Source organism: Celeribacter baekdonensis (genome assembly GCF_900102315.1).
GTDB lineage: Bacteria > Pseudomonadota > Alphaproteobacteria > Rhodobacterales > Rhodobacteraceae > Celeribacter > Celeribacter baekdonensis.
This window is the reverse complement of sequence record NZ_FNBL01000005.1, coordinates 1-115,343: the sequence shown is the minus strand read 5'-3', so window position 1 is coordinate 115,343 and position 115,343 is coordinate 1. Positions and strand designations below refer to the sequence as shown.

General features: G+C 57.6%; 97 protein-coding genes, 1 tRNA gene and 1 other RNA gene (1 of these 99 running past the window's edge). 57 read left to right on the top strand and 42 right to left on the bottom strand.

The features are described 5' to 3' along the window. The 6 genes from rpmI to pheT form a co-directional block, all read left to right on the top strand. Positions 1 to 193, top strand: the 3' portion of a protein-coding gene (gene rpmI / locus BLT54_RS10560) for a 50S ribosomal protein L35 (protein WP_009572394.1). It extends 8 nt beyond the left edge of the window; 193 of the gene's 201 nt are visible here — the last part of the coding sequence; its start codon lies off the left edge, out of view; the stop codon is at positions 191 to 193. Positions 194 to 208: 15 nt separating this feature from the next. Beyond that, entirely contained in the window at positions 209 to 571 is a 363-nt protein-coding gene (gene rplT / locus BLT54_RS10555) for a 50S ribosomal protein L20 (protein ID WP_009572395.1), read from the top strand. Positions 572 to 801: 230 nt separating this feature from the next. Next, on the top strand, positions 802 to 1,872 hold the full coding sequence (gene pheS / locus BLT54_RS10550; protein WP_074644709.1) for a phenylalanine--tRNA ligase subunit alpha: 1,071 nt from the start codon (positions 802 to 804) through the stop codon (positions 1,870 to 1,872). Then, positions 1,869 to 2,282: a hypothetical protein gene (locus BLT54_RS22175; RefSeq protein ID WP_143026794.1), complete on the top strand. Its 414-nt coding sequence runs from the start codon at positions 1,869 to 1,871 to the stop codon at positions 2,280 to 2,282. The genes pheS and BLT54_RS22175 overlap by 4 nt, the downstream gene beginning before the upstream one ends. Before the next feature lie 52 nt (positions 2,283 to 2,334). After that, entirely contained in the window at positions 2,335 to 2,766 is a 432-nt protein-coding gene (locus BLT54_RS10545) for an ASCH domain-containing protein (protein WP_074644706.1), read from the top strand. A 61-nt stretch (positions 2,767 to 2,827) separates the two neighbouring features. Beyond that, positions 2,828 to 5,221, top strand: coding sequence for a phenylalanine--tRNA ligase subunit beta (pheT, locus tag BLT54_RS10540; RefSeq protein ID WP_074644705.1), 2,394 nt, complete (start codon positions 2,828 to 2,830; stop codon positions 5,219 to 5,221). A gap of 28 nt (positions 5,222 to 5,249) precedes the next feature. Here the strand turns inward: pheT and BLT54_RS10535 are convergent, their stop codons facing one another. After that, positions 5,250 to 6,695: an ArnT family glycosyltransferase gene (locus BLT54_RS10535; protein WP_074644702.1), complete on the bottom strand. Its 1,446-nt coding sequence runs from the start codon at positions 6,693 to 6,695 to the stop codon at positions 5,250 to 5,252. A 33-nt stretch (positions 6,696 to 6,728) separates the two neighbouring features. After that, positions 6,729 to 7,430 (bottom strand): glutathione S-transferase N-terminal domain-containing protein, encoded by a 702-nt coding sequence (locus BLT54_RS10530; RefSeq protein WP_074644700.1) that lies wholly within the window; start codon positions 7,428 to 7,430, stop codon positions 6,729 to 6,731. A gap of 167 nt (positions 7,431 to 7,597) precedes the next feature. Here BLT54_RS10530 and mscL point away from each other — a divergent pair, with 167 nt between their 5' ends. From mscL to BLT54_RS10505, 5 genes are all read left to right on the top strand, one after another. Continuing rightward, complete coding sequence (mscL, locus tag BLT54_RS10525; protein ID WP_074644697.1) at positions 7,598 to 8,026, top strand: large conductance mechanosensitive channel protein MscL; 429 nt, start codon at positions 7,598 to 7,600, stop codon at positions 8,024 to 8,026. A 233-nt stretch (positions 8,027 to 8,259) separates the two neighbouring features. Beyond that, positions 8,260 to 8,715, top strand: coding sequence for an Lrp/AsnC family transcriptional regulator (locus BLT54_RS10520; protein ID WP_040402438.1), 456 nt, complete (start codon positions 8,260 to 8,262; stop codon positions 8,713 to 8,715). 72 nt (positions 8,716 to 8,787) lie between these two features. Then, positions 8,788 to 9,747 (top strand): GAF domain-containing protein, encoded by a 960-nt coding sequence (locus BLT54_RS10515; RefSeq protein WP_074644695.1) that lies wholly within the window; start codon positions 8,788 to 8,790, stop codon positions 9,745 to 9,747. 134 nt (positions 9,748 to 9,881) lie between these two features. Then, positions 9,882 to 11,402 (top strand): aldehyde dehydrogenase, encoded by a 1,521-nt coding sequence (gene adh / locus BLT54_RS10510; protein ID WP_074644692.1) that lies wholly within the window; start codon positions 9,882 to 9,884, stop codon positions 11,400 to 11,402. Positions 11,403 to 11,504: 102 nt separating this feature from the next. Further along, on the top strand, positions 11,505 to 11,864 hold the full coding sequence (locus tag BLT54_RS10505; protein WP_074644688.1) for a DUF779 domain-containing protein: 360 nt from the start codon (positions 11,505 to 11,507) through the stop codon (positions 11,862 to 11,864). Between the two features lie 152 nt (positions 11,865 to 12,016). On the opposite strand, the gene rpsU is transcribed toward BLT54_RS10505, so the two are convergent. Next, positions 12,017 to 12,226: a 30S ribosomal protein S21 gene (gene rpsU / locus BLT54_RS10500; protein WP_009572408.1), complete on the bottom strand. Its 210-nt coding sequence runs from the start codon at positions 12,224 to 12,226 to the stop codon at positions 12,017 to 12,019. 111 nt (positions 12,227 to 12,337) lie between these two features. On the opposite strand from rpsU, the gene BLT54_RS10495 reads away from it, so the two are divergent. Further along, complete coding sequence (locus tag BLT54_RS10495; protein ID WP_074644686.1) at positions 12,338 to 13,048, top strand: COQ9 family protein; 711 nt, start codon at positions 12,338 to 12,340, stop codon at positions 13,046 to 13,048. After that, the gene (locus tag BLT54_RS10490) at positions 13,045 to 14,043 is read left to right on the top strand and encodes an NAD(P)H-quinone oxidoreductase (protein WP_074644684.1); all 999 of its coding nucleotides are present in this window, start codon (positions 13,045 to 13,047) and stop codon (positions 14,041 to 14,043) included. Before BLT54_RS10495 ends, BLT54_RS10490 begins: the two co-directional genes overlap by 4 nt. A 51-nt stretch (positions 14,044 to 14,094) precedes the next feature. On the opposite strand, the gene BLT54_RS10485 is transcribed toward BLT54_RS10490, so the two are convergent. Then, positions 14,095 to 14,736, bottom strand: coding sequence for a ribonuclease T2 family protein (locus tag BLT54_RS10485; RefSeq protein WP_074644681.1), 642 nt, complete (start codon positions 14,734 to 14,736; stop codon positions 14,095 to 14,097). A gap of 140 nt (positions 14,737 to 14,876) precedes the next feature. On the opposite strand from BLT54_RS10485, the gene BLT54_RS10480 reads away from it, so the two are divergent. Then, positions 14,877 to 15,626 carry a DUF1013 domain-containing protein gene (locus BLT54_RS10480; RefSeq protein ID WP_074644678.1) on the top strand — a complete coding sequence of 250 codons (750 nt, stop codon included), beginning with the start codon at positions 14,877 to 14,879 and terminating at the stop codon, positions 15,624 to 15,626. A gap of 90 nt (positions 15,627 to 15,716) precedes the next feature. Here the strand turns inward: BLT54_RS10480 and recR are convergent, their stop codons facing one another. From recR to BLT54_RS10435, 9 genes are all read right to left on the bottom strand, one after another. Continuing rightward, positions 15,717 to 16,313, bottom strand: a complete 597-nt coding sequence (gene recR / locus BLT54_RS10475) for a recombination mediator RecR (protein WP_074644675.1) — start codon at positions 16,311 to 16,313, stop codon at positions 15,717 to 15,719. A 7-nt stretch (positions 16,314 to 16,320) separates the two neighbouring features. Further along, positions 16,321 to 16,665 (bottom strand): YbaB/EbfC family nucleoid-associated protein, encoded by a 345-nt coding sequence (locus BLT54_RS10470; protein WP_074644967.1) that lies wholly within the window; start codon positions 16,663 to 16,665, stop codon positions 16,321 to 16,323. A gap of 53 nt (positions 16,666 to 16,718) precedes the next feature. Then, positions 16,719 to 18,500, bottom strand: coding sequence for a DNA polymerase III subunit gamma/tau (locus BLT54_RS10465; protein ID WP_074644672.1), 1,782 nt, complete (start codon positions 18,498 to 18,500; stop codon positions 16,719 to 16,721). Positions 18,501 to 18,589: 89 nt separating this feature from the next. Next, positions 18,590 to 19,648 (bottom strand): ribosome small subunit-dependent GTPase A, encoded by a 1,059-nt coding sequence (gene rsgA, locus BLT54_RS10460; RefSeq protein WP_074644965.1) that lies wholly within the window; start codon positions 19,646 to 19,648, stop codon positions 18,590 to 18,592. Positions 19,649 to 19,854: 206 nt separating this feature from the next. Further along, positions 19,855 to 19,951, bottom strand: an RNA gene (gene ffs, locus BLT54_RS10455) — signal recognition particle sRNA small type. A gap of 121 nt (positions 19,952 to 20,072) precedes the next feature. After that, on the bottom strand, positions 20,073 to 20,837 hold the full coding sequence (locus BLT54_RS10450) for an ABC transporter permease (protein ID WP_074644669.1): 765 nt from the start codon (positions 20,835 to 20,837) through the stop codon (positions 20,073 to 20,075). Then, entirely contained in the window at positions 20,834 to 21,625 is a 792-nt protein-coding gene (locus tag BLT54_RS10445) for an ABC transporter ATP-binding protein (RefSeq protein WP_074644667.1), read from the bottom strand. The genes BLT54_RS10450 and BLT54_RS10445 overlap by 4 nt, the downstream gene beginning before the upstream one ends. 116 nt (positions 21,626 to 21,741) lie before the next feature. Then, on the bottom strand, positions 21,742 to 22,749 hold the full coding sequence (locus BLT54_RS10440) for an ABC transporter substrate-binding protein (RefSeq protein WP_074644664.1): 1,008 nt from the start codon (positions 22,747 to 22,749) through the stop codon (positions 21,742 to 21,744). Between the two features lie 248 nt (positions 22,750 to 22,997). Then, on the bottom strand, positions 22,998 to 24,974 hold the full coding sequence (locus tag BLT54_RS10435) for a bifunctional 2',3'-cyclic-nucleotide 2'-phosphodiesterase/3'-nucleotidase (RefSeq protein ID WP_074644662.1): 1,977 nt from the start codon (positions 24,972 to 24,974) through the stop codon (positions 22,998 to 23,000). Positions 24,975 to 25,224: 250 nt separating this feature from the next. Between BLT54_RS10435 and nudC the strand changes: the two genes are divergently transcribed. After that, complete coding sequence (nudC, locus tag BLT54_RS10430) at positions 25,225 to 26,172, top strand: NAD(+) diphosphatase (protein WP_074644962.1); 948 nt, start codon at positions 25,225 to 25,227, stop codon at positions 26,170 to 26,172. A 42-nt stretch (positions 26,173 to 26,214) separates the two neighbouring features. Next, entirely contained in the window at positions 26,215 to 26,688 is a 474-nt protein-coding gene (locus tag BLT54_RS10425) for an SRPBCC family protein (RefSeq protein WP_074644660.1), read from the top strand. Positions 26,689 to 26,715: 27 nt separating this feature from the next. Here BLT54_RS10425 and BLT54_RS10420 read toward each other — a convergent pair whose 3' ends face one another. Next, positions 26,716 to 27,546: a prephenate dehydratase gene (locus BLT54_RS10420; RefSeq protein WP_074644657.1), complete on the bottom strand. Its 831-nt coding sequence runs from the start codon at positions 27,544 to 27,546 to the stop codon at positions 26,716 to 26,718. A 122-nt stretch (positions 27,547 to 27,668) separates the two neighbouring features. Between BLT54_RS10420 and BLT54_RS10415 the strand changes: the two genes are divergently transcribed. The 5 genes from BLT54_RS10415 (at position 27,669) to BLT54_RS10395 (ending at position 34,087) form a co-directional block, all read left to right on the top strand. Then, positions 27,669 to 28,190: a c-type cytochrome gene (locus tag BLT54_RS10415; protein WP_074644655.1), complete on the top strand. Its 522-nt coding sequence runs from the start codon at positions 27,669 to 27,671 to the stop codon at positions 28,188 to 28,190. A 204-nt stretch (positions 28,191 to 28,394) separates the two neighbouring features. After that, positions 28,395 to 30,260 (top strand): extracellular solute-binding protein, encoded by a 1,866-nt coding sequence (locus BLT54_RS10410; protein WP_074644652.1) that lies wholly within the window; start codon positions 28,395 to 28,397, stop codon positions 30,258 to 30,260. Between the two features lie 19 nt (positions 30,261 to 30,279). Continuing rightward, positions 30,280 to 31,380: a microcin C ABC transporter permease YejB gene (locus tag BLT54_RS10405; RefSeq protein WP_074644650.1), complete on the top strand. Its 1,101-nt coding sequence runs from the start codon at positions 30,280 to 30,282 to the stop codon at positions 31,378 to 31,380. Further along, on the top strand, positions 31,377 to 32,483 hold the full coding sequence (locus tag BLT54_RS10400) for an ABC transporter permease (RefSeq protein WP_074644648.1): 1,107 nt from the start codon (positions 31,377 to 31,379) through the stop codon (positions 32,481 to 32,483). The genes BLT54_RS10405 and BLT54_RS10400 overlap by 4 nt, the downstream gene beginning before the upstream one ends. Then, positions 32,480 to 34,087 carry an ABC transporter ATP-binding protein gene (locus BLT54_RS10395; RefSeq protein WP_074644646.1) on the top strand — a complete coding sequence of 536 codons (1,608 nt, stop codon included), beginning with the start codon at positions 32,480 to 32,482 and terminating at the stop codon, positions 34,085 to 34,087. The genes BLT54_RS10400 and BLT54_RS10395 overlap by 4 nt, the downstream gene beginning before the upstream one ends. 38 nt (positions 34,088 to 34,125) lie before the next feature. Here BLT54_RS10395 and BLT54_RS10390 read toward each other — a convergent pair whose 3' ends face one another. Both BLT54_RS10390 and BLT54_RS10385 read right to left on the bottom strand, forming a co-directional pair. Further along, positions 34,126 to 35,691, bottom strand: coding sequence for a D-alanyl-D-alanine carboxypeptidase family protein (locus tag BLT54_RS10390; RefSeq protein ID WP_074644644.1), 1,566 nt, complete (start codon positions 35,689 to 35,691; stop codon positions 34,126 to 34,128). Positions 35,692 to 35,903: 212 nt separating this feature from the next. Further along, positions 35,904 to 36,608, bottom strand: coding sequence for an HAD family hydrolase (locus BLT54_RS10385; protein ID WP_074644642.1), 705 nt, complete (start codon positions 36,606 to 36,608; stop codon positions 35,904 to 35,906). 138 nt (positions 36,609 to 36,746) lie between these two features. On the opposite strand from BLT54_RS10385, the gene clpS reads away from it, so the two are divergent. From clpS to BLT54_RS10370, 3 genes are read left to right on the top strand one after another with little or no spacing between them, the layout of a single operon-like run. Beyond that, positions 36,747 to 37,070, top strand: coding sequence for an ATP-dependent Clp protease adapter ClpS (gene clpS / locus BLT54_RS10380; RefSeq protein ID WP_009572437.1), 324 nt, complete (start codon positions 36,747 to 36,749; stop codon positions 37,068 to 37,070). Between the two features lie 15 nt (positions 37,071 to 37,085). Then, a complete protein-coding gene (locus tag BLT54_RS10375; protein WP_074644640.1) occupies positions 37,086 to 38,093 on the top strand; it encodes a class I SAM-dependent methyltransferase in 1,008 nt (335 codons plus the stop codon). A 30-nt stretch (positions 38,094 to 38,123) separates the two neighbouring features. Then, positions 38,124 to 38,936, top strand: coding sequence for an SDR family NAD(P)-dependent oxidoreductase (locus tag BLT54_RS10370; protein WP_074644637.1), 813 nt, complete (start codon positions 38,124 to 38,126; stop codon positions 38,934 to 38,936). Between the two features lie 22 nt (positions 38,937 to 38,958). Here the strand turns inward: BLT54_RS10370 and BLT54_RS10365 are convergent, their stop codons facing one another. Continuing rightward, complete coding sequence (locus tag BLT54_RS10365; RefSeq protein ID WP_074644634.1) at positions 38,959 to 39,333, bottom strand: hypothetical protein; 375 nt, start codon at positions 39,331 to 39,333, stop codon at positions 38,959 to 38,961. Between the two features lie 153 nt (positions 39,334 to 39,486). On the opposite strand from BLT54_RS10365, the gene hemF reads away from it, so the two are divergent. Beyond that, positions 39,487 to 40,380 carry an oxygen-dependent coproporphyrinogen oxidase gene (hemF, locus tag BLT54_RS10360; RefSeq protein ID WP_074644960.1) on the top strand — a complete coding sequence of 298 codons (894 nt, stop codon included), beginning with the start codon at positions 39,487 to 39,489 and terminating at the stop codon, positions 40,378 to 40,380. A gap of 49 nt (positions 40,381 to 40,429) precedes the next feature. Here the strand turns inward: hemF and BLT54_RS10355 are convergent, their stop codons facing one another. The 3 genes from BLT54_RS10355 to hemE all read right to left on the bottom strand — a co-directional run bounded on the left by BLT54_RS10355 (position 40,430) and on the right by hemE (position 44,039). Beyond that, positions 40,430 to 41,809 carry a calcium-binding protein gene (locus BLT54_RS10355; protein ID WP_074644631.1) on the bottom strand — a complete coding sequence of 460 codons (1,380 nt, stop codon included), beginning with the start codon at positions 41,807 to 41,809 and terminating at the stop codon, positions 40,430 to 40,432. 4 nt (positions 41,810 to 41,813) lie between these two features. Further along, positions 41,814 to 42,914 carry a hypothetical protein gene (locus BLT54_RS10350; RefSeq protein ID WP_074644629.1) on the bottom strand — a complete coding sequence of 367 codons (1,101 nt, stop codon included), beginning with the start codon at positions 42,912 to 42,914 and terminating at the stop codon, positions 41,814 to 41,816. Between the two features lie 90 nt (positions 42,915 to 43,004). Next, entirely contained in the window at positions 43,005 to 44,039 is a 1,035-nt protein-coding gene (gene hemE, locus BLT54_RS10345; protein ID WP_074644626.1) for a uroporphyrinogen decarboxylase, read from the bottom strand. 104 nt (positions 44,040 to 44,143) lie between these two features. On the opposite strand from hemE, the gene hemC reads away from it, so the two are divergent. After that, positions 44,144 to 45,088 (top strand): hydroxymethylbilane synthase, encoded by a 945-nt coding sequence (gene hemC, locus BLT54_RS10340; RefSeq protein ID WP_074644958.1) that lies wholly within the window; start codon positions 44,144 to 44,146, stop codon positions 45,086 to 45,088. Positions 45,089 to 45,098: 10 nt separating this feature from the next. On the opposite strand, the gene BLT54_RS10335 is transcribed toward hemC, so the two are convergent. Continuing rightward, a complete protein-coding gene (locus tag BLT54_RS10335; protein ID WP_074644624.1) occupies positions 45,099 to 46,493 on the bottom strand; it encodes an FAD-binding oxidoreductase in 1,395 nt (464 codons plus the stop codon). 156 nt (positions 46,494 to 46,649) lie between these two features. Beyond that, positions 46,650 to 48,005, bottom strand: coding sequence for an oxygen-independent coproporphyrinogen III oxidase (hemN, locus tag BLT54_RS10330; RefSeq protein WP_074644621.1), 1,356 nt, complete (start codon positions 48,003 to 48,005; stop codon positions 46,650 to 46,652). 66 nt (positions 48,006 to 48,071) lie between these two features. On the opposite strand from hemN, the gene fnrL reads away from it, so the two are divergent. Beyond that, entirely contained in the window at positions 48,072 to 48,812 is a 741-nt protein-coding gene (fnrL, locus tag BLT54_RS10325) for a transcriptional regulator FnrL (RefSeq protein ID WP_074644619.1), read from the top strand. Between the two features lie 123 nt (positions 48,813 to 48,935). Here fnrL and BLT54_RS10320 read toward each other — a convergent pair whose 3' ends face one another. Further along, entirely contained in the window at positions 48,936 to 49,775 is an 840-nt protein-coding gene (locus BLT54_RS10320) for a universal stress protein (RefSeq protein ID WP_074644617.1), read from the bottom strand. A 376-nt stretch (positions 49,776 to 50,151) separates the two neighbouring features. Here BLT54_RS10320 and ccoN point away from each other — a divergent pair, with 376 nt between their 5' ends. The 8 genes from ccoN (at position 50,152) to ccoS (ending at position 58,084) form a co-directional block, all read left to right on the top strand. Then, complete coding sequence (gene ccoN / locus BLT54_RS10315) at positions 50,152 to 51,747, top strand: cytochrome-c oxidase, cbb3-type subunit I (RefSeq protein WP_074644614.1); 1,596 nt, start codon at positions 50,152 to 50,154, stop codon at positions 51,745 to 51,747. A 15-nt stretch (positions 51,748 to 51,762) separates the two neighbouring features. After that, positions 51,763 to 52,488 carry a cytochrome-c oxidase, cbb3-type subunit II gene (ccoO, locus tag BLT54_RS10310; protein WP_074644612.1) on the top strand — a complete coding sequence of 242 codons (726 nt, stop codon included), beginning with the start codon at positions 51,763 to 51,765 and terminating at the stop codon, positions 52,486 to 52,488. A gap of 11 nt (positions 52,489 to 52,499) precedes the next feature. Then, a complete protein-coding gene (locus tag BLT54_RS10305) occupies positions 52,500 to 52,679 on the top strand; it encodes a CcoQ/FixQ family Cbb3-type cytochrome c oxidase assembly chaperone (protein ID WP_074644610.1) in 180 nt (59 codons plus the stop codon). After that, entirely contained in the window at positions 52,676 to 53,524 is an 849-nt protein-coding gene (ccoP, locus tag BLT54_RS10300) for a cytochrome-c oxidase, cbb3-type subunit III (RefSeq protein ID WP_074644607.1), read from the top strand. The genes BLT54_RS10305 and ccoP overlap by 4 nt, the downstream gene beginning before the upstream one ends. A 302-nt stretch (positions 53,525 to 53,826) precedes the next feature. Beyond that, on the top strand, positions 53,827 to 55,272 hold the full coding sequence (gene ccoG / locus BLT54_RS10295; protein WP_074644604.1) for a cytochrome c oxidase accessory protein CcoG: 1,446 nt from the start codon (positions 53,827 to 53,829) through the stop codon (positions 55,270 to 55,272). 3 nt (positions 55,273 to 55,275) lie between these two features. Continuing rightward, positions 55,276 to 55,731, top strand: coding sequence for a FixH family protein (locus BLT54_RS10290; RefSeq protein WP_176832866.1), 456 nt, complete (start codon positions 55,276 to 55,278; stop codon positions 55,729 to 55,731). Positions 55,732 to 55,748: 17 nt separating this feature from the next. Then, positions 55,749 to 57,929: a heavy metal translocating P-type ATPase gene (locus BLT54_RS10285; protein WP_074644599.1), complete on the top strand. Its 2,181-nt coding sequence runs from the start codon at positions 55,749 to 55,751 to the stop codon at positions 57,927 to 57,929. Further along, positions 57,926 to 58,084 (top strand): cbb3-type cytochrome oxidase assembly protein CcoS, encoded by a 159-nt coding sequence (ccoS, locus tag BLT54_RS10280; RefSeq protein WP_074644597.1) that lies wholly within the window; start codon positions 57,926 to 57,928, stop codon positions 58,082 to 58,084. The genes BLT54_RS10285 and ccoS overlap by 4 nt, the downstream gene beginning before the upstream one ends. Here ccoS and BLT54_RS10275 read toward each other — a convergent pair whose 3' ends face one another. After that, positions 58,085 to 58,810: an arylesterase gene (locus tag BLT54_RS10275; RefSeq protein WP_074644595.1), complete on the bottom strand. Its 726-nt coding sequence runs from the start codon at positions 58,808 to 58,810 to the stop codon at positions 58,085 to 58,087. Between BLT54_RS10275 and BLT54_RS10270 the strand changes: the two genes are divergently transcribed. Both BLT54_RS10270 and BLT54_RS10265 read left to right on the top strand, forming a co-directional pair. Next, positions 58,809 to 59,495, top strand: a complete 687-nt coding sequence (locus tag BLT54_RS10270) for an ABC transporter ATP-binding protein (RefSeq protein WP_074644593.1) — start codon at positions 58,809 to 58,811, stop codon at positions 59,493 to 59,495. The two genes, BLT54_RS10275 and BLT54_RS10270, sit on opposite strands and share 2 nt — an antisense overlap. Beyond that, positions 59,492 to 62,017, top strand: a complete 2,526-nt coding sequence (locus BLT54_RS10265) for an ABC transporter permease (protein WP_074644582.1) — start codon at positions 59,492 to 59,494, stop codon at positions 62,015 to 62,017. Before BLT54_RS10270 ends, BLT54_RS10265 begins: the two co-directional genes overlap by 4 nt. 38 nt (positions 62,018 to 62,055) lie before the next feature. Here BLT54_RS10265 and BLT54_RS10260 read toward each other — a convergent pair whose 3' ends face one another. From BLT54_RS10260 to BLT54_RS10250, 3 genes are all read right to left on the bottom strand, one after another. Beyond that, on the bottom strand, positions 62,056 to 63,219 hold the full coding sequence (locus BLT54_RS10260) for an acetate/propionate family kinase (RefSeq protein WP_074644580.1): 1,164 nt from the start codon (positions 63,217 to 63,219) through the stop codon (positions 62,056 to 62,058). After that, positions 63,219 to 64,610, bottom strand: a complete 1,392-nt coding sequence (locus tag BLT54_RS10255) for a bifunctional enoyl-CoA hydratase/phosphate acetyltransferase (RefSeq protein ID WP_074644578.1) — start codon at positions 64,608 to 64,610, stop codon at positions 63,219 to 63,221. The genes BLT54_RS10260 and BLT54_RS10255 overlap by 1 nt, the downstream gene beginning before the upstream one ends. Positions 64,611 to 64,853: 243 nt before the next feature. Next, the gene (locus BLT54_RS10250; protein ID WP_074644576.1) at positions 64,854 to 67,652 is read right to left on the bottom strand and encodes a methyl-accepting chemotaxis protein; all 2,799 of its coding nucleotides are present in this window, start codon (positions 67,650 to 67,652) and stop codon (positions 64,854 to 64,856) included. Between the two features lie 548 nt (positions 67,653 to 68,200). Here BLT54_RS10250 and urtA point away from each other — a divergent pair. The 11 genes from urtA (at position 68,201) to BLT54_RS10195 (ending at position 81,754) form a co-directional block, all read left to right on the top strand. Next, positions 68,201 to 69,490, top strand: a complete 1,290-nt coding sequence (gene urtA / locus BLT54_RS10245) for an urea ABC transporter substrate-binding protein (protein ID WP_074644574.1) — start codon at positions 68,201 to 68,203, stop codon at positions 69,488 to 69,490. Between the two features lie 184 nt (positions 69,491 to 69,674). Further along, positions 69,675 to 71,627 carry an urea ABC transporter permease subunit UrtB gene (gene urtB, locus BLT54_RS10240; protein ID WP_074644573.1) on the top strand — a complete coding sequence of 651 codons (1,953 nt, stop codon included), beginning with the start codon at positions 69,675 to 69,677 and terminating at the stop codon, positions 71,625 to 71,627. A gap of 3 nt (positions 71,628 to 71,630) precedes the next feature. Next, the gene (gene urtC / locus BLT54_RS10235) at positions 71,631 to 72,857 is read left to right on the top strand and encodes an urea ABC transporter permease subunit UrtC (RefSeq protein ID WP_074644571.1); all 1,227 of its coding nucleotides are present in this window, start codon (positions 71,631 to 71,633) and stop codon (positions 72,855 to 72,857) included. After that, the gene (gene urtD, locus BLT54_RS10230) at positions 72,854 to 73,594 is read left to right on the top strand and encodes an urea ABC transporter ATP-binding protein UrtD (protein WP_074644570.1); all 741 of its coding nucleotides are present in this window, start codon (positions 72,854 to 72,856) and stop codon (positions 73,592 to 73,594) included. The genes urtC and urtD overlap by 4 nt, the downstream gene beginning before the upstream one ends. Positions 73,595 to 73,607: 13 nt before the next feature. Continuing rightward, complete coding sequence (urtE, locus tag BLT54_RS10225; RefSeq protein ID WP_009572467.1) at positions 73,608 to 74,306, top strand: urea ABC transporter ATP-binding subunit UrtE; 699 nt, start codon at positions 73,608 to 73,610, stop codon at positions 74,304 to 74,306. Positions 74,307 to 74,443: 137 nt separating this feature from the next. Next, the gene (locus tag BLT54_RS10220) at positions 74,444 to 75,559 is read left to right on the top strand and encodes a LacI family DNA-binding transcriptional regulator (protein ID WP_245707992.1); all 1,116 of its coding nucleotides are present in this window, start codon (positions 74,444 to 74,446) and stop codon (positions 75,557 to 75,559) included. 24 nt (positions 75,560 to 75,583) lie between these two features. Next, on the top strand, positions 75,584 to 76,933 hold the full coding sequence (locus BLT54_RS10215) for an ABC transporter substrate-binding protein (RefSeq protein ID WP_074644567.1): 1,350 nt from the start codon (positions 75,584 to 75,586) through the stop codon (positions 76,931 to 76,933). A gap of 72 nt (positions 76,934 to 77,005) precedes the next feature. Next, on the top strand, positions 77,006 to 78,253 hold the full coding sequence (locus tag BLT54_RS10210) for a carbohydrate ABC transporter permease (RefSeq protein ID WP_074644565.1): 1,248 nt from the start codon (positions 77,006 to 77,008) through the stop codon (positions 78,251 to 78,253). Next, positions 78,250 to 79,461 (top strand): carbohydrate ABC transporter permease, encoded by a 1,212-nt coding sequence (locus tag BLT54_RS10205; RefSeq protein WP_074644563.1) that lies wholly within the window; start codon positions 78,250 to 78,252, stop codon positions 79,459 to 79,461. Before BLT54_RS10210 ends, BLT54_RS10205 begins: the two co-directional genes overlap by 4 nt. After that, positions 79,458 to 80,744 (top strand): MGH1-like glycoside hydrolase domain-containing protein, encoded by a 1,287-nt coding sequence (locus tag BLT54_RS10200; RefSeq protein WP_074644561.1) that lies wholly within the window; start codon positions 79,458 to 79,460, stop codon positions 80,742 to 80,744. Before BLT54_RS10205 ends, BLT54_RS10200 begins: the two co-directional genes overlap by 4 nt. Further along, the gene (locus tag BLT54_RS10195; protein ID WP_074644559.1) at positions 80,744 to 81,754 is read left to right on the top strand and encodes an ABC transporter ATP-binding protein; all 1,011 of its coding nucleotides are present in this window, start codon (positions 80,744 to 80,746) and stop codon (positions 81,752 to 81,754) included. The genes BLT54_RS10200 and BLT54_RS10195 overlap by 1 nt, the downstream gene beginning before the upstream one ends. Before the next feature lie 24 nt (positions 81,755 to 81,778). On the opposite strand, the gene BLT54_RS10190 is transcribed toward BLT54_RS10195, so the two are convergent. After that, positions 81,779 to 84,484, bottom strand: coding sequence for a DUF2339 domain-containing protein (locus BLT54_RS10190; RefSeq protein WP_074644955.1), 2,706 nt, complete (start codon positions 84,482 to 84,484; stop codon positions 81,779 to 81,781). 169 nt (positions 84,485 to 84,653) lie between these two features. Further along, positions 84,654 to 84,730: transfer RNA gene (locus tag BLT54_RS10185), tRNA-Met, on the bottom strand. 195 nt (positions 84,731 to 84,925) lie between these two features. On the opposite strand from BLT54_RS10185, the gene BLT54_RS10180 reads away from it, so the two are divergent. Next, positions 84,926 to 88,504, top strand: coding sequence for a hydantoinase B/oxoprolinase family protein (locus BLT54_RS10180; RefSeq protein WP_074644557.1), 3,579 nt, complete (start codon positions 84,926 to 84,928; stop codon positions 88,502 to 88,504). Between the two features lie 50 nt (positions 88,505 to 88,554). Here BLT54_RS10180 and BLT54_RS10175 read toward each other — a convergent pair whose 3' ends face one another. The 3 genes from BLT54_RS10175 to puuE are packed head-to-tail and all read right to left on the bottom strand — an operon-like array spanning position 88,555 to position 91,303. Further along, positions 88,555 to 89,034, bottom strand: a complete 480-nt coding sequence (locus tag BLT54_RS10175) for an ureidoglycolate lyase (protein WP_074644554.1) — start codon at positions 89,032 to 89,034, stop codon at positions 88,555 to 88,557. After that, the gene (locus tag BLT54_RS10170; RefSeq protein ID WP_074644552.1) at positions 89,034 to 89,861 is read right to left on the bottom strand and encodes a bifunctional allantoicase/(S)-ureidoglycine aminohydrolase; all 828 of its coding nucleotides are present in this window, start codon (positions 89,859 to 89,861) and stop codon (positions 89,034 to 89,036) included. The genes BLT54_RS10175 and BLT54_RS10170 overlap by 1 nt, the downstream gene beginning before the upstream one ends. Next, positions 89,858 to 91,303 (bottom strand): allantoinase PuuE, encoded by a 1,446-nt coding sequence (gene puuE / locus BLT54_RS10165; protein WP_074644550.1) that lies wholly within the window; start codon positions 91,301 to 91,303, stop codon positions 89,858 to 89,860. Before puuE ends, BLT54_RS10170 begins: the two co-directional genes overlap by 4 nt. Before the next feature lie 151 nt (positions 91,304 to 91,454). Here puuE and uraH point away from each other — a divergent pair, with 151 nt between their 5' ends. Continuing rightward, a complete protein-coding gene (uraH, locus tag BLT54_RS10160) occupies positions 91,455 to 91,814 on the top strand; it encodes a hydroxyisourate hydrolase (RefSeq protein ID WP_074644953.1) in 360 nt (119 codons plus the stop codon). Between the two features lie 4 nt (positions 91,815 to 91,818). Next, positions 91,819 to 93,054, top strand: coding sequence for a urate hydroxylase PuuD (locus tag BLT54_RS10155; RefSeq protein WP_074644547.1), 1,236 nt, complete (start codon positions 91,819 to 91,821; stop codon positions 93,052 to 93,054). 7 nt (positions 93,055 to 93,061) lie between these two features. Here BLT54_RS10155 and BLT54_RS10150 read toward each other — a convergent pair whose 3' ends face one another. From BLT54_RS10150 to BLT54_RS10140, 3 genes are all read right to left on the bottom strand, one after another. Then, a complete protein-coding gene (locus BLT54_RS10150) occupies positions 93,062 to 94,057 on the bottom strand; it encodes an aldose epimerase family protein (RefSeq protein ID WP_074644544.1) in 996 nt (331 codons plus the stop codon). Then, positions 94,054 to 94,902, bottom strand: coding sequence for a 2-dehydro-3-deoxygalactonokinase (locus BLT54_RS10145; protein ID WP_176832865.1), 849 nt, complete (start codon positions 94,900 to 94,902; stop codon positions 94,054 to 94,056). The genes BLT54_RS10150 and BLT54_RS10145 overlap by 4 nt, the downstream gene beginning before the upstream one ends. A gap of 70 nt (positions 94,903 to 94,972) precedes the next feature. After that, positions 94,973 to 95,173, bottom strand: a complete 201-nt coding sequence (locus tag BLT54_RS10140; RefSeq protein WP_074644539.1) for a heavy-metal-associated domain-containing protein — start codon at positions 95,171 to 95,173, stop codon at positions 94,973 to 94,975. A gap of 121 nt (positions 95,174 to 95,294) precedes the next feature. Here BLT54_RS10140 and BLT54_RS10135 point away from each other — a divergent pair, with 121 nt between their 5' ends. The 6 genes from BLT54_RS10135 (at position 95,295) to BLT54_RS10110 (ending at position 107,041) form a co-directional block, all read left to right on the top strand. Then, positions 95,295 to 97,733, top strand: coding sequence for a heavy metal translocating P-type ATPase (locus BLT54_RS10135; RefSeq protein ID WP_074644537.1), 2,439 nt, complete (start codon positions 95,295 to 95,297; stop codon positions 97,731 to 97,733). Between the two features lie 233 nt (positions 97,734 to 97,966). Beyond that, a complete protein-coding gene (locus BLT54_RS10130; protein WP_074644535.1) occupies positions 97,967 to 101,119 on the top strand; it encodes an Ig-like domain-containing protein in 3,153 nt (1,050 codons plus the stop codon). A 188-nt stretch (positions 101,120 to 101,307) separates the two neighbouring features. Beyond that, positions 101,308 to 102,558, top strand: coding sequence for a TolC family protein (locus tag BLT54_RS10125; RefSeq protein ID WP_176832864.1), 1,251 nt, complete (start codon positions 101,308 to 101,310; stop codon positions 102,556 to 102,558). Positions 102,559 to 103,001: 443 nt separating this feature from the next. Beyond that, on the top strand, positions 103,002 to 105,245 hold the full coding sequence (locus BLT54_RS10120) for an ATP-binding cassette domain-containing protein (RefSeq protein WP_425429333.1): 2,244 nt from the start codon (positions 103,002 to 103,004) through the stop codon (positions 105,243 to 105,245). Beyond that, on the top strand, positions 105,245 to 106,414 hold the full coding sequence (locus BLT54_RS10115) for a beta-barrel domain-containing protein (RefSeq protein WP_074644529.1): 1,170 nt from the start codon (positions 105,245 to 105,247) through the stop codon (positions 106,412 to 106,414). Before BLT54_RS10120 ends, BLT54_RS10115 begins: the two co-directional genes overlap by 1 nt. Positions 106,415 to 106,435: 21 nt before the next feature. Then, a complete protein-coding gene (locus tag BLT54_RS10110) occupies positions 106,436 to 107,041 on the top strand; it encodes an NUDIX hydrolase (protein WP_074644527.1) in 606 nt (201 codons plus the stop codon). Positions 107,042 to 107,045: 4 nt separating this feature from the next. On the opposite strand, the gene BLT54_RS10105 is transcribed toward BLT54_RS10110, so the two are convergent. The 7 genes from BLT54_RS10105 to BLT54_RS10075 all read right to left on the bottom strand — a co-directional run. Continuing rightward, positions 107,046 to 109,154, bottom strand: a complete 2,109-nt coding sequence (locus tag BLT54_RS10105; RefSeq protein WP_074644525.1) for a 3'-5' exonuclease — start codon at positions 109,152 to 109,154, stop codon at positions 107,046 to 107,048. Then, positions 109,144 to 109,533, bottom strand: coding sequence for a response regulator transcription factor (locus tag BLT54_RS10100; RefSeq protein WP_074644522.1), 390 nt, complete (start codon positions 109,531 to 109,533; stop codon positions 109,144 to 109,146). Before BLT54_RS10100 ends, BLT54_RS10105 begins: the two co-directional genes overlap by 11 nt. Positions 109,534 to 109,558: 25 nt before the next feature. Further along, positions 109,559 to 110,074 (bottom strand): hypothetical protein, encoded by a 516-nt coding sequence (locus BLT54_RS10095; protein ID WP_074644520.1) that lies wholly within the window; start codon positions 110,072 to 110,074, stop codon positions 109,559 to 109,561. Positions 110,075 to 110,102: 28 nt separating this feature from the next. Further along, positions 110,103 to 111,920 (bottom strand): DUF294 nucleotidyltransferase-like domain-containing protein, encoded by a 1,818-nt coding sequence (locus tag BLT54_RS10090; RefSeq protein ID WP_074644517.1) that lies wholly within the window; start codon positions 111,918 to 111,920, stop codon positions 110,103 to 110,105. Between the two features lie 106 nt (positions 111,921 to 112,026). Further along, the gene (locus BLT54_RS10085) at positions 112,027 to 113,754 is read right to left on the bottom strand and encodes a sodium:solute symporter family protein (RefSeq protein ID WP_074644515.1); all 1,728 of its coding nucleotides are present in this window, start codon (positions 113,752 to 113,754) and stop codon (positions 112,027 to 112,029) included. Between the two features lie 12 nt (positions 113,755 to 113,766). After that, on the bottom strand, positions 113,767 to 114,024 hold the full coding sequence (locus tag BLT54_RS10080; RefSeq protein WP_009572495.1) for a DUF4212 domain-containing protein: 258 nt from the start codon (positions 114,022 to 114,024) through the stop codon (positions 113,767 to 113,769). 207 nt (positions 114,025 to 114,231) lie between these two features. Beyond that, on the bottom strand, positions 114,232 to 115,343 hold a 1,112-nt coding region (locus BLT54_RS10075; protein WP_143026792.1), incomplete at its 5' end, for an AMP-binding protein.

The window sequence follows — 115,343 nt, the reverse complement described above, 5'->3', positions numbered from 1 at the left end:
GATGAAGACAAAGTCGAGCGCTAAAAAGCGTTTCAAAATGACCGCCACTGGCAAGGTCAAAGCGGGTCAAGCCGGCAAACGCCACGGCATGATCAAGCGTACAACGAAATTTATCCGTGACGCACGTGGGACAACCACGCTCTCCGCACCTGATGCGAAGATCGTGAAATCCTATATGCCGTACAACCGTTAATAGGGAGACACAGATATGTCCCGCACCAAAGGTGGTACCGTCACCCACGCCCGTCACCGCAAAGTCATCAAAGCCGCAAAAGGCTATTATGGCGCGCGTTCGCGTAACTTCCGCACCGCCACACAGGCTGTCGACAAGGCCAACCAATACGCCACACGCGACCGTAAAGTCCGTAAGCGTAACTTCCGCGCCTTGTGGATTCAGCGGATCAACGCCGCTGTGCGTAGCCACGACGAGTCCCTGACATATTCCAAATTCATCAACGGCCTGTCCCTGGCTGGCATCGAAGTGGACCGTAAAGTCCTCGCCGATCTCGCCATCCACGAGCCGGATGCATTTGGGGCCATCGTCAATCAGGCGAAGGCCGCGCTCGCGTAAGCTCACTCCCACCGGAGTTGAATTATTTAGGAAGCCGCGGACCTTAGGGTCTCGCGGCTTCTTGTCTTTTGGGCCTCCCGTGATACCAAGCGGGGAATAAAGCGTTCCGCCATAAACCTGTTTCACGGGTTTATGGCGGAACGCCCACAACATTGATATGTCTGGCAGCGTCACGCCTTTCCCCTGTCTCAGGTTAAAGGCGTGACGCTTTAGGAAACAGAGGGTTCGGGATGGACGATCTGAAAAACAAATACCTCACCGCCATTCTGACGGCGGGGGACGAAGCCACGCTCGAAGACATTCGCCTTCAGGCCGTCGGCAAAAAGGGCGAAGTCGCTCTCAAGATGCGCGAACTGGGCAAAATGACCCCGGAAGAGCGCCAAGAGATGGGGCCGAAACTCAATGCCCTCAAGGACGAGATCAACTCGGCGCTGGCCGCCAAAAAGGTCGCGCTCGAAGATGCCGCTTTGGACGTGCGTTTGGCCGAGGAATGGTTGGACGTGACATTGCCGTCGCGCGCCCGTCCACAAGGCACCATTCATCCGATTTCGCGCGTTTCCGAGGAAATCTACGCCATCTTTGCCGATCTTGGCTTTGCCGTCGCAGAGGGCCCGCAGATCGAAGACGATTGGCACAATTTCGACGCGCTCAACATCGCGCCGCATCACCCCGCGCGCCAAGAGCATGACACGTTTTACATGCACCGTGCCGAGGGTGATGATCGCCCGAACCACGTCTTGCGCACCCACACCAGCCCGGTGCAAATCCGTTCGATGATCGACCAAGGCGCGCCGATCCGCATCATCGCGCCGGGTCGGGTGTACCGTTCGGATTATGACCAAACCCACACGCCGATGTTCCATCAGGTCGAAGGCATGGCCATCGACAAAGACATCTCCATGGCGAACCTGAAATGGGTGCTCGAAGAATTCTACACCGCGTTTTTCGGCACCAAGGTCAAAACCCGTTTCCGCGCCTCGCATTTCCCCTTCACGGAACCCTCCGCCGAAGTCGACGTGCAATGCCGCTGGGAAAACGGGTCTGTGACTGTGGGCGAGGGCGACGATTGGCTCGAAGTCTTGGGCTCCGGCATGATGCACCCGAACGTGTTGCAAGCTGGCGGCATTGACCCGAAACAATGGCAAGGCTTTGCCTTTGGCATGGGGATCGACCGCTTGGCGATGCTGAAATACGGCATCCCCGATTTGCGGGCGTTTTTTGACTCAGACCTGCGCTGGTTGCGTCACTATGGGTTTAGTGCGCTCGGCGTGCCGACGCTGGCTGGGGGGATTCACGGGTGAGTTTAGGCAGCAGAAAACTTGGTCAGGTAATTTCGAGAGTGCATAGAGAAGGGGATGGGCAACAAAAGTTCGCTTGGAGATCTTATCATCCTCAGTACGAATGCGACGAACTGGAAGAAACGTTATTAGATTGGACGCAAGACGAAGCGAGCAAAGTACGTTTAGCCTCACGTTTGGGGTACCTGAAATTCTCTACGCATGATGATGAGTGTGATCCAAGCGATGTGCCTGATGGGTACACAACCTATGTAACGATCACAGAAAAAGGGTATCAGTATTCGCTTCAGTACGGTCAAAACCTATGGACGCGAGTGTGGGTAGAAATCAATCGAAATGTAATTTCGATTGTTACCTCTGTGATCGCTAGCATCTTTGTTATGTTTGCTCTGAAATCTTTGGGGCTGAAATAATGACATTTGCTCTCACTTGGCTCAAAGAGCGTCTGGGCGCCGAGGACATAAAATGACCAACCCAAACGACAACATGGAAGACCTCCAAGTCACCTATCCGGGGGCGGGGACGTTTAAATTGGCCGACACGAAAGGCCGGGTTGAGCATCTCAACAGGTTGGTCGCGGCCAAACAAAAAACCGCCACCTGCCTGCCGTGGTCGGAGTTTGAAAACGACCAAGGTGCCCTGCCGCAAAAGGGTCGGTGTGACATCATCGCCAACTGGGACGGCAGCCCCGCCATGGTCGTGCGCACGGTGAGCGTGGAAAAGATCAAGTTCCGCCATGTGACCCCGCAACTGGCCATGGCCGAGGGTGAGGACAAAGACATAGACGCCTGGCGCAAACGCACCGCCAAGGCGTTTGGCACGAAAGGCGTGTTGGACCGCGACACGTTATTGGTGTTTGAAACATTTGAACTGGTCGAGGATTTGAGCGTCCGCTGACGCCCCCCTCCCATCGCAGGACACGCCCGCACAAAAGACAGCAGGCAAAGGAGATGACGACATGAAATTCACCCTCTCTTGGCTCAAAGAGCATCTGGAAACGGACGCCTCCCTTGACGACATCCTCTATGCGCTCACCGATTTGGGGCTTGAGGTCGAAGGCGTCGAAAACCCCCGCGATGCGTTGAAGGGGTTTAAATTGGTCAAGGTTCAAGAGGCCGTGCAACACCCGGACGCCGACAAGCTGCGCGTGTGCAAGGTCGAAACCGATGAGGGCATGACTCAGATCGTTTGCGGCGCGCCGAATGCGCGGGCGGGGATCACCGCCGTGCTCGCCAAACCCGGCATGTATATTCCCGGCCTCGACATCACCATTTCGGTTGGCAAAATTCGCGGCGTTGAAAGCCACGGCATGATGGCGTCGATGCGCGAGCTGAACCTGGGCGAAGATCACGATGGGATCATCGAGTTGGAGGGCGGCGAGATCGGCATGGAATTCGCCGATTATCTGGCCCAGACCGACCCGTCGAAAGTCGATCCGGTGATCGAGATTGCGATCACGCCGAACCGCCCCGACGCGCTTGGCGTGCATGGCATTGCCCGCGATCTCGCGGCGCGTGGCCTTGGCACGTTGAAGCCGCTTAAGGTGGAAACTGTGGAGGCCACATTCGCCAATCCGATCTCGGTTGAGATCACGGAGGCGGCCAAGGATGGCTGTTACGTCTTCGGCGGGCGCTATATTCGCGGCGTGAAAAACGGCCCTTCGCCGATGTGGTTGCAGGACCGTTTGACCGCCATCGGTCTGCGTCCGATTTCCATTCTGGTCGATGTGACCAACTTCTTCACCTATGATCGCAACCGCCCGCTGCACGTCTTTGACGCGGCCACGGTCAAAGGTGGTTTGGTGATTGATCGCGCCAAAGGCGGCGAAGAGCTTTTGGCCCTGGACGAGAAGACCTACACAATGCCCGAGGGCGCGATGTGTATTTTCGCGGGCGGCAAGGTCGAGAGCATCGGCGGGATCATGGGCGGCGAAGAGACCGGATGTTCCGACGAGACCGTGGATGTGTTTGTCGAGGCCGCCGTGTGGAACACGCTCGACATCGCCAAGGCGGGGCGTGCGTTGAAAGTCAATTCGGACGCGCGCTATCGCAATGAGCGCGGCATTGATCCGGCCTACAACATGCAGGCCCTCGATGATGCCACCGCGATGATCCTTGCGCTCTGTGGTGGCGAGGCCTCTGAGGTGGTTATGGCAGGTCGCGTGCCCGACGTGTCGCGCGCCTATCGCCTTGATACCGACCGGGTGCAAAGCCTTGTCGGCATGGACATCGCCCCCGCGCGTCAGGTCGCCATTTTGGAGAGTCTTGGCTTTGTCATGGATGGCGATATGGCCAAGGTGCCAAGCTGGCGTCCCGACGTGTTGGGCGAGGCCGATTTGGTCGAAGAGGTGGCACGTGTTGAAAGCCTCACCCACCTTGCGCCAAAGGCCATGGCACGCCCCGCCGGTGTCGCCAAACCGATCCTGACGCCGATGCAGGTGCGCGAAAGCTCTGTACGCCATCAAGCGGCGGCTTTGGGGTATAACGAATGCGTCACCTATTCCTTTGTCGATGAAAAATCCGCCAAACTCTTTGGCGGTGGCACCGATGCGGTGAAATTGGAAAACCCGATTTCCTCCGAGATGAGCCACATGCGCCCCGATCTTTTGATCGGCCTTTTGCAAGCTGCCGCACGCAATCAGGCGCGTGGCTTTGCCGATCTGTCGCTGTTTGAATGCGGCCCGGCTTTTCATGGCGGCGAGCCGGGTGAACAGCATCTGCAAGTGGCGGGGCTTTTGGTCGGAGCCTCTGGTCCAAAAGACGTCCATGGCGCACGCCGGGTGATGGATCTTTATGATGCGAAAGCCGATGCCGAGGCGGTTTTGGCCGCCATCGGTGCGCCCGCCAAGGCGCAAATCCTGCGCGACACCTCGCCGTGGTTCCACCCCGGTCGATCGGGCAAAATCTGCCTCGGTCCGAAAAAGGTCTTGGCGCAGTTCGGTGAATTGCACCCGAAAGTGCTCAAGGAAATGGGTGTCAAAGGCACAGCCGTGGCCTTTACCGTCTATCTCGAAGAGACACCTTTGCCGCGCGGCACCAAAGTGGCGCGTTCGGCGTTTTTCACCAATGACCTGCAAGCGGTCGAACGCGATTTCGCCTTTGTCGTCGACAAATCCGTCAACGCGCTGGATTTGGTCAATGCGGCGGCAGGCGTCGACAAGGTGCTGATCGAAGAGGTCCGCGTGTTTGACGAATTCATCGGTGGTTCTTTGGGCGAAGACAAAAAATCGCTGGCGATCACTGTGCGGCTTCAGCCTGTGGATGCGACGTTGAAAGACAAAGATCTCGAAGAGATTTCAGCCAAGATCGTCGCCAAGGTCGAAAAGGCCACGGGCGGCACATTGCGCGGCTGATCGTTTTGAAATGTGAGGAAAGCGGCGTCTATTCGGCGCCGTTTTTCAATTCGACAATCGCGTAGGGCACGTCGATGGTTTTCACGTCCTCGAACCGATAGGGCAGGATGGCGCTGTGTTCTGTGACCTTGGCGACAGTTTCCGGTGTGATGCCGTGTTCGGCCAAAACCGCCTCAGACCGCGCGATCATGTCGCCACCGACCAGAACCACGGCCACCGTGCCCGGCGCGGGGACGCGGTTGGGCAGCGGGGCGAGGGCTTGCCAGTCTGGGCGGTGATATTTCAGGTTGCCCACAAAGTAGTAATTGCCACTGATCACTGCGACAGGGCCCTCGGGCAGGTCTGCGGCAATGGCCTGGGCCAGGACATCCACCCGCATCGAATCTGATCCCGCACCGCGCAGTCTTGTATCGGCCATTGCGGCCAAGATCAGGACGGCCAAGGCAGCGCAAACGCCCAAAAGCGCGCGTTTCGTGCGCGGACCAAGGTTTTGCATGACCCAGATCATCAAGCCGATGGAGAGTGGCATCAACATCGGCAACAGCCAACGTGGCTGCACATCAGTGACGCCAAATGCGACTACGGCCAGTGCGCCAAATCCCAATCCGATCATCCCGGCCCGCATCAGCCAAAGGCTTACAGGCATCGCGGGGCCAAAGCGCAAAGCGGCGCGGCCTTGCGCCAAGCGCGCCCCGATGAGGACCAAGAGCAACAATGCCAGCGCTGCGAGCGTTTGAACGCCATATTCGACCAGACCCGCAAGCCATGTGGGCAGGGTCTCATATTTCGGCGGATAGTAGAATTTATAGGCCGAGGCCATGGTTTGATCCGAGTGCAGGATCATCCACGCCATCGGTGCGATGAGGATCAGGGCTGCGACAAGCCCGGTGTGCCAGAGGGTGCGCCACATCAATCGGGCTCTGATGCTTGGCACTGTAAGGGCGGATAGGAAAAGCGTCAGCGGGAAGAGCCAAAAGTTAAACTTGGCGATTCCGCCCAGCCCAAGGGCCACGCCAAGCGCAATAGGGTGCCATGGCTTTGGAGTCTCAATCTGACGCGCCATCACCCAGAAGGTCGCGGCCATCGTGGTCAGCATGGCGATGCTATGCGATCCGGCGCGCTGCCCTTCCCAGGACACATTGGGCAAGAGCAGCAGCGCAAGCGTGCCAAGGACCGCCGTTTGAGGTGGAATAACCCGCCGCAAACCATCAAAAAACAACGCATAGGTGACAAAAAGCAAGAGGTTCTTGGTCGCAGCGACTGCGAATGTATTGGCCCCAAACAGCGCAAACGCCCCAGCTTGGACCCAATTATAAAGCGGCGCTTGCGGCCCGTAACCCAAGTGGACCTCTTGCGCCATGACGAACATTTCGGCTTCATCAACCTCGAACGACCCGCCTAGGATCGTTCTAAGCACGGTATGGGCCGCGAAATAGGCGGCGATGATCCAGATGAAGAGCCGATCTTGCCGCATGGGTCCTCTGTCTCTGCGTTCGATGGGCGCGGATTACTCCGGCCGCGCCGGGATGTTTTTGGCGCGCGCCACCGCAGGTCGGGCATAAAAGCGGGCAACATAGGCGGGCACGTTTTTCAAATCGTTATAGCCTGTCACCTCTTTTGCGCCATAGAAATCAAGCGCATTGAGCCAAGGGGCGATGGCCATATCGGCAATCGAATACTCCCCCACGATCCAATCACGCCCCTCAAGTTGCGCGTCCACAACGGCCAAAAGACGCTTGGCCTCACCAATGTAACGGTCCCGCGCGGTTGGGTCCTCCATCTTGGCGCCCGCGAATTTATAAAAGAACCCAAGTTGACCAAACATCGGGCCAAGACCGCCCATTTGGAACATCAGCCATTGGATCGTTTCATAACGCGTTTTTGGGTCTTTTGAGAGGAATTTACCAGATTTTTCAGCCAGATAAATCAGGATTGCTCCAGATTCAAACAGCTCGATCTGCGCCCCATCCGGGCCGTTCGGATCAATGATGGCGGGGATTTTGTTGTTTGGGTTGAGCGCCAAAAATTCAGGACTTTTGACATCCGCATCGGCCAAGGTGACCAAATGCGGCTCATAGGCCAGCCCCATTTCCTCAAGCGCGATGGAGATTTTGACCCCGTTTGGCGTGGGAAAAGAATAGAGCTGAATTTTTTCAGGCTCGGTTGCGGGCCAGCGGGTGGAAATCAGGTGATTGACAGTCTGGGTCATCGGGGCTCCTAGCATGCGAGGATTGGGGGGAAGGGCTGGTTAATCTCCCCTAAGGTATTGCTGGAGTGCCGAAAGAAAACCATTAAAGGATGTGCGTCAATGTGCTACGCAATGTGCGTCACTGCGTCGTATGGACACGGCGGAATTGGGAAGAACGGGGACAGAGAATGTTCAAAGAATTTAAAGATTTCATCGCCAAAGGCAATGTCATGGACATGGCGGTTGGTATCATCGTTGGTGCCGCCTTTACTGCGATCGTCAGTTCCATGGTCGCCGACCTGATCAATCCGTTCATCGGGCTGTTCACCGGAGGTTTGGATTTCACCAACAACTATCTGGTGCTGTCTGGCGAGGTGCCCGCGGGGGCCTCTCTCGACGCGGCACGCGAAGCGGGCGCGGCGGTGTTTGCCTATGGTTCTTTTATCATGGCGGTCATCAATTTCCTGATCATCGCCTTCGTGGTGTTCATGTTGGTGCGCTACGTCAACAAACTCAAAGCGGCGGCGACGGGCCCAAAAGAAGCGACCCCCGCAGCGCCGGCTGGCCCATCCGAACTCGACATCCTGATCGAAATTCGCGATTCTTTGAAAAAGTAACGACGAAAAAGTAACGGCGCGAGCGCTCGGAAGATATCAACTCGGAAGACATCAAAAAGGCCCGTTGGATCGCACCAACGGGCCTTTTCGCGTGATGCTGTGAGGCATCACGTCTCGGGGACACCTCTTTCATACGCAACAGGCGGCCATATCCGTCGCCGCTTGCCGAAAAAAATAATCTGTGGGAGATTGGGTCGAATTGCCGTAGAAAACCGGGAGAGGCTGCCGAAATGATCAAAATTGACGAAACGGATCGGCGGATTTTACGGATTTTGCAGCGCAAGGGGCGCATTTCAAACGCCGATCTTGCGCAAGAGGCGAATGTGTCCAGCTCCGCCTGTCATCGCCGGGTGCAGCGGCTTGAGGCCGAAGGGTTGATCCGCGATTACGTCGCACTTTTGGACCCGCGTCATCTGGACCGCCGGTCCACCGTCTTTGTCGAAGTCACGCTCACCAGCCAAGCGGACGATATTTTACACGCCTTTGAAAAAGCGGTGCGCAATGTGCCCGACGTGTTGGAATGTCACCTGATGGCGGGCAAGGCGGATTATATCCTCAAAGTCGTCGCCGCCGACACCGATCACTTTGCCCAAATCCACCGCCGCCTTGTCGCGCTGCCCGGTGTGCAAACCATGCAATCGTCTTTTGCCATGCGCACCGTGTTCAAAACCACGGCTTTACCTGTCTAAAGGTCTGGGTTTGGCGATTGACCGACCCTGTGGTAAGTCTACGACCTGTCGCATTTGGGAGGAGGCGGCATCATGGCACGCATAAACCACGCAGAACACGTCATTTCTACCGTCGAATCGGGGTCCGTTGGCACGCGTTTGACGGCCAGTTGGCGGCGGTCTTTGAAAAAACATGGGCTTGATCCCGAACGCCCGGTGACGCCGCGGCGGTTCTCAGAGGCGGAAATCTCGGAGCGTCGTGAACGGCTTGGCGGTTTTATGGATCTTGCCTCGCCAAAGCTCGATCAACTGTTTCAAATGGTCGGCAACACCGGCTGTTCGGTGATGATGACAGATCGGGATGGGGTGGTGTTGGATCAGCGTTCCAAAGATGCCGATTCTGACACGTTTCAATCCTGGGGGCTTTGGACCGGTGCCGATTGGTCGGAGGAATCCGAGGGCACCAATGGCATCGGCACCTGTATTGCCGAAGCGCGTCAGATCACGATCCACCGCGACGAACATTTTCTAAGCCGCAACACGGTGATGTCTTGCATGGATGCCCCGATTTTTGGCCCCGATGGCGAATTGATCGCCGCCCTTGATGTGTCGTCCTGCCGCGCCGATCAGACCGAAGCCTACGCGCGGCTGATTTCCAATGTGGTGGCCCAAACCGCCAAGCAAATAGAAACAGATGCTTTTCGCGCCGCCTTCCCTAAGGCCCGGATCATCACCGCCCCCGAAGATCGCCCGGATGGGGCGGTGCTTTTGGCGGTGGATCATGACGATTTGATCATCGGTGCCACCCGTGCGGCGCGCCGTGCTTTTGGACTGGGGCAGGGGACGCATATCGTGCCCACGCCAGCTTCGGATATTTTGGGGCGCGACAGCACAGTGTCGGCCTTGGAGCGGGCCGAGCGGGCGGCTTTGAAACGGGCGATTGCGCGCGCGGGTGGCAATGTGTCTGCGGCGGCGCGTGAACTTGGAATCGGTCGTGCCACGCTCTATCGCCGGATGAAGCGCCTCGGGATTGGTGAGAACGGCGAAAACTGATCCCTACCTGTCTCACCCCTGAGACATTGCCGCGCTGCGGCGTGGGAAACAGGGGGTGACCGCAGCTTAAGGGAGCGTTCACAGTCTCTTCATATGTTGGCGTGGGAGACGCCAGCACCCTGAGGAGGAAAACAATGAACGTTCAAGCTGACGCGAGCGCACAATACGCATCGCCTTTCAAAGCCCGTTATGACAACTTTATCGGTGGTAAATTTACCCCGCCTGTCCACGGCAAATATTTCGACAACACCACGCCGATCACCGGCCAGAAAGTGTGTGAAGTGGCCCGCTCTGACGCGGCCGATGTCGAGTTGGCCCTGGATGCCGCTCATGCCGCCAAAGACGCATGGGGCAGAACCAGCGCCACAGAGCGCGCCAACATCCTGTTGAAAATCGCCGACCGGATCGAAGAGCACCTCGAAACCATCGCAACGGCGGAAACCTGGGACAACGGCAAGCCGATCCGTGAAACCATGGCCGCGGACATTCCGCTCTCCGCTGACCACTTCCGTTACTTCGCGGGCGTTCTGCGTGGCCAAGAAGGCTCCATGTCGGAAATCGACGCTGACACCATCGCCTACCACTTCCACGAGCCTCTGGGCGTTGTCGGTCAGATCATTCCGTGGAACTTCTCCATCCTGATGGCCGCTTGGAAAATTGCGCCTGCTCTGGCCGCTGGCAACTGTATCGTGCTGAAACCGGCAGAACAGACCCCGGCTGCGATCATGGTGTTCATGGAACTCATCGCCGATCTGCTGCCGGCTGGCACGCTCAACATCGTCAACGGCTATGGCGCCGAAGTCGGTGCGCCGCTTGCACGCTCGCCGCGCATTGCGAAAATCGCCTTCACGGGTTCGACCGCAACCGGCCGGATGATCATGCAATACGCCACCGAGAACCTGATCCCGGTGACCTTGGAGTTAGGTGGCAAATCGCCGAACATCTTCTTCTCCGATGTGATGCGCGAAGATGACGCCTTCCTCGACAAAGCGGTCGAAGGCTTTGTTCTCTTTGCCTTCAACCAAGGCGAAGTCTGCACCTGCCCGTCGCGCGCTTTGATCCAGGAAGACATCTACGAAGAGTTCATCGCGCGGTGTATTGCTCGTGTGAAAGCCATCAAACAAGGCGATCCGCGCGACATCAACACCATGGTTGGCGCTCAGGCGTCTGCCGAGCAGCAGGAAAAAATCCTGTCCTATCTGACCATCGGTCGCGAAGAAGGCGCCGAAGTTCTTGTCGGTGGCGATGCTGCGCGCTTTGGTGGCGATCTCAAAGACGGCTATTACATCCAGCCGACCATCCTCAAAGGCCACAACAAAATGCGTGTGTTCCAAGAGGAAATCTTTGGCCCGGTCGTCTCCGTGACCACCTTTAAAACCGAAGAAGAAGCGCTCGCAATCGCCAATGACACCATGTACGGCCTCGGCGCTGGCGTTTGGTCGCGTGACATGAACACCTGCTACCGCTTCGGTCGTCACATTCAGGCCGGTCGTGTTTGGGTGAACAACTACCACGCTTACCCGGCGCATGCGGCATTTGGTGGCTACAAACAGTCCGGCGTTGGACGTGAAAACCACAAGATGATGCTCGACCATTACCAGCAAACCAAAAACATGCTGGTGTCTTACAACCCGAACAAACTCGGGTTCTTCTGAACTCCTCCCCGTGGGGGCACGTTATGCGTGTCCCCTCACCCTACAGGGCGTGGCTTTGGCCGCGCCCTGTCCCCGTTTTGGCGTTTTGCTTTGGAGGTTCTTATGATTCCTGATCGTGTGATTGCGACCCCTGCCGCACGGGCTTTGCTGGCCGAGATCGTCACGGACCATGGTCCGGTGATGTTTGTGCAATCGGGCGGCTGTTGCGATGGTTCATCGCCGATGTGCTATAAGAAGGGCGACTATTTGATTGGGTTGCGCGATGTGAAACTGGGCGAAATTGAGGGGGCCGAGGTTTGGATCTCCGAGTCTCTGTTTGAAATTTGGCGCTACAGTCAGATGGTTTTGGATGCAGCCCCCGGCCATGGCGCGGGATTTTCGCTCGACACCGGGCGTGGGCAATGTTTCCTGTCGCGATCGCGCCTGTTTAGCGATGACGAAGCGGCGGCTTTGGCGCTCTGATCCTCGTCTGTCTCGGCGGAACTCACTGAACAAAAATAAACTGTGCAAAAACAAACCCCCGGAGCTTGCGCCACGGGGGTCGTATTTTTATGTCCCATCATCCTTGCGGACAAGGGCCGCTCGAAACGTCGAGCCTCTCGGGGCCTGACGGCTTAAAGAGACATACCTTCGCGCTGAGCTTTTTTACGAGCCAGCTTACGGGCACGGCGGATGGCCTCGGCCTTCTCGCGCGCTTTCTTCACGGACGGCTTTTCGAAATGTTGCTTCAGCTTCATTTCACGAAAAACGCCTTCACGTTGAAGTTTTTTCTTCAGAGCCCGGAGGGCCTGATCGACGTTGTTATCACGAACGCTAACCTGCATGTGGTGTCACCACCTTCCTAGTTAGATTTGCATGAATTGCAGGAAGTGGCCATATAGCAAAGTCACCCTAGCTTGTCTACTATGCTCGTAAGCCGCAAAAGGACGTATCCGATGACAACAACCGCTTATCCCGATCCGACCCGTGAAAAACTGCTCGATGCCGCCCTTGTTCATGTGGTGTTTGATGGCTGGGGGTCTGAGACCTTTAAAGCGGCGATTGCTGATTCGGGTGTGTCCGAAGGTTTGGCGCGCGTCGCCGCCCCGCGTGGCTCCGTTGATCTTGCCAGTGCCTATCACAAACGCGGCGACCGCGAGATGGTCAAGGCGCTCGCAGAAACCGATCTCTCAGCCATGCGTTTCACCGACCGCGTCACCCATGCCGTATGGCTGCGCTTGCAGACGGTGGACCGCGAATTGGTCCGCCGTGGCATGTCGCTGTTTTCCCTGCCGCTTCATGCGCCTGAGGGCACGAAATTGGTCTGGGAAACGGCGGATGCCATCTGGACCGCTTTGGGCGATACCTCGCGCGATGTGAATTGGTACACCAAACGCGCGACGTTGTCGGGCGTGTTTGCCTCCACGGTTTTGTTTTGGCTGGGCGATGACAGCGAAGGGTTCACCGACACCCGCGCCTTTCTCGACCGGCGCATCGAGGATGTGATGAAAGTGGAAAAAGCCAAAGCCACGGTGCGCGACAACAAGGCGCTGTCTGCGCTTTTCGCTGTGCCTAACGCGCTGTTCGGGATGATCAAAGCGCCTGCGGGCGCGGGCCGCACAGATGTCCCCGGAACCCAACAGAGCACGCAAGGAGCGACTGAATGACCCTGCCGACCTCCCTGCCAACCATCATGCGCGCGATTGAGATTTCCACTCCGGGTGGCCCCGAAGGTCTGACGCTTTGTGAACGTCCTGTGCCGACACCCAAAGCCGATGAGATTGTGATCAAACTGGCCTATGCCGGGGTCAACCGTCCCGACGCTTTGCAACGCGCAGGGCTTTATAATCCGCCGCCTGGCGCGTCCGATTTGCCCGGACTTGAGGGCGCGGGCGAGGTTGTGGCGGTGGGCGCGGCGGTGTCTGATTGGCGGATTGGCGATCAGGTTTGTGCGCTTTTGCCCGGCGGTGGCTATGCCGATTATGTGGCCACATCGGCAGCTCATGCTCTGCCCGTCCCCAAGGGTCTGTCATTGAAAGAAGCCGCCTGTTTGCCGGAGACGTTTTTCACCGTTTGGAGCAATGTGTTCATGCGTGGCGGCTTGCAGGCCGGGGAGCGTTTTTTGGTCCATGGCGGCTCGTCCGGCATTGGCACCACGGCAATTCAGCTTGCACGCGCTTTCGGTGCGCGGGTCTTTGCCACTGCGGGCTCCGCCGAGAAATGCAAAGCCTGTGAGGGATTGGGCGCAGAGCGCGCGATCAACTACCGCGATGAGGATTTCGTCGAGGTTTTGAAAGCCGAGGGCGGGGCCAATTTGATCCTCGATATGGTCGGCGGCGATTACATCGCGCGCAATGTCAAAGCTCTGGCCATGGAGGGCCGTTTGGTCAACATCGCCTTCTTGCAAGGCTCGAAAGCCGAGTTGAACTTTGCCCAAGTGATGATGCGGCGGCTGACGCTGACCGGTTCCACGCTGCGCCCGCAATCGGACGCGGCCAAGGCGAAAATCGCCGAGGCTCTGTTGGCGAAAGTCTGGCCGTTGATCGAGGCGGGGCAGGTTGGCCCGGTGATGCATTCCGAATTCGCTCTTGTGGATGCAAGCCGTGCCCATGCCTTGATGGAAACCAACGCCCATATCGGCAAGATCGTTTTGAAACTCTGAGTATTTTGACCTGCAATGAAGGGTTTTGCGCCTTCATTGCAGGTCAAATACTCACTCTATCGCTTCAAACAACGCGTCATCCAAGGTGCAATCACGGATCACATCCGCGCCGCATGTGCGTGGCTCCAAATCCTTGGTCAGGCAAATGCGCACCTCTTGGATGCGGCGGTCTTTGCAGGTCACGGTGATCTCGTTTTTGTCCAATCCGGCGTTCTCTGTCATGAACGCTTCCTCGATCAAGGCGGCGGGGAGTTTGACGTCTTTGGTCAGTTTGCGAAACACTTCGGGGCGGGTGATTTTTGCGTAGGCCTCGCGCGCGGTCTCAAGATACTGCTGCGGGGACAGCCCTGCACAGCGTCCGTGTTTCTTCCACTGATACCACGCCGCGCCATCAGTCCCCATAATGTCCTCCATCGTCGCGGTTTCGCGTTTTGACGGGTCGCGTGCGGTGGTGTTGCAATAGGAGGGATAGCCCCGTTCGTACTGTGGCCAAAGCCCATGCAATACCCATCCCAGATCACGATCACATTGCGGCGAATTGCGTGCCTCGCCCTCAAGGGCACACCATGTCGGGGACCAAGACAGAGACAACACGTAATAGTCGAAATCCCCGGCCCGCTCGCCCTCTGCCATCGCAGGAGATGCGATGAGCAAAACCAAGCCCAACAGGGCACTCACGATCCGTTTGCGCATTTTCTCTTCCCTCTTTTCTCGATCCACAGTATACAGCCGCCAAGTTCCCCGACAACGTGAACCGTCCCGGCCCCCGGGAAAGCCCTTCCAGGCGATGGAGAAGTTGTATTCGGGCAAGACCTATTTATGGAGTGTGTCCTATGGCAAAACCGATCATGGCGAAAGCCACCGCTGTCTGGCTGGTCGATAACACCACGCTGAGTTTTAAACAAATTGCCGATTTTTGCGGCCTGCATGAGCTTGAAGTTCAGGGCATTGCCGATGGCGATGTGGCGGCTGGCGTGCGCGGCTTTGACCCGGTGGCCAACAATCAGTTGACCGCAGAGGAAATCAAAGCGGCCGAAGAAAACCCGATGGCGCGTCTGTCGTTGAAATACAATGCCGCTGCTCAAGGCGAAGAAAAACGTCGTGGCCCGCGCTACACGCCGCTGTCCAAACGTCAGGATCGCCCGAATTCGATCCTGTGGTTGGTGAAATTCCACCCGGAATTGGCGGACAGTCAGATTGCCAAACTGGTGGGCACCACCAAACCGACGATCCAATCCATCCGCGAGCGCACTCATTGGAACATCGCCAACATGCAGCCGATCGACCCGGTTGCCTTGGGCCTGTGTAAACAATCCGAACTGGACACGGCCGTGCAAAAAGCCGCCCAGAAACGCGCCGCCAATGGCGAAGCAATGACCGATGACGAACGGCGTAAATTGTTGTCCACGGAGCAATCCTTGGGCATGGACGCAGAGCCGAAAATGCCGTCTTCGATCTCCGGGCTTGAGACCTTTTCCTTTGGTCGTGACCATCAAGAGGAAAAAGAAGAGGCCGTGCCAGATGCGGACAGCTTCTTTAACCTGCCCGATCATGACGATGATGACGAAGACGACGACAAGTAAGCGTCTGACATCCAGTCGAAAAAGAAAACCCAGGCCGGTCGGTCTGGGTTTTTTCGTGTTTGGCCGGGGTGTTGATGCGGTGGTGTGGATTTAGACGGATTTACGCGCTTTGAGCGCCGCGCTGATCGTCCCGTCATCGAGATAATCCAACTCGCCGCCTATCGGCACGCCCTGCGCCAAAGACGTCACTGCACAGCGTCCCGCCAGCTCATCACTGATGTAATGCGCCGTGGTTTGGCCATCGACCGTGGCATTGAGCGCCAAGATCACTTCATGCACCTGCTCGTCGATCACCCGTTGGATCAGCGCCGGAATGCGCAGGTCTTCAGGGCCAATGGCATCGAGCGCAGACAGGGTTCCGCCCAGCACATGATAGCGGCCTTTAAACCCGCCTGCGCGTTCCATTGCCCAAAGATCGGATACATCCTCGACCACGCAAATCTCGCCTATGGCGCGCTTTTCAGAGGCGCAAATGCCACAGAGATCGCCGGTGCCGATGTTGCCGCATGTGATGCATTCGCGTGCCGTATCGGCCACCAATTGCATCTGTGTGGCCAAAGGGGCCATCAGGCGTCCGCGCTTTTTGATCAGGTGCAACACCGCGCGCCGCGCCGAGCGCGGTCCAAGCCCCGGCAAGCGCGCCATGAGGTCGATCAGCGCCTCAATATCCTGACGATCCTCGTTCACAAGCGGCTCAGAACGGCAGTTTGAAATCAGCCGGAAGCCCAAGGCCCTCGGTCAGTTTCTGCATCTCGGCCTCGGCGCGTTGGGACGCTTTCGCTTGCGCATCCTTGACCGCGGCAAGGATCAAATCCTCGACCACTTCTTTTTCGTCGGGGTGAAAAATAGACGGATCAATGTCGAGTCCGATCAACTGACCCTTGGCCGTCGCAGTGGCTTTCACAAGCCCCGCCCCGCTTTCGCCCATGACGGTCATCTCCGACAATTTCTCCTGAAGCTCCGCCATGTCGCTTTGCATTTTTTGGGCTTTTTTCATCATCCCGGCCATATCGCCGAGCCCACCTAGGCCTTTGAGCATGTTGTTCTCCTGATCTCTGACTTGATCTGATTTGGGGGTGAGGTCCGCGATGGTCAATCGCTTTCAAACGGGTCCCATTCATCCTCAACCTCGGGCAGGGCCTCAAGCTGGGCGGCCTGCATTTTGGTTTCGGGTGTGCGCACCTCGGCGATTTTCGCGTTGGGGAAAAGTTCAAACACTTTGGCGACAATCGGATGGGCTTTGGCTTCGATCTCCAAGGCGATGCGTTCGGCATCCTTGACCTCACGGATCGTGCGCACGCCTTCTGGCGCCTCCGCAATCGTCACGCCCCAGCGGTGGCCGGTAAAGGCAAACAGGCGGCTTTGCAGGCGCGGGGCCAGATCGGCGGGGGCCTCATCATGGGGTTGAAATTCGATCCGGCCGGGCGCGTATTTCGCCAGTCGCACATGGTTCTCCACGTCGATCAAAAGCTTCGCGTCACGGTGCAGGCGGATCAAGTCGACCACATCCTCAAAGCGCGGATATTTCGCCAAAGCGGTGTCCGGGGCCTGCGCCAAAGCGGTGGCGGCACCCGATGCGCCAGCGCCCATCATCGTCGGCCCGTGGGTGGCGTGACCGCCGCCCATAGGACCGCCTTGGGCCGAGACCGAGCCGCCACCGGAGGGCGCGGCCCCACCGCCACTAGGCCCAGAGGGCGGGCGTGGCGGCGGGTTTTGCTCGTTGAGTTTACGCACCAAGTCCTCGGGCATTGGCAGGTCGGCGACATGGGTCAGCCGGATGATCGCCATCTCTGAGGCCATCATCGCATTCGGCGCAGCGGAGACTTCTTCGAGGGCTTTCAACAACATCTGCCACATCCGCGAGAGCACGCGCATCGGCAATTTCTCCGCCATGGCCAGCCCGCGCATCCGTTCGTCCGGGCCAATGGTGGGATCATCTGCGGCATTGGGCGTGATCTTGATCACCGAAATCCAATGGGTGATTTCGGCCAGATCGCGCAGCACCGCCAAAGGGTCAGCCCCGTCGGCATATTGCCCGCCGATCTCGCCCAAAGCGCCCGCTGCGTCGCCTGCCATGATCATGTCAAACAGATCCAACACCCGACCGCGATCCGCCAGCCCCAACATGGCACGCACCTGTTCGACCGTGGTTTCGCCCGCGCCATGAGACAGGGCCTGATCCAATAGCGAGGTCGCATCACGGGCCGAGCCTTCGGCCGCGCGGGTGATCAGCGCCAGCGCTTCGTCGGTGATCTCACCGTTCTCGCCGCCGGCAATTTTGCGCAACAGCGCGATCATCACCTCGGGTTCGATCCGGCGCAGATCAAAGCGCTGACAGCGCGACAGCACCGTCACGGGCACCTTGCGGATTTCGGTGGTGGCAAAGATGAATTTGACGTGGGCGGGCGGTTCTTCGAGCGTCTTGAGCAGGGCGTTGAACGCACTGGTAGAGAGCATGTGAACTTCGTCGATGATATAGATTTTATAGCGCGCAGAGGCGGCGCGGTAATGCACCGAGTCGATGATTTCGCGGATGTCGCCCACGCCTGTGCGCGAGGCAGCGTCCATTTCCATCACATCGACATGACGCCCCTCGGTGATTGCCACGCAATGCTCGCATTGGCCGCAAGGTTCGGTCGTCGGTCCGCCATTGCCATCCAATCCGATGCAGTTCATCCCCTTGGCGATGATCCGCGCGGTGGTGGTTTTGCCGGTGCCGCGAATGCCGGTCATGATAAAGGCTTGGGCGATGCGATCCGCCGCAAAGGCGTTTTTGAGTGTACGCACCATGGCGTCCTGACCGACGAGGTCGGCAAAGGTTTCCGGGCGGTATTTGCGTGCCAGAACCTTATAGCCTGCGTCGGTGTCAGACATGCGTTTTCTCCCAAGTGATGCGTTGCGGCTAAGGTAAGGCTGCGAGGCAAACCCCGCAACCTTGTTTCATGCGATCTTTGCGATTGGGCTCACTCGCCGCGTTTGCCGCTTTTGACCTTTTTGGCTTGTTTCACCATTTTGGAGAACTTCCGCCCACGTCCGCGTGTCTCGGAAATGCTTTCCGAATTGCGACTGTCCTCTTCCATCAGCTTGCGCCAGCGTTCGACCCGAGGTTCATCCAACACGCCGCTGTCAATCGCCGCGCGGATGGCACAGCCCGGTTCGGTGCGGTGTTGGCAATCAGAAAATTTGCAGGTCATCGCCAGATCGGTGATGTCCTCAAACAGGGTGCCAATCCCCTCCATCGCATCGTGCAACGCCAATTCGCGCATCCCCGGCGTGTCGATCAACCAACCCCCGGCGTGCATGCGGTGCATGGAGCGTGCCGTGGTGGTGTGGCGGCCTTTGGCATCGTCTTCGCGAATGTCGCCGACGTCCAAATCCTCGCCAGTCAGCCCGCGCGCGATGGTGGATTTGCCCACCCCTGATGAGCCGACCAGCGCGAGGGTTTGCCCCGTGCCGCAGTAATGCTCCAAACGTGCGATGTCGGCCGGGTCTTTGGCATTGATCGCCAAAATTTCCGCGCGTTCGTAAATCGCCTTGGCGCGGTCCACATAGGCCTCGACCGGGATGTCTTCGGGCCGATCAGCCTTGGTGATGACGATCACGGGTGCCGCTTCGGCCTCGATGGCGATTGCGAGGTAGCGTTCAAGGCGCGCTTCGTTGAAATCGGTGTTGCACGATGTGGTGATGAACAGCGTGTCGATATTGGCGGCGATCAATTGCGCAGTGGCGGCGACGCCTGCGGCGCGGCGCGAAATCAACGTGCGCCGATCCAGCCGCCGGATGATGCGTTCGCCGTCCGAGAGGACAAAGTCGCCCACCGCCATATCGGTGGCGACATGATCCCCGGTCAGAGAAATGTCGAGCCGTTCAAGCCCGGCGGAGAGCGCCACAACGGAGCGACGACGCACTTCGGACAGGCGCATGGGGGTGAGGGTTTCGAGCTCTTCAATGCTGAGTTGGCTGGTGAAAAACTGGCTCCAGCCAAGGGTTTTCAGGTCTGTAGATGTGGTATCTTGGGTCATTGGTCTGCCCCAAATGACAAAAAGTGTGACACAAAAAAGGGCCTCGCGCCGATGGGGCGGCGAGGGCATTCGGTCTCGGGCAGTCCGAAAATGGGAAACGCCTTAAACGGCAACAGCCCGAGGGGTGCAAGACACAACAATCATCAAAGTCCTCCTCGGTTGGCGGTTGCGGGCCACGCTTTCAAAGCTGCGACCGGGTGGCGTAGGGTGAGAGGCTGGACAACGACCCAAGCTGGACTCGTTACGGCTGCTTCCTTCCGGATCTGACCGGGTTGGCGAGGCGCTCGCCCGCGCCAACCTCTCAAGGGGTTACATAAGCGTCACAGGGTGGATTCGCAAGAGGGCGGATGATCCTCGCCCACTTGATGGTGTTTTTATCCCTATGGGCGCTCCGCACATTTATCCCTGTGGGCGTTCCGCCTGTTTATCCCTGTGGGCGTTCCGCCCAACCGGCAAAGATTTTCTCAAGCGCCACAACAATGTAATAAAGGACGATCCCCAAAAACGCCAAAGCAATCAGAACCGCGAACATCAACGGGTAATCGGCGTTGATTTTTCCACTGTCAAACAGGTGGCCAAGGCCGCGCCCATGCGGTTCGACGATCTCCATCAGGTTGGTGCCGATAAAGGCGAGCGTGACCGACACTTTCAGCGCGCCGAAAAACTCCGGCAGGGTTTTTGGCAAGGCGATCTTCCAGAAAATCGTCCATTTCGAGGCCCCGAGAGACCGCAAGATGTCGCGGTACTCCGGCTCCAGGGTCGAAAGACCGATGGAGACCGCCACAGAGATCGGAAAGAACGAAATCATGAAAGCGATGAGAATGGTGTTGAAATCATGCTGACCGATGAAAATCAGCGCGATCACCGGGACAACAGTGGCTTTCGGAATGGCGTTGAAACCGACCAAAAGCGGGTATAGCGCGTCGCGCATGGCGCGCGAAAAGCCCATGATCATACCGATCAAAGTGCCAAAAATCACCGCAACGATCAGCCCTACAACAGTGCGCCAGAGCGTTTGCCAGCCGTAAATGAGGAACAAGTTCCAATATTTCCCATAGGCCGGTATGAGATCGGATGGTGAGGCCATTTTGTAATTCGGCCAGTTGTTGAACCAGACGATGAACTCCCAAAACGCCAGAAAAGCGATAATGGCGAGTGTTGGCGTGGCGACTTTTTTCCAATGTTTCATTGTGCCACCTCCGGTGCGCGACCCTGCGCGACTTCGATCTGATGGCGCAGACGATGCAGAATATCTGTGGCCTCCTGCGTGTAAATCACTTCCAAATCGGTGCGCCCTGAAAGTTTCACATTTTCAACATGTTGGGTCGTTGCTGGCCGCCCGGACAGCACAATCACCTCATCGGCCAAATAGACGCTTTCGCGCAGATCGTGGGTGATCAACACGCCGGTGAACGGTTCTTCGGCCCGCAAACGGTGCATGGTTTGCCACAGGTCTTCGCGGGTAAAGGCATCAAGCGCGCCAAAGGGTTCGTCCATGATCAACACATCGGGTTTGTGCACAATCGAGCGGCACAGAGACGCGCGTTGGCGCATCCCGCCGGAGAGTTCAGAGGGGCGTTTGTCCTCAAATCCTTCAAGGCCGACCAAAGCCAAAAGATCGCGGGCGCGATCTTGTTTTTGACGTTTGCTCATGCTGTTGGGGACGATTTCGAGCGGCAACAACACATTGTCCAAAATCGTGCGCCATTCCAAAAGCACCGGATTTTGAAAGGCCATGCCCACGGTCGAGCGCGGCGAGGTGACCCGTTCGCCATGCAGCCAAACCTCACCCTCATCGGGTTTCATCAGCCCGGCGATCAGGCGTGTCAGCGTGGATTTGCCACAACCAGATGGGCCAACCACGGCGCAAAAATCGCCTTCAGGCACCGAAATGTTGAGATTTTCGAGAACGGGCAAGGGGCCGTTTTCGGTTTTGTAGGCGTGGGTCACGCCTTTGATGTCTATGAGGTTTGTCATCTGACTCTCTGCCGTATCTGGGCCGTATCTGGCGACCGTATTCAGTTGGGTCTTGCCATAAAAAGCGGGCGCGGCCTTTGGAAAGGTCCCGCGCCCGCATCATTCAGTTCAGGCGCTTATTTCAGCATCCGGTCCGCAGCGGCAGGCAGATAGGCGTCGGTGAAATAGAGGCTGGCATCTGGTGCGGCGTTGAATTCATAGACCATGCCGAGCTGCTCCAAAGAGCCTTCAAAACGGGCGGCGTCAATGCCGCCAAAGCCGTTGGCCACAACGTAATCGGTCAACACATTGCCTTCGAGCGCAAGCTCCAGGCGGCGGGTTTCGAGATCAACATCAGAGGCCGGGTTGTATTTCACCATGTTTTCGACGGCGGCTTTCGGATCGACAACCGCGTCTTTCCAACCGGCGACAACCGCGCTCAAAAAGCCTTTGATCGCGTCGGGGTGTTCGGCGGCGAAGTCGGTGTTGACCAAAAGCACGTTGCCATAAAGGCTCACGCCAAAATCGCTCATCATGATGGTCGAAATATCATCCTCTGGCACGCCAAGACGCACGAGGTTGAGATAGGACGAAAAATTGAAACCCGTCACAGCATCGACTTTGCCCTCGGCCAGCATCGGCTCGCGGGTCGGGAAACCCACCGGCTCTACGGTGATTTTCGACATGTCGAGATCGTTTGCGGCGGCAAAAATCGGGAACTGCGCCCATGCGCCATCGGGCGGCGGCGCGCCCAAAACGTGACCTTCAAGGTCTTTCGGCGCTTCAATCCCCAAGGATTTGCGGCCCACAATCGAAAACGCCGGGGCGTCATAGATCATCATGATCGCGGTGACAGGCGCGCCGGGGTTTTGGTCGAGGAATTTCACCAGGCTGTTGATGTCGGCCATACCAACGGGATAGGCGCCGGTGGCCACTTTCGGGATCGCGTCAAGCGAACCCTGACCGGCAGAGATTTCCACCGACAGGTCTTGATCGGCAAAATATCCGGCCTCAATTGCGGTGAAAAACGGGGCGGCCGGGCCTTCGAATTTCCAATCCAGCGCGAAAGGCAGCGCGGTTTCGGCATAGGCTGCGGTTGCAGTCAGCGCAAAGGCTGCCAGAGTTGTCATTGGTTTATAGAACATGGATTTCCCTCGTGTCGTTCCGGCTCAGTGTGGCTGACAGGTATTTTGACCGCGAGGCCGAGGTTCACAATGATGTATACAATCCTTAATTTCGCATAAAAATGCGCCATATAAAGTCGTTTGTGCTTAAATATAACGCAATATTGGCGAGGCCGCTCTTTGTGTGACGTAGCGGCAGTTTTGCTCTGCGCGACTCTCCACGCGACTCAAGGGGTCGGGTCAGAGCAACCCAACCCGACCCCTGATATTTAAAGCGTGATGCGGAACTGCGCGAACCCATCGTGGCCTTCGCCCGCATCCTCGATGGCGAGACCTTTGAGGTCGGCCAAATGTTGACGTGCGGCGGGGCCGGTTTCGAACAACACCGTGGTGTCGCCTAAGGGCGCAAGTGACCAATTGTTGTCGGCGGTCGGGTTGATCGTCCCTTGGTCCACGATATAGCGTACGATGATGTCGCGGTTGGTGTCCGGGCCTTCGAAAATCACGGTCGAGCCATCAGCGCCGGGGAAGGTGCCGCCGCCGCCCGCGCGGTAATTGTTGGTGGCGACGATAAATTCCATATCGGCAGTCACCGGCGCGCCATTGTATGTCAGATTGACGATCCGGGAGGCGTCCGGGTTCACAGGCGCGCCATTGGTGTCAAACCGCGACGGCTGCGAAATGTCGATTTGATAGGTCACGCCGTCGATCACGTCGAAATTGTAGGAGGCAAAATCGGGGTTGAGCAAAAGCGCATCTTTCGCGCCTTTTTCGACCTGATTGAACATGCCAGCGGAGCGTTCCAGCCAACCTTTGAGTTGCGCGCCGTTGATCCGCACCGCGCGGATCGTGTTTGGATAAAGGTAAAGATCGGCGACATTTTTGATCGCCACATCGCCCACGGCCACATCGGTGTAATACTCAGCCCCGCCACGACCACCGGCCTTAAAGGGTGCCGCGGCGGAGAGGATTGGCAGACCGTCATGTTCGGTGCCTTTCATCATCTCGGCAATGTACCAAAGCTGGGCGTTGGAGACGATTTGCACCGACGGGTCATCGGCCACGAGGGCAAAATAGGAATGTAGCGGCGCGTTGGTTTTGCCCACGGCGCGGCGCACATAGGCCAGCGTCTGTTCATGAACGTCCAAGATCGAGGCCAGCACAGGTTCGACACTGTCGACCAAAGGCGAGATCGAGCGGTCTTCGTTGCGCTGGGAAATCGGTCGGGTTTCGACCGTATTGGTCACCACGCGCCACGCGTTGCCATCTTTCTCCAACAGCAAATCCATGACGCCCAGATGCGAGCCCCAATAGCCGCCCATCACCGCCGGTTTGCCGTGGATCAGACCCTTTTGCGCATCGACGGCCGCATAGCCATCATAGGTCGCGGACGGGAAGACAAGGTGGGAATGCCCGGTCATCAGCGCGTCAATGCCGTCAATCTCGGCCAGGGGCACGGAGGCATTTTCCATCTTGTCGCTGTGATCGGCAGAGCCGATGCCGGAGTGGTTGAGCGCGATGATGATATCCGCGCCTTTTTCTTTCATTTCAGGCACATAAGCACGGGCCGTTTCGACAATGTCGCGGGCCTCAACGGTGCCTTCAAGGTTCTTGCGGTCCCACATCATGATCTGCGGCGGGACAAACCCGATCAGGCCGATTTTGATGGTGTGGGTCTCGCCAGAACCATCGGTCAGCTCGCGATCCAAAATCACATAGGGCGGCAAAAGCGTTTTATCGGCGCGCGGGTTGGCGCCCATCTCAGAGACGACATTGGCGGAAATCACCGGATAATTGGCTCCGGCCAAGGCTTTCATCAAAAAGGGAATGCCGTAGTTGAATTCATGGTTGCCCAAGGTGGAGGCGTCAAAGCCCACGGTGTTCATCGCGGTGATGACGGGGTGCATGTCACCCTCTTTCATCCCGCGCTCATAGGCAATGAAATCACCCATCGGATTGCCCTGAAGGAAATCGCCATTGTCCACCAGCATGGTATTGGTCGCCTCGGCACGCACGTTATTGATATGCGCGGCTGTGCGGGCAAGCCCGACAGTGTCGATCGCTTTGTCGGAGTAATAGTCATATGGAAAGACATGCACATGCAGGTCGGTCGTTTCCATAATCCGCAAATGCGCTTGGTTTACGGCCGCGCGCGCAGAAAAAGGGTGAAGAGCAATCAAGGCAGATCCTGCGACTGTGCCGGACATAAAGCCACGGCGATTCATATTTGTTTTCAAACGGCCCATGATGCGCCTCCTTTTGACTAACGATGGCGCAAACATTTACACGCCACAAGACACTGGTGTGACGGATGTAAATTTATCAGCCCTATGACGTGAAACAAACCCTTTTGGGGGGCTTTTCAATCGAACCAACAACCTTGGGTTGCATTTCCATTTATTGTCGCACAGATGCAACACAATCATGTGCTTTTTGCACAGAGAGTGTGGCTGGAAACGCTGGCTGCGTGTCAAATATCAACATATGGCTGAACGCATGAGAAAAGAATCTGTGGTTTTTGCAGCGGGATCGCTGCGTCGCGAGGCCCATTTGCGACCTGATGCCAAGCGGCTTTGGGGGCAAAAAAATGCTTTGGCCCTCCCCTTTTGGCACAAAATGCCCTTGATGTGGCGAACGGGCGGGCTTGCGTTTTGCACAACCGAACATGCCGCATATGATCCCGGTAAACACCCCTATCTGTTCTTGGGCCTTTCGGACGAGGATGCGCCGATTTTTGCGGTCGATGTCGATCATTGGCAGGTCGCTGTGCCGACAGAAGAGGCGGCTTTGCCGTGGATGGGGGGCGCAGTGCCATGTGCAGAGATTGAAGGATCGGAGTTTCGCGACCTAAGATCTCTGATGACGCTTTTGACTCCGTGGGAGGCAGAGATTGCGGCCACGGCCCGCGGCATTTTGGAGTGGCATGGTCGGCATATGTTCTGTGCCAATTGCGGAGCGCCCACGGCGATGTCCGATGGCGGTTGGCGGCGCGATTGCGCGGCTTGTTCGGTGCAACATTTCCCGCGCACTGATCCTGTGGTGATCATGCTGGTGACGCATGGGAATTCTGTGCTTTTGGGGCGCGATGCGGCCTGGCCCACAGGGATGTATTCGCTTTTGGCCGGTTTCATGGAGCCGGGCGAGCCGATTGAGGCCGCTGTGCGGCGTGAAGTTTTAGAAGAATCGGGGATCAAAGTCGGCCCCGTCGAGTATGTCGCCAGCCAGCCTTGGCCATTTCCGGCCTCTTTGATGATCGGCTGTCGCGCTGAGGCGTTGACAACCGAGATCACGCTGGACCCCAATGAGCTTGAGGATGCGCTTTGGCTGACGCACGAAGAGCTTGCAAAAGCGATGGCGGGTCTGTCTGATAAAATCCGGCCTGCCCGAAAGGGCGCATTGGCGCAATTTCTTCTGACCAAGTGGCTTGCGGACTGTTGGGAATAACAGGATAACATGTCCTGGGGCACTGATCACAAGTGAGTTGGCATGAAATTTTCGACCCGTCAGGACATTGAAGCACCGGCAGAGTTTGTGTTTGAGCGCTTCGCTGATTTTGAAGGCCTGGAACGTCAGGCAATGCGGCGCGGCATTGACGTCAAGCGCAAATCGCCCAGTCAGCCGCGTGGGGTTGGCGCCGGATGGACGCTGAAAGTGCCGTTCCGGGGCAAATTGCGCGATTTGGCCGTTGAAATCCGGGACTATGATGCGCCCAATGGTTTGGTGGCCGATGCGAAATCAGGCGGGTTGGACATGATTTTGACCGCTGATCTTATGGCGCTTTCGCCGCAACGCACGCGCATGACACTTGGCTACGATGTGCTTCCAAACACCTTGTCGGCACGGATTTTGGTTCAGTCAGTGAAATTCGCCAAGAGCACATTGCAAAAGCGGTTCGAAACGCGGGTGTCAAAATTTTGCGACCATTTATCGGATGAATACAAAGGCGCGCCCAGAAAATAATCGGGACGCGCCTCAAACTGTGTGTGCTTAGGTTCGACGCGGATCGGCCGGGTAGACGCCTAAAATCTCAACCATTTCGGTGAAATAGCCCAGTTCATCCAGGGCACGACGCACGTTCTCATCGTCGGGATGACCTTCGATATCGGCATAAAACTGTGTCGCGGTGAACACCCCGTCGACCATGTAACTTTCAAGTTTCGTCATGTTCACGCCATTGGTGGCAAAGCCCCCCATCGCTTTATAGAGCGCGGCGGGGAGGTTGCGGACGCGGAACATAAAGGCAGTGACCATTTTGTCTGCGCGGCGGGTATAATCGGCCTCGCGCGCCATGATCAAAAAGCGGGTGGTGTTGAGTTTGTGATCCTCAATATGACGGGCCAGCACGTCGAGTCCGAAAATTTCACCGGCAAGTTCCGAGGCAAAAGCGCCGATCTGTGGATTGCCCTCTTCTTTCACGGAACGCGCAGCGGCGGCATTGTCGGACCAATTGACCGTGGTCAGGCTGTGGTCGCGCACAAAGCCGCGCGCCTGACCCAAAAGCACGGACATGGCGCGCACCTGTTTGATGTCGGAGGGGTTTGTGCCGGGCAGACCCAAAAGGTTTACATGCACCCGCACGAAGGTTTCATCAATGATGTGCAGACCTGATTCCGGTAAAAGATGATAAACATCCTGCACACGTCCGTAGGTCGAATTTTCAACCGCAATCATGCCCAGATCAGCCGCCCCCGAGCGCACAGCCTCCATCGCATCCTCAAAGGTCGGGCAGGGCAGGGGCTCAAACTCGGGACGTGCTTCGCGACATGCCTGATGGGAATATGACCCCGGTTCCCCCTGAAATGCGATGCGTCTGGTCATTCTCGACCCCTTTTGTCTCATAGTTTTGCGCTAACTTGCGTGGGTGACGGTCTTATACCTTGAAATGCAGTAGGGGAAGCGGGTAGATAGCGCGCGACAAATGCATATAAACGGAACGCGACATGTTCAACACTATGACCATCACCAAGGTCGTCGGCGGCCTCTGCGGCACCTTCTTGATCTTCCTTTTCGGCAATTGGGCTGCGACTTCCATCTATTCCATGGGTGGCGCTGGCCATGAGGGCGAACACGCCCAAGCCTATGTGATCGCCACGGGCGAAGAAGATGCCGCCCCGGCAGAAGAGGTGGTCCAAGTGAGCTTTGACGAGCTTCTGGCCTCTGCGGATGTTGCGAAAGGCGAAAAAGTCTTTTCCAAATGCAAAGCCTGCCACAAAGTGGACGGCAGCAACGGCACCGGCCCGCATCTTGATGGCGTGTTTGAACGTGTGGTTGCAAGCGTGGATGGGTTTGCCTACTCCGACAGCATGGTGGCCCATGGCGGCGCATGGACACCCGAGGCGCTCAACGAATTTCTGCTCAACCCGAAAGGCGTTGTTGCGGGCACAAAAATGTCTTTCGCAGGCCTGCCGAAAATCGAAGACCGCGCCAATCTCGTGGCTTATCTTCAGTCCATCTCTGGCTGATCTCAACAGATCGCGCCTGATTGCATCACAAGCCCCCATTGGCCGCGTGCCAGTGGGGGTTTTCTTATGCAAACTCTTACGCGCGTGATTTGATCACGGTTTTTCGATGTGTTGTAACTTGCATGTGGGCGCTCCGACACATTACCGTCGCACAGACAAGACGCGCAGCCCAACTGCGCCTCACAACACTTTCGGAGGTTCCATATGTTCGCACGCCCCGCTTTTCGCACAGGTTTCCCGATCTTGGCCCTGTTGGCCCTTTTGAGTGGAGCCGCGAAAGCTGAGGACACGATCACGCGCACATGGTTCACCGATTGGGATACGGTGAAATATTCCGAACCCTTTGACCATCTCGATTACGTCAATCCAGATGCGCCCAAAGGCGGCGACATCGTTTTGGGCACGGTGGGCACCTTTGACAGTATGAACCCCTATTCGACCCTTTCAGGGACGCCAGCCGCCTTGTCGTCGACCCCGTATGAGCGGCTGATGGACGGGACGGCGGATGAGTTCACCGGCGCGCAGTACTGTCTTTTGTGTGAAACATTGGAATATCCTGAAAGTCAGAATTGGGTGATTTTCCACCTGCGCAAGGACGTGCGTTTTTCTGACGGCACGCCGATGACCGCCGAGGATGTGGTGTTCACCCATAACAAATTCATTGCCGAAGCCACGCCGTCTTGGCGCGCGGGTGTCAGTGCGATGATTGCGAATGTCGAGGCGCTTGATCCCTATACCGTCAAATTCACCTTTCAACCGAACATCCCGCGCAAAGGGTTGATCGGACAGGCCGGAGCCACCTTGGTGATGCAAAAGGCGTGGTTTGAGGCCAATGACGCCAAGTTGGATGAGAAACGTTTCGATGTCTCTCCCGGCACAGGGGCCTATATGTTGGACAGCTATGACGCGGGCCAATGGGTGAAATACAAACGCAATCCCGACTATTGGGGCGCGCAACATCCGCTTAAAGTGGGGCGCGAGAATTTCGACACCATCAAGGTGATCTATTTTGGCGATACGATTGCGGCATTTGAGGCGTTTAAATCTGGTGAAATCACCTTTCGCCAAGAAACTTCGTCTTTGAATTGGGCCACCGCTTATGATTTCCCGGCCTTGGAAAAGGGTTGGGTGATCAAAGCCGCGCTTCATGATGGCTCGTTGCCCGGTGCGGCGGGATTTTTGTTCAACCTGCGCCGCGAAAAGTTCCAAGATCGCAATGTGCGTTTGGCGCTTGGGTTGATGTATAATTTCACTTGGACCAACGACACGCTGCAATACGGGTTGTTCAAACAGCGCGAAAGCTTTTGGGAAACACCTTTGCTCAAGGCCACTGGCCTGCCGGAGGGCAAAGAATTGGCCTATCTCGATGAGGTCCGCGACATGGTCCCGCCTGAGATTTTCACCGAAGAGGCGTTCGTGCCCCACACATCGGGTGAACGCTCTTTGGATCGGAAGAACCTGCGCAAAGCATTGGCTTTGCTTGAAAAGGCTGGGTATACGCCCGACGCTGACGGGAAATTGCGCAATGCCAAGGGCGAGACGCTGGACGTGGAATTCCTGCATTACAATCCGGCCTGGGATCGCATCATCAACCCCTATATCGAAAACCTCGTCGCGCTGGGCGTGAACGCCCGCTACAACCGCGTGGATGCGAACCAGTACCAAGCCCGAACCCAAAGTTTTGATTACGACATGATCTACAGCGGGTATACGAACGGGTTTGAAGAAGGCTCCAGCTTTGATCAGAAATACGGGTCTGACAACGTGAACGACGTGTTCAACCCGGCGGGCCTGTCTGATCCGGCGATTGATCATCTGGGCAAACGGGTGCTTGAGGTCGAAAGCTATGATGACATGGCCGCCATTGTGCGCGCCGCCGACCGGATCATGCGCTACGATTATTTCATCGTCCCCGCACATATGAACGACAAACACTGGGTGGCCTATTACAACATGTATGAGCATCCGTCTGAGGATAAAATGCCGCCGCTTGATCTGGGGTATCTGGATTTCTGGTGGGTCAATGCCGACAAAGAGCAGGCGCTCAAAGCCGCCGGCGCGTTGAAATAAGCCAGTCAGGACAGTCCTCATGGGAGCCTATATTTTAAGGCGCATTTTGTTGATCATTCCGACGTTGCTCGGCATCATGATCCTCAATTTCGCGCTCACCCAATTCGTGCCCGGCGGCCCTGTCGAACAGGTGCTGGCCAACATGCGTGGCGAAGGCGATGCCTTTGCCTCCTTTACCGGCGGTCAGGGCGATGCGGGTCAAAACATGGATGTGCTCGATGGCAACGGCTATGAAAGCGAATATGCCGGTGCGCGTGGCCTTCCGCCCGAGTTTATCAAGGATCTGGAGCGTCAATTCGGCCTTGATAAGCCGCCGTTGGAACGTTTCCTGTCGATGATGTGGAATTACATGCGGTTTGATTTTGGCGAGAGCTATTTCAAATCCGAGACGGTGCTGGATCTGGTGTGGGACAAGCTGCCCGTGTCGATCACCCTTGGGCTTTGGGCGACGCTGATCTCCTATATGATCTCGATCCCTTTGGGCATCCGCAAGGCGGTCCGGGATGGATCGAACTTTGACACATGGACCTCCGGCATCATCATCGCGGCCTATGCCATCCCCGGATTTCTCTTTGCGATCATGCTGTTGGTGTTGTTCGCGGGTGGCTCTTATTGGCAAATTTTTCCCCTGCGCGGGCTGACCTCGCCAAATTGGAGCGACATGACGCTGGTCGGCAAAGCGTTGGATTACCTTTGGCATATCACCCTGCCGGTCTTGGCCTCGGTGATCTCGTCTTTTGCGACGCTCACGCTGTTGACCAAAAACTCCTTTCTTGATGAAATCCGCAAACAATATGTGGTCACCGCCAGGGCCAAGGGCCTCTCCGAATCCCGCGTTCTTTACGGCCATGTGTTCCGCAACGCGATGTTGATTGTGATCGCGGGCTTTCCGGGGTTGTTTTTGGGCGTGTTCTTTGGCGGATCGGTGATTATCGAAACGCTGTTCTCGCTCGATGGCTTGGGTCGTTTGGGGTATCAAGCCGCGCTTGAACGCGACTATCCGGTGATCTTTGGCACGTTGTTTTTCTTTGGCCTCATCGGCCTGTTGATCGGCATCCTCTCGGACCTGATGTATGTCTTTGTTGATCCGCGCATCGACTTTGAAAAGAGGGACACATGACACTTTCCCCCCTCAACCAACGCCGTTGGCGCAATTTTCGCGCCAATCGCCGCGCGTTTTGGTCGCTGATCATCTTTTCGATCCTGTTCGGCCTGTCGCTTTTTGCCGAGTTTCTGGCCAATGACAAACCGATCCTCGTGCAATATCGCGGCGGCTATTACATGCCGATTTTCAAATTCTACCCGGAAACCGAATTCGGTGGCGATTTCAGAACCGAGGCGGTCTATCGCTATGCCGAGGTGCAATGTTTGGTGGAAACCGGCGGCATGGTGGATTGTTTCGACGACCCCGACACCCTGATCGAAGATGCCAAAGACGGCGTCATCAACGGGGACAAGATCGAGAAAGGCTGGATGCTTTGGCCGCCGATCCGCTATTCGTTCAACACGCAAGTCGAGGGGCCGGGGGCCGCGCCATCTGCGCCGACGTCGCAAAACTGGCTGGGTACGGATGACACCAAACGTGATGTCGTCGCCCGCGTGATCTATGGCTTCCGCCTGTCGGTGTTTTTCACCTTGATCGTCTCGGTGCTCTCGTCTTTCGTGGGTATCATCGCTGGCGCGCTTCAGGGATTTTTTGGCGGGCGTACTGATTTGATTTTCCAACGGATTTTGGAAATTTGGGGGGCGATGCCGTCGCTCTATGTGATCATCATCCTGTTTGCCATTTTGGGCCGAAGTTTCTGGCTTTTGGTGATGGTGACCATCCTGTTTGGCTGGACCGCATTGGTCGGTGTGGTGCGGGCCGAATTTCTGCGGGCGCGCAATTTCGAATACATCCGTGCGGCCCGCGCGCTTGGCGTCTCCAACGGCACCATCATGTTCCGCCACATGTTGCCCAACGCCATGGTCGCCACTTTGACGATGCTGCCCTTCATCGTGACGGGCAACATCGGCACGCTGGCCTCGCTGGATTTCCTTGGCTTCGGCTTACCCTCATCCTACCCCTCATTGGGCGAAATGACGCTACAGGCCAAACAGAACCTTCAGGCGCCATGGCTGGGCTTCACTGCCTTTTTCACCTACGCGATCATGCTCTCGCTGCTTGTCTTTATCTTTGAAGGCGTGCGCGATGCTTTTGACCCGAGAAAGACCTTTCGATGAGCCTTTTGCGCTACACAGATCTCCGCGTGGGATTCCGTCAGGATGGCAGCGTGGTTGAGGCCGTGACGGGCGTGTCCTTTTCCGTTGAAAAGGGCGAAACCGTCGCCCTTGTGGGTGAATCCGGCTCCGGCAAATCGGTCACAGCGCTCTCCAGCGTCAACCTTTTGCCCGACACGGCCGAGATCACGGGCTCGATCACCTATCAGGGCCAAGAGCTTGTCGGGGCGTCTGAGAAGGAGCTGCGCAAACTGCGTGGCAATGACATCAGCTTTATCTTCCAAGAGCCGATGACCTCACTCAACCCGTTGCACACGCTCGAAAAACAGCTTTCAGAGGTGCTGTTGATCCACCACGGCATGACCGGTACTGCGGCGCGGGTGCGGGTGATTGAACTGTTGGAACAGGTCGGCATCCATGACCCGGAAAGCCGTCTCAAAGACTATCCGCACCAACTTTCGGGCGGGCAACGTCAGCGCGTGATGATCGCCATGGCTCTGGCCAATGACCCCGAGCTTTTGATCGCGGACGAGCCGACCACGGCGCTTGATGTGACCATTCAGGCGCAGATTTTGGAGCTGTTGCGCGAGCTTAAGGATCGGCTTGGCATGTCGATGCTGTTCATCACCCATGACCTCAACATCGTGCGCAAAATTGCCGATCGGGTCTGTGTGATGAAAGACGGCGAGATTGTCGAAACCGGCCCGACGGCGTTGATTTTCGACAATCCGCAACACCCCTACACCCAAATGCTTTTGGCCGCCGCCGCCACGGGTCGCCCGGACCCGGTGCCCGAAGACGCCAAAGTTGTGGCCGAAACCGAGAAATTACGCATCTGGTTCCCGGTTCAGCGCGGGTTTCTGCGCAAAACGGTGGGCTATGTCAAAGCGGTCAATGCCGCATCGTTTTCGGTACGCGAAGGCGAAACCGTGGGCATCGTGGGCGAATCTGGTTCCGGCAAAACCACGTTGGCACTGGCGATGATGCGGTTGATTTCCTCACAGGGGCCTGTGGTCGTTTTGGGGCAGGACATTCAAGGTTGGTCCAACCGCCAGTTGCGGCCGTTGCGTGCCGATATGCAGATTGTGTTTCAGGACCCGTTTGGGTCGCTTTCGCCGCGGATGACCGTGGCGCAGATCATCGCAGAGGGGCTGAGCGTGCATAAGGTCGAAGGCTATGCCTCTTCTGAGGAGGCGGTGATCGACATCATGCGCGAAGTCGGGCTTGATCCCGAAACCCGCCATCGCTATCCGCACGAGTTTTCCGGCGGGCAACGTCAACGCATCGCCATCGCTCGCGCGATGATCCTGCGGCCACGTCTTTTGGTCTTGGACGAACCGACATCGGCCCTCGACATGACGGTTCAGGTGCAGATCGTTGAGCTTTTGCGCAAGCTGCAAGTGACGCATAAATTGGCCTATCTGTTCATCTCCCACGACCTGCGCGTTGTGCGGGCGCTCAGCCATAAGGTTATGGTGATGAAACGCGGTGATGTGGTTGAAGCGGGCGATGCCGATGTGATTTTCGACGCCCCGAAAGAGGCCTATACCCGCGCTTTGGTGGCGGCGGCGTTTGACCTTAAAGTCGAAGAGGGCGCAGGGCTATAAGCCGCACGCCCTCTGACAATTGTTCATATCCTTGCGGTTCAGGACGGGCCGATGGGGGCACATTCCGTGCCGCGCGCTTCCAGCCGGCGACAGGTCATCGCGGCCAAATCCTCGGTCAGCCCAAGGAAATTCGCGTCATAGCCGCGTTTGGATTTGACCACTTTGCGCAGCGCCCCGTCGAGCATTTCAATCTCTGTCAACGCGGTGCGCAACAGCTCCTTGCGGGCTTCATATTCCGAGCCATACGTGCCGATGTTGATGCCCCAATGGCGGTTGCCAGAGGTCGAAATCCGCGTCACCACTTCGGGCCCTGTCGGGACCGGATCGGCGGCGACGGCAGAGGTGGGTTCGATCGAGGCGAGTTGCAATTTTTCAGGTGCTTCGGTGCGCGTGGGACGCAGGATTGGCGCGATAGCGGGCATCACGGGCGCCGTTTGCGCGCGCGTAGCCTCTGCGGCCAAAATTGTGCTGGCTTCCACCGTGGCTTCGGTCGCAGCGGCCAAAAGTGCGGCCTCTTGATTGGCTTTTTCCAAAGCGGAGAACACGTCATCTGACGCGGCCAGTAACATTTGTTCATCCTCGGGCGCCAGTTCGCGCATGGGCCGGGCTTTCGGGATCGGGCTTTTGGTCATATTGACACTCACCCGCACGATTTTCGACGCCACTTTCGGCGCGGTTTCGCCTTTGGCGACCATAACGGCACCGCCGCCAACCTGACCCAAATAGGGTGGTTTTTTCGGTTTGCTGACAGAGACATTGGTCGGCGCGCGTTTGAAGCCAAGGTCCATCAATTCGGTCACTTTGGCATTGCGCGATGCGGTCGAACGGCCACCAAAAACGGTGGTGATGATCCGCTCATTGCCATGCTGTGCCGAGGCCACAAGGTTAAACCCTGCCGCTGCGGTGTAGCCGGTTTTGATGCCATCTGCGCCGGGGTAGGCGCTGAGAAACCGGGAGTTGGTGTGGGTGACGGTGGTCACGCCAGCGTCGGCGGTTTTGCGCGAAAAGATGTTGTAATATTCTGGGTAATCATAAAACACATGGCGCCCCAAAACGGACATGTCGCGTGCGGTCGACAGGTGGCCTTCTTCGGTCAAACCATTGGCGTTTTTGAACGTGGTGCGCGACATGCCAAGCTCTTTGGCGGTGCGGTTCATCCGCCGGGCAAAGGCGGCCTCGGAACCTTCGATGGCCTCGCCAATAGCCGTGGCGGCATCATTGGCGGATTTCACGGCAGCGGCGCGGATGAGATAGCGCAGTTTGATTTTTTGACCGGCCTTGAGGCCCAATTTGGACGGCGGTTCGGAGGCGGCATTGCGTGACACGGTGACGAGGGTGTCGAGAGTGATTTCGCCATGTTCGACCGCCTCAAAAGCGATGTAGAGCGTCATCATTTTGGTCAGGGAGGCCGGGTGCAACCGGGTGTCGGCATTGGTCGCGTGCAATACTTTGCCATTGCGCGCATCCATCACCAACGCGGCATATTCCGCTGCCATCATCTTTGCCGACATTGCGATGGTCATCGCAAAAGCGATCAAAACAAGAGGGAAAATGCGTCTTGATACGGCACGCAGGACACCCCGCGCTTGCACGTTGCTCATCATGATAAATCTGCCTCGTCCTGCCGGATCATTTCGCCCAGCTTATTTTGAAAACGTAGCACAGCCTTTCGTTTGAGAAAACCGCGAATTTTCAAAGACTTTGAGAGGGTGCAGAGATGCAACGCCACATCTGGTGGCTATGGTCGCATTGTCCACCATATGGTGAAGTTTGCAGTATGAAAAAGAAATCTGTGGAGGCTCTGTTCAAAGGCGGTTCAAAGGCCGAGTGTTTCGATGAGCGTAGGCAGCGCCCCCAAATCACCCAGTTGGCGGTATCGGGGATGATCTTCGGGCGCCTCCGCATGTTCGATTTCCCACGTCCAATTGTGCGGAATGAACACGCCCCACGCCCCGGCCTGAAGCGGCGGCAGGACATCGGATTTCATCGAGTTGCCCACCATCATCGCGGCCTCGGGGGCGACATTATGGCGCGCGAAAATGCCTGCATAGACCTCGGGTGTCTTGGCGGAGACGATTTCGACCCCATCAAACAGATCGCCCAAACCGGATTGCGCCAATTTGCGCTCTTGATCCAACAGATCGCCTTTGGTCACCAGCAGGATTTCATGCTGCTCGGCCAGTGCGCGCACTGTCTCTTCGACGCCATCGAGCAGGTGAATCGGGTGGCGCAACATCTCCTGTCCGGCGGCAATCAATTCAGCGATCACCGAGGCGGGAACGCTTTGATCCGTCACCTCAATCGCCGTTTCGATCATCGACAAGACGAAGCCTTTGATGCCGAATCCATATTGGCCAAGGTTGCGTCGCTCCGCCGCCAAAAGCCGCCCCGCCAAGTGATCGCGCTCGGTGTAATCGGCCAAAAGATCGGCGAATCGGTCTTGGGTCATGCGGAAAAACGCCTCGTTTTCCCAAAGCGTGTCATCCGCATCGAACGCGATTGTCGCGAGTTTGACAGACATATGCTATGCTCCCTTTACTGCTTTTGGCATAACCCTCTTTATTCATGCGAAAAAGGGGCTATATAACGCCAATCAAGACCTTAATTTGTGCAAAATCCAAAAATCGGAGACGCCAGAGTGACCCTCTTGCCTCACATGATGTCCGACAAAGACGACCGTTTCGACGACGGCGATGTCGATCTTGCGCTTAAAACAAAGCCGAAAACCAAGCGTCCGCCTTTGTATAAGGTGATGCTTTTGAACGACGATTACACGCCGATGGAATTTGTCGTTCTGGTGCTGGAACGCTTTTTTGGCATTGGCCATGGTCATGCGACCGAGATCATGCTGACCGTGCATAAAAAGGGCTTGGCCGTCGTTGGGGTCTTTCCGTTTGAGATTGCCGAAACCAAAGTGCAGCAGGTGATGGATTTCGCCCGCCGCCATCAACATCCGCTGCAATGCACGATGGAAAAGGAATAGGCGTTTCGCCGCTTCATGATCTCTTCTCGTCTCCCTCTTTTGCTCGAAGGTCACGATCTGTCTGGCCATGATCTATCTGACCCTGTGCCTGCGCGTGTCGTGGTCTATAGCCCCACGCTTGATGCCGACCTGTCGGATCTTTCTGACGCACATCTTCAGATCGTTCAGGGGTTTAAACCCGATTTCGATGCGTTCACAGCGCGCGGGTTTGACACGCGTGTCGTGGCTGAGGGCGCATTCGATTTGGCCATTGTTGCCGTGCCGCGGTCCAAGGCGGAGGCGCGGGCGTTGATCGCCGATGCGGCCGCTCGGGCGCCGCGCGTGATCGTGGATGGGCAGAAAACCGATGGTATCGACAGTCTTTTGAAGGACGTGCGCAAACGGGTCGAGGTGGCGCAGGTCGTGTCCAAGGCCCATGGCAAGGCCTTCGCCTTTTCTGGTGGTGATTTCACCGATTGGGCCGATCCTGGTGCGCTGCATCTGATCGACGGGTTCACCACCCGGCTTGGCGTCTTCTCGGTGGATCGCATTGATAAAGCCTCGCAGGCGCTTCTGGCCGCGCTGCCTGAGAAACTGCCGTCGAAAATCGCCGATCTTGGCGCGGGCTGGGGCTATCTCTCGCGTCACATTTTGGATCATCCGGGGGTGAAACTCCTGCATGTGGTCGAGGCAGAGGCCGCGGCTCTTGCCTGTGCGCGCGAAAATGTCACCGATCCGCGCGCGGAATTCCATTGGCAGGATGCGACCAAATTCATCCCGCCGACAAAACTGGATGCGGTGATCATGAACCCACCGTTTCATACCTCGCGCGCGGCTGATCCGGGGCTGGGTCAGGCTTTTATCCGCGCCGCCGCCGGGATGCTGTCACCTCAGGGTCAGCTTTGGCTGGTGGCCAATCGGCAATTGCCCTATGAGGCAACGCTTGCCGAGATGTTCGGCACATGCCAACAGATTGCCGATACGGGTGGGTTTAAGGTGCTTCACGCCGCAAAACCGCTTCGCATGAGCGGTAAAACAGCTTAAGATGGCGCTAACACATTGCGGAGACGACTGATGAGCTTTTCGATTGAAGGCAAGACCGCCATCGTGACCGGGGCGGCCAATGGCGTTGGTCTGGCGATTGTACGGCATTTCGAATCTCAAGGCGCGCGGGTGATGTGCGCCGATATCGACGAGGCCAGCCTGATTGAGCAATACGGTGAGGCGGCCAACGTGGATGATGGCCATATCGCATATTTCGCAGGAGATTTGCGCGAAAAGCTGACCATCGCCAACCTGTTGTCTGCCACGATTGATGCCTTTGATGGCGTTGACATCCTGATCAACGCCTCGCGTCAGGTGGCGATGAGCGATCCTTTGTGCGTCGAGGAAGACAATGTTGCCCATTTGATCGAGCAAAACCTGATGACATCGCTGCGCCTGACACAGCAGGTGGCGAAGTGGATGATCAAACAATCTGAAAAAACCAGCGAAGACGAGGGCATTGTCGGCTCAATCGTGAACCTGTCCTCGATTGCCGCGCGCCGGTCTCAGCCGGAGCTTTTGGCCTTTTCGGTCTCCTCCGCTGCCGTCGATCAACTGACCCGCTCCATGGCGGTGGCCCTGGCGCCCAATCGCATTCGGGTCAATGCCGTGGCGTTTGGGTCGGTGATGAGTGCAAGCCTGCAAGGGATGTTGGCCGAAAACCCCGATTACCGAAGTGAGATTATCTCTAAGACGCCGTTGGGCCGGGTCGCACAGGCCTCAGAAATTGCCGAGACCGTGCAATATTTGGTGTCTGAGGCCTCCGGGTTTATGACCGGGCAAATCCTGACCTTGGATGGCGGGCGCACACTGGTTGATCCGGTTCACGCGCCCACGCATTAAATTCGAAACGCCGTCACTGTTCTCAGCTCGGATATTGCCGCACACAGGCTTGAGTCGCGGCCTCTGCCTGTGCTGCCAATTGCGCCTCTTTCTTTTTCAGCGCCGCCAGTTTTGCCGCTTCGGCATCAAGGTCGATGGCTTTCGGAACGCGCCGGGTTTCGACGTCGGGAACGCGACAGTAAATGGGTGTGCCGTCCGCATTTTCACCACAGCGCTCAATGTCGTAGTCGATGTATTCTTTTTCGACCAAGGCATAGCCGCGTGCAAGATTGCCTTCGGCTTCGGAAATAAAGCTTTGAACCTGACGCAAATCCTTGGTGGCGCGGGAAATGCACATCTGTTGTTCGGAACAGGCGGCGACAAGCGGCAAAAGCATAAGGGGAGCAAGCCAACGCATTTGAAAATCTCCATTTCAACTCTGTCCATACAATAGGCTTTTTTGGGCGCGGGGGAAGGGACCTTGCTGCTCTTAGCGCATTCCTGCTACCTCTGGACGCAACATGATGCGCCGGAAAGGACTGCCCGAATGAGCCAAGACACCCGCGAAGAGATGAGCCCAGAGATGAATGGCGAAAAATCCCGTGCCTCCCTTTGGTTTCGGGATTTGCGCAATCAGATTGTCACTGCATTCGAGGCGCTCGAAGACAGCCAAGCCACAGGCCCTTTCGCGGAGTTGCCCGCCGGGCGTTTTGAGGTCACCGAGACCAAGCGCAGTTCGGATGATGGCTCTGATGCGGGGGGTGGTGTGATGTCGGTGATGCGCGGGGGCCGGGTGTTTGAAAAGGTTGGCGTGAATATTTCGACCGTCTACGGGGCGCTTGGTGAGCGGGCACAAATGGCGATGGCTGCGCGCAAGGGCATTCCGGGGATGAAAGACGATCCGCGGTTTTGGGCGGCGGGGATTTCGCTTGTCGCGCATATGCAAAACCCGCATACGCCCGCCGTTCACATGAACACACGGATGTTTTGGACACCCCATGCATGGTGGTTTGGGGGCGGATCGGATCTGAACCCTTGCATCGAATATGCCGAAGATACCGCCGCGTTTCACGCTGTGCAAAAGCATCACTGTGATCGCCATGACCCGAACTATTATCCGCGCTTCAAAGACTGGGCGGATGAGTATTTTTATGTCCCGCATCGTGGTCGGGCGCGCGGTGTAGGGGGCATCTTTTTTGATGATCACAACACGGGCGATTGGGAGGCGGATTTTGCCTTTACCCAAGACGTGGGCCGGGCGTTTTTGCCCGCCTTCTTAGGCGCGACAGAAAAGCGGCGGAATACGCCATGGACGGAGGCCGACAAAGACACGCAACTGATCCATCGCGGCCTCTACGCCGAATACAATCTCGTCTATGACCGTGGCACCAAGTTTGGTTTGGAAACGGGCCATGACGCCAACGCCGTCTTGATGTCCCTGCCGCCGATGGCGAAATGGGTATAGGTCGGTAGAGCAGGAATTGAAAAGAGCCCCCAAAGGGGCCCTTTGGGTGTCAAAAGACAAAATTGCTTGCGCTGAGATCGCTCAGGGCGGTGCTATCCAAGTAGATGATGTTGCCGCCGCCTGCATCAATGATGACGCTTGAGCCAGATTCAGTCATATGCGCGTTGTTGAGATCACTCCAACTTGTGATTGAGGCCACATTGCTGAGATCAATGATATCATTCCCGTTATCGTCAAAGTCGGTGATGTGATCCACTTGGAACGTACCGGAAAAAACAAACGTGTCATTGCCTGCGCCACCGTCAAGCGTGTCATCGCCCGCCCCGCCATCAAGCCGGTCGTTCCCGGCCCCGCCATAAAGGGTGTCGTCTCCGTCTTCGCCCCAAAGCTTGTCGCTTGCATTGTCGCCGACAAGGCGATCATCGCCGTCGCCGCCGTAGAGGTTATCGTATCCAAGCCCGCCATTGAGAACGTCGTTGCCCGCGTCCCCATGCAGGATGTCGTTGTCACCGTTGCCGATCAGGGTGTCATTCCCGGTGCCGCCGGAAAGTGTATCGTCCCCAACACCGCCATAAAGCGTGTCCACCCCATCGCCGCCATTGAGGGTGTCATTGCCATCTTCTCCGACCAGACGGTCGTCTCCGGCGTCCCCTTCCAGGAGATCGGCGCCACTTCCCCCGTTCAATGCATCATTGTCGTTGCCGCCATGTAATTTGTCGCCGCCGTTGCCTCCCAATATGTTGTCATCACCGTGACCGCCAAGAAGAGTATCTGCGCCGAGGCCCCCGACGATCAGGTCAGCGCCGTATCCGCCGGAGATGTAGTCAGCGCCGTCACCGCCCTCGGCTTTATCGTTCCCATCGCCGAGATTTAGGCTGTCATTTGCGTCACCGCCGAGGACATAGTCATCGCCCGCCCCGGTTTTGATCCAGTTGTGCAGATCAGAGCCAATGATATAGTCGTTGGTCGCGGCTTCCTCCAAATATTTGTAGGAAGTCCCATATGTGGCATCGTTAAATTGAACCGAGACCTCTTCGACCACGTCATATGCGGTATAGGTGATCACTGCGACCTCGTAGGCGTCCAAGGTGATTGAAATCTCGGTGAGATCAAAGTAGGTCTCACTGCTCAATGTCCCACGCGTGTTGGGGTCTTGCCACGCGGCCAAATCAACTTCGTTATAGTGGCCGCCCGTGTAGACACCGTCGGTTTGGGCGTAATCAACGCCAATGATTTGCACTGTCACGGTTCCGTACCCGATTGCGTACATATCCGCGAGGTTGATGGTTATGACTTGGTCCTGACTTTCGGACAGGGACGACAGGAAAACAGCGCCCTCTCCGCCGCCAATAAACCCGTGAATGTCAAAGCTGGACCCGCCCTCGGCTGTCACATCCAACACCTCTTTTCCCACAAGAGTGTCATTCATCAGGTCAACCCAGAATGCCAATCGGGCGGAGCTTGCCACCGTTATTGGCCAAGGCTGTCGTGTGGTACAGAAGGGGCCACATGTCGGCGCTGTCAATGCCATGTTTCATCATCGCGGAGAAGATTTCCAATGTTGGGGCCAACTGCATCAAGCCCCAATAGCGCGCATCCTCAGAGAGGGCGGTGTGTTGCACGCCCCATTCGCTGAGATGCAAATCCATGTCCTCACCCCACTCGGCCGCCATATCTGCGAATTTTGCCACAAGATCGTCTATGTTGTCGTAGCTGTGACCCCACTCGCCCGTTGTATCCGTCGCGGACTGTTGACCGTCTTGGTAATAGAAATGTGAGGCAAGGCCGTCGATCATATTGGCGACCCCCGCATCAAGCTTTTCAAGCACGCCGTTGATATTTTGAGTTGCGAAATCATCAAGGGAAACATTGCCGCCATCTTTGGTATTGATCGACATTTGGGCGATGATGTCGTGTGCATCGGCCCCGTCACCTAGAACACCGTCAATCACGGGAACGAGCGCGTTGAGTACTTCGGCATAGCCTTGGGCGGTGTAGACGCCGCGATATTCATTGCCGATTTCAAAGCCGTCGATGGTTGCGCCTGTGTTTTGCGCGATCTCAATCACTTTGGTGACAAAGGCCGCGACGGCGTCAAGTTCCACCTGCGTGATGCCACTCGCGACATCCGCTCCGCTGGCATATTGGCTGTCGGTCAACCATTCGGTTGGAATGATGATTTTTGCGGACACCCCGTTGTCCCCACAAAATTCAAGGAAGTCCTTCAAAAGCGCGATGTTCAGTTGCTCTTGTCCGGTAATGTCCTCTTTGGGAACCAGATCGACGGCGCCATTGGCGTCCACGTTCAGCGCATATCTTTCGATATCCGCACCACCCGGCCAACGGAGGGACGTGAGGCCCATACCATTCAGGCCTTCAGTCCCATTTTGAGTATCTTCAAGAAAATCCGAGAGCCCTGCGGCATTGCCCTCGTGTTGGACGCGATCAAAGGCGTCGACGAAGTTCACGCCGAAATGGTCTTTGGTGACAGCTTCACCCAGGGGCAATGACACCGTAATGGATTCCGTAATCATATCGAGATCTCCTCAAATTGATTTAAAATCTGAGGAGAGAATATCCCGTTTGAGATGCTTCTCAATGTGCGAAATCAATCGGGAGCTGTGCTAACGCGTTTCCCGAAGGGTCTCGATCATCAAAGACACATTATCCGGGTCGGCGTCTGGTGTGATGCCGTGACCGAGGTTGAAGATATGCGGACCTTTGGAAAACGCCTCTCGGATATGGCGTACTTCGTCGATCAGGTCTTGGCCACCTGTGACCATGTGGCGCGAGGCCAGATTGCCCTGAACGCAGCCGTCTTTTTGGACATGTTCCGCGCCCCATTCAGGCGTCACAGAATTGTCCAAGGCGACGCAGTCGACGCCGGTTTTGGCGTGAAAGCCGATGTACCCATCGCCCGCTTCGCGCGGGAATCCGATGACGGGAATGCCAGGATGGCGTTTTTTCAACTCGGCGGTGATCCGGCGCGCCGGTTCGACGGCGTATTTTTCAAACGCCTCACCCTTGAGGCTCCCGGCCCAGCTGTCGAAAATCTTGACGACCTCGGCACCGGCTTGGATTTGCATGTCGAGATATTCGATCGTGCTGACCGTCAGCAGGTCGATGATCTTTTCAAAGAGGTCGTTATTGCCTTCATGTAGAGCATGAGCCGGGCCTTGATCCGGCGTGCCGCGACCCGCGATCATATAGGTTGCAACCGTCCAGGGCGCGCCGGCAAAGCCGATCAATGTGGTCTCTTTCGGCAATTCACGCGAAAGGATTTTAACCGTCTCGTAGACCGGGGCGAGCACCTCGTGGATGTCATCCTTGCCCTTCATCGGCACAAAATCGGCCTCTGAGGTGATGGTCGACAGGCGCGGGCCTTCGCCGGTGACAAACCAAAGATCCGCCCCCAAGGCCTGTGGCAAAAGCAAAATATCGGCAAACAGGATCGCCGCGTCAAAACCAAAGCGGCGGATCGGTTGCAAAGTGACTTCGGCGGCCAATTCAGGGTTGTAACACAGGCTGAGGAAATCCCCGGCCTGTGCCCGCGTGGCGCGGTATTCCGGCAGGTAGCGTCCGGCTTGCCGCATCATCCAAATCGGCGGAACCTGTTGCGTCTCGCCTTTGAGCGCTTTGAGGATCGTTTTTTCGGACATCTTCGGCCTCCCGGTTGTGTGTCCCCGCGTTGGTCCCTTTCCTGCGGGCTTTTGTCAAGCGGCCATGACTTGTCAGGATGATCCGCCGCAGGTATGGCTTTGCCATGACACTCACACTCCCGACCCCCGCTCAACCGCTGAAAATCGGCACCCGTGGCTCCCCGCTTGCGCTGGCGCAGGCCCATGAGACGCGCGCGCGCCTCACGAAGGCGTTTGATTTGCCGCTTGAGGCATTTCAGATCGTTAGCATTTCGACCCGTGGCGATCGGGTCCAAGACCGCGCCCTGCGTGAGTTGGGCGGCAAGGGGTTGTTTTCAAAAGAGATCGAAGATCGGCTTTTGAATGGCGAAGTCGATATTGCCGTGCATTCGACCAAAGACATGTCGGTGGAACAGCCCGAGGGGCTGGTGCTTGACACCTATCTGCCGCGCGAAAACCCCTTTGACGCGTTCATCACGCTCGATGGGCGCGCGCTTGCGGATTTGCCGAAAGGCGCTGTGGTCGGCTCGTCGTCCCTGCGCCGCAAAGCGCAATTGTTGAACAAACGCCCCGATCTTCAGGTCATCGAATTTCGCGGCTCGGTGCAAACCCGGTTGCAAAAACTCAAAGACGGTGTGGCGGATGCGACGTTTTTGGCGCTGGCGGGGCTCAATCGTCTGGGCTTTGACGATGTGCCGCGCGTGGCCGTGACCGCCGAAGAGATGCTGCCCGCCGTCGCCCAAGGCGCGATTTCGATTGAGCGCCGTGCGGCAGATCATCACATCGCCGATATGCTTGCCGCCATCCATCACGCGCCCACGGGGCAGGCTTTGGCCTGTGAACGGGCGTTTTTGGCCAAGCTTGACGGGTCGTGCCAAACCCCGATTGCCGGGCTGGCCCAGATTGTTGGCGGCAGCTTGCGCCTGCGTGGGGAAATCCTGCGCAGCGATGGTTCCGAATCCCTCAGCGATGATGTGTCTGGTGCGGTTTCGGACGGTCCAGAGATGGCCGTTGAGATGGCGACCAAGCTGCTTGAGCAAGCGGGTGAAGGATTTTTCGACTGGAAATAAAGGGTTTGGACTAGGGCAAGGTTTTGCCCGGATTCAAAATCCCTTTCGGATCAAACGCCGCTTTCACCGCCCGCATCATGTCCAGAGCCACAGGGTCTTTGCGCCGCTGCATCGAGCTGAGTTTGCCCAAGCCGATGCCATGTTCGGCGGAAAAACTGCCGCGCATGTCCTGAACAATATCCTCCACCGCCTCCATCAACGGCGCGCACAGCGCGGCAGTCGACGGGTAAATCGTATAATGGACATTGCCATCGCCCAGATGGCTGACCGTGCAAGAGGTCACGCCGGGATCAAGGGGTTTCAGGCGCGCTTCGGCACGGCTGAGGAAGGTTTCGATCTGATCGACGGGCAGGCAGAGGTCATTGATCACCAAAGGTTTGGTGTTGACCGAGATTTCCGCCGCCGCCTCGCGAATTTCCCACATCAATCGGCGCTGTGCCACGGACCCGGCCAAGGCGGCGTCCAAGACCAATCCGGCTTCGAACATCTCGCCCAATATCTCTTCCAGCGCGCTCACAAGCGGCACTTGGCCGGTTTCATCAAGGATGCAATCGCGCGGCACGGTGGAGGCGATTTCCAAGAAAATCGTGTGGTCCACGTCATGTCCCAATGGCGGAATCAAATCGGCGCGAAACTGCGCCAGACGGGCCATGTAATCGCGCGGCATATATTCAAACGCCTCGACCATGCCGCCGGTGTGTTCTTGCAACCGGTTCAAAAGCTGCAACGCATCCGGCAGTGACGGCACGGTGACCATGGCGGTGGCATAGGCCTGCGGCAGGGGGGTGAGTTTCAACACAGCAGCAGTGATCACGCCCAATGTGCCCTCCGCGCCAATCATCAGATCGCGCAGATCATACCCCGAATTGTCCTTGTGCAGCTCACTCATCAGATCAAGCACGCGCCCGTCGGCCAAGACCACCTCAAGCCCAAGGCAGAGATCGCGGGTGTTGCCATAGCGCAAAACATTGGAGCCGCCGGCGTTGGTGGCCAATGTGCCGCCGATCCGCGCCGATCCTTTGGCGCCAAATGTCATCGGGTAGCTGAGACCCTGTGCCTCGGCGGCGGTGTGCAACTCTTGCAGGATCACCCCGGCCTCAACCACGGCGATCCGGGCTTCTGGGCGGATCTCGCGAATGCGGTTCATCCGCTCCAGAGAGAGGATCAAGGCGCCCTCGGCGGCGGTTGCGCCGGTCAATCCGGTGTTGCCGCCCATCGGTACAACGGGCGTGGCTGTGTTATGCGCCAGCGCCATGATGGCGGAAACCTCAGCGGTCGTGTTTGGGCGCACCACGGCCAAAGGCGTCGTCACATATTTGCCAACCCAGTCGCGGCCATAGGGCAGGGCGTCAGGCCCGGTCAAAACATGCGGTGTGATCGCGCGCAGGCGGTCTATGAGGTCCATCGGTCGCTCCGGTGTTTGGTCCTCGCGGTGTCGTGGAAAATGCGCGGTTTGGCAAGTCTGGGACGCTGTCAAATATTGCGCCAAACCCCGCGCCAACAAAATCCGTCCCTGCGGGGGAGCAAGGACGGATCTGGGACACATCAGGGTCGGTTGCGATCAGACGGCTGATGAATGCTTGGCCTGTGTCATGTCATAGGCGTCAAAATGGCGGGCGATCATCCGGGTGAGCGGGCGGGCCACGTCAAGGATGACAATTCGCTCCGGCGAGGTTGCGAGCATGCCGGGAAACGCGTCGCTTACGCTTTTGGCAAAGGCATCAAATTCGGCTTGCGACAAGCCATAGTTTTGGATCAATTCGGCGGCTTCGACCCGGAAATCGCACATCAAGGCCTCAATGATCCGCCCGCGCAAATGGTCTTCGGCGCTGAAGGTATGGCCCTTGGCGATCGGCAAACGCCCGGCGCGCACATCGGCTTGATATTTTGACGTGGCGGGGTGGTTTTGGGCGAATCCTTGCGGGTATCTGGCAATCGAAGAGGCTCCCACGCCGATCATGGTCGGGCATTTGTCGTCGGTGTAACCTTGGAAGTTGCGGCGCAATGTCCCGGTGCGCAACGCGACCTCAAGGCCGTCGCCTTTCTTGGCGAAATGGTCGATGCCAATCTCGACGTAATCGTCCCAGACAAACAGATCCCGCGCCACATTGAACAGGTCCAGCCGCTCTTCGGGGCGGGGCAATTGGTCGGTTGGGATCATGTTTTGCCGCCGCGCCATCCAAGGCACATGGGCGTAGCCAAACAAGGCGACACGGTCGGGCGAGAGGGTCAGGAGCTTTTGAACGCTTTCGGCGATTTTTTCCGGGGTCTGTCCGGGCAGGCCGTATAAAATATCGGCGTTGAGCGAGGAAATCCCACGCGCGCGCAGCCCATCTACGGCGGCTTTGGTGATCTCATAGGACTGAATGCGACCGATGGTTTCCTGAATGGCGGGATCAAAATCCTGCACCCCGATTGAGGCGCGGTTCATCCCGGCGGCGGCCAGCGCGTCCAAACGCGCGTCATCGACCTCGTTGGGATCAACCTCAACGGAAAATTCATAACGTTCGCTAAAAGGGGCCAGATCATGGATCGCCGCGGAGAGATCGGCGATCATTTCAGCGCCAAGCAGCGTTGGCGTCCCGCCGCCCCAATGCAAATGGCCGATTTGAATCCCGTCGGGGATGCGTGTTTTCAAAAGCGACAATTCGGTCTTGAGCGTCTCGACATAGGCGGCCACAGGGCCAGCTGTGGTTGTGCCCTGCGTGCGACACGCACAAAACCAGCACAGGCGCCGACAAAACGGCACATGGATGTACAGTGAAATCGGCTGAGACGGGTCCAGAGCCCTGAGCCAACCTTCCACATCCCCGGCGCTTGTGGCGTCGGAAAAATGGGGCGCGGTTGGATAGCTCGTGTACCGGGGGACACGAGCGTCAAAAAGGCCGAGCTTGCGGAGTTGCGTGTGCGTGTTCATGGGGATACGATCTAGTGGAACTAAGATTGGGCGCATTGACCCAGATCAAAAAACGCGAGCGCACCTATGAGTGACATTGTATTCGACCACAAAGAATGCGGGTCCTGTCCGATCCGTCACCGGGCTGTCTGTGCCCGGTGCGAGACCGACGAGCTCGAAGAGCTCGATTCCATCAAATATTATCGCTCCTATGAGGCCGGCCAGCCCATTGTCTGGTCCGGGGATAGAATGGATTTTGTGGCCTCCGTGGTCACCGGTGTGGCCTCATTGAGCCAAGCCATGGAAGACGGGCGCACCCAGATGGTTGGGCTGTTGTTGCCCTCTGACTTTCTGGGGCGTCCGGGGCGCGATGTTGCCCCATATGATGTGTCTGCCGTCTCCAACCTCACACTTTGTTGTTTTCGCCGCAAACCTTTTGAGACGCTGATGACGCGCACGCCGCATATCGCACAGCGCCTTTTGGAGATGACGCTGGACGAACTTGATGCGGCACGCGAGTGGATGTTGATCCTCGGTCGTAAAACTGCGCGGGAAAAAATTGCATCGCTGATGGCGATCATTGCCCGGCGCGAATCCTCGCTGGCGCTGAAGAGCACGGGCGATGGCATGATGTTTGAATTGCCGCTGACCCGCGAGGCGATGGCGGATTACCTTGGTCTGACGCTTGAAACCGTGTCGCGGCAGATTTCGGCGCTCAAACGCGAGGGAATCATTACGCTGGAAGGCAAACGCAGAGTGATCATCCCGGATTTCGATCGGTTGCAGATCGAGACGGGTGACGACATGGACGGTGGGATGATGGCCTGAGGCCAGTCTTGCTTTAGGCATCGGCCAAGTCAAATTCATAAATGTTTTCCGGCCCGTAGATCGTCCTGTCTGCGGGCCGGATTGCGATACGTTCGTGGCGTTGGGTGTCAGAGTGACATCAACTCAGTGCGACATCAACACCGGGATATCCGCCAATTCCAACATGTGGCGGGTTGCGCCGCCAAGGATCGATTCGCGGAAGCGGGAGTGACCATAGGCCCCCATCACCAAGAGATCGGCGTCCTTGTCACGCAGTTGACGGCAGAGCACATCAGAGACGCGTGGCATGGTTTTCGCCAAAACCGACACTTCGGCGCGGACACCGTGACGCACCAACATTTGGCACAGCGAGCCACCCGGATCAGAGCGATCAGGGCCGTGCTGCGGCGGGTCGATGATGGTGATGTCCACAATATCGGCTTTTTGCAGAATCGGCAGAGCGGAGCGCACAGCGCCCAAGGCTTCGGCGCTTTCATTCCAGGCGACGACCACACGTTCGATGTTTTGCGGCACATCGGCGGTGTCGGGCACAACGAGAACCGGGACATGACCTGAGAACAGTGCGGCTTCCAAGATTTCTTCGTGTTCGTGACTGCGGCCCGGACCGTAAGGGCGGGGCAGGACGACGAGATCAGAGAAGCGCAGGAAATGCGCGAGTTGGGGCGTCAGACCGGCCATTTGCGCGGTTAAGGGGTTGGTCGTCCATGAAATTTCTTGGACTTTCAAGAACTCCGTGACCTGAGACTCAATTTCGCGGCTCTCGGTTTGGGCCTGTTGCAGGTTGTCTTGCAAGGCCATCGCATTGGTGCCGGCATAGTAGAAGCCGGGCTGTGTGCGGTCGAGACCCAGACAAATCACGTCAAGATGCCCTTCTTCGCGCCGGGCAAGAGCGGTTGCGGCCTCAAGGGCATGGCGATCCGCATCCATATTACAAATGATGGTTGTGATGGTTTTAAAAGGCATGGCGACCTCCGTTCAGGAATTGCGACATTTCGACCTACACAATGCGCCTGTGCGCGCAAATGGGCTTTGATTGAGATCAACAAATTTGAGGGGCGCGGCGATTTGCGCGGGGGTTCATTTAAAATTAACTATGTAAAAGGATTAAGGGCGCACACACTAAGGGCGCACGCGGGGCTGTTTCTGTGGTATTCAGCCCATTGAGGGATGCATGCGGACATTACACGAAATTTGGGCGAGAAACTCCTTTCTCACGATATTTTGACTCAGATCAAGGAGGGTCGCCCGGATGTCGTTCAAACCGCAAACTGTCGAGACCTGTGCCAAACACGGGGCGACATGCCTAACGTAAATGGGCATCAGAACGAAGGGACGCAACATGTGGAACTACATTAAGCTGGCAGTGCTGGGGATCGCCGTGGTCCTATTCGGCCTTGCCGCAAACTACGGGCGCGATTTTGGCTATCAAATCCATGCGCTTATTTTCATGGCCGCGGCGGCCATTACTTTCATCTACACCCTGCGTATGACTGGCGACGTCAAAGCACAGCCCGAGGGCTACTTTGATGGTGTCGTGCGCTACGGTGTTATCGCAACTGCCGGCTGGGGCGTTGTGGGCTTTCTGGTGGGGACGTTCATTGCCTTCCAGCTCGCCTTTCCAAGCCTCAACTTCGAGTTCCTGCAAGGTCACGGCAACTTTGGGCGCTTGCGTCCGCTGCACACCTCTGCGGTGATTTTCGCCTTTGGCGGCAACGCTTTGATCGCGTCGTCTTTCTATGTGGTGCAACGCACCTCTGCGGCGCGCCTGTTCGGTGGCGGTCTTGGGTGGTTCGTGTTCTGGGGCTATAACTTGTTCATCGTGCTGGCGGCGACAGGCTATGTCTTGGGTGTGACCCAATCCAAAGAATACGCTGAGCCGGAATGGTATATCGACCTGTGGCTGACCATTGTCTGGGTCGCCTATCTCGTCGCTTTCATGGGCACGATCTTTAAGCGTAAAGAAAAGCACATCTATGTGGCGAACTGGTTCTACCTGTCCTTTATCGTGACCATTGCGATGCTGCACATCGTCAACAACCTGGTGATCCCCGTTTCCTTCCTCGGCTCGCGCTCCGTGATGGTGATGTCTGGGGTCCAAGATGCGATGACACAGTGGTGGTACGGTCACAACGCTGTGGGCTTCTTCCTCACCGCAGGCTTCCTTGGCATGATGTACTACTTTGTGCCGAAACAAGCCGAGCGTCCGGTGTTCTCCTACAAACTGTCGATCATTCACTTCTGGGCTTTGATCTTCCTTTACATCTGGGCTGGCCCGCACCATCTGCACTACACCGCTTTGCCGGATTGGGCTTCGACCCTCGGTATGGTGTTCTCCATCGTGCTGTGGATGCCGTCCTGGGGTGGTATGATCAACGGTCTGATGACGCTGTCTGGCGCATGGGACAAGTTGCGCACTGACCCGGTCATCCGGATGATGGTGATCTCCGTGGGCTTTTACGGCATGTCGACCTTTGAAGGTCCGATGATGTCGATCCGCGCGGTGAACTCGCTGTCTCACTACACTGACTGGACCATTGGCCACGTGCACTCCGGTGCTTTGGGTTGGAACGGTATGATCACCTTTGGTGCTCTCTACTTCCTCACTCCGCGCCTGTGGAACCGGGATCGTCTTTACTCGCTTGGCCTTGTGTCCTGGCACTTCTGGCTCGCCACCATCGGCATCGTGCTCTACGCGGCCTCCATGTGGGTGACGGGTATCATGGAAGGCTTGATGTGGCGCGAAGTCGACAGCCAAGGCTTCCTCGTGAACGCCTTTGCAGACACCGTGTCCGCCAAGCATCCGATGTATGTGGTTCGTGCTCTGGGTGGGGTTCTCTATCTCACTGGTGCGATCATCATGTGCTACAACCTGATCATGACTGTGCGTCGTAGCCCTGCAAAAGCAGACGTTCCGGCCATGGCTCCGGCCGAATAAGGGAGGGTTTAAACAATGGCTCTCATTGACAAGCATAAGATCATTGAAACCAACGGCACCCTCCTTATGGTTGGCGCACTTTTGGTGGTCACCATCGGCGGGATCGTAGAGATCGCACCCCTTTTCTACCTCGAAAACACCATCGAGGATGTCGAAGGCGTGCGCCCCTATTCCCCGCTTGAGTTGACCGGTCGTGAAATCTACATCCGCGAAGGCTGCTACGTCTGTCACTCTCAGATGATCCGCCCGATGCGCGACGAAGTGGAACGGTACGGTCACTACTCTCTGGCAGCGGAGAGTAAATACGACCACCCGTTCCAGTGGGGGTCCAAACGCACCGGCCCGGATTTGGCCCGTGTGGGTGGTCGCTATTCCGATGCGTGGCATGTCGATCACATGACCGATCCACAATCGGTGGTGCCTGAGTCGGTTATGCCGAAATATGGCTTCCTTGCGGATCGTTATATCGACGCGGAATACATTCAGGACCTGATGTCGACCCATCGGATCGTGGGTGTGCCTTACACCGACGAAATGATCGAAGTGGCGCAAGCGGACTTTGCTGCGCAGGCCGATCCCGACAGCGACTATGACGGGTTGATGGCCCGGTATCCCAAAGCCGTTGTGTCCAACTTCGACGGTCAACCCGGTGTCACGGAAATGGATGCTCTGATCGCCTATTTGCAGATGCTTGGCACATTGGTCGACTTTTCGACCTTTACGCCTGACGCATCACGCTAAGGGGGTATGTGATGAACTATCATATCCTTCGGGAATTTGCTGACAGCTGGGTGCTGCTTGCGATGTTCGTGTTCTTTGTTGCGGTCATTGTCTGGGTGTTCCGCCCGGGCGCGCGCAAAGACTATCAAGACGTCTCGACCAGCATCTTTCGCAACGAAGACACACCCGCCGAAAAGGAGGCGAGGACATGAGCAAAAAAGATGTGGAAACAACAGGCCACTCCTGGGATGGGATTGAAGAACTCAACAACCCCCTTCCACGCTGGTGGTTGATGGTCTTCTATGCCTGTATCATTTGGGCCATCGCGTATTCGATCGCGATGCCTGCGTGGCCGGGCATCAAAACCGCAACAGCCGGGATGCTTGGCTGGTCCACTCGGGCAGAAGTGGCCAAAGACATCGCCTCTTTTGAGGAGATGAATGCGGGCGTGAACGCCGAGTTGGCCTCTGCCGATGTCACGACAATCGACGTGAACTCGGATCTGCACAACTACGGTGTCAACATGGGGGCCGCCGTGTTCCGGGCCAATTGTTCCCAGTGCCACGGTTCCGGTGCTGCCGGCAACGTCGGCTATCCGAACCTTTTGGACAACGATTGGCTTTGGGGTGGCACGATTGACGAGGTCGCCTACACCATCCAACACGGTGTGCGCAACGAAACCGATGAGGCGCGCTACTCCGAGATGCCGAAATTCGGCGCTGACGAGTTGCTTGAACCGGCTCAGATCGACCAAGTGGTTGAATATGTCCTGTCGATGTCCGGTCAGGACCACGACGCGGCCATGGCCACCGAAGGCGCTGTTGTGTTCGCAGACAACTGTGCGGCTTGTCACCTTGAGGACGGCACGGGCGACCTTTTCCAAGGGGCGCCGAATCTGACCGATGCGATTTGGCTCTATGGTGGCGATCGTGCCACCATCAAGGAAACCGTCACCAACGCCCGCTTTGGTGTGATGCCGGCTTGGGGTCAGCGTCTGTCTCAGGCTGAGGTCAACGCAGCCGCGCTTTATGTCCACCAGTTGGGCGGCGGCCAATAAGCTATAGGAATCCGGGCGGCAACGTCCGGGTTGCGGCACTGACCCTTGATCCTGTTCGCGCGTTTCTTCAGGGTTGGTGCCAACAAACGACAACAAAGCCGCGCTCTTGACGGATCGCGGCTTTGTTTCAATTCGGATGGCGTTCTGCTCCTTGCCGGGGGCGGCAGGATGTCACAGGAAAAAGAAACTTTTTTGATGCATCTTTAGGATCGAGTCTAAAAATCTTGATCCACATCAAGGCTCCATAAAGGTCTCCGCCCCATTAAGGGGAAAACGCGAACCGTGCGAAAAGGCAATGCTCCATGAGCTCTACCGATACCCCCCCCGAAGACAAACTCTACGCCTCCCGTGAACCGATCTTTCCACGTCGTGTGAAAGGCTATTTCCGGACTCTCAAATGGGTCATTATGGCGGTTACTTTGGGGATTTATTATCTCTCGCCTTGGATTCGTTGGGACCGTGGTCCGCAATTGCCGGATCAGGCGATTCTCATCGACCTTGCCGGTCGGCGTTTTTATTTCTTCTGGATCGAAATCTGGCCGCATGAATTCTATTTCATTGCTGGCCTGTTGATCATGGCGGGGCTTGGCCTGTTCCTGTTCACCTCCGCGGCTGGGCGTGTGTGGTGTGGCTATGCCTGCCCGCAAACCGTCTGGACTGACCTTTTCATCCTTGTCGAACGTTGGATCGAAGGGGATCGCAACGCCCGTCTGCGGTTGCATCGTCAGAAAAAATGGGACCTGCGCAAGGTGCGGCTGCGGATCGTCAAATACATTTCCTGGGTCGTGATTGGTCTGGCAACCGGTGGGGCTTGGGTGTTTTATTTCACCGATGCGCCGACGCTGTTGAAAGATCTCGTGACCGGCCAAGCCCATCCGGCCGCTTATATGACCATGGCCGTTTTGACTGCCACGACGATCTTCTTTGGTGCCATCGCGCGCGAACAAATCTGTATCTACGCCTGCCCCTGGCCGCGGATTCAGGCCGCGATGATGGACGAAGACACGCTGACCGTCGCTTATCGCCATTGGCGGGGTGAACCGCGCGGCAAACACCGTAAGGGCGAAGGCGCGGATCAACTGGGTGATTGCATTGACTGCATGGCCTGTGTGAACGTCTGTCCGATGGGCATCGACATCCGCGATGGTCAGCAACTCGAATGTATCACCTGCGCACTCTGTATTGATGCCTGTGATGACATGATGGACAAAATCGGTAAGCCGCGCGGTCTGATCGACTACATGGCGCTGACCGATGAGCCACGCGAAATTTCGGGCGCGCCGACGAAACCGGTGTGGAAACACATCCTGCGCCCGCGCACGATTCTGTACACCGTGCTTTGGGCCGCTGTTGGATTTGGGCTGGTTTTTGCTCTCTTTATTCGCTCGGACATCGACATGACCGTCGCCCCCGTGCGCAACCCGACCTATGTGATGCAATCCGATGGTGCGATCCGCAACATTTACGACCTGCGGTTGCGCAACAAACATGGCGAAACGCGCGAGTTCCGTGTGAGCGTCTCTGGCGACGCCGACTTGACGGTGACGTTGCAGGGCGGCGACAATACGGCGAGTGATACCATCGAAGTCAACGCCGATGAAATGCGTATCGTGCGGGCCTATGTCGAGGCACCTGCTGGGTCCGAGGCCGCAAATTCTGAACGGAAAGAGTTCTCGTTCTGGGTCGAAGATGTGGCCAGTTCCGAACGGGTTTCCGTCGACTCCGTCTTTAACGGCAAAGGAAACTAAATCATGCGCGAAATCACTGGTAAACATGTTCTCATCGGGACTGTGTCCGCCTTCGCCGTGATCATCGGGGTCAATGTCTTCATGGCAGTTCAGGCCGTGCGGACATTCCCCGGTCTCGAGGTCAAAAACTCCTATGTGGCCTCACAGACCTTTGATCATGACAAGGCGTTGCAAGAGGCGCTGGGGTGGACCATCGAGGCGAATGATGAAGATGGCAAACTGTACATCTTTATCCGCGACGCCAATGGTAACCCGGTGCAAGCCGCCGAAATGGGCGGCACTTTGGGCCGGGCCACCAATGTTGTCGAAGATCAAACGCCTGAATTTACCTTCAACGGTGAGGCCTATGTGGCCGAGACGGGCGAGCTTGCCGAGGGCAATTGGAACTACCGGATGGTGGCCACCGCACAGGATGGGACGCCATTCAAACAGCGTGTTATCATTCACGTCAAACGCTAACGAGAAAGAGGCCCCGGATGTCTGAGGTTCAGATTTCGGCCTGTCCCGCCTGTGTGGCAGGTCCAGCCGCAAAAGATGTGGCTCATGCGCGCGATGTGCGTGACACCCGGTTTGTGCTCTCTTTACCTGCGATTTATTGTGCGGCCTGTATTTCCGGCGTGGAGCGCGAGTTGACCAAACAGCCCGGCGTGCGCGCCGCGCGGGTGAACCTGACGCTCAAACGCGCACATATTGACGCGGACGAAGACGTGTCTGTTGACGATCTTGTCAGCGCGTTGACCCAAGCGGGCTATGAGGCCTATGAACTTGACGCGGGTGCGATTTCGGCGACCGAAACCGACCGCCGGGGCCGTGCCATCCTGACCCGCATCGCCGTGTCCGGCTTTGCCATGATGAATGTCATGCTGTTATCGGTCGCGGTTTGGTCCGGGGCCTCGGATGTCACCCGCGACATGTTCCATTGGATTTCGGCCGCCATCGCACTTCCGGCCATTGCCTATGCGGGTCAGCCGTTTTTTGGCTCCGCGTTCACGGCGTTGAAAGCCAAGCGTCTCAACATGGATGTGCCGATTTCCCTGGCCATCCTTTTGGCGGGCGGCATGTCTTTGTATGAGACCTTCGAATCCGGCGCACATGCCTATTTCGACGCCGCCTTGTCTCTGACTTTCTTCTTGCTCGCGGGCCGGTATCTGGACTACCGCACCCGCTCCGTCGCCCGTTCTGCCGCCGAAGAACTCGCCGCCCTCGAAGTGCCGCGTGTGACCTTGGCCGATGGCCGGGTGATCTCCATCACAGAGGTCGAAAAGGGCGCGTTGATCCGCGTCGTGCCCGGCGCGCGCGTGCCCGTGGACGGCATTGTCATGGAGGGCGCATCCGAGGTGGATCGCTCTTGGTTGACCGGCGAAAGCCTTCCTGCGCTGGCCGAAGTGGACACGATCGTGTCCGCGGGTGAAGTCAATCTCACCGGGCCTTTGGTGGTCAAAGTCACGGCGGCGGGCGCAGACAGTTCGCTACACCGCATGGCCGATTTGGTCGCCATGGCCGAAACGTCACGCAACCGCTACACGTCTTTGGCGGACCGCGCCGCGCGCATTTATGCGCCTGCGGTTCATCTTTTGGCCTTGGGCGCGTTCATCGGCTGGATGATCGCAACGGGCGGCGACGTTCGCCATGCGCTGAACATCGCCGTGGCCGTGTTGATCATCACCTGTCCTTGTGCGCTGGGCCTTGCCGTGCCTGCGGTCACCACTGCCGCCTCTGGTCGCCTGTTCCGCGCCGGGATGTTGATCAAATCCGCCACAGCACTCGAACGGCTGGCTGAGGTCGACACCGTTGTTTTCGACAAAACCGGAACGTTGACCGAGGGGCGTCCCGAACTGTCCAATCTGGCCGAAATCCCGCCGCGTGCCCGTGGCATCGCGATGGCTTTGGCATCTGGGTCCGCTCACCCTTTGTCATCCGCGTTGTTTGCCGCGACCCGCGCCGCCGATGTCATCCCCGCCAAACTGACCGATATTCGCGAAGTGCCGGGGCAGGGGATCGAGGCACGCTGTGATGGCATTTCGGTGCGGCTTGGCCGGGCGGGTTGGCTCAATGCGGTGGCCAAGGCCCAAACCGCCACCTACCTCAAAATCGGCGATGAGGCCCCTTTGGCTTTTACCTTTGTCGATCACCTGCGCGCAGGTGCGGCGGAGGCCGTGACGGCGCTCAAACGCCAAGGCAAAGATGTTGTGTTGTTGTCGGGTGACACCGCTGCGGCTGTGGCCGACATTGCGCATCGCGTCGGAATCGCCGCATGGGATGCTGATTGCTTGCCCGAAGCCAAAGCCCTGCGCGTTGCCGAACTCACCCGTTCGGGCCGCAAAGTGTTGATGGTCGGGGATGGTCTCAATGACACCGCCGCCTTGGCCGCCGCTCATGTGTCGATTTCACCGGCCTCCGCCCTTGAGGCCACGCGGGTCGTCTCCGATATGGTGCTTTTGGGCAAATCGCTTGCACCGTTGGGCGAGGCGACGCGCGTTTCGATTTCCGCCACCCGCCGCATCAAAGAAAACTTTGCCATTGCGGCAGGTTACAACATGATCGCCATTCCGATCGCTTTGGCTGGATTTGCCACTCCGTTGGCTGCCGCCCTCGCGATGTCGCTCAGTTCCATCACCGTATCGCTCAATGCGCTGCGCCTTAGAGGTAAATCATGAACGTTCTCGTCTATTTGATCCCAATCTCGCTTTTGCTCGGGGGGATTGGGCTTGTTGCGTTCTTCTGGTCGCTCCGCACGCGCCAATATGATGACCCCCAAGGCGATGCTCGGCGCATCCTGACGGGCGATTATGACGATCATCCGAAAGAGTGATCATTCGACAGAGTTGTCGAGCACACGGTTTACCAAATCTTCGACCGTCGGTCCCATGGCCTCGACAATCACCGATACGCCCTTGGCATTGGGATGCACCCCATCCGCCTGCATATGCGTGGTGAGCATTTGTTCCCAAAGGCCCAAATCGGTGAGGGGTTTGAGAAAACCCTCAAAATACAGCGTGCCATAGGCCTCGGCCAAATCCGGGTATATCGCATCGAAATGCGCTTTATATTCGGCGCCATAGTTGCCCGGTGCTTGCATCCCGACCAACAGGACAGGGACGTTTTTCGCCCGTGCCACCTCCAAAATGCCTTTCAGGTTGGTGCGGCTCAACTCTGGCGACAATCCACGCAATAAATCATTGCCGCCCAAGGCCACGATCATCGCGTCGATGTCCGGGGTCAGGGTCCAGTCCACACGCGACAGCCCGCCCGCCGTGGTGTCCCCCGATACGCCTGCATTTATGATGGTTGCGTCGACATGATGCGCCGCCAGCCAGCCCTGCAATTGCGCGGTGAACCCGTCTTGCTGCATCAACCCGTAGCCTTGGGTCAAACTGTCGCCGAGGGCTGCGATCCGCAAGGGCTCGGCCACGGCCGCATGCGTCGCGCAAATCATCCAAATCTGAACCAAAACAAGGGTAAATGTCTGGGCAAGCCGCTTGCCGATCCGCCGCAACACCCCATATCCAAAGGGTAAAGACACAAGGATGTTCCTCATGCCCGATCCGATCATTTCGCTAAGCGATGCCCGTCTGACGCTTGATGGCAACGCCGGGCAGGTCGAGATCCTGCGCGGGATTTCCCTCGATGTCGCGCGTGGTGAAACGCTTGGGCTGGTCGGACCTTCGGGATCTGGCAAATCGTCTCTCCTGATGTTGCTCGGCGGGCTGGAACAGGCCACATCCGGGCGCATTTCGGTGCTCGGGCGCGATTTGACCACGATGGACGAAGACCAACTCGCGCGCTTCCGTAGGGATCATATGGGGGTGGTGTTCCAATCCTTCCACCTTCTGCCGACTATGACCGCTTTGGAAAATGTCGCAATCCCTCTCGAACTTGCGGGGCTGAGCGATGCGTTTGATCGGGCACGGCAGGAACTTGAGGCGGTGGGGCTTGGCGCGCGCATCGGGCATTATCCGGCGCAACTCTCAGGCGGCGAACAACAACGGGTCGCACTGGCCCGTGCCGCCGCACCGCGTCCCGAAATCCTTTTGGCCGATGAACCGACAGGCAACCTTGATGGCGCAACGGGCGCGGCGATCATGGATCTTCTGATGGGGCTGCGCGATCGGCACGGGTCGACATTGGTGCTGGTCACCCACGCGCCGGAATTGGCGGCACGTTGCGATCGGATCATCCGTCTGCGCGATGGCCAATTGGATTTGTCTGAGGTTGCCGCATGAGACTGCGTCTGGCATGGCGCATTGCCCGACGTGAATTGCGCGCAGGCTTGCACGGTTTTCGTGTCCTCTTGATCTGTCTCATCCTTGGCGTGGCAGCCATCGCCGCCGTCACCTCCGTGCGCGAAAGCATTTCTTTGGGCCTCGCCCGCGAAGGGGCCGCTCTTCTGGGCGGGGATGCGGAGATGACATTCACCTATCGCTTTGCCACCCCAGAGGAACGCGATTGGATGATGGCGCAGTCTGTTGCGGTCTCCGAGATCGCCGATTTCCGCTCCATGCTCAGCCGGAAAGACGAGCGCGCGCTCACCCAAGTCAAAGCCGTCGATGCAGCCTATCCTCTTGTCGGGACTGTCGGTTTACGCCCGGACATGCCGCTCGCGGAGGCGCTTGCGGGTCGGGATGGCACACCTGGTATCGTTCTTGATCCGATGTTGAGCGAACGGCTTGGCCTTGCTCTTGGTGATCCCGTGCACCTTGGCGATGTCGCCTTTGTTGTCATGGCAGAACTCACACGCGAACCAGATGGAGCCTCAGCCGGGTTCACCCTTGGCCCGCGCAGCATTGTGTCGCGCGAGGCGCTTCGCAACACCGCGCTTTTGTCGCCCGGCTCCTTGTTCGATGCGGCGTATCGGCTCAAACTTCCGCCGCAAACCGATCTCGACACGCTCAAATCCCGCGCAGAATCCGAGGTTGCGGAGGGTGGATTTCGCTGGCGGGATTCCCGCAATGGTGCGCCCGGTGTGAATCGGTTTGTCGAACGGCTCAGCTCCTTTTTGGTGCTCGTGGGGCTTGCTGGCCTTGCGGTCGGCGGCGTGGGTGTTTCCTCTGCAGTGCGTGCTTATCTCGACCGTAAAATCGCCAGCATCGCCACGCTCAAAACCCTCGGTGCGGATCGCGCCACAATCCTGATGATCTATCTGTTTCAGGTGGGCATTCTGACCCTTTTGGCGATTGTCGGCGGGGTGATCCTTGGCGCGCTCATCCCGCTGATCGCGGCACCGTTTTTGCAAAACAGTCTCCCTGTTCCGATGGACGCCACCGTTCATGCCGGCCCGTTGTTTGAAGCGGCTCTTTATGGTCTGCTCTCCAGCGCCATTTTCGTGCTTTGGCCCTTGGCTCTCACCGAAAAAATCCGCCCCGCCGCCCTGTATCGAGACGCGCAATTTGGCCTCAAAGGCCTGCCACGCTGGCCCTATCTTTTGACCATTTTCGTCCTGATCGCCGCGCTTGTAAGCGCCGCAGTTCTCTTTTCGGACAGTGCGCGACTTGTGCTTTGGGCGGGGGCCGGATTGGCGCTTTCCTTCGGCGCGCTGGTTTTGGCCGGTCGGGGCATGGCTGCGCTCGCGCGCCCCTTGGCACGGCTCAAAGCACTGCGTGGCTTTTTGCCCCTTCGATTGGCACTGGGGTCGGTCGGGGGACCGGGCGGCGAAACCATTTCCGTGGTGCTTTCGCTTGGGCTGGGCCTCACCGTGTTGTCCGCAATCGGTCAAATCGACACCAATTTGCGCGGTGCGATTGGCCGTGATCTGCCGGACGCCGCGCCCTCCTATTATGTGGTCGATATTCAAAAAGATCAGATCGACGGCGTGTTGAACCGCTTGGCCGAGGACCCCGGTGTCACCCGGTTTGAGACCGCACCGATGTTGCGGGGCATCATCACTCGCATCAATGGCCAAGACGCTCAAACCGTGGCCGGGCCACATTGGGTGTTGCGTGGAGATCGGGGCATCACTTACGCCGCGCAAAAGCCCGACAATGCGAAAGTGACCGAAGGTGCATGGTGGCCAGAGGATTACGAGGGGTCGCCGCAAATCAGTTTTGCCGCCGAAGAAGCCGCCGAAATGGGGCTAAAGCTCGGCGATGAGATGACGGTGAATATTCTTGGTCGCGACATCACCGGCACGATCACTTCATTGCGCAATGTTGATTTTTCCAGCGCGGGGATGGGGTTTGTTCTGACGATGAATCCGGCGGCTTTGTCCGGCGCGCCGCACACCCATATTGCTACGATCTACGCCACGCCTGAGGCGGAGGCCCCTTTGATCCGGGATCTGGCGCGGGCCTATCCCAACATCACCACGATCCGTGTGCGGGATACGATTGAACGGGTCAGCTCCATCCTTAAAAGCATTGCGGCCGCCACCACTTTGGGGGCTATGGCCACTTTGGTGACGGGGGCTGTTGTGTTGGTCGGGGCCGCTGCAGCGGGCGAGGATCGCCGCCGGTTTGAGGCGGCCATATTAAAAACGCTCGGCGCAAGTCGGGGTCGGATTTTGGCCAGTTTTGCCCTGAGGTCGCTCTTGCTGGGGGCCGCTGCGGGGTTTGTTGCCTTTGGGGCGGGGGCCTTGGCCGCTTGGGCCGTGATCCATTTTGTCATGGAGGCAGCGTTCACCCTGTCCATCCTCTCGGCGCTCTGGATCGTGGTCGGTGGGATCAGCGTCACGCTGATCACCTCTTTGTTGTTCTCATGGCGTGCCATGTTGGTCCGGCCTGCACGGGTGTTGCGCAGTGCGGATGGCTAATGCGGATAGGAAGGTCTGAATGGGAAAACGGCCTCTGCTCAGTGGTGCGGGTTTAACGCCCGTGCCACCGCATTCGCGATCACCTGTTCTTCGTCCGTTGGAATGACCATCACAGGCGTCGGGCCTTTGCCGATGTCTCGGGCATTGCAGTCGTTGGCGTCCCCATCCAGCTCAATGCCAAGATACCCAAGTCGATCAATGATTTGGGCGCGAATCCTGGCCGAATTTTCCCCGATCCCGCCACAAAAAATCAGCGCGTCGATGCCAGATAGCGTTGCCGCCATCGCCCCTATTTCACGCCGCACACGATAGACGAAATACTCTATCGCATCCTTGGCCTCGGGGGCGTCTGAGGCTTCCAAAACTTGCATATCCGCGCTGAGCTCCGACAAGCCCAACAGCCCGGATTCGTGATAGAGCATATGTGTCAGCTCTTTCACGCTCATGCCTTCCGTTTCCATCAGGTACAGGAGAATGCCGGGATCAAGCTGACCGGAACGCGTCGACATCGGGAGCCCATCGAGCGGCGAAAACCCCATGGTGGATGAGATCGAGTGCCCGTTGTTTACCGCGCAAATGGAGGCACCACTGCCCAAATGTGCGATGATCAAGCGCTTGTTGCGCAACTCCGGGCGTTCTCGGACGATCTGATGAGAGACGTAATCATAGCTCAGGCCGTGAAAGCCATAGCGTTTGATCCCCTGTTTGTAGAACCGCCTCGGGATCGCATAAATATCGTTTTCCCAAGGGTGGTTGCGGTGAAACGCCGTATCGAAACAGCCGATTTGCAGCGCATAGGGAAAGGCGCGTTTGGCCGCCTCGACCGCCGACAGATTGTGCGGTTGGTGTAGTGGGGCAAGTGGATTGAAGGTCGCAAGATCGGCCATCACATCGTCGGTGAGTTCGGTCGGCGTGGCGCGCAAAGGGCCGCCGTGAACAATACGGTGCCCAACGCCTGCGACCTCCTGGCCCTCCAAAAGCGGTGTGATTTTCTCAAGGATCACCGCGAGGGCGTCGGTTTGATTGGATGCTTTGATGGGGTGTGTGCTGTCCGGCCCACCATGTTTGAACTTGAAACTTGGATTTGATCCGATGCCCTGTACGAGACCGCGCGCAATCATTTTGGGGCCTTCACCAGATGTATAGAGGGCAAATTTGACCGAAGACGATCCGGCATTCACCGTCAGAATGCGTTGTCCCATTAGAGAAGGCCTTGCATCCGGTGGGCGTGCAGCGCGGCAACCGCACAAGAGGCGAGGCGGGATTTGTCACTGTCCGAACGCGAATTTAAAATGATCGGGCAGCTCGCGCCCATGACGACGCCCGCTGCTTCTGCATGGGCGATGAAAGACAGCTCCTTGGCCAACATATTTCCGCTTTCCAAATTGGGTACAACAAGGATTTCGGCACATCCGGCAACAAGGCTTTTTAGGCCTTTTGTCCGCGCCGCAGCCAAGCTTACTGCATTGTCCATGGCCAGAGGGCCATCCACGATTCCGCCGGTGATTTGACCGCGCTCCGCCATTTTCGATAGGGCGGCGGCGTCAAGTGTTGACGGGATTTTTGGGTTCACAGTCTCAACGGCGGACAAGATCCCCACCTTCGGGAGCTTGATTCCAAGACTTTGCGCAAGGTCGATGGCGTTCTGAACGATATCCACTTTCGTGGGGAGGTCAGGTGCAATATTGATTGCCGCGTCCGTTACCATCAACACATGCGGAAGGCCGGGGACATCCATGACAAAAATGTGGCTGATGCGGCGTCCCGTTTTCAATCCGCCGTTTGATCGTAAAATCGGTCGCAAAAGGTCGTCTGTGTGCAGGTGCCCCTTCATAATGGCCGCCGCACGTTTTTCGTGAATCATGTTGACTGCAATCTGAGACGCCTCAGTGTGATTTGTACAGTGTATGATTTCGATGCCGTCGAGGGATAGGCCATTCTCTTGCGCCGTACGGGTGATTTTATCCTGATCTCCGATCAAGATCGGGATGATAATTGTGTGCTCTGCTGCCAGCAACGCTCCACGCAATGAATTGACATCCTCGGGCGCGACGATGGCAGTTCTGATTGCTGGCAGTGGCTCGGCCATCTCTAACAGCTTATCAAAATGACGATGGCTTTCGACAGTGAGGCCTGGCACGTCATGCGCATCAAAGCTGTCTTTTTTATCTGGCGCAATAACTTCGGCCTCGCCGTCCACCAACAGGGTTCCATCTGCGAGGGACACTGTTGTATGAAAAACCGCGCAACGGTCATTTTCTTTACGGATCAGCTTGACGCGGGCAACCAACTTGTCCCCGGCATGGGCGCGACCGAGAAACCGAAGGCTCTGAGATTTGTAGAGTGTTCCCGGACCTGGAAGACGATTTCCAAGGACTGATGAAATGAGAGAACCAACCCAAAATGAGGGCGCAACGGCTTCAGGCTTTCCGTCTTTGTCGCCATCCTCATGCGGGAGATGCATTGGATTCAAATTGCCTGAAGCATGGGCAAAAACATATAGATCATCGGCGACGCATAAACGCCGGGTCTCGGCCTCCATGCCGATCTCAAGCTGATCGAATGGAACATTTTGGAATACAGTCACGTGCAATCCTTGCTGTGCTGGAATTTCAGTTGCCTTACACTTGTGACATAAAGTGGTGCGGCTCTATGAGCCATATCAATGCAAACCTGAGGTTTTATGAAACTTGAACACTTTTATCATGTTGATAATCGTCGTGCACCACTTCCGGCTGCCAAATTGCCCGCGAGAACAGTCAGAGCTGTCTCAATGAGCCGGAGGCGGGATAAGGCGCTCAAATCGGCGCGTGGCCATTTGAGCGCCTTGCGCGGTTTAGGACGCGATGCTGAAGTCAACTTTACTGCTTGAGGCGGGGATTGGTTTGGTGGAGGGCACAGAAGCGTCTTCTTTCAAAACAAACTGTGAAACAATCTCGCTGAGCGTCGCAGCCTCGTTAGCCAGTGAAAAGCTTGCGGCTGTTGTCTCTTCGAACATAGCCGCGTTTTGTTGAGTGGTTTGATCAAGGTTGGCGACCGCCGTGTTGATTTCGGAAATCCCAGCGGATTGTTCCTCAGCAGAGGTCGCAATCTCTGACATATGGGTGGCAATCTCGGAAACATCATGCACAATCGAGCGGAGGGCTTCGCCCGTTTGGTCGACGAGGGAAACGCCACGACCCACCTCTTGCCCGGATTCTGAAATCAAGTTGTTGATTTCACGCGCGGCCTCTGAGGATCTTTGGGCCAGAGCGCGGACTTCGGATGCAACAACCGCAAAGCCACGGCCTGCCTCGCCCGCACGGGCGGCTTCGACGCCTGCGTTGAGTGCAAGGAGATTGGTCTGAAAGGCGATATCGTCGATCACACTGATGATTTTGGAAATTTTTTCCGAGGATTCAGAGATAGCATCCATAGCAGAAATCGCCTCTTTCACCACCGTGCTTGCAGATTGAGCATTCATCTTTGCTCCACCAACGGTTTTGTTTGCCAAGGCTGCTCCGTCAGCGGCAGATTTGACGGCCGCAGTCAATTGCGTCAACGCTGATGCGGTTTCGCCGAGTGTTGATGCAGCACGCTCTGTCCGGCGAGACAAATCATCAGCGGCGTTTGAAATCTCACCCGAGTTCGAGTGAATGGTTTGAGCTGTTTCGGAGAGGCGTTCGACCACCGAGCGCAAAGAGCTGACCGCCGCGTTATAATCCATGCGCAGTTGTTCGTAGCTCTCTGGAAATTGTTGATCAATCGTTTGGCGAACGTCACCTTGGGACAGGCGGCGGAGCCCCTCCGCGAGTGCTTCGACGACAGCGCTTTGTTCGGCGTGGCGGGCTTTGCGTTCGGACTCTGCGGCATCTTCAAGTGCGCGTCGCTCCTGTTCGGTGGCAAGTTCGCGTTCCCGGTCTCGGGCGGCTTGTTGTTTTTGCCGTTCAAGTTCTGCTGCTTCGCGTTCCGTTTTTTCGCGTGCAGCTTCTTGTTGCACTTGGGTTGCACGCCGAGCATTTTCGGTAGCTTCACTTTCCATACGGTCTTTTTCGACCAGATTGTTGCGGAACACTGTGAGGGCGGAGAACAGTCTCGCGATTTCTCCGTATCGGCCCCCAACGCGTTTGATTTCTGACATGTCCCCAATGGCAAGGCGTTCGGTGCTTGCTGTCACGGCGGACAGGGGGCGCATAATCAGGAGGAAAGTCAAAACTGGTGCGCCAAGAACAATTGCCGCAGCAATCAAGGCGATTCCATTCATTGTTACAGAAGCTTGTTTGGCGGTTCCCATCAACGTTTGGCTCGCGTCTGAGATGCCGACGATGGAGTCTTTTGAAATGCTCATGACAATGTCACTGATCCGCAAAAGGCCCGATGAGACAGAGTCGGTTGCGATTTGGCCCAAACCACGTGCCTCCAGAGCTTCGATCCGGGTGGCTAAGAGACCGGTTTCGGCATTGGTGGCCTCAAGAAGCAAGACCACTTTTTCTGCGAGGTCAGGCGGGAGATTTTGCAACGTCTCCCGGATCTGTGGGGTCTCGCCATCAATTTCAAACTGCAAGGCATGGATATACCCCGCGTTGATGGAGGCCGCACCTTGCAGAGCTTTGATCAAGATGGATTTGAGCGAGGTATCGAGGCGCGCGAGATCGGTGATGTTCTTGACGTCAGTGTCGAGGAGGTCTTTGACGACTTTGGCGTTTTGCGCGAGCGTATTTGTGCTTTCGGTATCCAGGCCCGCAAGAACACGTTCCACAGCCTGCGATGTCACTTCGTTCAGGGTCTCTTGGGACGTGCGCAAAAGACGGGCGCGGACCTTCATATCGGAAGGTGACAAAGTAATAAATTCGGCCTGAAAAGCGGAGGCTTCGCGAATGGAAGGCACGAACTCAGCAGAAGACGTGTTGTGTTCCATTTCCACGAGCAGGGCATCAATCCGTGCCTGTGCCTCGCCGGCCATCGCCTGAAGGTCCGAGCGGGTTCCGAAATCGTTGGTTTCAAGAAGCGCCTGGGTTGCCCCAACTGTGAGATTCAATTCTGCCTTGAGTAGCAATGCGAGTTTCAGAGCATCAACTTCGCGTTTAAGGAGATGTTTGAGACTTTGGTTGGATTTCGAACTGGCATTATTCCCGGCCAGCAACAGCGCAAATGAGGCGCGGTCAATCCGGCCCTGTAGGGTTTCACTCAATTCACGCGATTGCTGGTTGAGTGTTGAGAGCGCTTTCATGTTGCGACTTTGGGCCATCAATTCGGCGCTACGGGCGGCCATCAATGTATCAATGTCGGAGGTAAGAGCACTCATTTCGGTCTCGACATTCGCGTATTTATCGAGATCCAGATCCTGGATCTGAGTCAAAAGACGTGACCGCGTTTCGCGCACGGTGTCGGAATTGGATTCGATGGCGAGATGTGAGTTTGTGGTCAGCAGCGTGTTGATTGCATCTTTGAGGCTGGACACGGAATTGGCGATACCAGAGGCCGTTTCAAGTGGCGGAATAGAATCGTCCACAAGCGTTTCAACCTCATCATTGATCGTTGAGATCAGTGAACCAGACACGAGGATCGCAGCGGCGGTGGTTCCAGCCAGCGCCAGCATAATTACCAAAATTTTGGCCGCGACCGATCCAAGGAGGGTCCTGATTTTCGTCTTCATACTGCGCTCCGTTCCGTCATTTTCCGAACCCGAACTGTGAAAGGGTCCTGTGTCACTTGACGGGTAAGGTTGCAGTAAGGTGCTAATATTCGGTTGATCGGCGCGGAATCACTCAAGTTGTATATATTTTAGAGTGCGGGAGGCGGCGGAATCACTTGGCCTCAGACAGTGTTTGCCGTGAGCAAAGCAAACACCATACCTTTATCTTTCGCGCATCAATATGACAATTCTTTGAACACATGCCTAAAAAATAATCAAACATACTGGATTTGATCCGCGGGCATTTGTGCATTTGTATACAGGCTTGTGTGCGCGTTTTCTGAGAACACAGACTAACCCTGCGCGCCATTGCCGAGGGACATCCCGACATCTGAGGTGCGAAAGAGGACATGCGGTGGCGACGAACTTGCCGGTAGCCACCACCGCATTCACAGCAACTGAATTACGCTGCAAAGGGGAATGTAGGCGTTTTGTCCAAAAATTCAATCAATTGAATGGGCGCCTTTTAAAGGCAGACGCCGCAATCCTGCGGCTTCCAACAAGGGAACATGGAAGTGAAAACCAAACTCAAAGCCACTCTGGCGACTGCTCTTTTTGCTAGCACCGCGATGGCCTCTGCGGCCTTCGCCGAGTGCCCGGTCAAAGTTGGTGTGTTGCACTCGCTCTCGGGGACGATGGCGATTTCCGAAACCACGCTCAAAGACACGATGTTGATGCTCATCGACGAACAAAACGCCAAAGGCGGCGTTCTGGGGTGTCAAATCGAAGCTGTGGTTGTGGACCCGGCGTCCGACTGGCCGCTGTTCGCTGAAAAAGCCCGCGAACTTTTGACCGTGCATAATGTGGACGTGATGTTCGGCAACTGGACCTCCGTGTCGCGCAAATCTGTGCTGCCGGTGATCGAAGAGCTCAACGGACTTCTGTTCTACCCGGTGCAATATGAGGGCGAAGAATCCTCCAAAAACGTATTTTATACCGGCGCTGCGCCGAACCAACAGGCGATCCCGGCGACGGATTATTTCCTCGATGAGCTGGGGGTCGAGAAATTCGCGCTCTTGGGCACTGACTATGTCTACCCGCGCACCACGAACAACATTCTTGAGTCCTACCTCAAATCCAAAGGCATCGCGGCTGAGGACATCTTTGTGAACTACACCCCGTTTGGTCACTCCGATTGGTCCAAAATCGTCTCTGACGTTGTGGCGCTGGGCGCAGACGGTAAAAAAGTCGGCGTGATTTCGACCATCAACGGCGATGCCAACATCGGATTCTACAAAGAACTCGCGGCGGCTGGCATTTCCGCCGATGACATCCCGGTTGTGGCCTTCTCGGTCGGTGAAGAAGAGCTCTCCGGTCTCGACACCTCCAACCTTGTGGGGCACTTGGCCGCTTGGAACTATTTCCAATCCGCGGAATCTGAGCTTAACGATGAGTTCATTGCCGCATGGAAAGCCAAAATGGGCGAAGAGCGCGTGACCAACGACCCGATGGAAGCCCATTACATTGGTTTCAACATGTGGGTGAGCGCCGTTGAGGCCGCCGGCACCACCGATGTGGACGCTGTGCGCACGGCAATGTACGGTCAAGAGTTCCCGAACCTCACCGGCGGCACCGCTGTGATGAACGTCAACCACCACCTCTCGAAGCCGGTTCTGATTGGTGAAATTCAGGCCGATGGTCAGTTCGATATCATCTCCCAAACCGCTGAGGTTCCGGGCGATGCATGGACCGATTTCTTGCCGGAATCCGCTGTGTTGATGTCGGATTGGAAGGATCTCGGTTGCGGCATGTACAACACCGAAACCAAGACCTGCGTTCAGATCAAATCCAACTACTAAAACGTTTCGGGTTTAAGTTGAGAGATGACGTAAACCCGGAACATGTGAAATCTGACTTAGGCCGTGGGCGTTTCGGGACATCTCGATGACCTATTTGATCCCGAAACGCTTTCAGCTGCCATCATTTAACGCATGAAGGGCGGCGCTCCTGTCGCCCTTCTTTTCCAGCCAAAAGAGATTGCTCATGATCCGACGAATTCTCGCGGCTTGTCTGGTGTTTCTGACCCTTGCGCTGAGCGCTCAGGCTCAGGACCGGACGATCCAAGATGTGCTGCAAGAGCATGCCGAGGCCATCGTAAAATCCTCGCGCACAACCATCGGCCCGGCGATTGAGGCCGTGGCCAATTCCGGCCAGCCTTCGGCACAAACCGTTTTGCAGAAATGGCAGAACAAGGACATGTGGCAGTGGTCGGAAAACGGGTTTTTCTATGCTGCAACCGTCGATGGGTCCGAGATCACTTTGACGGATTTTGACACGGGGGACATTGTTGCAACTGTGGCAAAAGGGGATGTGACCCAGCTCAAACCGAACTCCGGTATTCGGGCGATGATTGGTGCGGCCTTGGTTCAATTTCAACTGAACGACCCTGATGCAGAGCGACGTCGTGAAGCGCTTTTGGCGATTCAGCGCGATGGCGAAGCTTCCCACCTGGCCCCTCTGCGCGCCTCGATCGAAACCGAGGACAATCCAGACATCAAAGCGCTTAAAGAGGTCACGGAGCGGCTTTTGACCATTTCTTTCGACAAGGATGACGCAAGGCGGATTGCTGCGATCGAGGGCTTTGCCGCCTCCCTTTCGCTGGATGCCCGCGCCGCGCTCAACCCGGTTCTGAGTGCCAAGCTGGTCTATGCGGAGGATCTGCCAGAGACGGCAAACATCAAACGCGAGATCAAGCCCGGATCAGAGGCGCTGTCGGTGTCTGATGCCTTCGCACTTATGGTTTCTGCCGGTGCCGCAACAGCGCAACCCACTCTTTCAGAACGAAAATCTGCTCTCACAGAGCATATCATCGACGGCAAGGTTGGCGGCGTCCCCGTGGCCGAGTTGACCCGCCAAGACGCCCGCGATCACGCCTACCAAGCCCTTGCGTCCGAGGGGTTGGTGCCCGCATTCGATCCCGCCTTCTCCATGGAGGCCGCCGTCAAAGGCGTGCGCTTTGCCGAGGTCTATGACGAACCTTCCGCTGCGGTCACCGATGCCGCGCAAAAGACGCTTCACACCATCAATCGCGCCGTTGGGGTCAACCAATTCCTCGATCTCTCATTGGACGGTCTGTCGCTGGCTTCGATCTATTTCCTTGCCGCCATTGGCCTTGCCATCACCTTTGGCGTGATGGGGGTGATCAACATGGCGCATGGCGAATTTATCATGATGGGCGCCTACACTGGCTATGTGGTGCAACAGATCATCCCGGATTACACCATCTCAATCCTTGTCGCGATCCCAATGGCCTTTGCGGTCACATTTGCCGCTGGTGTGGCGATGGAACGGCTGATCATCCGCTGGCTTTACAATCGGCCGCTTGAAACGCTTCTTGCCACCTTCGGCGTCTCTATTGCGCTTCAACAAATCGCCAAAAACATCTTTGGCACCCAAGCCCGCCCGCTCACCTCTCCCGGTTGGCTTGATGGAGCTTTGGTCTTCAACGATGTGTTGGCGATCTCTTACATTCGCATCGCGATTTTCGTCCTTGCGCTGATTTTCCTTGGCATTTTCCTCTTTATCATGAAGAAAACCCGCCTTGGCCTTGAGACCCGCGCGGTCACCCAAAATCCACGTATGGCGGCCTCGATGGGGATCAACCCGGACCGTGTGAACATGCTCACCTTTGGCCTTGGCTCCGGCATCGCCGGTGTCGCGGGCGTGGCCATCGGACTTTATGCCAAAGTCACCTCGGAAATGGGCACAGATTATATTGTGCAAAGCTTCATGACCGTGGTCGTCGGCGGTGTTGGCAATATCTGGGGCACGCTTTTGGGCGCATTGGGCATCGGGTTCCTGCAAAAGGGCATCGAATGGTTCAACCCGTCCAACACTTTGGCGGCGCAGACCTACATGATCATCTTCATCATCATTTTCATTCAGTTCCGTCCCAAGGGCATCATCGCCCTCAAGGGCCGTGCGGCGGGGGATTAATCCATGGATTTCGTGAAAAAACACCCTTCGCTTCCGGCCTTTATCGCCACGTTGCTGATCTTCACCCTTGCGGTCACTTTCCTGTCCGAGGCCTATGGCACGGGCACGATGTCGACCTCTTTCGTCAAAACGCTGGGCAAGACACTGTGTCTCGCCTTGGTGGCGATTTCGATGGATTTGGTCTGGGGCTACACGGGCATTCTCTCACTCGGCCATTTCGCCTTTTTTGGCCTTGGTGGCTATATGATCGGCATGTGGCTGATGTTTGCGCGCACGAAACTTATCGTGGTCGAAAGCATGGCCGCCGCCGACATTCCTGCCACGGCTATGGAGATCAAAGACGCCGTTGGCACGCAAATCTTTGGTGTCGTCGGCTCGTCCGATTTCCCTTTGGTCTGGATGTTTGCCCATAGTTTCTGGGCCCAGATCGCATTGGTCGTCTTGGTTCCGGGCCTGCTCGCGCTGGTCTTTGGCTGGCTCGCCTTCCGCTCGCGCGTCACCGGCGTTTACCTGTCGATCCTGACACAGGCGATGACCCTCGCCCTCTCGCTCTACCTGTTCCAAAACGACAGCGGCTTGCGCGGCAACAACGGCCTTTCCGGCCTGCAAAACCTGCCCGGACTGGATGCGGTCTCCCAAGACGCGGTGTCGATCTGGTTCTTCTGGGCATCGGCCTTTGCGCTGCTTGTCACCTATCTTATCGCCAATTTCGTCGTCTCCGGCAAATTCGGCTCGGTCATTCGCGGTATTCGCGATGACGAGGCGCGGGTGCGGTTTTTGGGCTATTCGGTGGAGGGGTTCAAACTCTTCGTCTTTGTCCTCACCGCGATCATTGCGGGCATCGGCGGCGCGCTTTATTATCCGCAAGCGGGGATCATCAACCCGGCTGAAATCGCGCCCATCGCCTCGATCTACCTCGCGGTGTGGGTCGCCATCGGTGGCAGGGGCCGCATTTACGGCGCGGTGATTGGCGCGGGCGTGGTCTCGCTTGTCTCGACCTATTTCACGGGCGGTCAAGCCCCCAATATCAACCTTGGTTTCTATACGATCAAATGGGTCGATTGGTGGCAGGTGCTTTTGGGCCTCTCCTTTGTCCTCGTCACATTGTTCGCGCCCAAAGGCATTGGCGGGTTGTTTGATCTGATCTCCGGGCGTTTGTCCCCCAGCCGCAAAGGTGCGCCGCTTGGTCCCGACCAAGGCAGCTTGCGCGAACAGGAGGCCGAAAAATGAGCCAGCTTTTAGAAGTCTCCGGCGTTTCCGTCTCTTTCGACGGGTTCAAGGCGATCAACAACCTGTCCTTTTCCATCGGTCCCGCGGAAATGCGCGCCATCATCGGTCCGAACGGCGCGGGCAAAACCACCTTTATGGACATCGTGACGGGCAAAACCAAACCCGACGAAGGTTCTGTGCTTTGGGGCGATATGTCGAAAAACCTGATTGGGATGAACGAGGCCAAAATCGCCCGCATCGGCATTGGTCGTAAATTTCAACGTCCCACTGTGTTTGAGGATCAAAGCGTGTTTGAAAACCTCCTCATGGCGGTGAAAAATGATCGCTCGCCGTGGTCGGTGTTGTTCTTCAAACCCAAATTCAAGGACCTCGCCAAGGTCGAAGAGCTTGCCTCCGAAATCGGCCTCTCCGATCAGCTTGAGCGCAAATCCGGCGAGCTGTCTCACGGCCAAAAACAATGGTTGGAGATTGGTATGCTCTTGGCCCAGGATCCACAGCTTTTGCTGGTTGATGAACCGGCCGCTGGCATGACCTTGGGCGAGCGTGAACACACCACCGACATTCTCAAAGAGGCCGCCAAAACCCGTGCCGTTGTGGTGGTTGAACATGACATGGATTTCGTGCGCCGCCTAGAATGCAAGGTCACGGTTTTGCACGAAGGATCGGTTTTGGCCGAAGGGTCACTTGATCACGTGACGCAAAATAAAGACGTGATTGACGTTTATCTTGGCCGCTAAAGGAGAGAATACCATGCTCGATGTGAAAGATCTCTCGCTGCACTATGGTGGCTCTCAGATCCTCTACGATGTCGATCTTTCCGCTCGCGCGGGTGAGGTCACCTGTGTGATGGGCACCAATGGCGTTGGCAAAACCTCGCTGTTGAAAGGCATTTGTGGCACCCATCCGCGCTCCGGTGGCACCATGATGCTTGATGGCGAAGACGTGGGGCGGGCCCCGGCGCATGAACTGGCCAAAAAGGGACTTGCGGTGGTGCCACAAGGCCGGATGATTTTCCCGCTTTTGACGGTGAAGGAAAACTTGGAATCTGGTTTCACCTGCCTGCCAAAATCCGAACATTTCATCCCCGATGAGGTGTTTGAACTGTTCCCTATTCTCAAAGAGTTTATGCACCGTCGTGGTGGTGATCTTTCGGGTGGGCAGCAACAGCAATTGGCCATTGCACGGGCGTTGATCATCAAACCGAAACTGTTGCTTTTGGATGAGCCGACCGAGGGCATTCAGCCCAATATCATTCAACAAATCGGCCGCGTCATTGCGCTTTTGCGCGATCGGGGCGACATGGCGATTGTCTTGGTCGAACAGTATTTTGAATTTGCCTATGACCTCGCGGATCAGCTTGTGTTCATGGAGCGCGGTCGGGTGACCTCTCGCCATTCAAAATCCGAGATTTCCAAAGAAGAGGCTGCCAAAACCTTCCGCATCGCCTGAGATTTTCTCCGCCAATCAAAGACTTCTGGCTCTGCGACGCAGCATTCATGCCGCGCCGCAAAATCAGACTGTTTGATAAAAAGCCGTTGCCGAAACCGGTTTCGGAGGCTCAGTGTGGGGCCCAGGAGGCGAATCAGGTGTGGTCAGACGTCAAATTAGATCGACGCTCCCGCGACAATGGGCGGGTGACGATCAGTGATCTTTCGCAGGCGCTGAGTCTGACGAAAGGCACCGTGTCCCGTGCCCTCAACGGGTATCCTGACATTGCTGAAACCACGCGTGTGCGCGTCATTCGCGCCGCAAATGCGATGGGATATCGCCCGCTCAGCCACGCCCAAGCGATCAAAACCGGGCGCAGCTGTTCTTTGGGGCTTGTCATCCAATTGTCCGAACATGATGCGCACCGACCCTTTTTGGCGGAGTTTTTGGCCGGATTGACCCAAGCCGCCTCGAAAGAGGGTTGGACCCTGACCGTTGCGACGGCGGAAAATGACGCTGACACGCTGCGCATCATGCGCGATCTGGTTGTGCATCAAAAAGCAGATGGGTTTATCTTGCCGCGTGTGCTCTGGGACGATCCGCGCATCGCAAGCCTTTCCCGCGAGAATACACCGTTTATTTGTTATGGGCGGCCAAGAAATTCAAAAGACATGTCTTATTTTGATGTCGAAGGCGAAGCTGCCATGGCCGAAGCGGTCAGCTATCTTGCCGATCTCGGGCATCGGCGCATCGCTTATATTGGCAGTGCCGAATATTATGCTTTTTCGCATATGCGACGCGATGGCTACAAGGCCGGCATCGACGCGATGGGGCTTGGGTTTGATCCCGATCTGATGCAGGAGGGCGCGCTGTCCCCAGAGCAGGCAAGTGCCGCCACACGCCGCCTTTTGGCGCTCGATACCCCGCCCACCGCTATTATTTGTGCGACGGATAGCTTGGCGCGTGGGGTCTATGACGTCGCCAATGAACTGGGACTTGCCATTGGCACCGAGCTGTCGGTCATCGGCTATGACGGCTCGCCCGAAGCCTCCGCCATGTGGCCCAGATTGGCCAGTTTCGCCGTCGACACCCGCAAAGCCGGGGCCAGTTTGGGCGAAATGTTCATCGCACGTATCCGCGAGCCCAACGCCCCCGTGGCCCAACATCTGATCCGGGCGGAGTTCCGCCCCGGCGGCTCTACAGGACATCCAAAACTGACATCAGAGCAACTGGTGCGCACATTGGCTCAACGACGGGCCACACAAAACACGTGACGCAACTCATCTAGGGAGAGAGACATGCGACTTACCAAACTGACACTCATGACAACGGCGGCCACCGCCTTGGCGTTGTCCAGTCTCGGCGCATCGGCCGACACGCTGCGGTTTTGGACCACCGAGGAACAGCCCGAACGTTTGGCCCGGCAAGAGGCGATGGCCGCAGAGTTTGAGGCCAAAACCGGCCATACCGTCGAAGTGATCCCGGTCACGGAATCTGATCTCGGCACGCGCGCCACCGCGGCCTTTGCCGCCGGTGATTTGCCGGATGTGATTTACCATCCGCTGCAATATGCGCTGCCTTGGGCTGAGGCCGGTATCCTTGATACAGACGCGGCCGCCGACGTGATCGAAGAGTTGGGCGTCGACACATTTGCCCCCGGCGCGCTCGCCATGGCGGCGGTTGACGATGGCTATGCTTCCGTGCCGGTCGATGGCTGGACCCAGATGATTATCTACCGCAAGGACCTGTTTGACGCGGCGGGCCTTGCCGCGCCGACGTCTTATGCTGCGGTTGAGACCGCTTTGGCCAAATTGCACAATCCGCCCGAAATGTACGGCTTCGTCGCCGCGACCAAGGTCGACGAAAACTTTATGTCTCAGGTGCTTGAGCACGTGTTTTTGGCCAATGGCGTCAGCCCGGTTGGCCCCGATGGGTTCAAACCGCTCGATGTGGCGAAAACCACCGAAGTGCTTGATTTCTATAAAGCCATTGCGGATGCGTCGCCTCCGGGCGATCTCTATTGGGATCAATCGCGCACGCTGTATTTCTCTGGCAATGCGGCGATGATCATCTGGTCGCCCTTTGTTCTTGATGAGTTGGCGGGCCTGCGCGACAGCGCCCCGCCCACGATCAACGATGATCCGACCTCGCCGGAATTGGCCTCCAAAACGGGCATCGTCACCACCTTTTCCGGCCCCTCCAATCCCGATGGCGCGGCATGGGGTGACATCCGCTATTTCGGCATCACCTCGGATGCGTCCACGGATGCGGCGGAAGAGTTCGTGAAATATTCGATGGACGAAGGCTACACCCAAACATTGTCGATTGCGCCAGAGGGCAAATTCCCGGTGCGGCGCGGCAATGCCGAAGACCCGGACGCGTTTTCCAAAGCCTGGGCAGAGCTGCCCGTCGGCGTTGATCGCAAGGCACCTTTGGGTGATCTTTATGCACAAGACATGATCGACGAAATCGTCGGCGGTCTGGATGTGGCACAGCGTTGGGGCGTCAAAGACGGCCAACTCGCATTGGCGTCCAAAATGATCAACTCTCAGGTCATCAACCGCGTTGTGCGCGAATATATCGACGGTAAAGTCGATGCAGCCACCGCCGTGGCCGAGATGAACAAAGAGTTTGGTGCGATCGAATAAGCGCTTTCTTTGATCTCCTGCGGGGCGGCCAGATTGCCCCGCTTTTTCTTACACCGGACACGGGGTTACACCATGTCGGACATCGGACCTCCGCGCGGGGCCGGACCATTGGCCCGGACCGAGGCGCGCCTTGCCTGGGGGCTTTTGGCCCCAACCATTACCGCCGTTTCTCTTGTGGTGATCCTGCCGCTTTTGGCAATCTTCTGGATTTCGGTCAAACCCGTCTCGCTGTCCGATTTGCGGGCGCCAGAGGCCATTGTGCGCGAGGATTTGCGCGGCAAACCCAGCGTGGCGGGGGATGAAGCGACGTTGCGCTACCGTTTGCGCAACTCCTCTCCCAAATCTGAAATCACCGGGGTCACGCTTACCGATAGCTGGCCTGTAGGTCTGAGCATTGTGGGTGATCTTGATCCGCGCTGTACGGTTTCGGACGAGATGCTGCGCTGTGATATGGGCGATTGGGACGGCGGGTTTCGTGACACATTGACCATCCCCGTCGTGACCGAACAGGCGTTTTTTGACCAAGCCACCGACGTTGAGGCCAGCCCCGTTAAGGTGGATGGACAGGCTTCCTTTGTCCTCACAAATGGTGATTTTACGTTTAAGAATTTTGTATCCGTCTTTGACGGTGGCGAATTCTGGTCGGTGTTGGGAGTGACCTTATTTTACACCATCTTCGGCACATTGGGCGCGATGATCATGGGGCTCTTTGCCTCGCTCTTGCTCAATCATTCGTTCCGGGGCCAAGGCATTTTGCGCGGGTTGTACCTGTTCCCCTATGTAGCGCCCGTCATCGCCGTGGCCTTTGCGTGGATTCTTTTGTTTGATCCGTTCTCCGGCTCCGCCAATGCGCTTTTGATCCAAATGGGCGTCACCGAAGGCGCGATCAATTTCTTTGGCGAGCGGCCTTTGGCGCTGATCATGGTCACTTTGTTTGAGATTTGGCGCTATTTTCCGCTGTCGTTCCTGTTCATTTTGGCCCGGATGCAATCCATCCCGACCGATATGTATGAGGCGGCTGACATGGATGGCGCGTCACCGTTTCAACAGTTTTGGTATCTGTCGATGCCGCAACTGTTGGGCATTCTTTCGGTGCTGTTCCTGTTGCGCTTCATTTGGACCTTCAACAAATTCGATGACATTTTCCTTTTGACGGGCGGCAATGCCGGCACGCGGGTTTTGACCGTCAATGTCTATGAACAGGCCTTTGCCGTGTCCAACATCGGCGCGGGGGCGGCGGTGGCCGTGGTGATTTTCGCCTGTCTTCTGTTGTTCTCCGTGTTCTTTTTCAAAGTCATCTCAAAGGAGGAAGGGCTATGAAGATGCTCCGGTTCGGATCTCTCACCGGCCCGCTTTTGGGCGCGCTTTGGACCTTTGTCGTTGCTGTCACGGTTGCGGTGGCGATGAGTTTTGTCACAGGCGAGGCGTTTCGCCCGTCGCTGTTGTGGTCCCTGCTCTTTGGCGGTCTCACCGGGTTTGTACTGGTTGGGCGGGGGCATATGCGTGTTGTCGTGGCGGCATTTTGCGTCGTTTATTTCGCCGCACTGAGCCTCGGGATCGGTCCGGTTTTGACCGGAAATGTCTCCCTGATTGCGCGGCTGGCTGCGGCGCTGTTTTTGGGCGTTGGGATCGGCTGGCCGATGGTGCGTTTTCTCGAAGACCTGCCCATGGGGGCGCTCACGCGGCATGAATTCGAGGGCGCTGTGATCATGGCACTCAAAGGGTTTGGCTATATTTTCTTCACCGCCATCGTCGTCATTCCCTTCTATGTCATGGTGATGACCAGCCTCAAAAATCAATCGCAGCTGATGCAAAATCCGCTCGATTTCTCGATTGATCTGTCGCAGGGCTGGGGGCTGTTTCGATCCTATACCGAGCTGATGACAGAGTTCAATTTCGGCTCTTACATGTGGACCTCCTTTTACATTTCGGTGCTCACGGTTCTGATCACCTTGGCCTTTGCCATTCCCGGCGCCTATGCTGTGGCGCGACTTCGGTTTCGTGGGCAAGTGGCATTTTCGCGCTCTATCTTGTTGATTTACATGGTGCCTATGATCGTTTTGGCGCTGCCGATCTACATCGGCTTTTCGATGATGGGGCTGCGCAATTCGATCACCGGCATCGTGATGATCTATCCGGTCACGACCATCCCGGTGGCGCTTTACATGCTCCAAGGCTATTTTCGTGGTCTGCCCGCAGAGATCGAAGAGGCGGGGTTGATGGACGGTCTGTCGCGGCTTCAGGTGATCTGGAAAATCACTCTGCCGCTCTCGCTGCCCGCGCTCGCTTCGGTGTCGCTTTACGTCTTTATGATCGCCTGGAACGAATTCCTTTTGGCCTTCATGCTCTTGGATGATCCATCCAAATTCACCCTCACGCGCGGCATTGCCTCGCTCAACTCGTCTGAAATTCCGCGCCAACACCTGATGGCCGGGTCGGTCATCGCGACGGTGCCGATCATGGCGCTGTTTTTAGGCCTGGAAAGATTCATGACCAAAGGCCTCACGGCAGGGAGTGTCAAAGGATGACATCGGCAATCGAAAACCCCATTGATCAAGCGGCGCGCGCTGTCCTTTTGGGCAATGATCGTGGCGGCTACACCATTCCAACGGCGCGGCTGTACCCTTATCAATGGAATTGGGACAGCATGTTTTCGGCTTGGGGCTATGGCACGTTTGACCGTGTGCGCGCGTGGCAAGAGGTCAATCTTTTGTTTGCGTCTCAATGGGATACGGGCATGGTCCCGCATATCATTTTCCACAATCCCGACCCGGATTACTTTCCCGGTCCGGTCGTTTGGGGCGCAACGCAGACGCCGCCGACCTCTGGGATTTCGCAACCTCCCGTGGCCGCGACATTGATTTTGAAACTCTACGAGATGGACCCAAAAGCGGGCCTGCCGCATCTCAAAACGCTCTACCCAAAGCTGGTCGCGTGGCACGCGTGGTGGATGCGCGAGCGCTGCAAAGATGGGCCGGTGGCCATCATCCATCCGTGGGAATCCGGGCGCGACAATTGCCCGGATTGGGACATTGGCATGGAAGGGGTTCAGATCAATGAAGATGATCCCTACACCCGCCGCGACACTGGCCATGTGAATGCCGATGAACGCCCGTTGAAATGGGATTATGACCGCTATCTCGCGATCCTGGCCTTTGGCCGTTCTGTCAACTGGGATGATCGCGCGATGTATGAGGACGGGCCGTTTTTGATGGCTGATCCCGGCATCACCTTTGTGCTGTTGCGGGCTTTCTCTGATCTGATCGAAATTGGCCGGATTTTGGGCGAAGACACCGCCGATTTGAGCGCGCAACAAGACCAGCTTCGCGAGGGAGCTTCAAAGCTATGGAACGCCGAAAAAGGGTGGTTTGACGCCTATGACCTGCGCACGGGCCAGTCCGCCAATGTGCTCGGCTCAGGCGCGTTTCTGGCCTATTTCGCGGGGGTGTCTCGCCCGGCCCTGGATGCGCATTTTGCCCGGATTTGGGACAAGGTGACATTTGGTGTGCCCTCCGCCGACCCGGAGTCGGAGCGCTTTGATCCAAGGCGGTATTGGCGCGGGCCGACATGGCCGGTGGTCAATTCCCTGATCGCCATGGGGTTGACCGACATGGGGCGGAATGAGGCCGAAACACGCCTGCGCAACGAGACCGCCGCGTTGATCGAGGCGGGCGGATTTTGGGAATATTATGACCCATTGGACGGCACGCCCTGTGGTGGTGCGTCCTTTGGCTGGACCGCCGCGGTTTGGCTGACATGGTGCGGCAAAGGCCGCGCGCATGTTCAGATGGCAGGCAAGGAGACAGAGTAATGGCAAGCATCGAACTTCAGGCCGTCGAGAAATGGTTCGGCACTATTCAGGTGATCAAAGGTGTTGATCTTAAAATCAAAGAGGGCGAATTCATCATTTTCGTCGGCCCGTCAGGGTGCGGGAAATCCACTCTGTTGCGGATGATTGCGGGGTTGGAGGAAACCTCGCGCGGGAAAATCTTTGTCGGCGATCGCGATGCCACGTCGGAGCCCCCGTCCAAGCGTGGCCTTGCCATGGTGTTTCAATCCTACGCGCTTTATCCGCATATGTCGGTGCGCGATAATGTGGGTTTTGCGCTCAAATCGGCGGGCGAGCCGAAAGACCTCATCGCTCAAAAGGTCGATGAGGCCGCGCATGTGCTCAAGCTGACCGATTACATGGACCGGCGACCCAAAGACCTCTCCGGGGGTCAACGTCAACGGGTTGCCATCGGGCGTTCCATCGTGCGCGATCCGACCGCGTTTTTGTTTGACGAACCACTGTCAAATCTGGATGCAGCCCTTCGGGTCGAGATGCGCTATGAATTGGCGAAACTGCACCGGTCGCTGGCCTCGACGATGATTTATGTGACCCATGATCAGGTCGAAGCCATGACTTTGGCGGATCGCATCGTGGTTTTGGAAGCGGGCAAAATCGCGCAGGTCGGATCGCCGAAAGAGCTTTATGAACGCCCCGGCAACCTGTTCGTGGCGCAATTCATCGGCTCGCCCAAAATGAATGTGATCCCGGCCACCGCCGTGGGACTGGGGGAGGCGGCCAAAGATTTCGGGGTGCGCCCCGAACACATCACCATCGTGCCCGCAGGGCAGGGCGACATTGACGGTGTGGTCGATGTGGTCGAATATCTGGGGGCCGACACCTATGTCATCATCGACGCCGAAAACGGCGCGGGCCAAATGACCATCCGCGATCTGGGCGATGCGGCGCATCAACCGGGTGAAAAGGTCGGTCTGAAATTCGCCGAAGGCCGCACCCATCTGTTTGACGCAGAGGGGCTTGCCATTCGCTAAGGTGCCCGCACACTGGCGACGCCCCTACTCGTCCTTGGCGAGAGGGGCGGTCTCAGTGCGCGCCGCCGCCCAACGGTTGAGCCAGGCAAGACCCGCCAGGGAAAGTCCCAAGAACAGCAATGAGAAGATGCGGATGAGACCCCCGAGGCCGCTGATGTCCAAGAAGAAAACCTTGGCCACCGCGAGACCGATGAACACCAATCCGGCTTTGCGGAGCGTGGCGTTGGGGCGGGCGAGGGATTGATAAAACACGCCCGCGCCGATCACCAGCAATGCGACGGTGTAGCTGTAGAGTTCCGGTTGATCCATTCCGGGCCATTCCATTCCAACAGCCCCCCGCCAGAAATGGCGTATCGTCAGCACCAACCACAACCCGCCAAGCGCCAAAGCGGTGCCAAGGACTGCCCTCTTTTGTGGCTTTGAGATCATGCGCAAACGCCATGCTCCGGCGCCGAGGGCGAGGGCTGGCAACAGGTAGGCCGGGATCAGCGTATTGAAAATCTTCGGTCCCAAAATGAGGTTGGAATAGGAGTCAAACAGCGGGTTTGATACGGTGATTGCCAGCAGGACAAGGAAGCCACCGAGCAACACAAAGAGGCTCCCAAGGCCGAGACGAACCATGGCAAAAGCCCCGCCGATTTGCACCCGGTGCAGTTGCGCCATGCCCAGCACAATCCAAATCGTCGCGCCGATGCCAAAGGCCCAATGGCTGTCCACATCGTTGACGCCGCTTAGGCTGACGATGGCGCGATAGAGCAGGATCGACACAAGGATGCCAAGCGAGGAAAACACGGCGCTTTCCAACAAGATCATGGCGTTTTGACGCTGTGCGGCTTTCACCAAAACATAGGACACAGCAAAGGCCACAACCGCGCCGCCATGGGACAACAGCATATCCGCAAGCGGGGCTTCAATCGCCCAGTCTTTGCCCGGATCGACCACCAAACGATAGCCGACGAAGACAACGCCCGCGAGACTATAGAGGCTCATCAGCGGCAGGTTGAATTTCCGATCCAGCCAAGCCGCCGCCACAATCGTCAGTGCGATGGCGGTGGTCAGGGCGCTGGAGCTGAACATAATGATCATCGCAAAGGCGATACAGGCCAAGGCGGACAGGATGGCAAAGGACATGCGTTCGCGGTGCTCGGGGCCGTCAGCGTGGGCAAACCGTTCCGCCATGCCGATCATGACCGCGCCAATGATCATCGCATGTAGCGCCCAGGCATAGGTGCCCAGACTGTCGGCGGGGTGCCAAAACACCTCCATTGCGATGGCCAAAGCGGGGGCCAAGGTGGCAGCCCCCAAGGCGACAAACATCTGCGCCGGACCGTTTTGCAGTGATCGCCACGCGCCAGAGATCGACAGCAAAAGCCCGATGGCCACGATGATACTTGCCATGAGGGACATTTGAGGTGCCTGAAAGTCAGAGCCTAGGTCTTGCGACATCTGCCACAGCGGCGCGCCCGAGGCGACAATCGCAATCAGAGCCACTGCGGGCAGAACGGCCAAGTCCACAAGTGCGGATGCTTTGCGGGCCCAAATCAGGATCGCAAGCGTGAGCAGAGACAGCATGGCGACAGCCGCCCAAAACAGATCGGTGTGCGCGGTTTCAAGTGCGGTAAAGAGAATGAGGCTGCTCGCCGCGAGGACTGCGCCGCCTGCAAGGCGTACAGGAAATTCGGGCCAGGCGATGTCGTTTTCTCTGGAGAAAACGGTCAGGCTAAGCAGGGTTCCGGCATGATCTGGCATCCATTTGCGCACGGGAATGGCAATCGCGATCCCCGCCAAGGCCGCGCAGTACATCGTGAAATAGAGTGGCACCGGCCAACCGGCTGAAAGCATCAGCATCGTGCCTGCGCCAAACCCCGCAACCAAGGAGATGACCGACACCCACGCCCAGCGGCGCAGGGTGTCAATCGCCAGCCCAACGGCTGAAATGATGAAGAAATACAACAATAAGAAGGACGGGGTGTCAGAGGCCCCGCCGATGATAAAGGGCGCAATCATCGCCCCAATCACGCCGACAGCGGCCAAAAACGGGCCGTAAAACCACCCCAAAATCAGCGCCAAAGCCCCAACGATCGCCATGCCAATCAGCGCCACTTCTGGACTGATGAAATCGTACAACAGGCGGGCGGCAAGCACGGAGGCAAAGAGGGTGACAATCCCCGCGCCCGAGAAGGTCGATGGCAAATAGGCGGTGCTACTGCTTTCATCGTCGCCATGACGCCTGCGAATATATTCTCCGGCCGCGACCAAGGCTCCGCCGAACACAAAGGCGGCGGTGATCCGCACGGAGGCAGGCAAAAGGCCCTGTTCCACACTGTAGATCACAAGGAAAATACCGGCCAACGCCAAGGAGACGGCGGAGGCCACATAGAACCAGTTTTTCGTGACCCATGTGACCAAAGCCTGCACGTTTTCCGCATTAAACACGACGGCTTGCGAGGGGGCTTCGGCGGCCGGTTGAACCGGAGCTTCGGCTGAGGCGACCGTGTCTGTTTGTGGCTCGACTAAGTTTTTAGGGCCCAGCGGTGCGTTTGAGGCCGTGGGCGCAAGATCATGGGGCGCAGATGTGGCTTGGACCAAAGCGGTGCCCTCGCCGTTGCGCAGGGGCGTTTCAAGAGCTGTGAGGCGCTTTTTCAAATTGGCGTTAGAGATCAAAAGATAAATAACGGCGATTGGCGTTGCGGCAACCAAAACAGCAAGAATAACAAGTAAAGCTTCCAAAGACCCATTCCACATATGAAAAACATCATAGTGTTTGAGCAGAGGTTTTTATGAAAGTCTAGACCTGAGGCGGGTCAGGCTGACGAGGCAGGCTTTGTCCTGCGTCGTGATATTTTGGGCCTGGCCCCTATTTATCGGGTGGTTGATATAAGTTTTGACTTGGGAGGGATGGTGGCGGTGCAGGGACTCGAACCCCGGACACGCGGATTATGATTCCGCTGCTCTAACCAACTGAGCTACACCGCCGAAGTGCCGCGTAGTTAGTCGGTCGGGCGCAGGGGGTCAAGAGGGAAATTGCGCCGGATCCCGAACAAATTGTGCATTCCAATCCCGATCTGATTTTCGGGATCCGTGACGGTCTGTTGCGCTGTCGGCTTGTTGCCTGGGAGATGATCCAATAGGTTCGGTCAAAGGACGATAATCAGGGCGGGATTTCGACGGATGAGCGCGGCACAGTGGGAGTTTTGGATTGATCGCGGCGGCACGTTTACCGATGTCGTCGGGCGCGCACCGGATGGGACATTGCACACCCATAAACTGCTGTCCAACAACCCCGAACGGTATGTCGATGCGGCGGAACAGGGCATTCGCGATCTGCTTGGCCTGAGCTTTGATGACACGATTCCCCAAGGCTGCATTCGCGCCGTTAAAATGGGCACAACGGTTGCCACCAACGCGCTTTTGGAGCGCAAAGGCGAGCGGGTTTTACTCCTTATGACCGAAGGTTTCCGCGACCTTCTGCGGATCGGCTATCAAACCCGACCCGATCTGTTTGCCCTTCATATCAAGCGGCCTGATCTTTTGTACGAACAGGTGGCTGAGGTTCCCGAACGCCTTGATGCCAATGGCGGCGTGGTCACTCCGTTGGACGAAGAGGCCACACGCGCCGCGCTTCAAGCAGGCTATGACGCGGGTTTGCGTGCGGTCGCCATCGCCTTTCTCCACGCCTATCTGACCCCCGATCACGAGGCTCGCGTGGCCGACATTGCCCGCGCCATTGGCTACACGCAAATCTCCACCTCTCACGAGGTGTCCCGCCTCGCCAAACTGGTCTCGCGCGGTGATACCACTGTGGTTGACGCCTATCTCTCGCCCATTCTGCGCCGCTATGTCGATCAGGTCGCATCGGCGCTTTCTCTGGGCCACGCCTGTGAACGGTTGTTGTTCATGCAATCGAATGGCGGTCTCACGGATGCCGCCCTGTTTCAAGGCCGCGATGCCATCCTCTCTGGCCCGGCGGGCGGCATTGTTGGCATGGTGCGCACGGGCGAGGCGGCGGGGTTTGATCGTCTCATCGGCTTTGACATGGGCGGCACTTCCACCGATGTGTCCCATTACGCGGGGCTCTATGAGCGCTCCTTTGAGACCGAAGTCGCAGGCGTTCGAATGCGCGCACCGATGATGGACATTCACACCGTCGCGGCGGGCGGTGGGTCGATTTGCACCTTTCGTGATGGTCGGTTTCAGGTCGGACCAGAGTCTGCCGGGGCCGATCCCGGTCCTGCCTCTTACCGTCGCGGCGGGCCGCTGACAGTCACCGATTGCAACGTCTTTTTGGGCAAACTGTCACCGGATCATTTCCCGCATGTCTTTGGCCCGGATGGCAATGAGCCGCTTGATCTGGCGGCGACCCAGCGCGGCTTTGCGGCCCTGACCCAAGAGATCAACGCCGCCACCGGCCAATCGCTGAACCCTGAACAGGTCGCCGAAGGCTTCCTAAAAATTGCGGTCGATAATATGGCCAATGCGATCAAGAAAATTTCGGTCGAGCGGGGTCATGATCTCAGCGAGTATACCTTGCAATGTTTCGGTGGCGCGGGTGGGCAACACGCCTGTCTGGTGGCTGACGCTTTGGGCATGACGCGGGTGCTGATCCATCCGTTTGCAGGTGTGCTTTCGGCCTATGGCATGGGCTTGGCCGACATTCGCGCCCTGCGGGAGGCACAGGCGGATTGTCCGCTCTCGGAGCTTGCCCCGGCTGAGGCCATAGTCGCTCGGTTGCAGGCCGAGGCAGAGGCCGAAGTCGCCGCCCAAGGCCTGTCAAACATCCGAACCCTCACCCGCGCCCACCTGCGCTATACAGGTTCACATCAAACCCTTGATGTGCCTTTTGGCGCCGCTTCAGATATGTCACAAGCTTTTGAAAAGGCGCACAAAGCCCGCTTTGGATTTGCGCCTCCGGGCCGTGATCTCATCCTAGATATGATCGCTGTTGAAGCCATCGGTGACACCGGCGAAGCGCCCTCGGCACTGCCGATGCCGACTGGTGAGGTCAGAGCCAAAGCACATGTCACGGTCCGTGCCGAAGGTTGGGGCGAGGTGCCGCTGTATGACCGTCAAACGCTGGCCCAAGACAGCGTTGTCGTTGGTCCAGCTATCGTTTCTGAACCAACCGGAACCAATCTCGTCGAGCCCGGTTGGTCGGTGCGTTTGGATCGGCTCGGCAACCTCATTTTGACCCGCGACACTGCCGCCGCCCGCGTGGCCGCTGTGGGCACAGACGCCGATCCGATCCTGCTCGAAGTCATGTCGAATTTGTTCATGTCCGTGGCGGATCAAATGGGCGCGACCTTGGCCAACACCGCATGGTCGGTGAACATCAAAGAGCGCTTCGATTTCTCTTGTGCCATCTTTGACGCACAGGGCCATTTGGTCGCCAACGCGCCGCATGTTCCGGTGCATTTGGGGTCGATGTCCGACAGCATCCAAACCGTCATGCGGCTCAATCCAGACGCAGCGGAGGGCGACGCTTTCGTGCTTAACTCTCCCTATCGTGGCGGTACGCATTTGCCCGACATCACTGTGGTTACGCCGGTATTTTTGGACGGAAAACCCGCGTTTTGGCTTGGCTCGCGCGGGCATCATGCCGATGTCGGTGGCCGCACCCCCGGCTCGATGCCGCCAGACAGTCACAGCCTCGAAGATGAAGGCGTCGTGATTGAGAACACACGCCTGCTTAAAGGCGGCGTGTTCCAAGAGGCGCATCTGCGCCGCATCTTGGCCTCTGGTCGCTACCCGGCGCGCAACATGGATCAAAACATCGCCGATCTTCAGGCGCAAGTGGCCGCCAATGAGACCGGGAAACGCGCCTTGATGGGGGTGATCTCACGCTATGGCGCGGCCACTGTCACCGCCTATATGCAGCACGTCCAAGACAATGCGGAGGCCTCTGTGCGCGCCGTGATTGATCGCCTCTCGGATAGCGCATTCACCTATCCGATGGACAGTGGGGCACAGATCCAGGTGGCCATCACGGTGGATCGTGACACCCGCTCCGCCACCGTCGATTTTACCGGAACCTCGCCGCAACAAGGGGGTAATTTCAACGCGCCCTTGTCGATTTCGCGCGCCGTTGTGCTTTATGTGTTTCGCACGCTGGTGGGCAAAAATATCCCGCTGAATGAGGGCTGTCTCACGCCACTGACGATCCATGTGCCCGAGGGGTCCATGCTCAACCCGCGCGCCCCCGCCGCCGTGATCGCGGGCAACACCGAAGTGTCGCAAGCCGCCTGTAATGCGCTGTTTGGGGCGCTTGGCGTGATTGCCGGATCACAAGGCACGATGAACAATTTTGTCTGGGGCAATGACCGGTTTCAAAACTACGAAACCATTGCGGGCGGCACCGGCGCTGGCCTGGATTTTGATGGGTGCGACGCGGTGCAAAGCCATATGACCAACACGCGAATGACCGATCCCGAAGTGTTGGAATCGCGCTTTCCCGTCCGGCTGTTGGCGTTTTCCATCCGTGCGGGATCGGGGGGTGCGGGCGCGCATCATGGCGGCAATGGTGCGGTGCGGCGGATGCAATTTCTGGAGCCGGTGACGGTCACAACGCTGTCCTCACACCGGGTCATCCCGCCTTTTGGTGTGGCGGGGGGCGCGCCGGGGCAGGTGGGCCGCAACTGGGCCGAACTGCCCGATGGCACCCGCGTCGATTTGCAAGGCAACGATGAAATTGATCTGCCTGAGGGCGGAATCTTTGTCATGGAAACGCCGGGGGGCGGGGGCTTTGGTGCCTAGCCGCCCCCTGTTTTCATTGCAGAAAAATACTCGCGCCGGAGGCCCGACCCTCAGCCGCGCGTCACCACCCAAGGCGTCTCAAAGGAATGTTCTTCCAAATTCGGCGTCTCCCCGATGCGGTCGACCACGGCGAACAACCCATTACCGGACAGTGGCGTCAAAACCCCGTGCCATGTGCCCCGGTGAAAATTGATCGCCTGATTACCATCCGTCAGAAACGCTTTGGGCGTGGCTTCCGGCCCATCTGAGACGATCACCAAAAACGGATCATCCGACATCGGGATGAACGCTTGTGATCCCTCGGGATGTCTTTCAATCAAATCAAACGTATAGGGCAGAGCGCGCAGATCAGCTTTGAAGATCGAGATGCCAACGCGTGCCTCCAAAACGTCCACCTTCGCGCGGTCGTGAAATCGCCCGCATTTACCCGCGTTGATGAGTTTGTCGGGCGCGCCGCGGGCCTCCAAGACATCGCCGTAGGGCGCGAAAGCCACGGTTGTCAAAGGCGCGATTGTGATCTCGCGGCTCATCAGCGGTGGCCCGCAAGTTCAAGCGAGACATGGCGGTTCACGTCTTTGTACAAAAGATAGCGAAACGGCGCATCGCCTGTGGCAATACAGGCCTGCGGGCAAAAGGCGCGCAACCACATGAAATCACCGGGTCCGACCTCGACCCAATCTTTGTTTAGCAAATATTTCGCCGTGCCCGAGAGCACATAAAGCCCGTGTTCCATCACATGAGTTTCGGCAAAAGGAATGCGGCCACCGGGCAGGATATTGACGATATTGACGTGGAAGTCGTAGCGCAGATCGAAAGGGTCAAAAAACCGCTGTGTCGCCCATACACCATCGCAATCGGGCATCTCGCTTTTGGGGACGTCGGTTTCGTGCACGGTGAAGGCTTCGAGCGGGTTGAGGCTTGCGATATGTTCAAAGCGTTTGCGGATCCAGTGAAAGCCGCAGGGTGTTTCGGAGGTGTTCCAAATCTCCCAAACCGCGCCTGCGGGGATATAGGCGAAATGCCCCGCCGTGAGGGTCGAGCGCGCGCCGCCGATCGAGAGGCGCAGCTCGCCAAAGGCCACAAAGATCACCGCCTGGGCTGAGCGATCCGGCTCAGGTTCCGAGGTGCCGCCGCCGGGGGCCAATTCGACCGCATATTGGGCAAAGGTTTCGGAAAAGCCCGTCATCGGGCGCGCCAAAATCCACATGCGCATACCATTCCATCCCGGCAGAAAGCTGGTGACAATATCGCGTTGTACTGAGGCGGGGATGACCGCGTAAGCCGTTGTAAAGATGGCCACACTTTCGGGGTTTTCACGTTGAGAGGGCAAGCCGCCGGGGGGGAAGGCGTAGGTCATTCAGGGTGTTCCATGGTGTTAAACAGGTCGACCAGACGGTGCCAAGCGATGCGTTCGACTTGGGCGCAGGCCCTAGAGAATTCGGTGTCACGTGCGTGGTTCAACCGGGTTTTGAACGCCGCAAGGATGCTGTCTTTGGTATTGTCTTTCACGGCGATGATAAAGGGGAAGCCGAATTTTTCGGTGTAATCCGAATTGAGGCGTTCGAAAGTGGTGCGTTCATCGTCGGTCAAGGCATCCAATCCGGCGGAGGCTTGCTCTGCCGTGCTTTCCGCCGTGAGGCGTTTGGCGGCGGCGAGTTTTCCGGCGAGGTCAGGATGCGCCGTCAAAACGCCGAGTTTCTCCGCCTCAGAGGCCGAGCGGAACATGCGAAACAGTGCGGAATGGATCCCAATGGCACTGTCATGAGCAGGCCCGAGTTCCAGATCAAAGGCGCGTTCGGCGATCCATGGGGAATGCTCATAGATGCTGCCAAATGTGCCAACGAACTCTTCGCGCGTCATCTGACTTGGACGGGGTGTGCGGGCATGTGGATGGGTCTTGGCCCAATGCCGCGCAATGTCGATGCGCTTCGGCGTCCAAACGCCATCAAACCCTTGGATATAGTCAATGAACTTCTTAAGGCCTGCGAGTTTGCCGGGGCGGCCGATCAGGCGGCAATGCAATCCGATGTTCATCATTTTCGGCGTCGCCTCAGATCCTTCGGCATAGAGCACATCAAAGGCGTCTTTGAGGTAGGTGAAAAACTGTTCGCCGGTGATATATCCGGGGGCGGTGGCAAAGCGCATGTCATTGGCCTCGAGCGTATAGGGGATGATCAACTGATCACGTGCGCCGACCTCGATCCAATAGGGCAGGTCGTCATCATAAGTGTCCGAGATATAGTCGAACCCACCTTCTTCGGCGACCAAACGCACGGTGTTTTCCGAACAGCGTCCGGTGTACCAACCATAGGGGCGTTCTCCGGTGACCTCTGTGTGCAGGCGGATCGCTTCGGCAATGGCGGCGCGCTCGTCGGCTTCGGGCATGTCCTTGTGTTCGACCCACTTGAGGCCATGCGAGGCAATTTCCCAACCGGCGTCCTGCATCGCTGCGACCTGTTCCGGGCTGCGCGCCAAGGCGGTGGCGACGCCGTAAATCGTCACCGGGATGTTGGCCCCGGTGAACAGGCGATGCAGCCGCCAAAACCCGGCCCGCGCCCCGTATTCATAGATGCTTTCCATGTTCCAATGGCGCTGACCGGGCCACATGGCGGCTCCAGCAATATCAGACAAAAACGCCTCAGAGGCCGCATCGCCATGCAACACACAATTCTCTCCGCCCTCTTCATAGTTCAGTACAAATTGTACAGCGACTTTCGCGCCGCCGGGCCACTGCGGATCGGGCGCGTTGGCCCCATAGCCCTGCATATTTCGGACATAACGCGGCGGATTTTTTTGCATTTTGAGAGGCCTTCGTGAATTTTGACTAATTGGTAGGCTTTCGCTCGTTTTTTCTACGTTTGCCGTCGGGGAAGCGCAAAAGATTGATTGCCCTTTCCTCCATCATAGGCCAGCCTTTTTGAGAAACGCATTGAAAATGAGCAAAAAACACATGACTTCCGGGTTTTTGACCACCCATGTTTTGGACACTGCACGCGGTGTTCCGGCCGCGGGCTTGACGATCAGATTGTATGACTTGGGTGGTGGTGACCGCAAGCTTCTGGCGGAAATGATCACCAACGCAGATGGCCGAACAGACAGTCCCATCCTGCCCAAAGAGTCGTTTTCAACCGGAACCTATGAGCTGATCTTTTTGGCGGGCGACTATTTGCGCGCCTCAGGGCAGGGCGGAGAAGAGCCGTTGTTTTTGGACATAATCCCGATCTTTTTCGGCATCAGTGACCCCACTTCGCATTACCACGTGCCGTTGTTGTTATCACCTTTTGGCTATTCGACCTATCGGGGGAGCTGAGCGCATGTTCATGGCGATTTTTTGGGAATGGGCCGAGTTCGCCCTGCGTTGGGTTCATGTGATCACGGCGATCTCGTGGATCGGTTCGTCGTTTTATTTCATCGCACTGGATTTGGGGTTGCGGCCCTCCACGGATCGCCGTCAGGGCGTGTCTGGCGAAGAATGGCAGGTCCATGGCGGCGGCTTTTATTTCATTCAAAAATACATGGTTGCACCGTCGCGCATGCCCGCCGATCTGATCTGGTTCAAATGGGAAAGCTATGCGACATGGCTGTCGGGCGTCGCCTTGATGTTCGTGGTCTATTATCTCGGCGCGGAATTGTATCTGGTTGATCCCAATGTGCTCGACATGCCGCTTTGGGCCGGGATCGGGCTGTCTCTGGCGTCGCTGACGATTGGCTGGATCGCCTATGATTTTGTCTGCAAAAGCAAATTTGGCGACGACAACACGCGGTTGATGCTGTTTCTCTATGTCGTGCTTGTGATCATGGCGTGGGGTTACACCCAAGTGTTCTCGGGGCGCGCCGCCTTCCTGCATCTTGGCGCCTTCACGGCCACGGTGATGACCGCCAATGTGTTTTTTATCATCATCCCGAACCAGAAAATCGTGGTCAAAGATTTGGTCGAAGGCCGCACGCCGGACCCGAAATACGGTAAAATCGCCAAGCAACGCTCGACCCATAACAATTACCTCACGCTGCCGGTGTTGTTCATGATGTTGTCCAACCACTACCCGCTGGCCTTCGCGTCCAAATACAATTGGATCATCGCGGCGCTGGTGTTTTTGATGGGGGTCACGATCCGCCATTTCTTCAACACGATGCACAAACGCGGTGGCATGTTGTGGTGGACATGGGGGCTGACGGCGGCTTTGTTCGTGGCGATCATGTGGTTGTCGACGGCGGGGATTTTCCTTCAGGACAAAGAGGATGGCGACGAGGCCGCCGTGTTTGGCCCGGCGGCACAGCGGTTCGCGGGCGCAGAGGGGTTCGAGGAGGTGCATGACATCGTATTGGGCAACTGCTCCATGTGCCATGCGCGCGAACCTGTGTGGCAGGGCATGGCTTCTCCGCCCAAAGGGGTACGTTTGGAAACCTCGCAAGAGATCGCGACGATGGCGAAAGAGATTTGGCTTCAGGCCGGGGTCACTCACGCCATGCCGCCGAACAATCTGACCTATATGGATGACGAGAGCCGCGAGATGATCCGCAAATGGTATGAGGCGGGGCTTGAGGGCTAATCCCGCCTCACTCTTTCGAAAACCGCCAAAGGGTCTCCTGAGTATAGGTCTCACCGGGGCGCAAAATCACCGAAGGAAACGCCGGTTGGTTCGGCGCATCGGGCCAGCGTTGTGCTTCCAAGGCCAGGCCACAAAACCCCACCTCGGGCACGCCGCGATGACCGGGGAAATCGCCGCTGCCAATCGGCGCTGCGTCAAACACCTGTAGCCCCGGCTCCGTCGTCTCCATCACCAGATTCACCCCGGTTTCGCCTTTGAGAACAGTGGCTTGTTTCATCTCGCCCGGCTGATCCGAGAGGCAAAAATTGTGATCATAACGCTCGGTGTCTGAGGGCCGCAAAACTCGGCCCTCGCGCAGGTCAAACCCGGTGCCCGCCACATCACACACCCCGGTCGGGATCAGCCGCGCATCGACCGGCGTATAGCGATCCGCGTTGAGTTTCAGCCAATGCCCCTCGGTGGTGGCGCGGCCATCCAGCGACCAATAGGAATGGTTGGCGATGTTCATAAAGGTCGGCGCATTTGTTGTGGCCGAAAGGTGCAGGCGCAGGGTCGCGGGGGCGTCGATCTCAAACTGTGCGGTGATCTGACGCGTGCCGGGAAAGCCGCCTTTGCCATCGGGCAGGGTGAGCGTCAGCGTGACCGAACGGTCGGTGTGATCGGCAATCTGCCAAATCTCGGTATGCATCCCATTTGCACCACCATGCAGCGTGGTCCCGCCTTCATTGGCGTCAAAGGTAAACACCTGCCCGTCCAGAGTGGCAGAGGCCCCCGAAATCCGATTGGCCACGGGCCCGACCAAAGCGCCAAAATAGCCCATCGGCCCGCCGTCATAAGCGGCCAGATCAGGCGATCCGAGCGTCAGCCCATAAGGCACATCCTTGAGGCGGAGATCATTCAGGATCCCGCCAAAGGTGAGGATTTTGGCGGTTAAATCCCCGGCGCTGAGGGTGATGAGGTCGACCGGACGCCCCGCTTTTGTGGTGCCAAAGGGTGCAATCATCCGAATGCCTTCCTAAAAGCCGCGTAAAGCCCGGCGTGTACCATGCCCGCGCGGTCATAGGCATTGACCATGGCATATTGCGCATCCAAGGCCAGCCCATAAGGCGCGCGCAGATCGGCATCGCCAATCAGTGCAATCGGTTGGCCCAACCAATAGGGTCGGGTCGCCGCCAATTCTGCCCCGATCAAAAGCCCAAGCGCGATGGAACGGGCACGGGCGGGGGGGAGATCGCCCAAATAGGTTTCGGCTTCAAGCGAAGCGATGCGGTAGCTGACCTGTTCAGGTCTCGACATTGCATCCGAAACGGCATCCGTAAAGATCGCTTCGTCCAAGGTATCGCCGGACAGGAGCGTGTCAAATCCAGATTGCTGCGCCAGCCCGGTCATGATCAGCCCGGTTGCGACCGAGCGAAACGACACGACCTCTTCGGCCGAGATATGCGCCCAAACCGTCATGCGCGCACCGGGCAGGCATAAAACGCCATCGAATTTGGGGTTTTGGGTCACAAACCCGGCAATCGCCGCTTCCATGCCAAGGGTCACATGGCGCGGCTCTTGTTGGGACAGGGCCGGAAAATACAGCGGCGAGGTGGTGGAAAAATGCTCCGGCATCGCCAAATTGGGCACTGCGCGGGGAGCGTGGGCGAAGCGGCCAGCGGCCACAATCGGCGTGTCGGGGGATATGTCCCACCCGCGCAAAATGGTCGCGAGGGCGGCGTCAAACCCGGCGGTGTCGGCTGGTGCCTCTGCCTTGGCCTTGGTCAAAACCGCGCCCTCTGCGTCCATGCCCCAAATGGTCAAACCGAGCGCGGTCCAATCGACTGCAATCCAGTCTGGCGTGGTCATTGTCATCCCCATGCTTTTGCCCTTCACCTCAGCGTTAGCGCGCAGAGCGATAGGGTGCAATGGCGGTGGATTAGCTTTTTAACATGGCCGGATACCCAGCCGCGTTCAGCGCGCTCAGTATGGCCTCATCACCCGCATCAGAAAACACGTCAATCTGGCGCGCGTCCATATCGACAGAGATTTCAACCGTGTCGTCCACGGCCTCAAGCGCTTCGGTGATCGCGGCTTTGCAATGGCCGCAGCTCATATCGGGGACGGAAAAGACTGACATTCATTTGACCTCGTGCAGACAGGAAAGAGGGATAGGGCGCTATGTCACGGCGTGGTGCCTTGCCCTCATGGTATCAGACTCTTACTTAACCTCTATAGATCAAAAAGCCAGAGCGACAAAAATGCACAGCACCCGTTTATCCGTCGAAGGCATGACCTGCGCCTCTTGTGTGGGCCGTGTTGAGCGCGCCTTAAACGGCACGGCGGGTGTTTCAAACGCCAATGTGAACCTTGCCACAGAGACGGCGGAGGTGGCATTTGACGCCCCGGCGGATGTTGCAGGGTTGGTCGCGGCCTTAGACAAGGCGGGTTATCCGGCGCGGACCGAAGAGGTGATCTTTGACGTTCAGGGCATGACCTGTGCCTCCTGTGTGGGCCGGGTCGAACGGGCGCTTGCTGCGCTTGAGGGTGTGCGTGAGGCCTCTGTCAATCTGGCCGCCGAGACCGCGCAGGTGCGCTATCTGGCTGGCGTTCAGGATGTCGAAAGCCTGACCACAGCCATCGCCAAATCCGGTTATGAGGCGCGTGCGCGGATAGATCGCGCGGCCGCGCCGGAAAACCGCAAAGCCGACGAAGCACGTTTGTTGCGCAAGCGGTTGATCTTGGCCGCCGCGCTCACCTTGCCGATTTTCATCATCGAGATGGGTGGGCATGTGATCCCGGCTCTGCATCATTGGTGGATGATGACAGTGCCGGAATGGCTTTGGCGGATGGTGCAATTCGCGCTTACTTTCGTGGTGCTGGCGGGACCGGGCCGGGTGTTTTTCAGCAAAGGCATCCCGTCGCTGCTGCGCGGTGGGCCAGATATGAACGCGCTTGTGGCGCTGGGTTCGGGTGCCGCTTTTGTCTATTCCACCGTCGTGACCTTTTGGCCACAAGCCGTGCCGATGGGCGCACAGAATGTGTATTTCGAAGCCGCCGCCGTCATCGTCACGCTGATCCTGTTGGGGCGTTGGTTGGAGGCGGGGGCCAAGGGTCGCACGGGCGAAGCGATCCGCAAACTTGCCGGGATGCGTGCCAAAGTGGCGCGGGTCGAACGCGGCGGTGCGGTTGTGGAACTGCCGATTGAAGAGATCAAGGTCGGTGATGTCCTGCACCTGCGTCCGGGTGAAAAAATCGCTGTGGATGGTCGGGTGATCTCTGGCGAAAGCCATGTCGATGAGGCGATGATTTCTGGCGAACCAATCCCCGTGGCCAAGGCCGAGGGCGCGGCTGTGATCGCGGGCACGGTCAATGGCGAAGGCAGCATGACCTATGTCGCTGAAAAAGTCGGTGCCGATACGATGTTGGCCCAGATCATCCGCATGGTCGAAGAGGCGCAGGGGGCGAAACTGCCGATCCAGTCGCTGGTCGATAAGGTGACAATGTATTTCGTGCCTGCGGTGATGGCGCTGGCTTTGTTGACGGTGTTGATTTGGGTGGTCTTTGGGCCGAACCCGGCTTTGGCCCATGCTCTTGTCGCGGGGGTTGCGGTGCTGATCATTGCCTGCCCCTGTGCCATGGGTCTGGCCACGCCAACCTCGATTATGGTGGGCACCGGACGCGCCGCCGAACTGGGCGTTTTGTTCCGTAAAGGCGATGCGTTACAGGCGCTTCAGGGCGTCAAAGTGATCGCTTTTGACAAAACCGGCACGCTGACGCAGGGCCGCCCGGATGTGACCGATGTGGTGGTTTTAGAGGGGGACGAAGACACGCTCCTCGCCATGGTCGCCGCCGCCGAGGCGCAGTCCGAACACCCGATTGCCCGCGCGATTGAACGCGCCGCCGAGGCGCGTGGGTTGCGCTTGCCGGAGGTCACCAAAGCGCGCGCTGTCGCGGGCCATGGGATGAAGGCCGAGGTGGAGGGCAAAGACATCCTGATCGGCAATATGCGCCTGATGAGCCGGGAAAAGATTGCCACAGATGCGTTCGAAACGCCGTTGTCTGATCTGGCCGAGCAGGGCCGCACCCCGGTTTTGGTGGCGGTGGATGGCGTGCCTGCTTTGGTGCTGGGGATTTCCGATCCGGTCCGCCCAACCTCGCGCCGGACCATCGAGGCGCTGCATGCGCGCGGGATCAAGGTTGCGATGGTGTCCGGCGACACGCGCAAAGCGGCCGAAGCCATCGCGCGTGACCTTGGCATTGATCATGTCGAGGCCGAGGTCTTGCCCAAAGGCAAAGCCAAAATCGTTACCGCGCTGAAAGAGAGCTTTGGCTCCGTCGGCTTTGTCGGTGATGGGATCAATGACGCCCCCGCCCTGGCCTCTGCCGATGTGGGCGTGGCGATCGGAACCGGGACAGATGTGGCGATTGAGGCGGCGGATGTGGTGCTGATGGGGGGCGATCCGGGGGCTGTGGTCACCGCCATTGATGTCAGTCGCAAAACCATGGCCAATATCCGGCAAAACCTGTTTTGGGCGTTTGCCTATAATGCCGCGCTCATTCCGGTCGCGGCAGGCGCGCTTTACCCTGCCTTTGGGATTCAATTGTCGCCGATGTTGGGTGCGGGCGCGATGGCGATGTCTTCGGTTTTTGTGCTGTCAAACGCATTGCGGCTGCGCGGACTGCGGGCGGCATTTTAAGCTCAGCGGCGTCTTTACCTGTATTCTAGATATAGCATAAGACGCTACATTTACACGTATAGGGTGAGTTTGGTCGCCTATCTGGTGGAAAAATGGGGCAAATTTGCGGCGGTGTGACATTTATCCTCTAGCGGGAGAATCCTCGATCCTATAGTTTGCAGGGAGAACTAGTAACAAGTTGCGACCATTTTTTGGGTACGCAACGGTACATCGAGCAGAAGTGAATTGGTAAAATGTTGGGCATTCAGTATTCAATCCGCGATCTCGCGGGCAATGTAGACACGGGCACTCTCTCCCTCTCCGAAAATGTTGAAGCGATCTCGGTTCAGGGCGTCGAAGATATCTCTTTGAACATGTCGGCTGCCGCAGTTTCGGGGTATTCTCGTGAAGGCGGAAACCTTGTTGTCGAGTTGATCGGGGGCAAGTCTATTGTTCTTGAGGGCTTCTTTGAGGGGGGCGATCACGATCTCTTTCTCTCTGAACGCGGCTTGATGACCAAAGTCGATTTCGTGGATGAAAGTCAGGGCGATCTCGTCGCCTCCTATCAGGACATCGACTTGACGGGGAAGTGGAGCGAATACGATCAGCTTGCTTTTCTCGATCTGGAGCGTATCGAGCCGGTTGTGGCGCCTCTGGCGTTTGCAGGGCTTGGTCTTGGTGGCGCAGGAGCCGCAGCAGCGGCGGCGGCTGGCGTCATTTTGATAGACGGCGGCAATGGCGGCGGCACTGGTAATGGTGGTGGCGAAGGCGAAGGCGACACGACCGCCCCCGATGTTTCTATCGTGACCGGCGTTGAAAGCGTTGGCGACTATGTGAACGGTGAGATTTACGACAGTGGCAGCTTTGAGATCACGGGTGGCGGTGAGCCGGGGACCGTTGTGGAGGTCACGATCAATGACACCACGGAAACCGTCACGGTCGGTGAAGACGGCACTTGGACGGCGGTCTTTGACAGCGAGGCGATTGAGACCGGTGAATATACCACTGACGTGACCGTCGTGGCCACCGATGAGGCAGGCAATTCGACTACGGTCACCGACACGCTTTTGGTCGACACAGCCCCCGAAGATCTCAGCTTTGACACCGTCGAGGGCGACGATATCGTCAATATTTCTGAGGCAAGCGACGGTATTCCTGTTTCGGGTCAATCCGAGGCGGGGGCGACCGTTGTGGTCGAGCTTGAAGGTCAGTCCATCGAGACCGTGGTGGGTGCAGATGGCACATGGTCCGTCACCTTTGATGGCACTCAACTGCCTGCTGGCACCTATGACAGTACCGTCACAGCAACCGTGACGGATATTTATGGCAATGCTGCGACTTACACCCATGAGATCGCAATTGACCTTGAGGCGTCGTTGTCGGTGAATGCCGGAGCCGCGGGCGGGGATGGCATGGTCAACCTGTCCGAAATGAACGGCGGTGTCGTCTTGACAGGTCTGGGTGAAGCGGGCGCATCGGTCACTGTCACCGTGGCGGGCGTCTCGCGCAGCGCGACCGTTGGCGAAGATGGCACATGGTCCGTGACTTATGAAAGCGGCTCCTTGCCGCAGGGCAGCTATAGCGCCGAAGTCACCGCCGTTTCCACCGATGCGGCGGGCAATACCGCCTCTGCGACGGGCACCTTCTCGATCGACACCGAAACCGGTGTGGCGATCAACGCGGGACATTCGGGCGGCGACGAAACCATCAACCTTTCTGAAAGCCAGCAGGCCATGAGCTTTGCTGGCACAGCTGAGCCGGGCGCGACCGTTGTTGTCACGCTTTCGGGTGTCTCCGTGACCACCGTGGCCGATGGGGCAGGGAATTGGACCGCGACCTATGCAGCGGGCAGTTTGGCGGGCGGTGAATATGACACCACGCTGACGGCCGTTGCCACCGATGCCGCGGGCAACACCGCGACCACCACAAGCACGGTTCATGTCGATACGGTTGCGGGCGACATCGCGCTGTCCACCAACCCGATTGAGGGCGACAATGTGATCAACGCGGTCGAGGCCTCCGATGGGGTCTGGGTCAGCGGCACGGCCACTCCGAACCACACGATCACCGTCACTTTGGGCGGCGTGACCCACTCGGTCACATCGACCAATGCCGGGACGTTTGCGGCCTTCTTTGCCGCCTCCGACGTCACTCCGGGCGAATATGACACCGGTGCGTCGGCGACGATTTCCGATGCGGCAGGCAACACGAAAACTGTGCAAACCGCCGTTGAAGTCGACACGTTTGTCAGCAACTTCGCCGAGACCGCCCAACAAGGCGGGTCAGACGGTGTGGTCAACGGCCTCGAGGCCCAGTCGGGCGTACAACTTGCGGGAACGGTTGAGGTGGGGTCCACTGTTGTGTTGTCCTTCCAGGGCCAAAATTACATGGCCGCCGTCGATGGCGCGGGCAATTGGTCCTCGACCATTCCGGCCTCTGCGCTGCCCTCCGGCGAAGGCTCCGCCAACGTCATCATCAACGCGACAGACCCGGCGGGCAACACCGCGTCGCTGTCGGAAACCATCACCTACGACACTCTGGTCACCTCTTTGGGCCTGAACGGTGATGCCAGCGGCGACATGTTTATCAACCTCGCCGAGGTGCACTCTGGTGCCACTCTGACCGGGTTCGTCGAGCCGGGATCGACCGTCTATGTGACCCTCAATGGCATGCGCCATCTGGCCTCTGTCGATGCGGCGGGCAATTGGAGCGTGAGCTACGCGCCTGGTGAAATTCCCGAAGGAACCTATGCCGCCAATGTACAGATTGAGGCCACTGATGCCGCTGGCAACACGCGCACCGAAACGGCGCAGGTCACCATCGACACGGTGATTTCGTCGCCCTTCATCGAAACCGTGACACGCGGGACGGATGGGGTGCATTCGATTTCCGTCAGTGAGATGGGGGAGGATGTGTCGGTCTATTCTCTTGATGAAAGCGGCTCCTCGACCGAGATTTCGCACACCGATTATGACCTTGGGTCGCAGACCTTGCTCAACTTTGGCAGCCATGTGTCGAACGGCGACCAGATTGTCATCGCGTTCGAAGATGTCGCGGGCAACCAGTCCGATACATTGCTCGTGCTTGACACCACAAACGAACGTCCCGATGGGGCCTATTTCGAGGTGGATATCGACAACGCCGGGCTTGATCAATTCGATCTTGGCGCGATTGATCTTCAATTCGTCAACGGCGGCGAAGTCACGCTGTCTACGGCTGATTTGGACCGGATCGTGGGGGAAGATGGCGTTTTGACCATTCATGGTGGCGCAGACGATCGTGTGGTGCTTGAAGGTGGGGCGCTGACGGGGGACACCACAACGATTGATGGCGCGACCTACGACATCTACACGCTTGGCGATGATCAAGTGATGATTGATCACCACATCGAAGTGGTCCTGCCGTAACGGTGAAAACAATGGGGTGCGGGTGCGTTTCTGTGCCCGCACTCGTAAAGAAAGCGCGGAGGCGGGGGAGCGCGACGGGTGTTATGAAGTCTTTGGGTAAATTGAGTGCGCTATTGGGGGCGGCAGTGTTTGTGACTGGCTGCACCGCCGGTTCGCCAGGGGTATCAAATCTGTTTGACGTCAAGCCTGTGGCCCTTTTCAAGGGCAGTGCAGGCGCGAAAGCCGGAACGGTTGCCGAAGCCAAAGACCGCGGAACCCCAAGCCTCTCTGCCGCCAATTCCGGTGAAGCCTCGCCTTTGATTTCTGATCTGATCGCGCGCCGTTCGGTGTTAACGCCCGGCTCCGCCTATGACGAGGTCGCAACCGCTGTGCTTGCCACCTCGTCGGGCGTGGCCGAGGCCGAATTGCGCGCCTCCAAAATGCGCGCGATTGCCCGCTCCACCAATTGGATGCCGACCATCGGCCCGTCGATCACGCTCAATTCTTTGGGCGAAGTGGTCGCGGGCCTGTTGGTGGACGTTACCCTCTATGACAACGGCAAACACAAGGCCGAGCGCGAATTTGCCGCCGCCGATGTCGAAGTTTCCGCTGTGGCACTGTCGCAAGACGTCAATGACCGGCTTTACGAAGGGCTTACGCTTTATATCACCGCCGCTGAAGCCCATGAGAAATCAGGCATGGCCGAGCGTGGCTTGGGCCGGATGCAGGAGTTCAATCGGGTTGTCACCGAGCGGGTCAAAGGCGGCGCGTCGAGCCTGTCGGATCAACGTGTCGTGCGCTCGACCCTCTCCGAGATGCAGCATGAAACCAGCACCCACCGTGAGGCCGAAGACAGTGCATGGGCGGAGTTGGACACGCTGACGGGGGGGGCCAAGCTCCCGGTTCTTGATCAGGCCATGGGAATTTCCCTGCCGACTGGGTCTGTGACGACGCTCGACGTTTTGCGTGCCGAAGCCGAGGCCAAACGCACCATCGCCGAGGCCAAAGCACAACGCGCCGCGATGCTGCCAACGCTGTCCGCTTCGACCCTTTTGGGCCAGAAAAACAGCACAGGGGCTGCCTATGATGGGGCGGGTTTGGGGCTTGGTACGGGCGCGGAAATGGAGGCCAGTCGGGCGCGCGAATTGGCCGCCAGCGCACAGGTCGAAAAGGCGCGCGAAACCTCCGCGCGCAAACGTGCGCGCCTGGATAGCCACCTCTCGGCCCTGCGCCGTCAAGAACGCGATGCCGCCGATTTGGTCGAACAAACCCGCGCCAATTACCGCATTTTCCAAGATCAATTCGAAGCCGGGCAAAAAAGCGTCATGGACGTGTTGAACGTCTATGAGCAAATGATCCGCGATGAGTTGAAACACATTGATTTAAAATATGAAATTGCCTTGACCGAGCTTGAGATCGCGCGCGTGTCAGGGGCTTTGGCCGATGGGGTGGACATATGAGGAAAGCACCAAAGCTCGCTTTTACTGTCACCTCGGCCAAGCCTGAGACCCCCGAAGATGTGTCTAATCGTCCGAAGGCTCCAAAGGCCCCTTTGACCGTTCATCTGGGCTCTCAAGGCCGGGGTGCTCTGAAAACGAAACTGGCACCTGCGGCTCATAAACCTGCGCCAGTTGTTGATCCCATGGTGGAAAAGAAACGCGCAGCGACCGAGGCCGTGCGGCGCAAGGTGGCCGACACGGCGCGCGAGGCACGGTTGCGCGAAGAGGCGGCGGAAAAGCTGCGCGTTGAGGAACGAGAGGCGCGTGAACAGGCCAAGGCGCTTCGCGTTGAAAAGGCCCGCCAAGCCGCAGAAGCCGCGCGCAAACCCAAACGCGATGCGGCGGAGGTGAAAGCCGAAGCCAAGGCGCGCCAAGCGGCCCGTGACGTGCCGCCTGCACCGCAAATGACGCAGGACGAAACGGTCACACAGCACCAAGAGGCGCAGGTCACAGCCCCAGTTGCACCTGCTGATATTTTTCCGCAGCCTCAGCAACAGGTCGAGATCCCGCAGCCGGAACCGACCCCGCGCCCGGACCAAGCGGTGTTTTCGCGCAAATTCCTGCAACGTGCCGAATTGGTCGCGACCTTTGCCGCGCGTTTTGGTCAACGTGCGATGATCTCTGACCTGATCGAAAGTTTTGCGGATCAAACTGGCGAAGATGTCGCCCCCGCCGCCATGGCGCGTGCGATTGGCCTGACGGGCCTCTCCGCCGAAGTCACCCATCTGGCCGCGATCGCGCCCAAGGCCTGGCCCGCATTGGCCTATATGTCGTCCGGGCATATCGTCCTTGTGTGGTCGCAAAAGGGCGAGGTTTTGACCGTTTTTGATCACACCGGCACCGATCAGGTTGCCGAAGTGCCGCTTTATGAATTTGCACCGTTCTTCACCGGGACCATCGTACGCGCCGGGAAAACTTTGGACACATTGACTGCCACTCATGTGCCGCTTTTGTCAAAACAGCATTGGTTTTGGGGTCAATTCGGGGCGTTCAAACGGCAGATTGGCGAGATCGCATTGGGCTCGCTTGTGGCCAATATGTTGGCCGTGGCCGTCGCTCTGTTTTCGCTTCAGGTCTATGACCGGGTGATCCCGCATCAATCCCAAGCCACCCTTTGGGTGCTGGCGTTGGGCGCAGTTTTGGCCATCGCGTTAGAAGCGGTTTTGAAACTCGCGCGCTCGCGTTTGATGGATGGGGCCGGGCGTCAAATTGAAATGCGGGTTCAGTCGATGTTGATGGAGCGGCTTCTGGGGATGCGGTCTGATGCGCGGCCGACAACGCCGACGGGCCTGTTTTCCGCCATGCGTGAATTCGGTTCGGTGCGCGAATTTTTCACCGCGTCGACCATTGGATCGGTCGCTGACATTCCGTTTATCTTTTTGTTCTTTGGTCTCGTGGCCTCGATTGCTGGCCCGATTGTTTGGATTCTGGTCGCGGGCGCGATCATCATGGTGGTGCCCGGCTATCTGTTCCAAAAACGGATGATGCGCCTGACCCAAGAGACCCAAGGGGCATCGGCCAAATCGACGCGGCTTTTACATGAGGCGGTGTTTGAACTCGACACGATCAAAACCCAACGCGGCGAAGATCGGGTGCGGCGGATTTGGGATGAGTTGAACCTGTTGTCTGCGGCGAAATCGTCGGAACAGCGCAAACTTTCCGGCATGCTGACCTTTTGGTCCCAAGGCGTGCAGCAATTGACCTATGTTTTGGCCGTGGTCGCCGGAACCTATTTGGTTTTTGCCGGTGAATTTACCGTTGGGACCATTATCGCGACCGGCATCCTGACCTCCCGTACGCTTGCGCCGCTGACCCAGCTTTCGACGACAATGGCGCGGTGGACCAATGTCAAAACGGCGCTCGATGGGTTGGACGCCATCGCGGACGCGCCGCAGGACAATGGCGGGGATCGCAATTTTCTCCGTCGTCCACAGATCAACGGCGCATTCGTGCTGCGTGAGGCGCAGTTCCGCTATGATACAGAGGGTGCACCGACGCTTGATCTGCCGGGACTCGATATCAAAGCGGGGCAGAAAATTGCAGTATTAGGTGCCAATGGATCAGGTAAAAGCACCTTCCTGAAACTTCTCGCCGGTCTTTATGCCCCGACGCAAGGGCGCATTTTGTTGGACGGTGCGGAGATGTCGCAAATTGATCCGCGCGACATTCGTCGCTCTGTCGGTTACCTTGGCCAAGACGTGCGGCTGTTTGCCGGGACACTGCGTGACAACCTGAACTTGGGCGGTATGGAGCGTGATGATGATCGCCTGCTTGCCGCCTTGGATTTTGCCGGGCTTGGCGCTTTTGTGCGCGGGCATCACCGCGGGCTGGACCTTGAAATTCGCGATGGTGGTGAAGGCCTTTCGGTGGGACAGAGACAGTCGATTGGCTGGGCACGGATGTGGCTGCAAAACCCGTCTGTCTGTCTGTTGGATGAACCGACCGCGGCCTTGGATCAGACGCTTGAAACCGCGCTTGTGGCGCGGCTCACAGACTGGCTTTCGGGCCGCACCGTCGTCGTTGCCACGCACCGCTTGCCTATCGTTGCCCTCGCAGATCGGGCGATGGTGTTTAAAGACGGGCGACTGGTGGTTGACGGACCGCGTGCACAGGTCATGGCGCATCTCGAAAAAGCGAGAGCGCGCTGATGGCCACGTTCGACGACATGCTCGACAAGGACATGGATCGTCCGGGTTGGATCATTCGAATTTCGGCCGTTGTGATTGTGATTTTTTTGCTCTGGGCGGCGATTGCGCGGGTTGATGAGATTGTGCGTTCGGATGGTGAAATGATTTCCTCATCGCGCCCGCAGATTGTGCAGAACCTTGAGGGCGGCATCTTGTCCGAGCTCTTGGTGCATGAGGGCCAGGAGGTCGAACAGGGTCAGGTATTGGCCAAATTGCAGGGCACGGAGTTTCGCACCTCCGTCGATGATCTTCAGGAAAAAATCGACGCCTTAGAGGTGCGGCGTTTGCGGCTTGAGGCGGAGCTTGAAGGCAATGATGCGTTTGTCGTGGCTGATGATCTTGCTGCACGGGCTGCGACGGTTCTGGCCTCGGAAAAGGCGCTTTTGAAAGCGCGGGTTGGCGATTATTTGGCCCGCAAAGATGGCGCGATGGCGGTCCTGAAACAGGCGGAGACCGAGCGGTCCTTGATGGAGGATATGCTGACGAAAAACGTGGTGTCGCTGATCGAAGTGACCCGCGCGCGCAAATCGCATTCTGACGCGCAACTCAAATACAACGAGATCGTCACACAGGCGGAATTGCAGCGTGCCGAAGACTATTCCGACACGCTTAAAGAACTGGCCTCAGTGAAACAGGCGCTGACCTTGGCCAATGATCAACTCGGACGCACAGTGATTGTCGCGCCGATGCGGGGGATCGTAAACAGCCTGATGGTGACGACCATCGGTGGCGTGATCCGGCCCGGTGAGGAGTTGGTTCAGATCATTCCGGTGGACGAAGAACTGTTTGTCGAAGCGCGTGTGCGCCCCGAAGACATTGCCCATGTGCAACCCGGTCAAGACGCGACGATCAAGTTATCTGCTTATGATTACACGATTTTTGGGTCTCTCAAGGGTAAGGTTCAGGTGGTGTCGGCGGACACATTTAAAGACGAGCGCGACCCGAAAGCGGAGCCTTATTACCGGGTGACGGCGACGGTTGATCTAAGCAGTCTGACCGAGCGGCAACAACAAATCGAGATCCGCCCCGGTATGCGCGCACAGGTCGAATTACACACCGGGTCAAAGACGTTTTTGCAATATCTGCTGAAACCGCTCTACAAATCACGCGAGGCCTTTCGTGAGCCATAGGGTTGCGCGTAGAGTGACGGTATGAGCCAAGATATCCCCATACGCGACGCCGCAACGGTGGTCCTGCTGCGCCAGGACGCGGAGGTGCCGCGCGTTTTGATGGGGCAGCGTGGTCATGGGGCGGTGTTCATGCCGGGCAAATTTGTCTTTCCGGGCGGTGCTGTCGATGCGGAGGATTTTGATCGTGATCCGCCCGGCCAGTTGACGCCGGTTTGCGCGCGCCGACTGGCCGCCGACTCCCCGCCTGAGATGATACGCGCGTTGCCCAATGCGGCTTTGCGCGAGTTGCGCGAAGAGACCGGATTGATTTTGCCGGACGTTACGGATTTGCATTTCGTGTTCCGGGCCATCACCCCGCCGGGACGTCCGCGTCGGTTTGATGCGCGGTTTTTTCTGGTGGATGCGGCACGCTTGGCCAACGACCCGGATGATTTCTCAAGAGCCGAAGACGAGCTGTCGCATTTGCAATGGGTGACGCTTGCGGGCGCGCGCGGTTTTGATCTGCCCTTTGTCACGCGGGTGGTTTTGGCCGAGGTCGAAGCGGCGATACACAAGGCGTTGCCGCCAGAGCATGTGCCGTTTTATGATCATCGCTCTGATGTGGGACAAATTCGGTCTCTGCTGTAATCCGTCACGCGTTTTCGGGCTGATTGGCATCTTGTAACAGGCGCTTGTGTTTGCGCATTTCCGTCAAAGCATCGCCAAAGGTCACAATCCCGCGTTCCTCGGCCATGCGCAGCATTTTGATAAACACTTGCGCGGTCGCCACCGTATCGCCCATGGCGGTATGGCGTGCCTCGGGTGGGATTTTGACACCGAGGCGGGCGGAGATTGCATCGAGCGTGTGTTCTTGCGATTGACCAAAGACAATGGCGGAGAGCAGCACGGTATCGAGCACCGGGTTGTTGAACGTCGCACCAATTCCAGCCTCGTGGCGGCGTAGAAATTCCAAATCAAACGGTGCGTTATGGGCGACCAAAACGGCACCGCGGGCAAAGCTGTGAAGTTGCCGCCCGACCACATCAATCGGGGGCGCATCTTTGACCATGGCATTGGTGATGTGATGAACTTCGGTGGCCGAGGCGGGGATGGGGCGTCCGGGATTGACCAGCGCGTCGAGCGTTTCCGTATTGCGGACCTTGCCATTGACCACGCGCAGCGCCGCGATTTGACATATCTCGTCGCCTTGCGAGGGCAAAAGCCCGGTGGTTTCCGTGTCAAACACCACATAGGTCAGGTGAGAGAGGGGGGTTTCCATCACCTCTTTCGATGGTCGATGCGCTAATAGATCAAAGTCATAGCTCACCGTGCGCCGCCCATCGACCGGGGCGCGTCGCACAGGGCGCGCGGAGCGGATCGGCAGTTTGAGGACGGCACGGGAGGCGCGGCCAAATTCCGGCCAGATATCGGTGCCATGAGTCGCAAGGATGTCACGCCCGGTCATATCAGCCAAACCCACGTCAAGCGGCTGGGTCAGCCATGTTTCCAGCCGATCAACGGACAAAGGCGCACCCGACCACCCCAGCGCCAACATCGCGCCGCCGTCCTCTTCGCGGGAAATCAAAAACGACAACGCCCGGCCGCCGTCTTGGGTCACCAAACGAGCGATGTGGGCGATCAGGGTGATGATCTGAACCGCGTCCAAGGTGAGGGCGAGCGGTTCGACCACATCCGCGGTCAGGGCGGTGTCGCCTTGCGCCAATTGCGCGCGCAAAGCATCGCAAAGTTCGGAGCCACGCACCGAGGCCATCGGCCACCAATCGGCCTTTGTTGCCTCATATTCGGCGTCAAACGTGGCGATGGCCGTGGTCAGGACCTGCATTTCGTTGACCAGTGCAGTGTTCAAACGGGGATCATTGCGCAGCGTGTCATCCGCCTCACGTGCCGCCAAAGTGGTCTGCAAAGAGGCCATGGATGGGCGCAGGCGGTCAAACATCCGCGACAGCAGCTTTTCGCGTTTGGCATGGATCGCGAGGTCGTCGGTCACATCATCCAAACTTAACACATAGGGCGGCGTTGCGTCGCCCTCATTGGGCGCATGCATCAACCGCATCCGGGCCGACAGGATTTGCCCGCCATGGCGCGTGGCCACAGTCAGGGGAAGGACATGCCCCTCGCCACCTTCGCCTGCGCAAAGCCGGGCATAGGCGGACCGGATCGGTGCGGGGCGCAGAAAGTCAAAGATTTCATGGTCCAGCCCCGGTGCATGGTCGGCGGACAAAAGATTGGCGGCGGCACCGTTGTAAAAGGCGATTTTATGCAGGCCGGACAGCAAGACCACGCCATGTGGCATCTCGGCGGAGAGGGTGGAGAGGCGCTCTTTTTCGTCGACCAAACGGGTGGTTTCCATCGCCACGGTCTCGGCCAGTTTGTTGCGGGTGCTGACGAGGTTTTCGGTCAAAGCATGTGCTGCGGGAGCAAGATCGCCCAGGTAGCGCGCGGTTTTTTCATTCAGCGCCTCATCGACATCGGCGTGCGCCCGCGCCAACATGCCGCCGGCCAGACGTTGGATTGGCTTGGCGACGTTGTCGTCAAACATCAGCCAAATCCAAACCACCATGGCGAGGATGGCAAAGCTGGCAATCGCACCGGCAAAGACAAAACCATCGCGGGCCTCAGGCACATGCAGGCGAGAAAATCCCAGATAAAGCCCCGCCACGACCGCCATGATCGCGCCGCCCGCAAGGCCAGCGAAGAACAGAAAGACCCGGAGCCGCAGCGACCAATGTTCAATTTTCATCTCGATCTCCCGTGATCAGCTCGGCCACGCGGGACCGCAGATCATCCATCGCAAAGGGTTTGGTCAAAAACGCGTTGGCGCCCATGGCAAGCCCCTTGCGTTGCTCGGCCTGTGAGGCGCGCGCGGACATCATCAACACCGGGATCGCGGTCAGATCGTGGGTCAATCGCATGGTTTGGCAGACCTCATAGCCGGATTTTCCCGGCAATGTGACATCCAAAATCACCAGATCGGGCTGTTGCGCGCGGATGTTGGGGATGGCTTGGGACCCGTCCGCGACACGCAGGATGTCATAGCCTTCGCGCGACAGCAAAAGCGTGATGGCAATGGCGATATTGTCCTCGTCTTCCACCAAAAGAATGCGCGGTTTGCCTTGCATCTTTTACGGTCTCCCCTCCGTGGTGTTATCTCAACGCATCGCAGGCCGTGCGCAGGATCGGATTGTCGCTTTGCATGGCGTACCAATCGGCCTGTGCCAGCATCTCTTTGATCGGGCCTTTTTTAAGACCAACCAAATCAGCACGACGGCCTAGGATGCAATCAAAGGCGGTGGGGACGATGGCCGCATCGCCGCGCCGCGCCATCAGATACATGTCGGTCAAAACCGTGCCGTCCTCAACAGTTGCCCCATCTTTGTCGAGGGCGATAAAGCGGGTGGTGACCGGAACGAGATAGGTCCAAGGTCGCCAGACTTGGCTTTTCTCAATCGTGGTGGCGACGACTTTGCCTTCGCCGATGCCATCCAACGCACGGGTGTACCACGAATAATCGCTCCAGATCGCAAAGGCCAACATCGCGGCCCCTGCGGCGGCGGGCATGGCCCATTTCGGGAATTTGATCCGGGTGAGTTTTTGTAGACCAAGGATAAATCCGGCAGCGCCGACGCCGGCGGTGATGGTGGCGATGAATTCGAGAAGCATGGGGATTGGTCCCTTCTTTCAGGTTTGGTCAACTGCGCGCGGCGGACGAGCCGAGCGAGGATTGCATGGTGCGCACGATGACGAAAGCATCGCGCAAATGCGAGCGCTCAAAGGCCGGAAGGGCCGAGGGGCTCATGAAATTATCGGGCGGGGTGCCATCGCGTACCTGTGCGGCCTGATGTTCCAACCGAGCGGTGGCGATTGTGTCATAGGCGGCGAGCAAATCCTTGCCGCCGCTTTCTGAAATCACGTGGGCCTCAATCGCCGCCTCAATGCGCGCACGGCTGTTTACGGCGGTGAATGTACCCTGAAGCGCATAGACCCGGCCCAGATCAACAATCGGCACAACGCCGTTGTGTTTCATGTCCAAAGCGTTGCGATGCTCGCCGGATTTGATCGTGGCAAAGCCGCGAAGCAGCCCCAAGGGCGGGGTGTGTTTGAGCGAATTGGCGATCATATGGGCAACAAAGATCGAGTTCTTCGCGGCGGCTTTCAAAGCCGTGTCCTGCAGCGGTGTGAAGAGGCGGTGTTCGCCCGCAATCGGTCGCAGGTCATACATGACGGAGGCCAACATTTGCGCTTCAGTGTCGGGCGCGCTGATCCATTTGTTGAAATACCCTTCCCAGACCGACAGTTTTTGACACCACCGCTCCGTCATCGCCATCATGTCACCGGGGCAATAGACATAGCCGCAGGCATTGAGCCCATCGCAGGTGAATTTTGCCAGCTTGCGGAAATAGGCCATATCGGCCTCTGTCGCGGCATTATCAATGATCAAACAGTTGTCCTGATCCGACACGCCGGTCTGTTCACGCCGCCCTTGCGAGCCACAGGCGGCCCACAGATAGGGCACGGGAGCGGGGCCAAATTCATCCTCAGCCATTTTCAACAGGCGCCGGGTGACGATATCGGCGATGTCGGTGATCTTTCGTGTCACCACATCATGCGCCAGATGTGCGCCGACAAGTTGCATGAGAAATTCGGGCAAGCGGGCCGTGACCGCAGCCATATCGGCGATGGTTTTTGCGTTTGAGAGATCAAACACCATTTGCGTTTGCGACGAACCAAAGAACCGCGTGATGTCGGTTTGGGTGACCATGCCGACCAATGTGCCGCCCTCGACAATCGGCAGGTGGCCGATGTGATTTTCCAACATGACATGGATGACATCAGTGCCAAGTGCGCCGGGGTCCAAGGTGATCGGATCGTGCGCCATGATAGTGGAAACGGGCAGGGTGGTATCAAGGCTTTCGGCCAAAACTTTGTTGGTCATATCGCGCACAGTCACCAGACCAGTCAGGCGCGTGCCCTCGGTCACCGCCACAGAGGAGACCATGTGATCGCGCATCATCCGCGCGCAATCGGAGATTGTGGTGGTCTCCGAGCAGGTCACAGGCGCATGGGCCATCAGGTCGGAGACATGTTGGGTCATCAGCCCCGTGGCGACTTTGGGGCGGGCTTGGCCGCGGTTGAAATAGCGGGCAAAGGCCGGGTTCGCGGCCACTTCGGTTTTGAACGCCTCCGGTGTGAGCACCAAAACCGTGCACTCGGAGGCCGCCGTGGCCGTCGTCGCCGCATGCCCGTCGCGCAACAAGCCGCGTTCGCCAAAATGGTTCGATTTTTGCAACAGGGAGACCTGTGCGCCGTTGATGTCGATGATCTCAACCGCACCTTCCTTGATCAGATACAGCCCCTCAAGCAAGTCGCCATGGGCATAGATCACATCGCCTTCGTTAAATTTTTTGCGGGAAAAGGAGGTGGACAGCTCCGCCAATTCGCTTTCGGGCAAAACATCGTAAGGGTGGGTGGTGTGGAGAAAGTTGATGATCTTTGCGGTGGTTTCCATCGCGACTGTCCAAAGTAAAATTGAAAGAGGCGCGAAAGCCACTGGCCCCCGCGCCCCTGTACTATGGCGACGGGCCAGCCCTGAGGCCAGCCCGAAACCGACAGGCTTAGTGATCGACCGCCTGGCCAGCACCGCGCGGGACGCGGATGCTTTCGACCAGTTCTTGAATCTCAACCGGCGGCTCGTCTGTTGCGTTCGAGACAATGTAAGCAACCGCAAAGTTGAGGACTGCACCGACGGCCCCGAAGGAGGTCGATTTGATCGACAAGATCATCGGCTCAGCATCAGAGAAGGACGCCGTGGAGGCCACGAAGAACCAGCCTTTGTGCAAGAAGATGTAGACGATGGTCACAACCAAACCGGTGATCATGCCCGCAACCGCGCCCTTGTTGTTGATGCGCTTCGAGAAGATGCCCATCATCAAGGCCGGGAAGATCGACGCCGCTGCCAAACCAAAGGCCAAAGCCACCGTTTGCGCCGCGAAGCCCGGAGGGTTCATGCCCAGATAGGTTGCCACAGCGATCGCCACAGCCATTGCGACCCGAGCGGCCAAAAGTTCGCCCTTCTCGGAAATGGCTGGGTTGATCTGCGACTTGATGAGATCGTGCGACACAGCCGATGCGATCGCCATCAAAAGACCCGCAGCGGTGGACAGAGCGGCGGCAAGACCACCGGCGGCCACCAGCGCAATCACCCAACCCGGCAGGTTGGCGATTTCCGGGTTCGCAAGCGTGATGATGTCGTTGTTCACGGTGAACTCATTTGCGTCTTTGTCGGCCACATAGTCGATCAGGCCGTCACCGTTTTTGTCGTCAAAGCCCAAAAGGCCGGTCAATTCCCAGTTTTTGACCCAATCCGGGCGTGCTTCATAGGCAAGCGGGGCCTCGGTCGTGCCATTCGGGTAGACTGTGTCGATCAAGTTGACGCGGGCCATCGCACCCACAGCCGGAGCGGTGAGGTACAAAAGCGCGATGAACACCAAAGCCCAACCGGCAGAGGAGCGTGCATCAGACACTTTCGGTACGGTGAAGAAACGCACGATCACATGCGGCAGACCCGCGGTCCCGATCATCAAAGACATGGTGAAGAGGAACATGTTGAGCGTTGTGTCGGTCTGTTTGGTGTATTCGGTAAAGCCCAAATCTTTCAACATGCCGTTCAGCGTTTCCAACAACGGCAGGCCAGTGGATTTTGCATCCGAGAACAGGCCCAGCGGCGGGATCGGGTTGCCGGTGAGTTGCAGCGAGATGAAGATCGCCGGGATGGTGTAGGCGATGATCAACACGACATACTGTGCCACCTGCGTGTAGGTGATACCCTTCATGCCGCCGATAACCGCATAGAAGAACACGATGGCTGCACCGATCAACAGGCCGGTGGTGTTTTCCACTTCGAGGAAGCGGGAGAAGGCCACGCCCACGCCGGTCATCTGACCGATCACATAGGTCAGAGAAGCAGTGATCAAGCAGATCACAGCCACGGTGCGTGCCGTTTGGCTATAGAAACGGTCACCGATAAATTCCGGAACCGTGAATTTGCCAAACTTGCGCAGGTAAGGGGCAAGCAACATGGCGAGCAACACATAGCCGCCGGTCCACCCCATGAGGTAAGCAGACGTGTTGTAGCCGCCAAAGGAGATGATGCCGGCCATCGAGATGAACGATGCAGCAGACATCCAGTCCGCGCCGGTGGCCATGCCGTTGAGCACAGGGTGAACCCCCCGGCCAGCCGCATAAAATTCAGATGTGGAACCCGCACGGGCCCAGATCGCGATACCGATGTAGAGCGCAAAAGTCGCGCCCACAACGATCAAGTTGAGGGTAAACTGGTCCATTCCATGCGCTCCTTATTCGTCGACGCCGTGTTCTTTGTCGAGTTTGTTCATTTTTATCGCGTAGGTAAAAATGAGCACCAGGAACACGAGAATCGAGCCCTGTTGTGCAAACCAAAAGCCAAGATCCGTGCCGCCGATCTTGATGCCCGCAAGCATCGGGCGCAGCAGGATGCCAAAGCCAAAGGAGCAGATGAACCAAATCACCAGCGAGATGACGATGATCCGCTTGTTCGCGGCCCAGTAGGCATTGTTTTCTGAGTTGTCCGCCATGTGCGGTCCTCCCTTTTGTCCCCGACCCACGCGCACCCTGTTCCGGGCAGCATCGTGGGTCCTTTACGTTACGGGTCCCACCTCCTCGTGGGGCCCGGGCTCCCTTCCCAGATGGATCAACACGGGTTGTGCGTGTGATCCGGGATGTGTAGCACCGCCCCTCATTTGGTGGGGGCGATGCGTTACTCTACCATATCTGCGTAAAATTCACGCAGTTTTTTGATACAACGAATTCCTGATCAATTCCTCGACGACGGCGGGTTCGGCGAGGGTTGAGATGTCGCCCAGGCTGCCAGTGTCGTTTTCGGCGATTTTGCGCAGGATGCGGCGCATGATTTTGCCGGATCGGGTTTTGGGCAGGCCGGGGGCCCATTGGATGAAGTCCGGTTTGGCGATCGGGCCAATTTCTGTGCGGACCCATTTTTCCAACTCTTTGCGCAGCGCGTCGGTCGGTTCGACATCGTTCATGAGCGTGACATAGGCGTAGATGCCCTGGCCCTTGAGGTCGTGCGGATAGCCGACGACGGCGGCTTCGGCGACCTGGGCGTGGGCGACCAGCGCGCTTTCGACCTCGGCGGTGCCCATGCGGTGGCCGGAGACGTTGATCACGTCATCGACGCGGCCGGTGATCCAGTAATAGCCGTCTGCGTCGCGCCGACAGCCGTCGCCGGAGAAATAATAGCCTTTGTATTGCTGGAAATAGGTCTCCTGGAACCGCTCGTGATCGCCCCAGACGGTGCGCATTTGGCCGGGCCAGCTGTCTTTGATGCACAGCACGCCCTCGGTCGCGGTTTCGGTCAATTCTTCGCCCGTGGCCGGGTCCAAAATCACCGGCTGCACGCCAAAGAATGGCACGGTCGCAGAGCCCGGTTTGGTCGGGATCGCGCCCGGCAGCGGTGTCAAAAGATGCCCGCCGGTTTCGGTTTGCCACCAGGTGTCGACGATCGGGCAAGTGCCGCGGCCGACGACCTCATTGTACCAATTCCACGCCTCCGGGTTGATCGGTTCGCCGACCGTGCCCAACAGTTTGAGCGAGGAAAGGTCATATTTTTCAACCCATTCGTTGCCTTGCCCCATGAGCGAGCGCAGGGCTGTGGGGGCGGTGTAGAATTGGTTGACCTTGTGCTTTTCGCACACGGCCCAGAACCGGCCGGCGTCGGGGTAGGAGGGCACGCCCTCGAACATCACCGTGGTCGCGCCATTGGCCAGCGGGCCGTAGACGATGTAGCTGTGCCCCGTCACCCAACCGACATCGGCGGTGCACCAAAACACGTCGCCGTCGTGGTAATCGAACACGTATTTATGGGTCATCGCGGCAT

Excerpts from the sequence above, each read along its gene's own strand:
- BLT54_RS10390 (WP_074644644.1), bottom strand. The coding sequence starts at position 35,691 with ATGATGAGCAACGTGCAAGCGCGGGGTGTCCTGCGTGCCGTATCAAGA.
- ccoN (WP_074644614.1), top strand. The coding sequence starts at position 50,152 with ATGTGGAACTACATTAAGCTGGCAGTGCTGGGGATCGCCGTGGTCCTA.
- BLT54_RS10545 (WP_074644706.1), top strand. The coding sequence starts at position 2,335 with ATGACCAACCCAAACGACAACATGGAAGACCTCCAAGTCACCTATCCG.
- BLT54_RS10530 (WP_074644700.1), bottom strand. The coding sequence starts at position 7,430 with ATGACCCAGACTGTCAATCACCTGATTTCCACCCGCTGGCCCGCAACC.
- urtC (WP_074644571.1), top strand. The coding sequence starts at position 71,631 with ATGGATTTCGTGAAAAAACACCCTTCGCTTCCGGCCTTTATCGCCACG.
- BLT54_RS10285 (WP_074644599.1), top strand. The coding sequence starts at position 55,749 with ATGTCTGAGGTTCAGATTTCGGCCTGTCCCGCCTGTGTGGCAGGTCCA.
- BLT54_RS10110 (WP_074644527.1), top strand. The coding sequence starts at position 106,436 with ATGAGCCAAGATATCCCCATACGCGACGCCGCAACGGTGGTCCTGCTG.
- BLT54_RS10145 (WP_176832865.1), bottom strand. The coding sequence starts at position 94,902 with ATGACCACGCCAGACTGGATTGCAGTCGATTGGACCGCGCTCGGTTTG.
- BLT54_RS10470 (WP_074644967.1), bottom strand. The coding sequence starts at position 16,665 with ATGCTCAAAGGCCTAGGTGGGCTCGGCGATATGGCCGGGATGATGAAA.
- BLT54_RS10155 (WP_074644547.1), top strand. The coding sequence starts at position 91,819 with ATGTTCATGGCGATTTTTTGGGAATGGGCCGAGTTCGCCCTGCGTTGG.
- BLT54_RS10355 (WP_074644631.1), bottom strand. The coding sequence starts at position 41,809 with ATGAATGACACTCTTGTGGGAAAAGAGGTGTTGGATGTGACAGCCGAG.
- ccoG (WP_074644604.1), top strand. The coding sequence starts at position 53,827 with ATGAGCTCTACCGATACCCCCCCCGAAGACAAACTCTACGCCTCCCGT.
- BLT54_RS10260 (WP_074644580.1), bottom strand. The coding sequence starts at position 63,219 with ATGGGACAACGCATTCTGACGGTGAATGCCGGATCGTCTTCGGTCAAA.
- BLT54_RS10200 (WP_074644561.1), top strand. The coding sequence starts at position 79,458 with ATGACATCGGCAATCGAAAACCCCATTGATCAAGCGGCGCGCGCTGTC.
- BLT54_RS10270 (WP_074644593.1), top strand. The coding sequence starts at position 58,809 with ATGCCCGATCCGATCATTTCGCTAAGCGATGCCCGTCTGACGCTTGAT.
- hemE (WP_074644626.1), bottom strand. The coding sequence starts at position 44,039 with ATGTCCGAAAAAACGATCCTCAAAGCGCTCAAAGGCGAGACGCAACAG.
- BLT54_RS10085 (WP_074644515.1), bottom strand. The coding sequence starts at position 113,754 with ATGGACCAGTTTACCCTCAACTTGATCGTTGTGGGCGCGACTTTTGCG.
- BLT54_RS10480 (WP_074644678.1), top strand. The coding sequence starts at position 14,877 with ATGGCAAAACCGATCATGGCGAAAGCCACCGCTGTCTGGCTGGTCGAT.
- urtE (WP_009572467.1), top strand. The coding sequence starts at position 73,608 with ATGCTCGATGTGAAAGATCTCTCGCTGCACTATGGTGGCTCTCAGATC.
- BLT54_RS10375 (WP_074644640.1), top strand. The coding sequence starts at position 37,086 with ATGATCTCTTCTCGTCTCCCTCTTTTGCTCGAAGGTCACGATCTGTCT.
- puuE (WP_074644550.1), bottom strand. The coding sequence starts at position 91,303 with ATGCAAAAAAATCCGCCGCGTTATGTCCGAAATATGCAGGGCTATGGG.
- hemN (WP_074644621.1), bottom strand. The coding sequence starts at position 48,005 with ATGAACACGCACACGCAACTCCGCAAGCTCGGCCTTTTTGACGCTCGT.
- adh (WP_074644692.1), top strand. The coding sequence starts at position 9,882 with ATGAACGTTCAAGCTGACGCGAGCGCACAATACGCATCGCCTTTCAAA.
- BLT54_RS10180 (WP_074644557.1), top strand. The coding sequence starts at position 84,926 with ATGAGCGCGGCACAGTGGGAGTTTTGGATTGATCGCGGCGGCACGTTT.
- BLT54_RS10495 (WP_074644686.1), top strand. The coding sequence starts at position 12,338 with ATGACAACAACCGCTTATCCCGATCCGACCCGTGAAAAACTGCTCGAT.
- BLT54_RS10080 (WP_009572495.1), bottom strand. The coding sequence starts at position 114,024 with ATGGCGGACAACTCAGAAAACAATGCCTACTGGGCCGCGAACAAGCGG.
- pheS (WP_074644709.1), top strand. The coding sequence starts at position 802 with ATGGACGATCTGAAAAACAAATACCTCACCGCCATTCTGACGGCGGGG.
- BLT54_RS10150 (WP_074644544.1), bottom strand. The coding sequence starts at position 94,057 with ATGATTGCACCCTTTGGCACCACAAAAGCGGGGCGTCCGGTCGACCTC.
- BLT54_RS10445 (WP_074644667.1), bottom strand. The coding sequence starts at position 21,625 with ATGACAAACCTCATAGACATCAAAGGCGTGACCCACGCCTACAAAACC.
- BLT54_RS10435 (WP_074644662.1), bottom strand. The coding sequence starts at position 24,974 with ATGGGCCGTTTGAAAACAAATATGAATCGCCGTGGCTTTATGTCCGGC.
- BLT54_RS10290 (WP_176832866.1), top strand. The coding sequence starts at position 55,276 with ATGCGCGAAATCACTGGTAAACATGTTCTCATCGGGACTGTGTCCGCC.
- rpsU (WP_009572408.1), bottom strand. The coding sequence starts at position 12,226 with ATGCAGGTTAGCGTTCGTGATAACAACGTCGATCAGGCCCTCCGGGCT.
- BLT54_RS10450 (WP_074644669.1), bottom strand. The coding sequence starts at position 20,837 with ATGAAACATTGGAAAAAAGTCGCCACGCCAACACTCGCCATTATCGCT.
- ccoP (WP_074644607.1), top strand. The coding sequence starts at position 52,676 with ATGAGCAAAAAAGATGTGGAAACAACAGGCCACTCCTGGGATGGGATT.
- hemC (WP_074644958.1), top strand. The coding sequence starts at position 44,144 with ATGACACTCACACTCCCGACCCCCGCTCAACCGCTGAAAATCGGCACC.
- BLT54_RS10090 (WP_074644517.1), bottom strand. The coding sequence starts at position 111,920 with ATGGAAACCACCGCAAAGATCATCAACTTTCTCCACACCACCCACCCT.
- BLT54_RS10415 (WP_074644655.1), top strand. The coding sequence starts at position 27,669 with ATGTTCAACACTATGACCATCACCAAGGTCGTCGGCGGCCTCTGCGGC.
- BLT54_RS10195 (WP_074644559.1), top strand. The coding sequence starts at position 80,744 with ATGGCAAGCATCGAACTTCAGGCCGTCGAGAAATGGTTCGGCACTATT.
- BLT54_RS10100 (WP_074644522.1), bottom strand. The coding sequence starts at position 109,533 with ATGCAAGGCAAACCGCGCATTCTTTTGGTGGAAGACGAGGACAATATC.
- BLT54_RS10170 (WP_074644552.1), bottom strand. The coding sequence starts at position 89,861 with ATGACCTACGCCTTCCCCCCCGGCGGCTTGCCCTCTCAACGTGAAAAC.
- BLT54_RS10135 (WP_074644537.1), top strand. The coding sequence starts at position 95,295 with ATGCACAGCACCCGTTTATCCGTCGAAGGCATGACCTGCGCCTCTTGT.
- BLT54_RS10115 (WP_074644529.1), top strand. The coding sequence starts at position 105,245 with ATGGCCACGTTCGACGACATGCTCGACAAGGACATGGATCGTCCGGGT.
- BLT54_RS10420 (WP_074644657.1), bottom strand. The coding sequence starts at position 27,546 with ATGACCAGACGCATCGCATTTCAGGGGGAACCGGGGTCATATTCCCAT.
- BLT54_RS10485 (WP_074644681.1), bottom strand. The coding sequence starts at position 14,736 with ATGCGCAAACGGATCGTGAGTGCCCTGTTGGGCTTGGTTTTGCTCATC.
- BLT54_RS10370 (WP_074644637.1), top strand. The coding sequence starts at position 38,124 with ATGAGCTTTTCGATTGAAGGCAAGACCGCCATCGTGACCGGGGCGGCC.
- BLT54_RS10320 (WP_074644617.1), bottom strand. The coding sequence starts at position 49,775 with ATGCCTTTTAAAACCATCACAACCATCATTTGTAATATGGATGCGGAT.
- urtD (WP_074644570.1), top strand. The coding sequence starts at position 72,854 with ATGAGCCAGCTTTTAGAAGTCTCCGGCGTTTCCGTCTCTTTCGACGGG.
- BLT54_RS10395 (WP_074644646.1), top strand. The coding sequence starts at position 32,480 with ATGAGCCTTTTGCGCTACACAGATCTCCGCGTGGGATTCCGTCAGGAT.
- BLT54_RS10440 (WP_074644664.1), bottom strand. The coding sequence starts at position 22,749 with ATGTTCTATAAACCAATGACAACTCTGGCAGCCTTTGCGCTGACTGCA.
- BLT54_RS10205 (WP_074644563.1), top strand. The coding sequence starts at position 78,250 with ATGAAGATGCTCCGGTTCGGATCTCTCACCGGCCCGCTTTTGGGCGCG.
- fnrL (WP_074644619.1), top strand. The coding sequence starts at position 48,072 with ATGAGTGACATTGTATTCGACCACAAAGAATGCGGGTCCTGTCCGATC.
- rsgA (WP_074644965.1), bottom strand. The coding sequence starts at position 19,648 with ATGACCCAAGATACCACATCTACAGACCTGAAAACCCTTGGCTGGAGC.
- BLT54_RS10105 (WP_074644525.1), bottom strand. The coding sequence starts at position 109,154 with ATGAAAATTGAACATTGGTCGCTGCGGCTCCGGGTCTTTCTGTTCTTC.
- uraH (WP_074644953.1), top strand. The coding sequence starts at position 91,455 with ATGACTTCCGGGTTTTTGACCACCCATGTTTTGGACACTGCACGCGGT.
- BLT54_RS10250 (WP_074644576.1), bottom strand. The coding sequence starts at position 67,652 with ATGAAGACGAAAATCAGGACCCTCCTTGGATCGGTCGCGGCCAAAATT.
- BLT54_RS10335 (WP_074644624.1), bottom strand. The coding sequence starts at position 46,493 with ATGGACCTCATAGACCGCCTGCGCGCGATCACACCGCATGTTTTGACC.
- BLT54_RS10305 (WP_074644610.1), top strand. The coding sequence starts at position 52,500 with ATGAACTATCATATCCTTCGGGAATTTGCTGACAGCTGGGTGCTGCTT.
- pheT (WP_074644705.1), top strand. The coding sequence starts at position 2,828 with ATGAAATTCACCCTCTCTTGGCTCAAAGAGCATCTGGAAACGGACGCC.
- BLT54_RS10465 (WP_074644672.1), bottom strand. The coding sequence starts at position 18,500 with ATGTCTGACACCGACGCAGGCTATAAGGTTCTGGCACGCAAATACCGC.
- BLT54_RS10130 (WP_074644535.1), top strand. The coding sequence starts at position 97,967 with ATGTTGGGCATTCAGTATTCAATCCGCGATCTCGCGGGCAATGTAGAC.
- BLT54_RS10350 (WP_074644629.1), bottom strand. The coding sequence starts at position 42,914 with ATGATTACGGAATCCATTACGGTGTCATTGCCCCTGGGTGAAGCTGTC.
- BLT54_RS10120 (WP_425429333.1), top strand. The coding sequence starts at position 103,002 with ATGACGCAGGACGAAACGGTCACACAGCACCAAGAGGCGCAGGTCACA.
- ccoS (WP_074644597.1), top strand. The coding sequence starts at position 57,926 with ATGAACGTTCTCGTCTATTTGATCCCAATCTCGCTTTTGCTCGGGGGG.
- BLT54_RS10095 (WP_074644520.1), bottom strand. The coding sequence starts at position 110,074 with ATGCTTCTCGAATTCATCGCCACCATCACCGCCGGCGTCGGCGCTGCC.
- BLT54_RS10515 (WP_074644695.1), top strand. The coding sequence starts at position 8,788 with ATGGCACGCATAAACCACGCAGAACACGTCATTTCTACCGTCGAATCG.
- BLT54_RS10275 (WP_074644595.1), bottom strand. The coding sequence starts at position 58,810 with ATGAGGAACATCCTTGTGTCTTTACCCTTTGGATATGGGGTGTTGCGG.
- ccoO (WP_074644612.1), top strand. The coding sequence starts at position 51,763 with ATGGCTCTCATTGACAAGCATAAGATCATTGAAACCAACGGCACCCTC.
- BLT54_RS10400 (WP_074644648.1), top strand. The coding sequence starts at position 31,377 with ATGACACTTTCCCCCCTCAACCAACGCCGTTGGCGCAATTTTCGCGCC.
- BLT54_RS10490 (WP_074644684.1), top strand. The coding sequence starts at position 13,045 with ATGACCCTGCCGACCTCCCTGCCAACCATCATGCGCGCGATTGAGATT.
- BLT54_RS10405 (WP_074644650.1), top strand. The coding sequence starts at position 30,280 with ATGGGAGCCTATATTTTAAGGCGCATTTTGTTGATCATTCCGACGTTG.
- hemF (WP_074644960.1), top strand. The coding sequence starts at position 39,487 with ATGAGCCCAGAGATGAATGGCGAAAAATCCCGTGCCTCCCTTTGGTTT.
- clpS (WP_009572437.1), top strand. The coding sequence starts at position 36,747 with ATGTCCGACAAAGACGACCGTTTCGACGACGGCGATGTCGATCTTGCG.
- BLT54_RS10535 (WP_074644702.1), bottom strand. The coding sequence starts at position 6,695 with ATGCGGCAAGATCGGCTCTTCATCTGGATCATCGCCGCCTATTTCGCG.
- BLT54_RS10365 (WP_074644634.1), bottom strand. The coding sequence starts at position 39,333 with ATGCGTTGGCTTGCTCCCCTTATGCTTTTGCCGCTTGTCGCCGCCTGT.
- BLT54_RS10505 (WP_074644688.1), top strand. The coding sequence starts at position 11,505 with ATGATTCCTGATCGTGTGATTGCGACCCCTGCCGCACGGGCTTTGCTG.
- BLT54_RS10210 (WP_074644565.1), top strand. The coding sequence starts at position 77,006 with ATGTCGGACATCGGACCTCCGCGCGGGGCCGGACCATTGGCCCGGACC.
- urtB (WP_074644573.1), top strand. The coding sequence starts at position 69,675 with ATGATCCGACGAATTCTCGCGGCTTGTCTGGTGTTTCTGACCCTTGCG.
- BLT54_RS10215 (WP_074644567.1), top strand. The coding sequence starts at position 75,584 with ATGCGACTTACCAAACTGACACTCATGACAACGGCGGCCACCGCCTTG.
- rplT (WP_009572395.1), top strand. The coding sequence starts at position 209 with ATGTCCCGCACCAAAGGTGGTACCGTCACCCACGCCCGTCACCGCAAA.
- mscL (WP_074644697.1), top strand. The coding sequence starts at position 7,598 with ATGTTCAAAGAATTTAAAGATTTCATCGCCAAAGGCAATGTCATGGAC.
- urtA (WP_074644574.1), top strand. The coding sequence starts at position 68,201 with ATGGAAGTGAAAACCAAACTCAAAGCCACTCTGGCGACTGCTCTTTTT.
- BLT54_RS10175 (WP_074644554.1), bottom strand. The coding sequence starts at position 89,034 with ATGAGCCGCGAGATCACAATCGCGCCTTTGACAACCGTGGCTTTCGCG.
- BLT54_RS10265 (WP_074644582.1), top strand. The coding sequence starts at position 59,492 with ATGAGACTGCGTCTGGCATGGCGCATTGCCCGACGTGAATTGCGCGCA.
- BLT54_RS10140 (WP_074644539.1), bottom strand. The coding sequence starts at position 95,173 with ATGTCAGTCTTTTCCGTCCCCGATATGAGCTGCGGCCATTGCAAAGCC.
- BLT54_RS10410 (WP_074644652.1), top strand. The coding sequence starts at position 28,395 with ATGTTCGCACGCCCCGCTTTTCGCACAGGTTTCCCGATCTTGGCCCTG.
- BLT54_RS10385 (WP_074644642.1), bottom strand. The coding sequence starts at position 36,608 with ATGTCTGTCAAACTCGCGACAATCGCGTTCGATGCGGATGACACGCTT.
- nudC (WP_074644962.1), top strand. The coding sequence starts at position 25,225 with ATGAGAAAAGAATCTGTGGTTTTTGCAGCGGGATCGCTGCGTCGCGAG.
- BLT54_RS10425 (WP_074644660.1), top strand. The coding sequence starts at position 26,215 with ATGAAATTTTCGACCCGTCAGGACATTGAAGCACCGGCAGAGTTTGTG.